76 protein-coding genes, 1 tRNA gene, 5 pseudogenes and 1 other annotated feature (1 of these 83 running past the window's edge) are annotated in these 89,578 nt (G+C 68.4%); of the genes and pseudogenes, 67 read left to right on the top strand and 15 right to left on the bottom strand.

The window, feature by feature from the left end:
- Positions 1 to 322 precede the first annotated feature (322 nt).
- The 23 genes and pseudogenes from CAM01S_RS14850 to CAM01S_RS10950 all read left to right on the top strand — a co-directional run bounded on the left by CAM01S_RS14850 (position 323) and on the right by CAM01S_RS10950 (position 21,159).
- Positions 323 to 1,489, top strand: a complete 1,167-nt coding sequence (locus tag CAM01S_RS14850) for a hypothetical protein (protein WP_169795855.1) — start codon at positions 323 to 325, stop codon at positions 1,487 to 1,489.
- Positions 1,486 to 2,205 carry a hypothetical protein gene (locus CAM01S_RS11060; RefSeq protein WP_245631616.1) on the top strand — a complete coding sequence of 240 codons (720 nt, stop codon included), beginning with the start codon at positions 1,486 to 1,488 and terminating at the stop codon, positions 2,203 to 2,205. The genes CAM01S_RS14850 and CAM01S_RS11060 overlap by 4 nt, the downstream gene beginning before the upstream one ends.
- The gene (locus CAM01S_RS11055; RefSeq protein WP_083527957.1) at positions 2,153 to 3,214 is read left to right on the top strand and encodes an HAD-IIA family hydrolase; all 1,062 of its coding nucleotides are present in this window, start codon (positions 2,153 to 2,155) and stop codon (positions 3,212 to 3,214) included. Before CAM01S_RS11060 ends, CAM01S_RS11055 begins: the two co-directional genes overlap by 53 nt.
- Positions 3,215 to 3,224: 10 nt before the next feature.
- Positions 3,225 to 3,428: a hypothetical protein gene (locus CAM01S_RS11050; RefSeq protein WP_157071529.1), complete on the top strand. Its 204-nt coding sequence runs from the start codon at positions 3,225 to 3,227 to the stop codon at positions 3,426 to 3,428.
- A complete protein-coding gene (locus CAM01S_RS11045) occupies positions 3,382 to 4,224 on the top strand; it encodes a TlyA family RNA methyltransferase (RefSeq protein WP_066521119.1) in 843 nt (280 codons plus the stop codon). Before CAM01S_RS11050 ends, CAM01S_RS11045 begins: the two co-directional genes overlap by 47 nt.
- Positions 4,221 to 5,147: an NAD kinase gene (locus CAM01S_RS11040; RefSeq protein WP_066521117.1), complete on the top strand. Its 927-nt coding sequence runs from the start codon at positions 4,221 to 4,223 to the stop codon at positions 5,145 to 5,147. The genes CAM01S_RS11045 and CAM01S_RS11040 overlap by 4 nt, the downstream gene beginning before the upstream one ends.
- The gene (recN, locus tag CAM01S_RS11035; protein ID WP_066521107.1) at positions 5,144 to 6,847 is read left to right on the top strand and encodes a DNA repair protein RecN; all 1,704 of its coding nucleotides are present in this window, start codon (positions 5,144 to 5,146) and stop codon (positions 6,845 to 6,847) included. Before CAM01S_RS11040 ends, recN begins: the two co-directional genes overlap by 4 nt.
- Positions 6,848 to 6,952: 105 nt before the next feature.
- Entirely contained in the window at positions 6,953 to 8,707 is a 1,755-nt protein-coding gene (gene pyrG, locus CAM01S_RS11030; protein WP_066521104.1) for a CTP synthase, read from the top strand.
- 133 nt (positions 8,708 to 8,840) lie between these two features.
- Positions 8,841 to 9,413, top strand: coding sequence for an NUDIX domain-containing protein (locus CAM01S_RS11025; RefSeq protein WP_066521102.1), 573 nt, complete (start codon positions 8,841 to 8,843; stop codon positions 9,411 to 9,413).
- 17 nt (positions 9,414 to 9,430) lie between these two features.
- Complete coding sequence (locus tag CAM01S_RS11020; RefSeq protein ID WP_066521296.1) at positions 9,431 to 10,411, top strand: site-specific tyrosine recombinase XerD; 981 nt, start codon at positions 9,431 to 9,433, stop codon at positions 10,409 to 10,411.
- Between the two features lie 54 nt (positions 10,412 to 10,465).
- A complete protein-coding gene (locus tag CAM01S_RS11015; protein WP_066521099.1) occupies positions 10,466 to 11,329 on the top strand; it encodes a ParA family protein in 864 nt (287 codons plus the stop codon).
- Positions 11,313 to 12,188, top strand: a complete 876-nt coding sequence (locus CAM01S_RS11010; protein WP_066521096.1) for a segregation and condensation protein A — start codon at positions 11,313 to 11,315, stop codon at positions 12,186 to 12,188. The genes CAM01S_RS11015 and CAM01S_RS11010 overlap by 17 nt, the downstream gene beginning before the upstream one ends.
- Before the next feature lie 145 nt (positions 12,189 to 12,333).
- Positions 12,334 to 12,945: an SMC-Scp complex subunit ScpB gene (gene scpB / locus CAM01S_RS11005; RefSeq protein ID WP_281176702.1), complete on the top strand. Its 612-nt coding sequence runs from the start codon at positions 12,334 to 12,336 to the stop codon at positions 12,943 to 12,945.
- A 496-nt stretch (positions 12,946 to 13,441) separates the two neighbouring features.
- Positions 13,442 to 14,245 (top strand): pseudouridine synthase, encoded by an 804-nt coding sequence (locus CAM01S_RS15130; protein WP_066521090.1) that lies wholly within the window; start codon positions 13,442 to 13,444, stop codon positions 14,243 to 14,245.
- Positions 14,246 to 14,338: 93 nt separating this feature from the next.
- Positions 14,339 to 15,448 (top strand): prephenate dehydrogenase, encoded by a 1,110-nt coding sequence (locus CAM01S_RS10990; RefSeq protein ID WP_066521083.1) that lies wholly within the window; start codon positions 14,339 to 14,341, stop codon positions 15,446 to 15,448.
- Between the two features lie 301 nt (positions 15,449 to 15,749).
- Positions 15,750 to 16,430 carry a (d)CMP kinase gene (cmk, locus tag CAM01S_RS10985; RefSeq protein WP_066521284.1) on the top strand — a complete coding sequence of 227 codons (681 nt, stop codon included), beginning with the start codon at positions 15,750 to 15,752 and terminating at the stop codon, positions 16,428 to 16,430.
- Between the two features lie 32 nt (positions 16,431 to 16,462).
- Positions 16,463 to 17,989, top strand: a complete 1,527-nt coding sequence (gene der, locus CAM01S_RS10980; RefSeq protein WP_066521080.1) for a ribosome biogenesis GTPase Der — start codon at positions 16,463 to 16,465, stop codon at positions 17,987 to 17,989.
- 157 nt (positions 17,990 to 18,146) lie between these two features.
- Positions 18,147 to 18,698 carry a hypothetical protein gene (locus CAM01S_RS10975; protein WP_245631614.1) on the top strand — a complete coding sequence of 184 codons (552 nt, stop codon included), beginning with the start codon at positions 18,147 to 18,149 and terminating at the stop codon, positions 18,696 to 18,698.
- Positions 18,699 to 18,790: 92 nt separating this feature from the next.
- Positions 18,791 to 18,864, top strand: a tRNA-Pro gene (locus CAM01S_RS10970).
- A 242-nt stretch (positions 18,865 to 19,106) separates the two neighbouring features.
- A complete protein-coding gene (locus CAM01S_RS10965; protein WP_066521078.1) occupies positions 19,107 to 19,418 on the top strand; it encodes a transposase in 312 nt (103 codons plus the stop codon).
- A gap of 26 nt (positions 19,419 to 19,444) precedes the next feature.
- Positions 19,445 to 19,717: pseudogene (locus CAM01S_RS15345) on the top strand (IS3 family transposase); the annotation flags it as partial.
- Between the two features lie 15 nt (positions 19,718 to 19,732).
- Positions 19,733 to 19,870: pseudogene (locus tag CAM01S_RS15340) on the top strand (IS3-like element ISPfr13 family transposase); the annotation flags it as partial.
- A gap of 51 nt (positions 19,871 to 19,921) precedes the next feature.
- Positions 19,922 to 21,159, top strand: a protein-coding gene (locus tag CAM01S_RS10950) for an IS3 family transposase (protein WP_373277704.1) whose coding sequence is annotated in 2 segments (ribosomal slippage) — positions 19,922 to 20,201 and positions 20,201 to 21,159 — 1,239 coding nt in all. Because the reading frame shifts where the segments join, the coding sequence is not laid out codon by codon here.
- Positions 20,200 to 20,313: a sequence feature (AL1L pseudoknot), on the top strand. Its footprint overlaps the gene before it by 114 nt.
- 340 nt (positions 21,160 to 21,499) lie before the next feature.
- Here CAM01S_RS10950 and CAM01S_RS10945 read toward each other — a convergent pair.
- Positions 21,500 to 23,137 (bottom strand): cell wall-binding repeat-containing protein, encoded by a 1,638-nt coding sequence (locus tag CAM01S_RS10945; protein WP_066521069.1) that lies wholly within the window; start codon positions 23,135 to 23,137, stop codon positions 21,500 to 21,502.
- Between the two features lie 284 nt (positions 23,138 to 23,421).
- On the opposite strand from CAM01S_RS10945, the gene CAM01S_RS10940 reads away from it, so the two are divergent.
- The 4 genes from CAM01S_RS10940 (at position 23,422) to CAM01S_RS10925 (ending at position 28,189) form a co-directional block, all read left to right on the top strand.
- Positions 23,422 to 24,213 (top strand): hypothetical protein, encoded by a 792-nt coding sequence (locus tag CAM01S_RS10940; RefSeq protein ID WP_066521067.1) that lies wholly within the window; start codon positions 23,422 to 23,424, stop codon positions 24,211 to 24,213.
- A 686-nt stretch (positions 24,214 to 24,899) separates the two neighbouring features.
- Positions 24,900 to 25,970: an alcohol dehydrogenase AdhP gene (gene adhP / locus CAM01S_RS10935; protein ID WP_083527955.1), complete on the top strand. Its 1,071-nt coding sequence runs from the start codon at positions 24,900 to 24,902 to the stop codon at positions 25,968 to 25,970.
- A gap of 287 nt (positions 25,971 to 26,257) precedes the next feature.
- Positions 26,258 to 27,268, top strand: a complete 1,011-nt coding sequence (locus CAM01S_RS10930) for a hypothetical protein (protein ID WP_157071526.1) — start codon at positions 26,258 to 26,260, stop codon at positions 27,266 to 27,268.
- A gap of 87 nt (positions 27,269 to 27,355) precedes the next feature.
- Positions 27,356 to 28,189, top strand: a complete 834-nt coding sequence (locus tag CAM01S_RS10925) for a phosphotransferase (protein WP_066521064.1) — start codon at positions 27,356 to 27,358, stop codon at positions 28,187 to 28,189.
- A 67-nt stretch (positions 28,190 to 28,256) separates the two neighbouring features.
- On the opposite strand, the gene CAM01S_RS10920 is transcribed toward CAM01S_RS10925, so the two are convergent.
- A complete protein-coding gene (locus tag CAM01S_RS10920) occupies positions 28,257 to 28,979 on the bottom strand; it encodes an FAD-dependent oxidoreductase (protein WP_169795867.1) in 723 nt (240 codons plus the stop codon).
- 288 nt (positions 28,980 to 29,267) lie between these two features.
- On the opposite strand from CAM01S_RS10920, the pseudogene CAM01S_RS10915 reads away from it, so the two are divergent.
- The 4 genes and pseudogenes from CAM01S_RS10915 to CAM01S_RS10895 all read left to right on the top strand — a co-directional run.
- Positions 29,268 to 29,591, top strand: a pseudogene (locus tag CAM01S_RS10915) (GNAT family acetyltransferase); the annotation flags it as partial.
- 65 nt (positions 29,592 to 29,656) lie between these two features.
- On the top strand, positions 29,657 to 30,595 hold the full coding sequence (locus CAM01S_RS10910) for an ABC transporter ATP-binding protein (protein WP_174520430.1): 939 nt from the start codon (positions 29,657 to 29,659) through the stop codon (positions 30,593 to 30,595).
- A 703-nt stretch (positions 30,596 to 31,298) separates the two neighbouring features.
- Positions 31,299 to 32,246 (top strand): efflux permease Rv1217c-related protein, encoded by a 948-nt coding sequence (locus CAM01S_RS15370; protein ID WP_505623016.1) that lies wholly within the window; start codon positions 31,299 to 31,301, stop codon positions 32,244 to 32,246.
- Entirely contained in the window at positions 32,243 to 32,698 is a 456-nt protein-coding gene (locus CAM01S_RS10895) for a GbsR/MarR family transcriptional regulator (protein WP_066521048.1), read from the top strand. Before CAM01S_RS15370 ends, CAM01S_RS10895 begins: the two co-directional genes overlap by 4 nt.
- On the opposite strand, the gene CAM01S_RS10890 is transcribed toward CAM01S_RS10895, so the two are convergent.
- From CAM01S_RS10890 to CAM01S_RS10870, 5 genes are read right to left on the bottom strand one after another with little or no spacing between them, the layout of a single operon-like run.
- Positions 32,628 to 33,149 carry a DUF4395 domain-containing protein gene (locus CAM01S_RS10890; RefSeq protein WP_066521042.1) on the bottom strand — a complete coding sequence of 174 codons (522 nt, stop codon included), beginning with the start codon at positions 33,147 to 33,149 and terminating at the stop codon, positions 32,628 to 32,630. The genes CAM01S_RS10895 and CAM01S_RS10890 overlap by 71 nt on opposite strands.
- A gap of 3 nt (positions 33,150 to 33,152) precedes the next feature.
- The gene (locus CAM01S_RS10885) at positions 33,153 to 33,575 is read right to left on the bottom strand and encodes a thioredoxin family protein (protein WP_066521040.1); all 423 of its coding nucleotides are present in this window, start codon (positions 33,573 to 33,575) and stop codon (positions 33,153 to 33,155) included.
- A gap of 18 nt (positions 33,576 to 33,593) precedes the next feature.
- A complete protein-coding gene (locus tag CAM01S_RS10880; RefSeq protein WP_066521037.1) occupies positions 33,594 to 34,331 on the bottom strand; it encodes a copper homeostasis protein CutC in 738 nt (245 codons plus the stop codon).
- Entirely contained in the window at positions 34,328 to 35,845 is a 1,518-nt protein-coding gene (locus CAM01S_RS10875; RefSeq protein WP_066521033.1) for a M81 family metallopeptidase, read from the bottom strand. The genes CAM01S_RS10880 and CAM01S_RS10875 overlap by 4 nt, the downstream gene beginning before the upstream one ends.
- The gene (locus tag CAM01S_RS10870; RefSeq protein ID WP_066521030.1) at positions 35,838 to 37,037 is read right to left on the bottom strand and encodes an ROK family transcriptional regulator; all 1,200 of its coding nucleotides are present in this window, start codon (positions 37,035 to 37,037) and stop codon (positions 35,838 to 35,840) included. The genes CAM01S_RS10875 and CAM01S_RS10870 overlap by 8 nt, the downstream gene beginning before the upstream one ends.
- A gap of 210 nt (positions 37,038 to 37,247) precedes the next feature.
- On the opposite strand from CAM01S_RS10870, the gene CAM01S_RS10865 reads away from it, so the two are divergent.
- The 10 genes from CAM01S_RS10865 to CAM01S_RS10820 all read left to right on the top strand — a co-directional run bounded on the left by CAM01S_RS10865 (position 37,248) and on the right by CAM01S_RS10820 (position 49,289).
- Positions 37,248 to 39,059, top strand: a complete 1,812-nt coding sequence (locus CAM01S_RS10865) for a peptide ABC transporter substrate-binding protein (protein ID WP_066521027.1) — start codon at positions 37,248 to 37,250, stop codon at positions 39,057 to 39,059.
- Positions 39,060 to 39,134: 75 nt separating this feature from the next.
- The gene (locus tag CAM01S_RS10860; protein WP_066521272.1) at positions 39,135 to 40,094 is read left to right on the top strand and encodes an ABC transporter permease; all 960 of its coding nucleotides are present in this window, start codon (positions 39,135 to 39,137) and stop codon (positions 40,092 to 40,094) included.
- 16 nt (positions 40,095 to 40,110) lie between these two features.
- Complete coding sequence (locus tag CAM01S_RS10855) at positions 40,111 to 41,001, top strand: ABC transporter permease (RefSeq protein ID WP_066521025.1); 891 nt, start codon at positions 40,111 to 40,113, stop codon at positions 40,999 to 41,001.
- A gap of 2 nt (positions 41,002 to 41,003) precedes the next feature.
- Positions 41,004 to 42,716: a dipeptide ABC transporter ATP-binding protein gene (locus CAM01S_RS10850; protein ID WP_066521023.1), complete on the top strand. Its 1,713-nt coding sequence runs from the start codon at positions 41,004 to 41,006 to the stop codon at positions 42,714 to 42,716.
- Entirely contained in the window at positions 42,713 to 43,717 is a 1,005-nt protein-coding gene (locus CAM01S_RS10845) for an ROK family protein (protein WP_245631613.1), read from the top strand. Before CAM01S_RS10850 ends, CAM01S_RS10845 begins: the two co-directional genes overlap by 4 nt.
- A gap of 110 nt (positions 43,718 to 43,827) precedes the next feature.
- Entirely contained in the window at positions 43,828 to 44,802 is a 975-nt protein-coding gene (locus tag CAM01S_RS10840) for a 2-keto-3-deoxygluconate permease (RefSeq protein WP_066521020.1), read from the top strand.
- Positions 44,799 to 46,010, top strand: a complete 1,212-nt coding sequence (locus tag CAM01S_RS10835) for a four-carbon acid sugar kinase family protein (RefSeq protein ID WP_066521016.1) — start codon at positions 44,799 to 44,801, stop codon at positions 46,008 to 46,010. The genes CAM01S_RS10840 and CAM01S_RS10835 overlap by 4 nt, the downstream gene beginning before the upstream one ends.
- On the top strand, positions 46,007 to 47,011 hold the full coding sequence (gene pdxA / locus CAM01S_RS10830) for a 4-hydroxythreonine-4-phosphate dehydrogenase PdxA (protein WP_066521013.1): 1,005 nt from the start codon (positions 46,007 to 46,009) through the stop codon (positions 47,009 to 47,011). Before CAM01S_RS10835 ends, pdxA begins: the two co-directional genes overlap by 4 nt.
- Before the next feature lie 13 nt (positions 47,012 to 47,024).
- Positions 47,025 to 47,786: a DeoR/GlpR family DNA-binding transcription regulator gene (locus tag CAM01S_RS10825; protein ID WP_066521010.1), complete on the top strand. Its 762-nt coding sequence runs from the start codon at positions 47,025 to 47,027 to the stop codon at positions 47,784 to 47,786.
- Positions 47,787 to 47,972: 186 nt separating this feature from the next.
- Positions 47,973 to 49,289: an LCP family protein gene (locus tag CAM01S_RS10820; RefSeq protein WP_245631612.1), complete on the top strand. Its 1,317-nt coding sequence runs from the start codon at positions 47,973 to 47,975 to the stop codon at positions 49,287 to 49,289.
- Between the two features lie 120 nt (positions 49,290 to 49,409).
- On the opposite strand, the gene CAM01S_RS10815 is transcribed toward CAM01S_RS10820, so the two are convergent.
- Positions 49,410 to 50,213 (bottom strand): carbohydrate ABC transporter permease, encoded by an 804-nt coding sequence (locus CAM01S_RS10815; protein WP_157071524.1) that lies wholly within the window; start codon positions 50,211 to 50,213, stop codon positions 49,410 to 49,412.
- Between the two features lie 84 nt (positions 50,214 to 50,297).
- On the opposite strand from CAM01S_RS10815, the gene CAM01S_RS10810 reads away from it, so the two are divergent.
- Complete coding sequence (locus tag CAM01S_RS10810; RefSeq protein ID WP_066521265.1) at positions 50,298 to 51,275, top strand: zinc-binding dehydrogenase; 978 nt, start codon at positions 50,298 to 50,300, stop codon at positions 51,273 to 51,275.
- A gap of 163 nt (positions 51,276 to 51,438) precedes the next feature.
- Positions 51,439 to 53,556 (top strand): cell wall-binding repeat-containing protein, encoded by a 2,118-nt coding sequence (locus CAM01S_RS10805; protein WP_157071523.1) that lies wholly within the window; start codon positions 51,439 to 51,441, stop codon positions 53,554 to 53,556.
- Between the two features lies 1 nt (position 53,557).
- Here the strand turns inward: CAM01S_RS10805 and CAM01S_RS10800 are convergent, their stop codons facing one another.
- Positions 53,558 to 54,064, bottom strand: a complete 507-nt coding sequence (locus CAM01S_RS10800) for a hypothetical protein (RefSeq protein WP_066521001.1) — start codon at positions 54,062 to 54,064, stop codon at positions 53,558 to 53,560.
- 275 nt (positions 54,065 to 54,339) lie between these two features.
- Between CAM01S_RS10800 and CAM01S_RS10795 the strand changes: the two genes are divergently transcribed.
- From CAM01S_RS10795 to CAM01S_RS10735, 13 genes and pseudogenes are all read left to right on the top strand, one after another.
- Complete coding sequence (locus tag CAM01S_RS10795) at positions 54,340 to 55,041, top strand: hypothetical protein (protein WP_066520999.1); 702 nt, start codon at positions 54,340 to 54,342, stop codon at positions 55,039 to 55,041.
- Between the two features lie 95 nt (positions 55,042 to 55,136).
- Positions 55,137 to 55,721 (top strand): RNA polymerase sigma factor, encoded by a 585-nt coding sequence (locus tag CAM01S_RS10790; RefSeq protein WP_245631611.1) that lies wholly within the window; start codon positions 55,137 to 55,139, stop codon positions 55,719 to 55,721.
- Positions 55,718 to 56,485, top strand: a complete 768-nt coding sequence (locus CAM01S_RS10785; protein WP_066520996.1) for a hypothetical protein — start codon at positions 55,718 to 55,720, stop codon at positions 56,483 to 56,485. The genes CAM01S_RS10790 and CAM01S_RS10785 overlap by 4 nt, the downstream gene beginning before the upstream one ends.
- Before the next feature lie 7 nt (positions 56,486 to 56,492).
- A complete protein-coding gene (locus CAM01S_RS10780) occupies positions 56,493 to 57,197 on the top strand; it encodes a sirohydrochlorin chelatase (RefSeq protein ID WP_066520992.1) in 705 nt (234 codons plus the stop codon).
- Positions 57,198 to 57,315: 118 nt separating this feature from the next.
- On the top strand, positions 57,316 to 59,022 hold the full coding sequence (locus tag CAM01S_RS10775) for a nitrite/sulfite reductase (RefSeq protein WP_083527951.1): 1,707 nt from the start codon (positions 57,316 to 57,318) through the stop codon (positions 59,020 to 59,022).
- On the top strand, positions 58,986 to 59,762 hold the full coding sequence (locus CAM01S_RS10770) for a phosphoadenylyl-sulfate reductase (RefSeq protein WP_174520429.1): 777 nt from the start codon (positions 58,986 to 58,988) through the stop codon (positions 59,760 to 59,762). Before CAM01S_RS10775 ends, CAM01S_RS10770 begins: the two co-directional genes overlap by 37 nt.
- 185 nt (positions 59,763 to 59,947) lie before the next feature.
- The gene (cysD, locus tag CAM01S_RS10765) at positions 59,948 to 60,820 is read left to right on the top strand and encodes a sulfate adenylyltransferase subunit CysD (RefSeq protein WP_217999734.1); all 873 of its coding nucleotides are present in this window, start codon (positions 59,948 to 59,950) and stop codon (positions 60,818 to 60,820) included.
- Positions 60,820 to 62,121 (top strand): sulfate adenylyltransferase subunit 1, encoded by a 1,302-nt coding sequence (locus tag CAM01S_RS10760; RefSeq protein ID WP_066520983.1) that lies wholly within the window; start codon positions 60,820 to 60,822, stop codon positions 62,119 to 62,121. Before cysD ends, CAM01S_RS10760 begins: the two co-directional genes overlap by 1 nt.
- Positions 62,118 to 63,194 (top strand): ABC transporter substrate-binding protein, encoded by a 1,077-nt coding sequence (locus CAM01S_RS10755; protein WP_083527950.1) that lies wholly within the window; start codon positions 62,118 to 62,120, stop codon positions 63,192 to 63,194. Before CAM01S_RS10760 ends, CAM01S_RS10755 begins: the two co-directional genes overlap by 4 nt.
- Positions 63,191 to 63,931 (top strand): ABC transporter ATP-binding protein, encoded by a 741-nt coding sequence (locus CAM01S_RS10750; RefSeq protein WP_066520980.1) that lies wholly within the window; start codon positions 63,191 to 63,193, stop codon positions 63,929 to 63,931. The genes CAM01S_RS10755 and CAM01S_RS10750 overlap by 4 nt, the downstream gene beginning before the upstream one ends.
- Positions 63,921 to 64,856: an ABC transporter permease gene (locus CAM01S_RS15125; protein ID WP_066520977.1), complete on the top strand. Its 936-nt coding sequence runs from the start codon at positions 63,921 to 63,923 to the stop codon at positions 64,854 to 64,856. The genes CAM01S_RS10750 and CAM01S_RS15125 overlap by 11 nt, the downstream gene beginning before the upstream one ends.
- Before the next feature lie 2 nt (positions 64,857 to 64,858).
- Positions 64,859 to 65,572: pseudogene (cobA, locus tag CAM01S_RS15120) on the top strand (uroporphyrinogen-III C-methyltransferase); the annotation flags it as partial.
- Complete coding sequence (locus tag CAM01S_RS10735; RefSeq protein WP_066520972.1) at positions 65,569 to 66,954, top strand: FAD-dependent oxidoreductase; 1,386 nt, start codon at positions 65,569 to 65,571, stop codon at positions 66,952 to 66,954. The pseudogene cobA and the gene CAM01S_RS10735, both read left to right, overlap by 4 nt.
- On the opposite strand, the gene CAM01S_RS10730 is transcribed toward CAM01S_RS10735, so the two are convergent.
- From CAM01S_RS10730 to CAM01S_RS10720, 3 genes are read right to left on the bottom strand one after another with little or no spacing between them, the layout of a single operon-like run.
- Entirely contained in the window at positions 66,939 to 67,790 is an 852-nt protein-coding gene (locus CAM01S_RS10730; RefSeq protein WP_083527947.1) for a siderophore-interacting protein, read from the bottom strand. The genes CAM01S_RS10735 and CAM01S_RS10730 overlap by 16 nt on opposite strands.
- Positions 67,791 to 67,837: 47 nt before the next feature.
- Complete coding sequence (locus CAM01S_RS10725; protein WP_066520960.1) at positions 67,838 to 69,100, bottom strand: ROK family transcriptional regulator; 1,263 nt, start codon at positions 69,098 to 69,100, stop codon at positions 67,838 to 67,840.
- On the bottom strand, positions 69,097 to 72,192 hold the full coding sequence (locus tag CAM01S_RS10720; RefSeq protein WP_066520957.1) for an alpha-mannosidase: 3,096 nt from the start codon (positions 72,190 to 72,192) through the stop codon (positions 69,097 to 69,099). Before CAM01S_RS10720 ends, CAM01S_RS10725 begins: the two co-directional genes overlap by 4 nt.
- Positions 72,193 to 72,418: 226 nt before the next feature.
- On the opposite strand from CAM01S_RS10720, the gene CAM01S_RS10715 reads away from it, so the two are divergent.
- From CAM01S_RS10715 to CAM01S_RS10700, 4 genes are read left to right on the top strand one after another with little or no spacing between them, the layout of a single operon-like run.
- Positions 72,419 to 73,747, top strand: coding sequence for an extracellular solute-binding protein (locus CAM01S_RS10715; protein WP_066520954.1), 1,329 nt, complete (start codon positions 72,419 to 72,421; stop codon positions 73,745 to 73,747).
- 25 nt (positions 73,748 to 73,772) lie between these two features.
- The gene (locus tag CAM01S_RS10710; RefSeq protein ID WP_066520947.1) at positions 73,773 to 74,726 is read left to right on the top strand and encodes a carbohydrate ABC transporter permease; all 954 of its coding nucleotides are present in this window, start codon (positions 73,773 to 73,775) and stop codon (positions 74,724 to 74,726) included.
- Positions 74,723 to 75,625 carry a carbohydrate ABC transporter permease gene (locus tag CAM01S_RS10705; RefSeq protein ID WP_066520944.1) on the top strand — a complete coding sequence of 301 codons (903 nt, stop codon included), beginning with the start codon at positions 74,723 to 74,725 and terminating at the stop codon, positions 75,623 to 75,625. The genes CAM01S_RS10710 and CAM01S_RS10705 overlap by 4 nt, the downstream gene beginning before the upstream one ends.
- A gap of 47 nt (positions 75,626 to 75,672) precedes the next feature.
- Positions 75,673 to 77,499: a hypothetical protein gene (locus tag CAM01S_RS10700; protein WP_066520941.1), complete on the top strand. Its 1,827-nt coding sequence runs from the start codon at positions 75,673 to 75,675 to the stop codon at positions 77,497 to 77,499.
- 60 nt (positions 77,500 to 77,559) lie between these two features.
- Here CAM01S_RS10700 and CAM01S_RS15115 read toward each other — a convergent pair whose 3' ends face one another.
- Together CAM01S_RS15115 and CAM01S_RS15290 are read right to left on the bottom strand one after the other, a co-directional pair.
- Positions 77,560 to 79,770, bottom strand: a complete 2,211-nt coding sequence (locus CAM01S_RS15115; protein WP_066520932.1) for a glycosyl hydrolase family 95 catalytic domain-containing protein — start codon at positions 79,768 to 79,770, stop codon at positions 77,560 to 77,562.
- Positions 79,769 to 80,020: pseudogene (locus tag CAM01S_RS15290) on the bottom strand (glycoside hydrolase N-terminal domain-containing protein); the annotation flags it as partial. The gene CAM01S_RS15115 and the pseudogene CAM01S_RS15290, both read right to left, overlap by 2 nt.
- 174 nt (positions 80,021 to 80,194) lie before the next feature.
- Between CAM01S_RS15290 and CAM01S_RS10685 the strand changes: the two are divergent.
- From CAM01S_RS10685 to CAM01S_RS10655, 7 genes are read left to right on the top strand one after another with little or no spacing between them, the layout of a single operon-like run.
- Entirely contained in the window at positions 80,195 to 81,397 is a 1,203-nt protein-coding gene (locus CAM01S_RS10685) for a Gfo/Idh/MocA family protein (RefSeq protein ID WP_066520928.1), read from the top strand.
- Positions 81,394 to 82,572, top strand: a complete 1,179-nt coding sequence (locus tag CAM01S_RS10680; RefSeq protein WP_066520925.1) for a dihydrodipicolinate synthase family protein — start codon at positions 81,394 to 81,396, stop codon at positions 82,570 to 82,572. Before CAM01S_RS10685 ends, CAM01S_RS10680 begins: the two co-directional genes overlap by 4 nt.
- On the top strand, positions 82,569 to 83,444 hold the full coding sequence (locus CAM01S_RS10675; protein ID WP_066520921.1) for a sugar phosphate isomerase/epimerase family protein: 876 nt from the start codon (positions 82,569 to 82,571) through the stop codon (positions 83,442 to 83,444). Before CAM01S_RS10680 ends, CAM01S_RS10675 begins: the two co-directional genes overlap by 4 nt.
- On the top strand, positions 83,363 to 84,559 hold the full coding sequence (locus CAM01S_RS10670; RefSeq protein ID WP_245631610.1) for a glycerate kinase: 1,197 nt from the start codon (positions 83,363 to 83,365) through the stop codon (positions 84,557 to 84,559). Before CAM01S_RS10675 ends, CAM01S_RS10670 begins: the two co-directional genes overlap by 82 nt.
- Positions 84,556 to 86,691: a DUF6807 family protein gene (locus CAM01S_RS10665; protein ID WP_066520916.1), complete on the top strand. Its 2,136-nt coding sequence runs from the start codon at positions 84,556 to 84,558 to the stop codon at positions 86,689 to 86,691. Before CAM01S_RS10670 ends, CAM01S_RS10665 begins: the two co-directional genes overlap by 4 nt.
- 23 nt (positions 86,692 to 86,714) lie before the next feature.
- Positions 86,715 to 87,623 (top strand): ACT domain-containing protein, encoded by a 909-nt coding sequence (locus tag CAM01S_RS10660; protein WP_083527946.1) that lies wholly within the window; start codon positions 86,715 to 86,717, stop codon positions 87,621 to 87,623.
- 42 nt (positions 87,624 to 87,665) lie between these two features.
- Positions 87,666 to 88,166 carry a universal stress protein gene (locus CAM01S_RS10655; protein ID WP_083527945.1) on the top strand — a complete coding sequence of 167 codons (501 nt, stop codon included), beginning with the start codon at positions 87,666 to 87,668 and terminating at the stop codon, positions 88,164 to 88,166.
- Here CAM01S_RS10655 and CAM01S_RS10650 read toward each other — a convergent pair.
- Positions 88,063 to 89,578, bottom strand: partial view of an HAD-IC family P-type ATPase gene (locus tag CAM01S_RS10650; RefSeq protein ID WP_066520909.1) — the 3' portion only. It continues 875 nt past the right edge of the window; the window shows 1,516 of its 2,391 coding nt (coding positions 876-2,391); the start codon falls outside the window, past its right edge — the gene reads right to left on this strand; the stop codon is at positions 88,063 to 88,065. The two genes, CAM01S_RS10655 and CAM01S_RS10650, sit on opposite strands and share 104 nt — an antisense overlap.

Here is an 89,578-nt window from a genome sequence, read left to right as displayed (position 1 = left end):
TTTTTCATGCCCAGATCGCCGCCATTGCGAGTCAGCCCCGCTCCCGGCGGGCCCCGTGCGAAGTCCTCGTTAGGTGTCCTCGGCGCGGCTGTTGAGTACGATCGACCAGCGCAGTCAACCCGCCTCGAGCGGACCATACCGGGACATGCGGACATGTGCCGCGTGAACCCCAACTGAACAGCGACGCCGGCCATAGCGGCCAACAATGATCAAGGAGCCTCCGTGTCCAACGCACATGACAGCGATTCGAACGATCGCGACGATCGCGGCCGGAACGGTCAGGAGTCGGGGCAGAGCGGTTCTCAGGGCTACGGACATGGAGATGGGCGACGATCAGGCGACCGTCAGAACACCGGCTCCGGCCGTGACCGAAGCGGCAGCGGGGGCGGCTCTCAGCGTGGCCATGGTGCCGCTCGTTGGCACCGCGGAGGCGACGAGCGTCGCGATCCACGCGGCGCGGGCGGACGCTCCTACGGATCGCGCGACGGTAACAGTCGCCCGGATGCTTCAGGCAGTGGCGACCGCCGGTCCGATTCGGCGGGACGCGACCGAGCAGCGGGACGCGGCGACTTCCGCGCACGGGGAGATCGATCCTCCCAATCCGGCCGATGGTCCAGCGGTCCACGAGAGTTCGAACGTCGGAGCACAGACGACCATGGCCGGACACCGCGGTCGGGCGAAGGTCGAGGCTATCGGCAGCAGGGCGGGAACGATCGCTCGGGAGATGGGGCGGAGCGTCGCTTCGATAGGCCGGAACGGCCGGGCGGTCACCAGGGCGGAACGAGTTCAGGAGATGCCCGCGGCTCGCGTCGATTCGGTGACCAATACCGCGGCGTGGAGCGCGGTGGCGGGTTCCGCGGAGGCAGCCGCCGCGACGATGGCCGATACTCAACAGACGGCCGCGACGGTGATCGGTCCCGTCCCGACCGTCGAGGCGCTGACCGATCGCGTCCAGACCGGCGTGACGGTGACTGGTCGCGTTCCAACCGTCGCGAGGGCGACCGCCACGGGCCCGACCGCCGCGACGGGAACGGTTGGCGCAAAGACAGTGGTTCCTCGCGAGATCGTGACGAGCAGCGGCCGCAGTGGAACCGTCATGAACCGGGCGCTCCCACGCACGGCGGCGGTAGCAGCGGCCGGTCTCGATCTGATCGACGTGACGGAGAGCGTCCGCAGCGACCATACGGGTCGAGGCCAGGCCAGCAGGACCGCGGGCGGTTTGGTACGTCCTCTGAGACCGGTCGAGGTCGATTCGGTGATTCGTCCAGTGGCGGTAGGGGCCGAATCAGTGGCTCCGACGACGGCGGCCGCCGTCGGTTCGGAGACGGATCCCGTCGCCCTGGGGCGCGCTTCGGCGAAGGCGCGCGGGACGAGTACGTCGACCGCGACCCCTTTGGGACGCGCTCGGTTCGTCCTCGTCACGACGATCCAGAGATTCCCGAGACCATCCAAACCCGCGACCTCGACCGGGGCGCTCGTGCGGAATTGAAGACGCTGAGCAAAGACAACGCGGATTGGGTTGCGCGTCACCTCGTGGCCGCGGCGCTGTTCATCGACGACGATCCCGAACGTGCGCATCAACATGCGCTGAGCGCCGGGCGGCGCGCGGGGAGGGTCGCAGTCGTCCGTGAGACGCTCGCCATCACCGCGTATCGCAATGGCGATTACGCGGCGGCGCTCCGAGAACTGCGAACGTACCGTCGGATCTCCGGTCGCAACGACCAGATCCCGATGATGGTCGACTGCGAGCGCGGCCTCGGACGGCCCGAGCGGGCCCTCGAGCTCGGACGTTCGGTGGACCGGGCCGACCTCGAACAGGCCGTACAGGTCGAATTGGCCATCGCGATGTCCGGCGCGCGCCTCGACCTCGGTGATCCCCAAGCTGCGCTCGGGGAGCTTGAGATTCCACAGCTGGATCCCACGACGGCCTACCCCTGGTCGCCCGGGCTCTACAGTGCTTACGCGGCAACCCTCGAAGAGCTCGGTCGGCAGGACGAGGCGGACGAATGGTGGGCCCGCGTCGACGCAGCGACTGCTGCGCTCGCGGAAGCCGCCGATGACGATGCATGGGAGACGATTGATGTGGTCGAGGAAACAGTCGAAGAGTCGGACGAGCCAGGCGGGTTCGACGAGTCCGACGCCGGCGACAGCTATGCCATCGACGACGACAACCCGACCGACGTCGACGGATCAGCTGCAGACTGACCAGCGGGAACCTCGAGCCCCGCTCGAGGGCGTCGACGTTCTCCTCGCCGATCTGGATGGCGTCGTCTACCGCGGCCGCAACGCGATCCCGCACGCCGTGGAAGCCCTCACCGCTGCAGCAGATGGTGCACGCGTCGGTTACATCACGAACAACGCTTCCCGGCGCCCCGAAGACGTCGCGGCACATCTCAGCGGGTATGGGCTCACCGTCGGCGCGGACGACGTGGTGACGAGCTCGCAGGCAGGGGTGCGCCTCCTGGCAGATCTCGTTCCCCATGGCGCGACCGTGCTCGTCGTCGGCGGGGTCGGGCTCACGACTATCGTCGAAGACGCTGGGTTCCGCGTCACTGACTCTGCGGATGCCGGGCCTGCCGCTGTCATTCAAGGCTTCTCGCCGGAGATCGGCTGGAAGCAGCTCGCAGAGGCATCGTTCGCGCTCGCGTCCGACATTCCCTGGGTCGCCACCAACATGGACTGGTCGATCCCGGTCGAACGTGGAATCGCTCCCGGGAACGGAACGCTCGTCGCGGCCGTGCATAACGCGGTCGGCCGGATGCCCGTTGTCGCGGGCAAGCCGGAGCGGGCCATTTTCGACACGGCCGTGGAGCGATTCGGCGGCGACCGTCGGCTGTTCATCGGCGACCGTCTGGACACCGATATCAAGGGCGCGAATGCGGCCGGGATCGACAGCGCGCTCGTACTCACCGGAATCGACCAGCCGAAGCAGGTCCTGGCGGCTGACGAGCGCTCCCGGCCGACCTACGTGCTTCGCGACCTCCGTGGTCTCAGCGAACCGTATCCAGCGGTCGAGCGCACCACACTTGCCGACGGGACCCGAGTCGTTCGGATCGGCGGCGCCGTCGTTCGGATGCGGCAACACATCGTCCGCGTCGAGGAAGCCGGCGGTGATTTCCTCAACCTCCTGCGCGCAGGGGCGGTCGCGATCTGGGACTCGGGCCTCGCGATCTACGGCCTCGACGTGGACCCTCAGCTCTACGCGGGCGAGTAGCGTGACCGCCATGCAGGAGGGGGCCGACAGCGTCGAGGATGTCCACGACGCCACCAGCGGAGCTGAGAGCGACAGCGCCGCCCAGGAATCGACGATCGCGGACTCTGTCGCGTCGGTCGAGGCGCTTCCGCTCGATCAGCATGTCGCAGGATTCGCGGCGCTTCACGATGCCCTCCGGGACCGCCTCGAGAACGGCGACGCGGCGGGTGCCTGAAACGCGGCTCGACACGCTGCTCGCAGCGCGCGGACTCGTGCGGTCGCGGACCGCAGCGGCGCGGCTCGTGCAAGACGGTCGCGTCACCGTGAACGGGCGACCCGTGGTGAAGGCCTCCACGCTCGTCGATGACACGGCCTCCCTCGCCGTCGAGGTCGAGTCCGAGTGGGTGTCGCGCGCCGCAGGCAAGCTCATCGCGGCGCTCGATGCATTCGCCGTCGACCCGAATGGCCGTGTCGTACTCGATGTCGGTGCGTCCACCGGCGGATTCACGCAGGTGCTCCTCGCCCGTGGAGCAGACCGAGTGCTCGCGCTCGACGTCGGCCACGGCCAATTGGACCCGCAGATACGAGCAGATCGACGCGTCGTCGCCGTCGAAGGATGCAATGTCCGCACCCTGACTCCTGTCGACTTCGACGCGATCGACAGCGCGGCATGCCGCACGTCGCTGATCGTCGGAGACCTCTCGTTCATCAGCTTGCGACTCGTGCTTCCAGCGCTCGCCGCATGCACACCGGCCGACACGATGGTGCTGCTCGTCAAACCACAGTTCGAGGTCGGGCGCAGTGGTGTTCGTGAAGGGATCGTCCATAACGCGGACCTCCGGCACGACTCGGTCATGAACGTTCTTTGGGCAGCATGGGACCTCGGCTTCGGCACGGACGGCGTCATCGAATCGCCCGTCGTCGGAACCCACGGCAACCGCGAATATCTTGTGCATCTGCGGCGGTCGCACGGGCGCAATCCGACAGAATGGATCGACCGAGTGACACAGCTGACAGGAGGCGCCGGATGAACGACGAGCGGCACATTCTGCTCGTGTCCCACACCGGTCGCAGTGACTCGATCGGCGCGGCACTCGAAGTCTGCGACATCCTGCACAGCGCGGGACTCACCCCGGTCATGCCGTTCGACGAATATGCGGACATCCGGCGCGCAGAAGCGAACGTCGGAGCCGTCCACATTCTCGGCGTCGATGTCCAGCCGGCCCAACTCGAGATCGTCATCGTGCTCGGCGGCGACGGCACGATCCTCCGCGCCGCCGAGCTCGTCCGCGGGACCACGGCACCCGTTGTCGGCGTGAACCTCGGCCATGTCGGCTTCCTCGCCGAGAGTGAGCGCGACGGCCTCACCGAAACGGTCCAGCGCGTCCTCAAGCGGAGCTATCGGGTCGAGGAACGCGTCACCCTGCAGGTCGACGTCGTCGTCGGCGAAGAGACCGTCTGGTCATCGTGGGCGCTGAACGAAGCCACGGTCGAGAAAGCGTCGCGGGAGCGCATGCTCGAAGTCGTCATCGAAGTCGACGGCCGGCCGCTCTCGTCATTCGGATGCGACGGCGTCGTGATGTCCACCCCGACCGGGTCCACCGCATATTCGTTCTCCGGCGGCGGCCCCGTAGTTTGGCCTGACGTGGACGCGATGCTTGCTGTACCGCTGAGCGCCCACGCGCTGTTCTCGCGGCCCATCGTCGTCGGACCCGACTGCGTCCTCGCGGTCGAGGTCCTCCGACGCACCAGCGGCGTCGGAGTCCTCTGGTGCGACGGCCGACGGACGCACGATCTGCCTCCCGGGGCGCGGGTCGAGGTGAAACGATCACCGGAGCCGGTCCGGCTGGCACGGCTCAAGAACGGTCCCTTCACCGATCGGCTCGTCGCGAAGTTCCAACTCCCCACGCAGGGGTGGCGGGGGCGGCACCATGAGGACGATGAATTCCGATGATCGAGGAGATCCGGATCCAAGACCTCGGCGTCATCGGTGATGCGACCCTCGAACTCGGACCCGGGTTCACCGTCGTCACCGGCGAGACCGGCGCGGGCAAGACCATGATCGTGACGGCGCTGGGGCTGCTGCTCGGCGCCCGCGCAGACCCCGGGGCCGTGCGCCGCGGCAAGCCGACGGCCGTGGTCGAAGGCCGGTGGCGCCTCCCCGCCGACCCTGCGGCAGCCGCGTCCGTCGTCGAACGGGTCGAAGACGCGGGAGGCGCCGTGGAAGACGGCGACCTCATCCTCACCCGGACGGTGTCCGCGGAAGGGCGCAGCCGGGCGACCGTCGGCGGCCGCAGCGCTCCGGTCGCCGTGCTCGGCGACCTCGCCGATGCGCTCGTCGCCGTGCACGGCCAATCCGATCAGATCCGACTCACGGCAGCCGCGGCGCAGCGCGCAGCGCTCGACGCGTACGGCGGTGCGGCGGTGACGCGCGCGCTGACTGTGTATCGCGACGTGTTCACGCGCTGGCAGGAGCACGCGGCGCTGCTCGCGCGCCTCACTGGCGACCGGGAGGCGCGGCTCCAGGAGGCTGCGCGCCTCCGGACAGCAGTCGACGAGATCGAACAGCTCGCCCCAGCGCCTGGCGAAGACACCGCGCTCGCGGAGCGCGCCGAACGTCTCGGCAACCTCGAGGAGCTTCGGCTCGCCGCGGGCCTCGCGCACGAGGCGTTGTCGAGCGAATCCGTGGGCGACACCCAGGACGTCGTCGGTCTGATCGAAGCGGCACGACGCGCGCTCGAACGCGTCGCCGGTGCGGACCCGCAACTCACTCCGGTGATCGATCAACTTGCCGAACTCGGATTCGCTGCCGCCGAAGCGTCCGCGGCGGTCTCGCGCTACCTCGGATCGTTGGACTCCGACGGCGGCCACGATCTCGAACTCGTCAATGAGCGGCGCGCCGCGCTCACCGCGGCCGTTCGGAAGCACGGCGTCGCATCGGTCGATGAGCTCCTCGCGTTCGCCGCGGAGGCGTCCGACCGGCTGCTCGAACTCGATGGCGACGACGATCGAATCGCCGCACTCGAGACAGCAGCCGTCGACGACGAACGGGAGCTCGCCGAAGCAGCGGATGCACTGACGACGGCTCGACGTGACGCCGCCGCGACGCTCGCGCGCCGAGTCACCGACGAGCTCGCGAATCTTGCGATGGCGGGCGCGGAGCTCGTGGTGCGTGTGGACGACGCGGGCGAGTATCGGCACGACGGGCGCGATCAGGTGTCGATCCTGCTCCAGCCCCACGCCGGCTCCGACCCTCGACCGATCGCCAAAGGTGCTTCGGGTGGGGAACTCTCACGGGTGATGCTCGCCATCGAAGTGGTGATGGCGGGTACGGCGCCCGTGCCGACGTTCGTCTTCGACGAGGTCGACGCCGGCGTCGGAGGCGCGGCCGCCATTGAGATCGGTCGTCGCCTTGCGGAGCTCGCGAAGACCACGCAGGTCATCGTGGTCACGCATCTCGCGCAAGTCGCGGCGTTTGCAACGAACCACCTCCGCGTTGTGAAGGACGCCTCCGGTGCCGTGACCGCGTCGAGCGTGCAACGGCTCACCGGCGCCGAACGGGTCGAGGAGATGGCGCGCCTGCTCTCCGGACTCACCGAAAGCGAATCCGGAATCGAACACGCCAAAGAGTTGCTCGAGCTCGCGCACGCCTGACCTGGGCGAGCAGCGCTCGGGCGCAAGAAGCCCGGCGCACGCTTGACACGCGCGAGAAGCGCGCCGGTCGCGACAGAGGCTCCGGCTCGCATAGGATGGAAGCCCGTGGCGGACACTCTCAGCAGCGGCACCCAGACCAACCCGACCCCGAAGGTCACGAAGCACATCTTCGTCACCGGCGGGGTCGTCTCGTCTCTCGGCAAAGGCCTGACCGCCGCCAGCCTCGGCAATCTGCTCACCGCCCGCGGGCTCCGCGTCGTCATGCAGAAGCTCGACCCGTACCTCAACGTCGACCCGGGCACGATGAACCCGTTCCAGCACGGCGAGGTGTTCGTCACCGACGACGGCGCCGAGACCGACCTCGACATCGGCCACTACGAGCGCTTCCTCGACATCAACCTGTCCCAGGCGGCCAACGTCACGACAGGCCAGGTCTATTCGACGGTGATCGCGAAAGAGCGTCGCGGCGAGTACCTCGGCGACACCGTGCAGGTGATCCCGCACATCACCGACGAGATCAAGCGCCGCATGCGCGAGCAGGCGTCGAACGAACCGCAGCCGGACGTGATCATCACTGAGGTCGGGGGCACCGTCGGCGACATCGAGTCGCAGCCGTTCATCGAGTCCGCCCGGCAGGTCCGCCACGAGCTCGGCCGGGCGAACGTGTTCTTCGTGCACGTGTCGCTCGTCCCGTTCATGAATGCGTCTGGGGAACAGAAGACCAAGCCGACCCAGCACTCCGTCGCCGCGCTCCGCTCGATCGGTATTCAGCCCGACGCGCTGGTGCTCCGCAGCGACCGCCCGGTCTCGGACGCGAACAAGCGCAAGATCGCGCTGATGTGTGACGTCGACGAGCGCGCCGTCGTCAACGCGGTCGACGTCCCCTCGATCTACGACATCCCGACGATGCTGCACAACCAGGGCCTCGACGCCTACATCATCGACGCGCTCGGTCTCACTGCGCACGACGTGGACTGGTCAAGCTGGAACGAAGTGCTTCGTGCCGTGCACGAGCCCAAGCGCGAGGTCACGATCGCGCTCGTCGGCAAATACATCGACCTGCCCGACGCCTACCTCTCCGTGACCGAGGCGCTCCGCGCCGGCGGTTTCGCCCACAACACCAAGGTCCTCCTGAAGTGGGTCGTGTCCGACGACTGCACCACCCCGGAGGGCGCCGCGAAGCAGCTTTCCGACGTCGACGGCATGTGCGTGCCCGGCGGGTTCGGCGTTCGGGGCATCGAGGGCAAGCTCGGAGCGCTTCGGTTCGCTCGCGAGAACGGGATCCCGACGCTGGGACTGTGCCTGGGCCTCCAATGCATGGTGATCGAATTCGCACGGCACGTGGCCGGGCTGCACGAGGCGTCGTCGTCCGAGTTCGATCCGGACACCCCGACCCCGGTGATCGCCACGATGGCGGAGCAGGTCGACATCATCGCCGCAGGCGAGCTCGGGGGCACCATGCGGCTCGGCCTCTACCCGGCGCACCTGCTCGAAGGCTCGCTCGCCGCCGATCTCTACGGCGCGACGGAGGCGTCCGAGCGGCATCGTCACCGCTACGAGGTGAACAACCACTACCGGGAGCAGATTGCCGACGCTGGCCTGGTGTTCTCCGGCACCTCACCCGACGGCACCCTTGTGGAGTACGTCGAACTCGACCGCGGTACGCACCCGTTCTACATCGGCACGCAGGCGCACCCGGAACTGCGCTCTCGCCCGAACCACGCGCACCCGCTGTTCGCGGGCCTTGTCGCCGCCGCGATCGATCGAGCGGAGGCGTCCCGCCTGTTCGAAGTGGACGGGGAGGACACCACCAGCGAGACGGCTGTCGATGCAGCCGACGTGGAGGCTGTGGCCGGCTGACGCAGGCGAGCCGACGGGGAGGCTGTGGCCGGCTGAGCCACGCGGGCCGCTGCGGAGGCTGCGGCGCGCTGACGGTCGCGGGCCGACGGGGAGGCTGTGGCCGGGTCCGTCCGAGCGCGGGCAGGATGGATGCATGACGATCGCTGACGAGCCCGCGAACCCGCCCATCATCGAGTCCGAGGTCGTCTTCACGGGCGCCGTGTGGGATGTCCGTCGGGACCGCGTCGACTACAACGGCTCCGAGATGGTCCGGGAATACGTCGCGCACACCGGCGCGACCGCTGTGCTCGCGGAAGACGAGGACGGCCGCGTTCTCGTGATCCAGCAGTACCGGCACCCGATCCGCAAGCGAGACTGGGAGTTGCCGGCAGGTCTCCTCGACCAGGAGGGCGAATCGCCGCTGGTCGCAGCGCAGCGCGAGCTGGCCGAGGAGGTTGACCTCATCGCTGAGCAGTGGGATCCGCTGCTGCAGTTCCACACCTCCCCGGGCGGCAACAACGAGATGCTGCACGTGTTCCGAGCCCGCGGACTCCGGGCGACGGACGCCGCGTTCGACCGCGAGCTGGAAGAAGCGGACATCGTGCAGCGCTGGGTGGCACGCGATGAGCTCATCGAGGCGGCGCTGAACGGCGAGCTCACGAATTCGATCCTGATGCTGTCGGTGCTCGCCGCGGATGCGGCTGACCGGCGCACGGCCGAACGCTGACCCACGAGCGTGTGCGCGTGACCACGTTCGACGCGGCGGTGGACACCTACCTGCGGCACGTCACGATCGAGCGGGGGCTCTCGCAGCACACGCTCGCCGCATACCGCCGGGATCTCGCGGTGTTCCGCGAATGGCTGGCCGCTTCGGCGCCCGTCGCCGAAGCGGCCGCGGGGCGCACTGGCGGGCGCGAGGCGCTCGACGACATCGGGAGCGTTGCCCGCGCCGATATCAGCGGATTCGTCGAACATCTCGCAACCCGGCCGGAGGGGCCGCTCGCGCCGCGCTCGATCGCTCGCATGCTCAGCTCCGTGCGATCGTTCACCGCGTTCCTGACCGCAGAGGGCGTGCTGCAGGCTGATCCGGCAGTGTCGGTCTCGCCGCCGAAGGCGCCGATGCGCTTGCCGAAGGCGATCAGCATCCCGCAGATGGAGGCGCTCCTCAGCGCCGTCGACGGCGACGACCCGGTGCGGTTGCGCGACCGCGCCCTGCTGGAACTCCTCTACGCGACCGGCGCGCGCATCTCCGAGGCGATCGGACTCAGCGTCGACGACATCATCGATGCCGACACGACGGACGACGACATCACGGTGGTCCGCGTCACCGGTAAGGGCGACAAGCAGCGCATCGTCCCCATCGGCAGCTACGCACACGCCGCGATCGACGCGTACCTCGTTCGGGCGCGGCCGATCTTCGCGGCGCGAGGGATCGGCTCCCATGCGCTGTTCCTTGGCCCCCGGGGTGCCCCGATGTCGCGGCAGAGCGCCTGGCTCGTGATCCAGGCAGCCGCGGAGCGGGCGAATCTCACTGCGCACGTGTCACCGCACACGTTTCGGCACTCCTTCGCGACGCATCTGCTCGAAGGCGGCGCGGATGTCCGCGTGGTGCAGGAACTCCTCGGGCACGCGTCCGTCGCGACCACGCAGATCTACACGATGGTGACCGCCGACATGCTGCGCGACGTGTACCAGACCGCGCATCCGCGGGCGCGAGGGGTGTGACGGACGCGCCCCGCGCCTCCCGGCCGGTGTCGGTGCGCTCGGTACGATGACGGGGTGAGCACGAAATCTTCCGCCCCTGCGACCGTCGGTCCGACCGGGCGGCCCGTGCGCGACTTCCCGGTGCCGGTTGCCCTCGACGGGCACGGCCCGGCTCGCATCATCACGCTCTGCAACCAGAAGGGCGGCGTCGGGAAGACGACGACGTCGATCAACCTCGGGGCCGCGCTCGCCGAGTACGGGCGGCGGGTGCTCGCGATCGACTTCGACCCGCAGGGAGCGCTGTCGGCGGGTCTCGGCGTGCGCACGCACGACGCGCCCACGGTGTACGACCTGCTGATGGGGTCGATCAAGGACCCGAAGCAGATCATTCAGAGCACGGCGACGCCGAACCTCGATGTGATGCCGGCGAACATCGACCTTTCCGCGGCAGAGGTGCACCTGGTCAACGAGGTCGCGCGGGAGCAGATCCTCGCCGGGGTGCTGCGGAAGGTGTCCGCGGACTACGACGTGATCCTCGTCGACTGCCAGCCCTCGCTCGGGCTGCTCACCGTCAACGCGCTCACCGCCGCGCACGGCGTGCTGATCCCGCTGGAGTGCGAGTTCTTCGCGCTGCGTGGTGTCGCGCTCCTCATCGAGACGATCGACAAGGTGCGCGACCGGCTGAACCCGGCGCTGCAGCTGGACGGGATCCTCGCGACGATGTACGACTCGCGGACCCTGCACTCGCGGGAGGTCATGGAGCGCGTCGTCGACACGTTCCAGGACGACGTGCTCGACACGGTCATCGGCCGCACGGTGAAGTTCCCCGACGCGACCGTGTCCGCCCGTCCGATCACGGAGACCGCGCCGGACCACCCGGCCGCTGCTGCATACCGGCAGCTCGCCCGCGAGCTGGTCGCGCGTGGTGCCGTCGCCTGACGGAGGCGAGTCGAGCCTCCGAGGTGCGGAGGCGGTTGGCGATCCGCAGGAGGCCGTGCCGCCGGCTGGCTTCCGTGTGCGGCTCCGCAATTTCGACGGGCCGTTCGACCTGTTGCTCTCCCTCATCACGAAGCGTGAGCTCGACATCACCGAGGTTGCGCTCGGTGAGGTGACGGGGGAATTCATCGCCTACGTGCGCGATGCCGAATCCGTCGACGAACTCGACGAGGCGAGCGAGTTCCTCGTCGTCGCCGCGACGTTGCTCGACCTGAAGGTTGCGGGGCTGCTGCCGCAGGGCGAGCTCGTCGATGCCGAGGACGTCGCGCTGCTGGAGGCACGGGATCTGCTGTTCGCGCGCCTCCTGCAATACCGCGCGTTCAAACAGGCCGCGTCGTGGTTCGGAGCGCAGTGGGCGACCGAGGCGCAGCGGCACGTCCGCAACGTTCGGCTCGAGGAGCGGTTCCGCGCCCGGACGCCTGAGCTGGTGTGGACGCTGTCGGTGCAGGACTTCGCGGCGCTCGCCGCACTTGCGCTCGCGCCGAAGGCGATCCCGACGGTCGGACTCGATCATCTGCATGCGCCGCTGATCAGCATCCGTGAGCAGGCCGCGATCGTGGTGTCGATCCTCCGCACCCGCGCCGAAGCGGGAACGCCGGATGTGCCGTTCCGCGAACTGGTCGCCGGGGTCGACGTGACGGGTATCGTGGTGGCTCGATTCCTCGCCATCCTCGAGCTGTACCGGAACGCGTCGATCAGTTTCGAGCAGGACGAGCCACTCGGAGAACTCATCCTCCGCTGGACCGCAGACGCGTGGTCCGACGAGAGTCTCGCCAACCTGGGAGCCGACTATGACGGATGAAGCGCGCGGCGTTGGTGCTGGCGGTCGTGCCGGGGCGGGTGCTGGTGGTCGTGGCGGAGCCGGTGCAGGTGCTGGGCACGGGGGCGGCAACGCGACTGCGGAGCCGGGTGGCGCCGACGAGATCGACGCCGCGCACGACGCGGAGATGGGCGACGGCCAGGAGGCTGTGGTCGCCGCCCGGGAGGCAGCCGCCGCTCGCGCGACCATCCCCATTGATCGGCAGTTGGAAGCGATCCTCATGATCGCGGATCAGCCGCTGAGTCTGGTGATGCTGGCGGCCGCTGTCGGTGCCCCGGTGCCGGCCGTCCGTCAGGCGATCGAGCGGCTCGTCGCCGACTTCGACGGTGAGGACGGGGGGATCCGGCGAGGATTCGAGTTGCGCGAGGTCGGTGGCGGCTGGCGCTTCTACGTTCGCGCGGACCTCGACCCGGTGGTTGAGCAGTTCGTCGAGGCGGAGCGACCGGCGCGGCTTTCCCAAGCCGCGCTCGAGACGCTCGCGGTCGTCGCATACAAGCAGCCCATCACCCGCTCGCAGATCGCATCGATCCGTGCGGTGAACGTTGACGGCGTGGTTCGAACGCTCGTCGCACGAGGACTCATCGCGGAATCGTTCACCGATGCCGAGACCGGCGCGATCAACTACGTGACAACGGACCTCTTGCTGCAGCAGCTCGGCATCAACTCGGTCGACGAGTTGCCGCTGATCTCGCCGCTCCTCGAAGACGGCTCGGAAGGATTCGGCGATGGTCGAGCGTGACGAGAACGATCGCGACCGTGATAGGCGGCGCGGCTACGGCAACGGCGGTGGACGCGGCGAACGCAGTGGGCGCGGCGGACGCGGCGACCGCAGCGGGCGCGGCGATCGCGGTGGGCGCGGTGGGCGCGGTGGGCCCGGGGACCGTGGCGACCGGTCGGACCGCGGAGGTCGTGCCGACACCGGAGGGCGCGGTAGCCAGGGGAGCACCGTGCGATTCAACGGCCGCCGGTACGTCGGCGGGACTGCTGACGCTCGAAACGTCCGTGATCGCCGCTCCAATCAGCACGCAGACGAGACGGGAGACCGTCGGCTGGGGGCATCTGGAAGGCCTGCGACCGACCGCGGCGCTCGCGCCGGACGACCGGCCACGGATCGCCGGGGCAGGCCCGAGGGTCGCCCCACGGTCGATCGTCGTGAGGGGGAGCGGGACGGCCACGGCCGCCCTGTGGAGGGCACTCCCGAACGTCCGCACATCCCGGAGTGGGACGACCGTGACGTGACGTCGGGTGCTGGGGGGAGCCTCCCGGCCGAGCCGCAGGGTGAGCGACTGCAGAAGGTGCTCGCGGCGGCGGGCGTGGCGAGCAGACGTGTGGCCGAGCATCTCATCGTCGAGGGGCGCGTCACCGTCAACGGCGAGATCGCCGACGAACTGGGGCGCCGCGTCGACCCCGACTCCGACGAGATCGCGGTCGACGGTGTCGCCGTGCAACTGGATCAGTCGCGCCGATACGTGGTCCTCAACAAGCCCAGGGGAGTCGTGTCGAGCATGCGCGACGAGCAGGGGCGCCCCGACCTGTCGCAGTTCACGGACGCGTTCGCGGAACGTCTGTTCAACGTCGGCCGGCTCGATGGGGAGACCTCCGGGTTGCTGATCCTCACGAACGACGGGGCGCTGGCGCACGTGCTGGCGCATCCCTCGTTCGGCGTGACCAAGACCTATGTGGCGAAGGTGCGCGGCGCCGTCACGCCGGCGACCGTGCAGCGCCTGCTCGACGGTGTGGATCTGGAGGACGGGCCCATCGCCGCCGACAAGGTGCGGCTGCTCGAGACCGGGCGAGGATCGTCGCTCGTTGAGGTGACGCTGCATTCGGGGCGGAACCGGATCGTGCGTCGGATGCTCGACGCGGTCGGTCACCCGGTGCAGGAGCTGGTGCGGCGGTCGTTCGGGCCCGTGCACCTCGGATCCCTCGGCGTCGGGCAGATGCGCGAGCTCACCCGGCAGGAACTCGGCGCGCTGCTCACGATCGCGCGGGGGGCCACATCGCCGCCCGGGAGGCGGTCGGCGGAGCAGTCCGAGTAGTCCACGGCGCACCTATCCACAGGTCCTCGGCATGCACTGCACACCGCGTCCTGCGGCGCCCGGATCACTGGGCTCGCTCGCTAGGCTTGCCGCGTGACCGACCCGAACTCCGCACCAGACCGCCGCCTCCCCGGCCCGGTCCGGGTGGTCGGCGCTGGCCTTCTCGGCGCGTCGATCGGGCTCGGGCTCCGGGAACGTGGCGTCGACGTCATCCTCGCCGATGCATCACCGGCAGCCCTCGCGCTCGCCGTCGACTACGGTGCGGGCCGCGCAGCGCAACCGGACGACAATCCGCAGCTCGTCGTCGTCGCCGTGCCGCCGGACGTGACCGCGGAGGTCGTCGCGCGTGAGCTCGTTGCGTTCCCACGCGCGATCGTGACCGACGTTGCGAGCGTGAAGTCGGGCCTCCTGACCGAACTGCAGCGCCAGGGCGCCGACATCACGCGGTACGTCGGCTCGCACCCGATGGCCGGACGGGAACGCAGCGGACCGATCGCGGCGCGGGCCGACCTGTTCACCGGCCGACCGTGGGTGATCGCCCGGCATGACGCCGTGCGCTACCAGGACGCCGCCTGCGTCGAGGATCTTGCGCTGGACCTCGGGGCGACCGTCGTGCCGATGGACCCGGAAACGCACGATCGCGCGGTCGCATTCGTGTCGCATGCGCCGCAGCTCGTCTCAACGCTCATGGGCTCACGGTTGCGTGATGCGCCGGAGGGCGCCCTCGGTCTCGCCGGCGGCGGCGTCCGCGACGTCACACGGGTGGCGAGCAGCGACCCAGCCTTGTGGGTGCAGATCATCGGAGCCAACGCGCACAACGTGCGACCAGTGCTCGAGTCGCTTCGCGCCGAGCTGGATACCCTCATCGAGGCGCTCGCCGAACCGTCTGCGCCCGGTTCGCGTCGCGCGGTGGCTGAGGCGATGACCGCCGGTAATCTCGGGGTCGAGCGACTGCCGGGGAAACACGGCACGACACGCCGCTTCAGCCAGGTGGTCGTCCTCATCGACGACAGGCCGGGACAGATCGCGGCGCTCCTCACCTTCATCGGCGAACTCGGCATCAACCTGGAAGACCTCCGACTGGAGCACTCGCCCGGCGCGCAGATCGGTATCGTCGAAGTTTCGGTGGTTCCGGAAGCCGAGCAGCGCCTGGTCGACGAACTCGAGTCCGCAGGCTGGAGGATCGCGGCGGCATGGGCGTGAGCCCTCCGATCCCGGATCCCAATGCCCGCACCACACCTCTGGAGGCGCATCCCGCATGACCGATCAGACTGCCGGCAGCGACGCTGCCATGAACGAGCGCGCCGGGGGATACGACCAGCGCATCCACGATGCGGCGGACGCGCAGTCCGGCGTCACCGGAGGGCCGGACGGACCGGACACGGGCCTCCCGACGCCGGCGGGCCAGCAGGGGCCGCTCGCACCGGGCGGCGACCTGACCGGTGGCGATGACGGCCAGGGTGGCGGGGAGCCAGGGTTCACGCGGTCGCCGCTGCCCGCGGGCATGCCGGACGGCGCCTACGTTGCGAAGTTCGTCATCGCGGTCGACGGACCGGCAGGGAGCGGCAAATCGTCGGTATCTCGAGCAGCGGCGCGAGCGCTCGGCTTTGCGTACCAGGACACCGGAGCCGCGTACCGCGCGCTCGCGTGGCATGCGCTGCAGGACCATGACGACCTCGACGACCCCGCAGCGGTGCTGTCGAGCTGGGACACGTTCCACTACGAGATCGGGACCGACCCGGACGACTACTTCGTGCGCGTCGCCGGCGTCGACGTGACGGAGGCGATCCGCACCCCGGAGGTGACTGCCGCGGTTGCTCACATCGCCAAACTGCCTGAGGTTCGCGCGCGGCTCGTGCAGCTGTTCCGCACAATCATGCGGAACACCGATGCGCCCGGCATCGTGACGGAAGGACGTGACATCACGACCGTCGTCGCCCCCGATGCAGAGGTGCGGATCCTGCTGACCGCGGACGAGTCCGTTAGAATGGCTCGGCGCTCCGCGGAGCACACCCCGGATTCCGCGCGCGAAAGCGCAGAGGCCCTCGCTCGCCGCGATCGCGCGGATTCGAAGGTCGTGGACTTCATGAACGCCGCAGAGGGCGTGACAACCCTCGACTCCACTCATCTCGACTTCGATCAGACCGTGCAAGCGGTGGTTGATCTGGCCCGCGCCGCGAACTGACGCAGCATCGGCCCGCACGCAAGGACGGCATCATGGCGCAACAGGGCAACTGGAACGACAGCGACGACGAATTCCCCGAGTACGACTCGCGGCTTGCGGAGCGGCTCGACGCGATCGACGACGTCGAGGCCGAGCAGCGGGCGACCGCACTGCGCGCGGGCCTGCGCGACTACGAGCTGGAGGACGAAGACCTCTCCCTGCTCGACGCCGGCATCGAGGGCGAGGACGGCTACCACTACCTGCCGGCGCTGCCCGTGCTCGCGATCGTCGGGCGCCCGAACGTTGGCAAGTCCGCCCTGGTGAACCGGATCCTCGGCCGCCGGGAGGCCGTCGTGCAGGATGTCCCCGGCGTCACCCGCGACCGCGTGTCCTACAAGGCGGAGTGGAACAACAAGTGGTTCACCGTCGTCGACACTGGCGGCTGGGAGCCGGACGCGAAGGGCATCAACGCGTCTGTTGCAGCGCAGGCGGAGGTCGCCGTCGACCTCGCCGACGCAGTGCTGTTCGTCGTCGATGTGACCGTCGGTATCACGGCGACGGATGAATACGTCGTTCGCATGCTGCGCTCGTCGAAGCGCCCTGTGATCGTCGTCGCCAACAAGGCGGATGACGAGCGTCGTGACCTCGACGCGTCCGAGCTGTGGAACCTCGGTCTCGGTGAGCCGCATCCGGTGTCTGCGCTGCACGGCCGGGGTGTCGCGGACCTCCTCGACGTCGTCATCGCGACGCTGCCCGACGAGTCCGCGGTGGCCAAGCAAGAGGTCGGGGGCCCGCGGAGAGTCGCCATTCTCGGCCGCCCGAACGTCGGCAAATCATCGCTGCTCAACAAGGCCGCGGGGGAGGAGCGGGTCGTCGTCAACGATCTCGCCGGGACCACTCGCGATCCGGTGGATGAGCAGGTGGAGCTCGGCGGCAAGATCTGGCGGTTCGTCGACACCGCCGGTATCCGGAAGCGCGTGCATCTGCAGCAGGGCGCCGACTTCTATGCATCCCTGCGCACGACCGCCGCGCTTGAGAAGGCCGAGGTCGCCGTGGTGATTCTCGACGTGACGGAGACGATCTCGACCCAAGACCTCCGGATCATCGACCTCGTCCTCGAGTCGGGTCGCGCGCTCGTGCTCGCGTTCAACAAGTGGGACATGCTCGACGACGACCGTCGTCGGTACCTGGAGCGAGAGATCGAGCAAGACCTCGCACACGTCGCGTGGGCGCCGCGGGTCAACATCTCCGCGCGCACCGGCCGACACCTCGACCGGCTCGTGCCCGCGCTCGAGACCGCTCTCGAGTCGTGGGACACCCGTATCCCGACCGGCAAGGTCAACGCGTTCATCGCGGAACTCACGCAGGAGCACCCGCACCCCGTGCGCGGTGGCAAGCAGCCGCGCATCCTGTTCGGCACCCAGGCCGCCAACCGGCCGCCGACATTCGTGCTCTTCACGACCGGGTTCCTCGACCCGCAGTACCGGCGATTCATCACCCGACGACTCCGCGAGGTGTGGGGCTTCGAAGGAAGCCCCATCGTCGTGAACATGCGGGTGCGGGAGCGCCGGAAGCGCTAAGTCGCCGTGCGGCGGGGGCTGGGAGTGAGCGCAGCACAGACTGGCTCAGTACCCGCGTTCCGCAACCTGGCCTCCCAGGCGACGTGACGGTTGCGGCGCATCGCATGCGCGATGATGGGTGGGCAGGAGCCTGAATCGTGGAAGGGGCCGCGCACCCGTGGCGGACGTGTTGCATCGAAGCGAACCGACCGGGGTGTCGGCGCTGGCCGATCGACTCTTCCGGGTGCTGCGCATCGACATGCTCGCGGGTGGCAGGCATTGGCGGTATCGCATCGAAGAAGAGATGCGACAGCACCCGTCGACCGCGAGGATCTTCCGTTGGGTTCGCGTATTCCTCGCGATCGAGACACTCGTCGGTATCGCAGCGCTCGTCGTCGCTATCGTGCTTGCCAGGTCCGGAGTCGCCGTGCCGCTCGCGGTATGGCTGCGGGCCACGGTGGTGCTCCTCATCACGCTCTCGCTCTATGTGTTCGCGTGGCGGGCGCAACTCGGCTACTGGTGGGCGTTTTCGAGGCTCCAGCTGTTCAGCGTGATCTTCCCCGCAGTGACGCTCGTCCTCGCATCAATTCCCGGGCTCTACCCGATGTGGATGATCGCCGAGCAGATCATCTTCGCCGGGCTGATGCTCGTGATCGCCGGCTTCCTCCACACGAAGCACATGCGTGCTGCGTACCCCAAGCCGTCACGTGAGCGCCGCCCGGGGCGGTAGATCGGTTCTCACTGAGCGTCCGACCTGGAGGCGCGGGTCCGGTATGCTTGCTTGGTCGCTCTGGTCGAGCGGCACCAGAGCCCCCGGGCTCTCGGGCTGTGGCGCAGCTTGGTAGCGCACTTGACTGGGGGTCAAGGGGTCGCAGGTTCAAATCCTGTCAGCCCGACCGCAGGGGCGTGTTAACAACTGTCTTAAGAACTCTCCGCAAAAGTGAAGGCCCGCTGTCGATGGACGGCGGGCCTTCACTTTTTCAGTGTGGCTGGCGGTCGGGGCGGCTCAGCTGCTGCGTGTTCGGTCGGTTTGGTTGAGCGGGATGGATTTCGACGCGCTTTTGGGCGCGCCGAATCGTTCTGAACCGTCCCCGGTTTGATGCCGCTTCCTTTCGAGCGTGGAAGGAAGATAGAGATCATGCCGAAGAAGATTCCGGAGGAGACCAAGCAGCGGGCGACGCGGCTGGTTCTGGATCATTTGGATGAGTATCCGAACCTGACGGCCGCATGCGAGACGGTCTCGTCACGGTTGGGCATCGGCGCGGAGTCGCTGCGTCGGTGGGTGCGTCAGGCGCAGGTCGATGCCGGTGACCGGGTCGGGGTGACCTCGTCCGAGTCCGAGCGGATCCGCCGGCTCGAGCGGGAGAACCGTGAGCTGCGTGAGGCGAACGCGATCCTGAAGGACGCGGCGGTTTTCTTCGCCGGGGAACTCGACCCCCGACGCCGTTGATCCTCGCGTTCATCGAGGAGCAGCGGATGAAGGGCCCCGCGGTCGGGTCGGTCTGCGACGTTCTGCGATCGCAGGGCGTGCGGGTCGCCGCGCGGACATATCGGGCCTGGAAGCATGCCGGCGCCAGCGACCGGGACCACGCCGATGCGCTGGTCATCGACGCGCTGCTGGAAACGGTGGGGACCCCGGAGAGCATGTATGGGAGACGGAAGATGACGGCGCTGCTGCGTCGCCGCGGCCTGGCCGTCTCGGCCCGGCGGGTGGATCGGTTGATGCGGGAGTTGGGCATGCGCGGGCGCACCCGGGGTCGGGGCGTGCGCACCACGATCCCGGATACGAACGCGACCCGGGCGCCGGACCTGCTGGATCGTGACTTCACGGCGCCCGCGCCGAACCTGCGCTGGGTGGCGGACTTCAGCTATGTGCGCACCTGGGCAGGATTCTGTTACGTGTTGCGCCCCGGGTCTGGTGGAGGCTCCTGATATCCCGAAAGGATGAGGGGCATGCCGAAGTTGAGGAAGTATCCGCCTGAGTTGAAAGAGCGGGCTGTGCGGCTGGTTCTGGCCGCGCGTGATGAGGATGGTGGCCGTCGTGGCGCGTGCACTCGGGTCGGGCAGCAGCTCGGGATCCCGTCGGACACGCTTCGCGGCTGGGTTCAGCGAGCCGAGGTCGATGGCGGTTTGCGGCCGGGCCGCTCCAGCGACGACGCGGAACACATTGCGAACCTTGAACGCGAGGTCCGCGAGTTGCGTCGGGCGAATGCGATTCTTCGGAGCGCGTCGGCTTTCTTCGCGGCGGAGCTCGACCGCCCACACAGCTGATGGTTGATTACATCGACGCGCACAAGGATGCGTTCGGGGTCGAGCCGATCTGCGAGGAACTGCCGATCGCCCCGTCGACGTATTACGCCGCGAAGACCGCCCCGCCGTCCGCGCGGGCGCTCAGCGATGAGCGCGCGTTGACCCAGATCCGCCGGGTCCATGCTGAGAATCTCGGCGTCTACGGGTCCCGAAAGGTGCACGCTCAGCTGCGCCGCGAGGGGCACACGCTCGCACGGTGCACCGTCGAACGGCTGATGCGTCGCGACGGGCTGCGCGGAGTCACTCGAGCCCGCGGCCCGCGCACAACGGTCGCAGGTGATCCTGCCGAGCTGCCCCTGGATCTGGTTGAGCGCGCGTTCACCGCAACACGCCCCGACCAGCTCTGGGTCGCGGACATCACCTACATCCGCACCTTCGCCGGCTGGGTCTACGCGGCGTTCGTGACCGACGTATTTTCTCGACGGGTGGTGGGCTGGCAGCTCTCCACCAACCTGCGCACCGATCTCGCCCTCGACGCCCTAGAAATGGGCATCTGGACCCGGGAACACGACGGCCACGACACCACCGGGCTCACCCATCACAGCGACCGAGGAGTCCAATACCGCGCGATCCGCTACACCGAACGACTCGCCGAAGCCGGCGCGGTCGCGTCTGTGGGCTCCCGCGGCGATAGCTACGACAACGCCCTCGCCGAGGCGTTCAACTCGCTCTTCAAAGCCGAACTCGTCCGTCACCGCGGCCCTTGGAGATCGATCGAGGACCTCGAGTTCGCCGTCGCCGAGTACATCGACTGGTTCAACCATCGACGCCTGCACTCAGCGATCGGAATGATCCCACCCATCGAACACGAACAGCAGCACTACCATTCACACCGAACCCCGGATCGCAACAGCGAACGGGTCACCGCGAGCCTCCGATAAAGCCGGGGCGCAACACACCGCCACGCACGCCCCGGCTACACCCTCGTTTGCGACGAGCCTGATTATGTGCGTTGCATTGGTGCACGCCGCGCCGGATGTTGCACACAGGCGCAGCGTACTCCCCCGCGGCAGCAGTCCCCTTCCCCACCTGATCTTCATAGCGCAACAGGTAATCAGGTCATGGGATAGGTCCGGAATCTCTAGCAGTTCCACCGGTTAGCCCCGGACGAACAGTGACCGCGGCACGCGAAACTCAACGCCGAGTACGGCGAAGACGGTCATCGGGTTGATCCGGGCAAAGCTCTCGCTTCACGGCCGGCTCAGTCCCGAAGGTCGGCCACTATGGGCAGGGCGTGAGGGCCTCGACATCGGCCGACAGAGCTGCGGGACCGCCGATGATAATCACACGTTGCACGTCGTGCTGGCCGAGCGCGGTGAGAGTGCCAGGAGGCACGCAGTCACCGGGCGTGATGTATACGGGCGCTCCAAGGGTGCCCGCGAGCGCCCCGGCCACCAGGCCGTCCGGAAAATTTGTGCCGAGCGCGAAGACTGCGGTGCTGTTACTTGGCTCCTCCGGAAGGTCGACCCATTCGTTGGCTTGCACCGACGTGTCATAACGGTCGGAACCCGCCAACCGTACCGGCTGATCCCAGCCTGTCCTCGGCGTCGCTTTGGCCTCAAGATCGTTGCTGATGTCCTGTTCGATTCCGGCGGACACCGTGTTCGTCCCACCCGCTATGTAGATCACCTTCGAGCCCAGCTTGTCGATCTCCGCCTTGGTTTGCGCGTCGAGGGTCCCTTCGGACCCGTTCACGAGCAGGATCGGGGCTCGTAGCCATGCGGCCGCGCCGCCCGCAGAAAGTGCGTCGGGGAAGTTGTTCCCGGTTGCGACGACAGCGTTGCTGGCGCCGCTGGGATAGGCGAAGTCAGCGATGGCACGTGAGGTCCCGAACCTGTCCGCTCCCGCGAGTCGGATCTCCGTCGACGCTGGGGAGGCCGCTAGCGCTTGAGCAGCGACGGTTGGCGACACCGAAACACTCCCGCCGACGATGACGATCGTTTTTGGAGCCAGACGTTGCAACTCCGAAGCCACCAACCCTGGGAGCGAGTTGGGCTCGGTGAGTAGCAGTGGTCCACCGAGGTGAGCGGCCGCGGGCGCCGCGGCGAGCGCGTCTGGAAAGTTCTGCCCATCAGCGAGGAACGCTACGTTCACGCCCGTTGGGTAGACAGGCCTTCCGTCGAGGGTGAGTGACGAGACGGCTGTGCCGGTGCTGTAGCGATCGGAACCGAACACCCGGGTGGATGTGGGGAGCGCGACGGTCAAGGAGACCTGTGAGTCCTGCCCGGCCATCAACGTCACCGGCTCGGACACGCCGATGACTCCGGAAGGTCCGGTGGCGACAACCCTGTAGGTGCTTCGCCACAGATCCTGGAAGGTCGTCGTGCCGCCTATCCCGCTGAGCGATTGAGGGAGCGCGGCTGACTGCCATTGCCCGTCCGGTTGGAGCCATTCCGCCGAAATCTTCAACTGGGCGGCTGCCGCGCAATCGCCGCAGGTCACGTTAGCGACGAGCGCGGACACGTGGTCCACGACAAAGTTGACGGTAACGCTGGCGCCAGCAGCCACAGTTACCATGGCGTATTGGATGCCGGTGTCCGAGAAGCCCGAAGTCCGCGACGGGGCCTGGAGTTCGTAGAAGCCAGCTGCCAGCCCCGTGATTGTGTAGGTTCCGTCCGCTCCAATCGATCCGTAGAGGGGAGCCGGGGCTTGAGAGGGATCGTCGGTCTGCTGGAACGCAAGAACCTGTTCTCCCGCGGATGACACCACTCCCGCAGACGTGAGCACGGTGCCGCTAATCGTCGCGGTGACGGTGGCTTGAGCCGGCGAAGAACCAGCCGAGGTGGCGAATAGCGCCGCGATCAGGGCGATCACCAATCCAACGATCGGGCGCCCTAGCTTGCTGCGATGAATGATCATGTGGTCCCCCGGCCGCTCGTGATGGAGGCACCGACGCGGATGATGGTTGCGAATTCCATCGCACAGTAGCGCACCTGTGCGGGTTCCGCAGCCCGAAGCGGCGTCCAGGACCGCCGACACCGGCCCGGGCATCGCTCCGATGTACCGTGCGATTCGCAGCGCCAAATGCGTGTGCCGATAAAGCGAAAAAGTTCCCCCAAAAGGGGGAGCCAATCCATGACTCAACCTCAGTAATGTGTGGTTATCTGGCTGAACCCGGAATCGAAGATCGGTAGGAACACAAGATGGTCGCACTCATCGTTCTTTTCTTGCTCGCCGCCGCTGTCGCGGCGTTCGTGCTCGTGCGCCGGCGGAAGCAACAGAAGCTCAATGCGATGTCACCAGCGGAGCGGGAGCTCCATGACGCGCAAGACGAATATGACCTCGCTGTACGCGCCGCGGAACGGAACCTCGCCGCCGAGTTGAAAGCCCGTGACCGGCGCATCAAGCAAGCAACTGCCATGGTGTCTGCAGCTGTAGCTATGGGGAATCGGACGCTCGGGAGCTATCGCGGAAAGGACGGTGCTGTCACCGTCACCGAACGTGTCATCACAACGAGCCAGGGGACGTTCCCGTTAAATCCCAATGTCACCGCAGTCGCCGATACCGCGGGCGGACTCGCAACATCGAGTCGGTCTACCCTCACTCGCATCGCCGCGGGCGGCCTCCTCCTCGGGCCCGCAGGGATGCTGCTGGGTGGCATCGCAAAGAAGTCCAAAGTGCACGACACGCGTGAGCTTTACCTGCTCGTGGAATCACCGAACCAATTCGCCGTGCTTGTCACGTGCGATCCCAACGACGGACAGAAGGTCCGGCAGTTGGCAATGACAATTCGGCAGGCGGCGATAAACTCCACGGTTGCGGCGGAACGTCGCGCTATCGCCGCCGCAGAAGCGCAGCAGAGCCTCGAGCGGGAGCAGATGGACGAAGTAGCAGTGCTGGCCGCGTCCGCGGCGTTGGAAGCGGCGAAGAGCAACACTGGGCGCCTCGCGCAAGCGCAGCTCGCACTTCCAGTAGCTCCACCGTCCGCTGCGTAGTTTTGAAGTGCCGGCAGCGGTCTGCTCGGCACGAGTGCGAGCAGTGCTCTGATTGGGAGCAGTAGCAGAGGCGGCGACCGGTTCACACGGAGGCCTAACGGGTGCTCTAGCTCGACGAGCCGCCTATCTCGGGGTGCCCTCGCATCTCACCATCGGACGTCGCGTTCCACCCGCACCTGAGGCATGCCTTCACCGCTCTATCCTTCTTCGCCGTCTGTCCTGGGTCGCGCCCGACCCTGAATGGGCGCGGTTCGGGTCGGCGCTGAGCCCCGGATGATGCCCAGCGGACCGTGGTTGGGCGGGCGAGAAGGCAACTGGATGCGCCAGAGCATAGGAACACCCCGGCGGCCGGTCATCGGCGCTTCTGCACGCAACGACGGCTGCTGAACAAGCCCCTTTGACGCCACGATCGCGCCACTCCCGCCAACCGGGACGCTGGGAGAGGCCCAATCCTGCTTATCCGGGGACGTGGCCTCGTTCGTTGTTGTAGCGCGCGGCCGGGCACCTTTCGTCGCGATCCGGGCCTCCCGGACGCGCAACGCACCATCCGGCGTCGCGACGCGGACCCAGCCGGGACGTTCGGCCCTCCTCCGCGTCCGTGCACCTCGGGAGGCTGTGGCTGCGAGAGCCGCACCGGGCAACGCGAGCACACAAGCCCGTTGCCCCTGATCAGGAGGGCGCCAGACATGAAGGCAGCAGTAGTCCACGCATTCGGGGAACCATTGACCATGGATGAGCGGGATATCCCCGATCCTGGGCCGGGTGAGATCCTCGTTCGGATCGAGGCGTCCGGGCTCTGTCACACCGATATTCATGCTGCGCACGGTGACTGGCCCGTGAAGCCGACTCTGCCGTTCGTTCCGGGGCACGAGGGAGTCGGGATCATCGAGGCGCTTGGCCGTGGAGTGATGAGTCGTGCTGTCGGAGAGCGCGTGGCGCTCCCGTGGCTCGGATACGCATGCGGACAGTGCCGGTACTGCATCGACGGCCGCGAGACGCTCTGCGAACAGCAGCGCAACACCGGGTACTCGGTCGACGGTGCCTTCGGGCAGTTCGCGCTTGCGCATGCGCGGTTCGCTGTTCCCGTTCCCCCGGGCGTTGACCCCTGGGACGCGGCTCCGCTGACGTGTGCGGGCGTGACGACGTACAAGGCTCTGAAGGTCGCCGCTGTTACGCCATCGGAGACGGTCGCGGTGTTCGGGGTCGGTGGTCTCGGTCACCTCGCCGTTCAATATGCGCGGGTCTTCGGCGCGCGGGTCATCGCCGTGGATGTCGAGCCTGACAAGTTGCAGCTCGCCCGTGACCTCGGTGCGGACATGACCGCGGACGCCTCGTCGGGCGATGCGGACGCGCAGATCCGGGAGTTGGGAGGCGCCGATGTCGCCATCGTGCTGGCTGCATCGTCGACCGTGTTCGAGCAGGCGTTCCGGTCGTTGCGGCGCGGAGGCCGACTTGTATGCGTTGCGCTTCCCGCGGAGGGCATGATGAGCCTCCCGATCTTCGACACGGTTCTGAAAGGGATCTCGATCATCGGCTCGATCGTCGGGACCCGTCAGGATCTCGCGGAGGTGTTCGCGTTGCACGCCGCCGGCCGGACGCGTGTCGTGCTGGAGCGGCGTCCTCTCGACACCGTCAACGACTCCATGGCGGATGTGCTGGCCGGACGCGTTCCGGCGCGCGTCGTGTTCGAGATGCCTCCGATCAACCGAGACGAGCTCGTCGAGATCACGGGCTTTGACGCCGAGGCGGCGCGGTGAGCGAGCGGACATCTGCGTAAGGGGGGGTCGGGTAATCACCACTCCCCGGCGACCCAACCGATTCTCCGCGACGGTCGCGCTGGGAGGCTCTGCGAGCTCGTCTCAGGCCGCGACCCCGTATCCTGGCGACGCACCCGGTTCGCTTCGGCGAGCGCGCGAACGTCGGAACGGCTCGTCACCTCGTCTCCGATGGAGGCGCGTGTTCGGCCTTCGTCTGTCCGCCGGACCCCAGCGCGGTCGCTGAAGCGGGAGTGCGCGTGCGTTGTCGGTGAGGGAAAGGGAAGGCATTGCTCGGCACCCTGACACGGCGACTCACAGCGAGAGGCGCGCCGCTGTATCAGCGATCCCGGCACGTGCTCCGGCTCGTCAAAGACCTTCCACAAGACCGTGCGTGGCATCGACACATCGGATCGATCCTCGTCCACGGGATCGAGACGAGCGGACCGCTCCAATTCAACGCTCGGACTCCGGCGATACCCATCATCATGTGCCTGTGGAATCGTCCCGAGCGTCTCCATCACATCCTGAACATGCTGGACGAGCTCGACAACGAGCGTCCGGTTCAACTGATTCTGTGGAACAACAACCCGAACGACGCCGAGTACTACCACCGCGAAGTCGGGATCTGGCGGCAGAACCACGAGCCGAATCCCGCTCAGGGCGGTACCGGTGCGCTTCGCGCGGTTGACCTGGTCAACAGTCCCAGGAACATCGGGGGACTGGGCAGATTCGTGGTGGCGCGGCTCGTTCGCAACGCGGGGTATGCCGGCCCAGTGATCACGCTGGACGACGATCAGAACGTCAGCACGCGATTTGTTCTCGATCTGCTCAGCGACTGGTCCCACCATTCTGTGATCCCGTGGTGGGGCTTCCGTCTGCACGGGTCCTACTGGCGCCGTTCGGAGATCGGCGCGGGCGATGTTCCCGACCACGCCGGAACCGGAGCGACGATGCTCGATGTCGACATCGTCGCCGACGACCGGTTCTTTGTTCGATTGCCTCGGAGATACGCGTTCCTTGAGGACCAGTGGATGACGTTTGTCGCTCAGCGGCTTGGATGGCGGATCGTCAAGGGAGACACGGAAGTGGAACTCGTCTCGGAGGAGAAGAATCAGTACCACGGACTCAAGCCGCTGAAGGACGTCTTCTATACCTGGCAGCGGACAGTCGGGCCGTGGTGGTTCGCACGGCGCGCTGAGCACGCATCGTGGAACCGGGGAACGCTTCGTTCAGCTCCCGGGCAGAACGAAGCGACGGACGTCGCGTTCGTCGAACCGCGAGCAAGCAACCATCCCTGAACGCGTCAGTTCTGACGACGCCCCACTCTCCCGCGCCGACCCTGCCGGACCGGCTCGTCCGACCCGCATCGATGGCAAGATGACCCAGTGCACTTCCGGGAACTCGACTTGGACGCTGCCGAGATCCCATTGCACGGTGGCGACGTCACCGAGGGACTCGTTCGAAAGGGCGACACGGTTCGCCGCCCGCGGTCCGCATCATCGGAACCGGTCGGCCTGCTGCTCCGAGAACTCGAACGCAGGGGCTTCGATGGCGCTCCTCGGCACCTCGGCACCGATACCCAGGGCCGAGACGTTCTGTCGTTCATCGACGGCGAGGTTGCGATTCGACCGTGGCCGGATTGGGTCGCGGACCCGGAGCGCGCACGCAGCGTCGCGCGACTTCTTCGGCGCTACGACGACGCTGCCGAACACATCGGTGTGCCGGAGTGGTCGCTGACGCTGGCGACCCCGGATCCGGAGGGGGCGCCTCCCAACCGAATCCGGAATCCGACGCTGATCGGCCACTTGGACGTGACGCCGGAGAATGTCGTCTTTCGGGACGGCGCCGCTGTGGCGCTCATCGACTTCGATCTCGCACGGCCCGCAACCAGAGCATGGGAACTTGCGAACGTGCTCCTGTGGTGGGCGCCGTGGATGCCCGCGGAGGACCGTGAGCCGGTTCTTCGCGACGCCGATCCGTTCGAGCGCGGCCGACTCATCGTGGACGCCTACGGGCTGGATGCCGCGGGACGAGCGGAGGTTGTGCCGGTGTCGCAGAACGTCGCAGACCGCTCATGGCACCTCATGCGGCGCCGCGCCCACACCCTCGGGGGAGGGTGGGCACGAATGTGGGACGAGGGGGTCGGCGACCGTATTGTTCGTCGGCAGCGCTGGCTGTCGGAGAACGCATCCGCCTTGTCGGAGGCCGTGGCCGGCTGACGGACGAAATGCCGACCCGCTTCGCGCACGCCCGCGATGAGGTGCCAAGAGAGCAAGGGCGCGACACTCAGCGGTCGTAGCCGGAGAAGTCCTCGTCATGAATGCGGCTGCGCTTCACGTGCGCATCTGAGAGGGCATCGACCGCTGCACGAACCATGCGGGGCGTCCCGACCACGTAATGGTCGTAATCCCGCGGCTCGCCGTGAGTCGACCGGAGCGTCTCGACACTGAGGCGCCGCCGTTCCCCTTGCCATGATTCGTCCCGCGTCATGACCGGAATGATCTCGAAGCCCGGGTTGTCTTCGGCGAGCTTGAGGAGCTCGGCGAGATAGGCCGCCGATGACGCACTTCGATTCAGATAGACGAGTCGCACATCGTGCAACGCATTGCGATGATCCAGCTCACGGAGCATGCTCACGAACGGCGCGATCCCGATGCCTCCGGCGATGAAGGACAGTGGGCGCCGACGCTTCTCCGGCAGGACGAGATCACCTTTGATTCGTTCGATGGTCACGGGATCGCCATCGACCAGCGCGTCGAGCGAGCGCTTGTAACCGCTGTCGCTCGCCCTCGTGGCGATGACGATGCGGTCGGACTCCGACGGCGCGTTTACCATGGAGAATTTCCGGCTGGTCTTGCGATCCTTCCACCGGAGCGTTCCGAGGTCGACCCGACAGTACTGACCAGCTCGGAACTGGACATCGTCCTCCACCAAGAACGTCATCTCGACCGTGTCGACCGCGACGAGCCGACGGCCCCCGAGCCTCGCCGGCACCTTGTCGGGCCTCACCGTGCGGTCCATCCGGTCACTGCATTCGGCACATCGTCTCCGTTTCGATCGGTCGCCACCTTGACGTGCAGTGAGTCTCCCTGCCCATCCACGTTCCCAGCCGCGCCTGGACTTCCTCTGGCGGGTGCAGCGTCGAGTGCCGTCTCCGGTGTTCGTTTCGTCGGAGAAGCCTGGTCACCCGGATACGGTTCCCTCATGCGCATCAGAAGCTTCACCGAGCATGATCGAGCGTCCGTTCTCGAGCTCTGGCGCGCCACTGGCCTGACGCGTCCTTGAAACGATCCGAACGCGGACATTGATCGCGCGATCGCCACGTGGCCGACCCTGTTCCTCATCGCGGAGGAGAGTGCGGCAGTCGTGGGCACGGCGCTCTGCGGCTACGACGGTCACCGCGGCTGGATCTACTACGTCGCTGTCGATACAGCCAATCAACGATCGGGGATCGGAAGGGCACTCATTGACGAGGCCGAGTTCCGACTCCGAGCCCTCGGCTGCCCGAAGGTCATGCTCATGGTTCGTCGTGACAACTCGGCTGCCGGTGACTTCTACGACCGGCTCGGATACACACCGAACGATGTGGCAACGTTCGGCAAGCGCCTCGTCGACGATTGAAATGGAACACCCGCAGTTCATTTAGAAGATTCACAAGTCCGTGAATCACGCGTACGATCGCCGGTATGGACACCGTGATCGCCGCCTCCGGACTGGTCAAGCGCTACGGCCGCGTGCGAGCGCTCGACGGTCTCGACCTCGCGGTGGCGGCGGGGGAGGTGCACGGCTTTCTCGGCCCGAACGGCGCAGGCAAGTCGACAACGATCCGGGTCCTGCTCGGTCTCGTCCGCGCCAACGGAGGTGAGGCGCGCGTGTTCGGTCTCGACCCGTGGGCTGACGCCGTCGCGGTGCACCGCGAGCTCGCCGCCGTTCCGGGCGATGTCGCGCTCTGGCCGAATCTCACTGGCGGCGAGACGATCGAGCTGCTCACGAGCCTCCGGGGCGGAGCCGATCCGCAATTGCGGGATCGGCTCGTTCGCGACTTCGAACTCGATGTGCGAAAGCACGCGCGATCGTATTCGAAGGGCAATCGACAGAAGGTCGCGCTCATCGCAGCGTTTGCACGGCGTGCGCGCCTGTACCTGCTCGATGAGCCGAGCAGCGGACTCGACCCGCTGATGGAAGCCGTGTTCCGCGCGGAGGTCCGCCGCGTTCGCGCCGAAGGTGCGGCCGTGCTGCTCTCCAGCCACGTGCTCAGCGAGGTCGAGGCGCTCGCTGATCGTGTCACGATCATCCGACGGGGACGAGTCGCGGAGCGGGGTGCGCTCGCCGACCTGCGGCACCTCACGAGGAGCAGTGTCACCGTGTCGACAACGGCACCGGTTTCGGTTCTCAGCACGATGGCGGGCGTGCACGACCCGGTCGAGATCGGAGGCTCGCTCCGGTTCTCCGCGGACGCGGCGTCCGTCCCCGCAATCGTCGCGCGTCTGCAGGCGTATCGCGTCGACGCGTTGACCGTCGAACCGCCGTCGCTCGAGGAACTCTTCCTCCGTCAGTACGGCGCCGATGACTCCGCCTCGCGCGCTGACCACGACAGCACCGCTCCCGTCGGACGCCCCCGATGAGCACGGCGATCCACACACCACGTGCGCGCCCCCTCGCAATCCGATCCGGAGGCCCGCTGCGCCTCATCGAGGCCGCCATCCGTCGCGAGTGGGTCCGGACCGCGATCTGGGTGCTCGTCGCCGGCCTTCTGGCCCTCGCAACCGCGGGCGCGGTTCCACAGACGTTCGGGAACCCGACGGCGCGGCGGACGGTGGTGCAACTCGTCACCGCAACGCCGAGCCTCCTGGCCATTCGTGGTGTTCCGGACGGGACGAGCGAGGGCGCCCTCGCGTTCTTCGAGGTCTTCACCTACCTGGCGATCGTGGCTGGACTCATGTCGGTGTTCCTCGTCATCCGACTCACTCGCGGCGATGAGGACACCGGCCGGGCCGAGTTGCTGCTCGCCGCTCCGGTGCACCGGCGCAGCCCGCTCGTCGTCGGACTGATCGTCGCGGCAGCGGCCAATCTCATCCTCGGAGCGCTCGTCGCGGGCGGCTTCGCGCTGGGTGGACTCCCGCTCGTGGGGAGCCTGCTGTCCGGCGCAGCCGCGGCCGCGGTCGGCAGCGCATACGCGGGCGTCGCTGCGCTCGCCGCGCAGATCGCGCCTTCTGCCCGGGCAGCGAACGGGGTTGCGGTCGGTGTGCTTGCGGGAACCTGGGCGCTTCGGGCGATCGGCGATGCCGTGGGCACACGATCGGCGGACGGGTTGCGCACCACCAGTGCGTGGCCGAGTTGGCTGAGCCCCATCGGGTGGGGGCAGCACGTCGCCCCCTTCACTCGCGCATCGGGGTGGCCGATCGTGCTCTGCGTCGCGTTCGCGGTCGTGTGCGCTGCGGCTGCCTGCGGGTGCAGACTCGGCGCGACCTCGGCGCAAGCCTGCTGCGAGAACGGCCTGGTGCGCGCGCTGGACGCGTTCGCTCGTCGCTCGCGTTGGCCTGGAGGCTGCACCGCGTCTCCCTGCTCGCCTGGGCGATCGGGGCGGCCCTGCTCGGCGTGTTCGCGGGGAGCCTCGGCGGAACGGCCGTATCGGCGCTCCAGAGCTCCCCATCCGTCGCTCGGCTCGTCGCTACCCTCGTGCCGGGAGGGCAGGGCGCGCTCCTCGACCTCTTCGTCGCAGCGATGCTCGGCATCGGTTCGGTGCTCGGCGCCGCCGCCGGCATCGGTGCGCTGAGCCGAGCCGCCGACGACGACCGGGCGGGGCGCTCGGAGCTGCTTCTCGCGGCCCCCGTGAGTCGGGTGCGGCAGTTCGGGGAGTGGCTTGCGCTCGGACTGGTCGCGGCGGCGCTCGTCGATCTCGTCGCCGGCGCAGTCGGCGCAGCGTGCTTTGCCGCCGGTGGGCAGCCCCGGTTCTGGTCCACGATCGAGGCCGGTGCCGCTCAGATCCCGGCCTCAGTGGCGGTCGTTGCCGTCGCGGCCCTGCTCAGTGCGGTGCTTCCGCGTGCGAGCGGCTGGCTCTCGTGGACGATCCTCGTGACTGCAGTGGTGCTCGGTCAGTTCGGAGGCGTCCTGCAGATTCCGGAGTGGGCGCGGCAGGTCAGCCCGTTCAGCCACACGCCGGGGGTTCCGGCCGCACACGTGGACTGGTCCGGTGCGTGGTGGCTCGTCGCCGTGACGATCGCGGTGGGTATGGTGGCGCTCGTGCTCGCCCGACGTCAGGACACCGCCCGATGACCCCGGAGTCGAACCGCCTCGTGGACGCGTTCGCGGACGCCGGATTCCCGCGCATGCCAGCCGCCGCCCTCGTCGCCGTCCTCACGAGCGCGGAGTCCCGGCTCACCGCCGCCGAGCTCGCCGAAGCGCTCGACGTCAGCCCCGCGGCGGTATCCGGCGCCGTGCGGTATCTGCAGACCGTCGGCATGATGCGACGGCAACGCGCCGCCGCGGGAGATCGGCGGTTCGTCTACGAGCTGCCCGAGCATGCCTGGTACGCGGCGTCCGTCAACAATCAGGCGCTGTACGAGCGGCTCGCCTCCGTCGCGGAGACGACCGCCGCCTCCATCCAGGAATCCGCGGCACGCGAGCGGGTCCTCGACATGGCCGGGTTCTTCCGCTTCATTCAGCGGCGGATTCCGGAGCTCCTCGAGGAGTGGAATGCGCAGCGCTCGCCGAGTCCCGAGACCTGATCACGCCAACGCGCAACAGCCACACGTACAGAAGGCATCCGATGCAGATGTCGAACACGCTGTTCAGCACTGCCGCAACGAGCGCGAGTGCGGCGCCGATCGGCGCCGCCGCTGGAATGCCGACGAGCGCGAGCAAGACGCCGAGCGCCGTGATCACAAAGCCGACGCGCTGCGCGAACGTGGGTGCTGCCGGATCCTCGAGCGCGGTGGGCGGATCGAGCCGCGGTCGGATGACGCGGCGGAACAGCGCGCCGTAGGGGTGCCGGGTGATTCCCGCGAAGCCACCCCAGGCGAACAGCAGTGCGATGAGCGCCAGCAGCAGCACGCCCGCTGGCTCCGCTCCCGCGGTCAGCGTCAGGACGAGGGCGATCGCGAGGAGCACCGACGTGATGCTCGCACCGAAGCGCGGCGAGCGCGGGTCGATACCCGCAGCGCTGGAACCGTTCGACATGGATCACTCCTCGTTCAGGACAGCGTGCAGGGCGGCGACGAGCTCGGGTTCGCGGGGAACGCCGCTGATCTGCGTGCGAACCGCGTTCCGTCGGTCGACCACGAGCACGGTCGGGGTTTGACGGACGTCGAATCGTCCGATGAGATGCCGGTGTTCCTCGAGATCGATCTCCAGTCGCCGGACGCCGGGATGCTCGGCGGCCAACCGATCGAGGCGGCGAGCCGTCGACGGGCACCGCGCGCAGGTCGGGGTCGAGAACTGGATCAGGGTTGCCCGCTCGCCGAACGCATCGGGAGCCGCGAGGTCGGCGACGGTGCCCGCGCTCGAAGCGCGGGCACGACCGCCACGGGTGCGCAGGATCAGCCCGAGTAGGACGGTCACTGCCAGCACGCCGGCGAGGACCGCCACTGCGACGCCACCACTCATGGGGGCGAGGGTACGGGGTTACTCCGACAAGTGGGCGGAAGATGTCGGACCATGACGACCGCTCCGCTCCAGCGCCGCCCGCGAAGCCGCGACGATCTGCGGGTCGAGCGCCCAATGGTCGCGCTCCCGCCGCTTCGCGGACAGGTGCACGGCGCTGACCCCGGCGTCGACGATCGCGGGGATCGCAGACACGGTCACACCGCCTCCTGCCATCACGCCGATGGGACCAGCGGCGCTCACCATGCGGTGCAGCACCGCGAGCGCCTCGCCGGCCGCTGGAGCGCCACCCGACGTCAGGATGCGATCCGGCGCGATGGCGGAGGCAGCGAGGGCCGCTGCGCAGCGGATCGGGTCGGCGCTGACGTCCACCGCGCGGTGGATCGTCACCGTGACGTCGGTGCGGATCGCACGGGCCGCCGCGGCCATCCTGGCGATCACGTCGAGGTCGAGCAGGCCGTCGTCGCCGAGCGCCCCGATCACCACCCCGGCCGCGCCGGCTGCGGTCACCGATGCAGCCTCGCCGCACATCAGGTCGACCTCGTCCGCGTCGAAGACGAAGTCCCCGGGGCGGCACCGGACGAGCACGTGCGTCTCCGCACCGGTGGCGAGCGTCGCCTCCAGCAGGGCTTGCGACGGTGTGACGCCGCCGACCTCGAGCGCGCTGCACAGCTCGACGCGGTCGGCCCCTGCCCGGATCGCGGCCGCAGCGGCCGAGGCGGACGTGACCGCAGCCTCCAGAAGCGGGCGACCGATCACTCGTCGGGCCCGGTCAGCGGCTCGTTGGACGGCGCGATGAATCGTGCATGCAGGTCCGGGTCGAAGTCGGGCGCGTCGAACGGCAGCATCGGCCGACGGATGCGGTCGTGGCCGAGCCGCACGAGATCCTGGTCGACGCCGCCCGGGGTGAGCGCCATCATCCATCCGGCCGCCATGTCGTAGAGCTCCGGCTCCAGGTAGCCGATCTTGACGACCACGATGTCCGCGTTCCGGGGGTCGAGCCCCAGGCCCGTGAAGTCACGCTCGAGGTGGTAGGGCTTGCGCAACTTCGTGACGATGATTCGGACCCCGCCGACCCGGATGACAACTTCGATCTCGGCATCGCGGTCGCCGTGACGGATTCCATCGACCACCCCGGTGAAGGTCACCGGACCCTCGTGCACGTCATCGACGGCGGCGCCGGCGGTGACCGTGACCGTCGCGCCGACGCCCGCTTCGACGGCGGTAGCTACCGCGTCCGGTCCCGGGATGGAGGCGTAGATCGCCACCCGCTGCGTGTCCAGCACCCGCGGGTCCTCGAGGAGTCGCGCGAGCGTCCACGTCACATCGCCCGCGCCGCCGGCGGTCGGGTTGTCGCCGCTGTCGCTGATGAAGTACGGACGCTTGTCGGATTCGATCGCCGCGTCGAGCGTCTCCGCCAGCGATCCGACCGGGGCGACGAAGTCGAACGCGGGGCCTGCCTCCCAGAACGCGCGGGCGAGCCGTTCCGCCTGCGCGCCGACGGCTGCCTCGTCGTCGCCCGTGACCACCGCGACCGCGCGATTCCGCGGCTCGTCGGCCCAGGCGTAGCCGACCCAGATCGCCGCGTCGAGCACGCCCGGCTGCGCGGCGGCATCGGACACTTGCGCATATACGCTCTTCGCCGGCTCGATCCGCGTCGACGTCTTCTCGCCCGGGAGCAGGACCGGAATCGGCACCCACGCCTTCAGCGGTCGCCCGGCTCCGTTCTGGAGGCGCTCAACCAGGTTCCGAACGCCGCGTTCCTTGGTCTCCTCCGCGTCCTCATGCGGAGCCATGCGGTAGCACGTGATGAGGTCGCTCTGGTGCGCCAGCTCCCGGCTGACGTTGCCGTGCAGGTCCATCGTCGTCGAGATGAGCACGTCGGGCCCGACGGCCTCCCTGATCCGGCGGAGGAGGACCGCCTCAGCATCCGCAAGGCCCTCGACCGTCATCGCGCCATGGATGTCGTACCAGAGTCCGTCGAGGGGCGGCATCGCGCGGAGGCGCTCGACGATCTCGTCGGAGAGCGTCGCGAACGCGGCTGCGGTCGCGGTGCCGCCAGGGAGCGCCTTGCCGACGAGCGCCGGATGCCAGTCCGCCGCACGCCGCAGCTCGGTGCCCTCGCCGAGGAACGCGGCATACCGGTCGAAGATCTCGCTGCCGCGCATCGGGTGGAACGCGGGGGCTTCCGTGCGCGCGGGGGAGAACGTGCTCGCCTCGATCCCGAGTCCGGCGATCGCGATCAGCGGGCGGCGACGAGTGGTGTCAGACATGGACTTCCTTCCGGAGACGCGCCACCGGGGCGACTGGCGTGCGGGGGAGCGACTCGAGCGTCGCGGCGAGGGATTGCTGCAATGCCTGCAGCCCGGCACCGACGAGCCCGGCATCGGCGCCGAGGCTGGTCGGCTCGATGCGCAGGTCGCGCGTGAGCAGGGGATGACAGCCCTTGTAGAGCTGGCCACGGACCGCGGCGACGAACGGCTCGAGGGTGGAGAGGATGCCGCCGAGTAACACGGTGTCCGGGTTGAAGAAGTTCACGTTCGCGCTGAGCACTTCGCCGAGGTATGAGCCCGCCTGGCGCGCGGCCTGATTCGCGACCGGATCGCCGGACTCGACCAACGCGACCACGTCCTCCGTCGTCGAGACGGATCGACCGCTCTCGCGGAGGATCCGTTGCAGCGCCGCGCCGGATGCCACGGTCTCCAAACAGCCGGTGTTCCCGCACGCGCATGGAATGTCGCCCGCGGCGAGGACGCGAACGTGCGTGATGTCGCCGGCCGCCCCACCAGCACCGAGGTAGAGCCGTCCGTCGAGCATGATCCCGGCGCCGATCGCCGTGCCCGCCTTCACCGTGATCGAGTACTGCCGCTCGCCTTGATGGGCGGCGTCCTCACCGAAGGCCATCATGTTCGCGTCGTTCCCGATCGCTGCGGTCACGCCGAGGCGATCGGCGAGACGCTCGCGGATCGGGTACCGGTGCCAACCGGGCATCCGGGAGGGGCTGTCCACGCAGCCCGCCTCGACGTCGACCGGGCCGGGAAGGGAAAGACCCGCTGCGGACAGCTTGCCCGGCGTCGCATCGACCAGGCGCGCGAACTCGTCGACGAGGAGGTCGAGACAGGCCTCGGGGCCGGCTGCGAGATCGAGCGGAACGGTGCTGAGGCGCTCCCGCGCTCCGCCGCCGCGCACGATTCCGATCCGTGCATGGTGGCCGCCGAGATCGGCTGCCACCGCGAACTCGTCCCGGTGCCCGACGCGCAGGACCTTCCGTGGGCGCCCTCCCGTCGACGATTGCTGGCCCTCCTCGGTGACAAGCCCTCGCGCAATGAGCTGCTGCACCGCGAGCGACACGCTGCTTGCCGGGGCGCCGAGCTGCTGGCCGAGCTCGGTTCGCGTCGTCGCCTGACCTCCGGCGACGAGCGCGAGCACCCGTCCGGCCAAGGACTCGTGAGTTTTTTCTGCCATGGGTTTCGTAATTCCAGCCCGGTTGATGAGGTGGGTCGATGGAAGCCTAACCGTGCTTCCAAGCCCCGGAGTTTCGCCAAAACTGGCGTAATCAAGTTTTTACAACATGCTCTTACTTTCTTCGTTCATCTGCCCTTAACTGTTGCCCACGGCGTCCCCGTCGCCGTCACCAGCCGACTCCCCCTCGGTCGCACTCTCTGAAGGAGAACGATGTTTCCTGCACGCTCAGCAGCGCGCCGCACCGTCGCCGTGCTCGCCACGGCGGCGGCTGCCGCCCTCCTGCTCGCCGGATGCTCCGGCGGCGGGTCCTCGCAGTCCGGATCGGGCGGCAAGGATTCGATCAATTACGCGCTCCCGCCGAACTTCACACCGAACTGGATCCTCCCGGTCGGCGCCCCCGGCAAGCTCAACACGAACAACGGCTCGATCGCGGCCGCGCTGTGGGAGCCGCTCGTCGCATACGACGGGTCGACCGGCACCGTCGGATGGCACAAAGACGCCAGCGTCGCGAGCAATGTGACGTTCAACTCCGCAGGCACCGAGGCGACGATCACGCTCGCGAAGCGCCAGTGGAGCGACGGCAAGCCCGTCACCAGCCGCGATGTCGAGTTCTGGTACAACCTCGTGAAGGCGAACAAGGCCAACTGGGGCAACTACAACAAGGGGCAGGCGCCGGACAACTGGACCAAGCTCACCGTCGTCGACGACACGCACTTCACGATCACGTTCGACAAGGCGTACAACACGCAGTGGATGCTGGCGAACGAACTGAGCCTCATCACCCCGATGCCCCAGCACGCCTGGGACAAGACGAGCGCGAGCGGCAGTGTCGGCAACGCCGATGAGACGGCAGCGGGCGCGGTGCAGGTCTGGAAGTTCCTCAATCAGCAGGCTGGCCAGATTTCGAGCTACGCGACGAACCCGCTGTGGAAGGTCGTCGACGGCCCCTACACCGTCAGCAAGTTCACGACCTCCGGCAACGTCACACTGAGCGCGAACAGCAAGTACGACGGCGGTGAGAAGGCGAAGATCGCGACGGTGAACCTGATGCCGTTCACGTCGGCCGACGCCGAGGAGAACGCGGTCCGAAGCGGTCAGGTCGACTACGGCTATATCCAGCCCACGTCACTCGACCAGAAGGCATCGTTCACAGCGAAGGGATACACGGTCGACCCGTGGACCGGATGGGCGATCACCTACTTCCCGTACAACTTCAACAACCCGACCATGGGTCCGGTGTTCAAGCAGATGTACGCCCGGCAGGCAATTCAGGAGTCGGTCGACCAGAAGGGGCTTGTCAGCGCGATCTTCCACGGGACCGCGACCGCCGGCTACGGGCCGATCCCGCAGTCGACGAAGTCCGACTTCCTCTCGCCGACGCAGGCGAACAACCCGTATCCGTTCTCGAACACGGCCGCCAAGAAGCTCCTCACCGATCACGGGTGGACCGCCGGATCCGACGGCATCATGGTCTGCCAGAATGCGGGCAGCGGTGCCAACCAATGCGGTACCGGCGTGCCCGCCGGGACGAAGTTCACGATGCAGGTCCTCGCGCAGTCGGGGTCGAGCGTCACGGACAACGAGATGAGCGCATTGCAGTCCGAGTTCAAGAGCAGCGGCATCGGCTTCACCATCAAGCAAGCCCCGGTCAACACGGTGCTCTCGCAGACCCCGCAGTGCACCTCGGATCAGTCGATCTGCCAGTGGCAGCTGTCGTACTTCGGCACCGCGGGCAGCTGGTACTTCGCGGCCTACCCGACCGGTGACTCGCTGTTCCAGACCGGCGGCGGTGCGAACTTCGGCAACTACAGCAACCCCGAGGCGGACTCGCTCATCACCGCGACGACGCAGTCGAACAGCTCGACCGCGATCAAGAGCTACAGCGCGACCCTTGCCAAGCAACTCCCGGTGATCTGGCTGCCGGAGCCCGACTACCAGATCTCCGTCATCAAGAAGGGCCTCACTGCTCCGCAGGACCCGATGGCCAACTTCCACCCGGCCCGCTGGAGCTGGGGCCAGTAGCCGCTCCTGATGGACCGGACGCCGCACGGCGTCCGGTCCATCAGCCGCATCGTCCCACCGCGACCAAGGACGCCCGTGACCACAACGCTCTACCTCCTCCGACGACTGCTGCAGGCGGCGATCGTCGTCTTCATCGTCACCATCGTGGTGTTCGCCCTGCTCCACTCGCTGCCCGGCGGCCCCGCACGCGGGGTGCTCGGCATCCATGCCACAGCGCAGCAGATCGCACAGTTCAACCGGCAGCAAGGACTCGACAAGCCGCTACCGGTGCAGTACTTCATCTACCTCGGGCAGATCCTCCGCGGCGACCTCGGCAACTCGTTCACATTGAACGAGCCGGTGTCGCAGCTCATCGTGCAGCGGCTGCCGAAGACCCTCGTCCTGACGCTCGCGCAGGCGGTCCTCGCGCTCATCATCGCGATCCCGGTCGGCATGTGGCAGGCGCGGAAGCGCAACAGTCCGGCCGACTACGTGATCACGACCGTGAGCCTCGTTCTGTACTCGACGCCCGTGTTCTTCCTCGGCCTCGTCCTCATCGCGGTGTTCACGCAGATCGTGCCGCTGTTCCCGTCCCAGGCGCCGAATGGCGACACGCTCGCGCAGGTGTTCAGTGATCCGGCCGGACTGGTCCTGCCGATCGTGACGGGTGCAGCCGCGATGGTCGCGGTCTTCAGCCGATTCATGCGCTCCGCGACGCTCGACAACCTCGACGAGGACTTCGTCCGGACTGCGCGTGCAGGAGGAGCCTCCACGAACGCGGTGCTCGTCCGCCATGTGTTCCGCAACTCGCTCACGCCGGTCGTCGCGATGCTCGGCTACTACGTCCCCGTGCTGTTCGGCGGTTCGCTCGTCGTCGAGCAGCTCTTCAACTACCCCGGCATGGGGCTGTTGTTCTGGAACGCCGCGCAGAGCTCGGATTTCCCGGTGCTGCTCGGCTGCGTCCTCGTGATCGCCGTCGCGACCGTCTGCGGCACGCTGCTCGCCGACATTCTGCAGACGCTCATCGACCCCCGCGTGAAGACTACGCGCTCGTAAGGCAGGAACCGACCCCATGTCCAGCACCATCCTCACGGCGCCACCCGAGGTCGACCCGATTGCGCCGCCATCGTCCCGCGGCATCGCTTGGCGCCGATTCCGCCGGAATCGTCTCGCGGTCGTCGGCCTCGGAATCGTCGTCTTCTTCGTCCTGTTCTGCTTCGTCGGCCCGCTGATCTATCACACGGCGCAGACGAGCACGAACCTCAAAGCGATCAACCTCGCTCCGAGCGGCGCGCATCCGCTCGGAACGGACGCCGTGGGGCACGACGAACTCGGTCGGCTCATGTACGGCGGAACGGTCTCGCTCACGGTCGGGATCGCCGCGGGGCTGCTCGCGATCGTGATCGGCATGGTGTGGGGTTCTGTCGCCGGGTACGTCGGCGGCTGGGTCGACACCGTGATGATGCGCATCGTCGACGCGGGGATCGCGATCCCGGCCTTGTTCATCCTGCTCGTCATCTCGGCGATCTCGACGCCGCATGTCCCGGGACTCATCGTGATCCTCGGATTCGTGTCCTGGCTGGTGCCGTCGCGACTCGTTCGAGCGGAGACGCTCACCCTGAAGCACCGGGACTACATCCTGACCCTGCGCGCCTTCGGAGGTGGTCATGCTCGGGCGATCGGTCGGCACATCCTGCCGAACAGCGTCAGCACGATCGTCGTATCCGCGACGTTCCAGATCGCCGATGCGATCCTCCTGGTCGCCTATGTGAGCTACCTCGGGCTCGGCGTACAGGCCCCGCAGACGGACTGGGGCGGCATGCTCAGTCAGGGCCTCGACGCGGCGTACTCGGGTCGCTGGTGGCTCATCGTGCCGCCGGGGGTCGCGATCATCCTGGTGGTCTACGCATTCAACGCGATCGGCGATGGCCTTCGCGACGCATTCGCGATTCGGGGGCGGTAGTCATGGCAACGTCGAAGAGTGTCCTGTCGATCGACGGGCTCACGGTGGGGTTCCAAACCGATACGGGCCTGGTGGAGGCAGTGCGCGGAGCGACGCTCAGTGTCGCGGCGGGGGAGACACTCGCGCTCGTCGGCGAGTCTGGCTCGGGCAAGAGCACCGTCGCCCTCGCAGCGCTCGGTCTGCTCGGGAGCACCGCAGTGCTCGGCGGATCCGTCTCGCTCGCAGGCGAGGCGATGCTCGGCCTGGACGACCGACAGCTCGCAGCGCTCCGCGGCAACGTCGTGTCGATGGTGTTCCAAGAGCCGGCGACGGCACTCGACCCGCTCATGCGCATCGGTGATCAGATCGCCGAGGTGATCCGGAACCACAGCGACACGAGTGTCGCCGACGCGCGGGCGCGCGCCGTGGAGTTGCTCGGTCACGTGGGCCTGCCCGATCCGGAGGCGCGGATCCGGTCGTTCCCGTTCCAACTGTCCGGCGGCCAGCGCCAGCGCGTCGTCATCGCGATGGCGATCGCGAACCGCCCGAAGCTGCTCGTCGCCGACGAGCCGACGACCGCGCTCGATGTCACCGTGCAGGCGGAGATCCTCGACCTGCTCCGGAGGCTCGCGACCGAGAACGACATGGCGGTCCTGCTCGTGACCCACAACATGGGCGTCGTCGCGGACTTCGCCGATCGAGTCGCCGTCATGAATGCGGGCGAAATCGTCGAGAGCGGTCCGGTGGACGAGGTCCTCCTGCGCCCGCAGCACGACTACACGCGTACGCTGCTCGCCGCAGTGCCGCGCCTTTCGATCAGTGAACGACCGCTCGCCCCAGCGTCGCCAGCGGAGGCCTCGTCCGGAGAGGGCCTCGCTCGGGAGCATGCGGTGGGGGAGCAGACGCTGGCGAGTCGACAGGATCTCGCGGTCACCGCCTCCGGTGTGGATGTCACGTTCGGACGCGGCACCCGCGCCGTACGGGCGCTGCAGCAGGTCGATCTCGATGTTGCGAACGGCGAGACGGTCGGCCTCGTCGGTGAGTCGGGAAGCGGCAAGTCGACGATCGCGCGCGTCGTGCTCGGGCTCATCACGCCGGGTTCCGGCGAGGTGCGGGTGTTCGGGGAGGACGTGCACCGGACCCGCGGCCGGGCGCTCCGACGGCTCCGCGCCGGAATCGGCGTGGTCCTGCAGGACCCGGTCGCCTCGCTCGATGCTCGACTCAGCGTCGCGGAGTGCGTCGCCGAGCCGCTCCTGGTCCAGGAGAAGGGCGTTGGCCGCGCCGAACGGCGGCGTCGGGTCGCCGCGGCACTCGAGGCAGTCCGACTTCCAGCGGCGGTGATGGACCGCGCTCCGCGTGAGCTCTCCGGCGGGCAGCGGCAGCGTGTGAGCCTGGCGCGCGCGCTGGTGCTGAACCCGCGCCTCCTGGTCGCCGACGAACCCACGAGCGCGCTGGACGTCAGTGTCCAGCGGACCGTGCTCGAGGTGATCGCCGAGCTGCAGCAGGAGCTGGGGTTCGCGTGCATCTTCGTGTCGCACGACCTCGCTGTCGTGCAGGAGTTCGCGGGCCGGGTCGTCGTGATGCGGAACGGTCGCGTTGTGGAAACCGGCCCCACCGCGGTCACGCTGTCGCACCCAGACACCGACTACACACGGCGGCTGCTCGCCGCTGTTCCGGTTCCGGACCCGGTCGTGCAACGGGCTCGGCGCGAGCAAGCCACGGCGGTGACCGCGTGACCGCTGCCGACCGCGTGACCGCTGCCGACCGCGTGCCCGGTCCGGCCGGTCACGCGAGCGGCGGGCCCGACGCGACGGAGGCCCGCTCCGGACCAGTCATCGCGGGCGTCGACATCGGCGGAACCGCAACACAGGTCATCCTGTGCACGCCCGACTTCGAGATCGTCGGTCGGGCGGCTGCGCCGACGCCGCGCGGTGGTGACGCAATGATCGACGTGACGCTGCGGATGATCGGTGGTCTCCTCGCGGCACGCGGTGGGGAACAGGGCGGCGAGCTGCTCGGTGTCGGGATCGGCGCTGCGGGTGTCGTCGACGCCGTCGCGGGCAACGTGCTCGTCGCGAGCGACACGTTCCACGAGTGGGCCGGGTACGAGGTGACCCGCACCGTCACGGCGCGCACCGGCGTCCCCGCGTTCCTCGAGAACGACGTCAATGCCTTCCTGACCGGCGAGATCGCGGCCGGGGCGATCCGAGGGGAGCGTGATGCGCTCGCGATCATGCTCGGCACCGGCGTCGGCGGTGCACTGTGGACCGACGGGCGTCTGTTCGCCGGCTCGCACGGCGCTGCGGGAGAGATCGGACACATGCCGGGTTTCGGTGATCTGGTGTGCAGTTGCGGCCGTCATGGGCACCTCGAGACCCTTGCCGCCGGCCGGCAGATGGAGTTGCGGTATCAGGAGGCCGGCGGTGAGCGGCTCTCGGGCGTCGCGATCGCGGAACGCGCCGCCGCAGGGGAGGCCCGTGCGGCCGCAGTGTTCCGGACCGCGGGCCGGGCCGTGGGACAGGCGATCGCGGCCGCCTCAGCGCTCGTCGATGTCACCACGGTCGTCATCGGCGGCGGGGTCTCGCGCGCCTGGAATCTGCTCGCGCCAGCGATGCACGAATACCTGACGGACGAACCACCCGTGAGCGGACTGCCGATCCGGATCGAGCACAGCACGCTCGGGAAGGATGCGGTGGCCGTTGGTGCTGCCAGTCGGGTGCGGGCTGAGCTGGGATAGCCGAAGCCGCTCCATATTGCGCACAACGCGCAGCAGTCTGCGTGAATCGCGCAATAATTGTCGACGCCCCTCCCGCGAAGCGGGACCCGACGAGACAATGAGGTTTGCGGATGTCAGTGCCCATCAAAGCTGCGATCGAGCGAGTGCCCGGAGGCATGATGCTCGTCCCCCTGCTCGCGGGCGCGATCCTCGCGACGGTCGCGCCCGGAACGGCTGACTTCTTCGGATCGTTCACCGGGGGACTCCTCACCGGGAGCACGCCGATCCTGGCCGTGTTCTATGTGTGCATGGGCGCGAGCATCGACCTCCGCGCGACCCCATACATCCTGAAAAAGGGAGGGGCGCTGTTCGGCAGCAAGGTGCTGCTCGCCGTCGTCCTCGGCATCATCGCCGGTCGGTTCATGACCGAGGCGCCGATCAATCACGGAATCCTCACCGGGCTGTCGGTGCTCGCCATCGTTGCCGCGTTCAGCGACACGAACGGCGGTCTGTACATGGCGCTGATGGGCCAGTACGGCAAGCCGAAGGACGTCGCAGCGTACTCGATCATGACGATCGAGTCGGGTCCATTCCTCACGATGGTGATCCTCGGCGTCGCTGGACTCTCGGCCTTCCCGTGGCAGGCGCTCCTCGGTGCCCTGATCCCGCTGCTCCTCGGCATGATCCTCGGAAGCCTCGACCCGGCCATGCGCAAATTCCTGGCGGGAGCGGCACCGGTCCTCATCTTCTTCTTCGGGCTTGCGCTCGGGTTCGGCATCAGCCTGCAGACGGTGCTCAAGGCGGGCCTCCTCGGCATCGCGCTCGGCCTCGTCGTGCTCCTCCTGAGCGGCGTCGTCCTGTTCTTCGCCGACAAGCTGACCGGCGGCACCGGACTCGGGGGCCTCGCCGCCTCCTCGACCGCCGGCAACGCAGCTGCCGTCCCCATGCTCGTGGCCGCAGCGAACCCCGCCTATCACCAGGCAGCCGGGCCGGCGACCGTGCTTGTATCCGCATCGGTGGTCGTGACCGCCATCGGCACGCCGCTCGTGGTCGCATGGTTTGCCCGACGCCAGACCGCTCGCGGCGTGGCCCTGGCAGAGCGATGACCGCGCTCGACCTGCCTCTCACCATTGTCGCCGACGACCTCACCGGCGCGGCAGACGCGGTGGGCGCACACGGCGCGCACTACCGGACGTCCATCGTCTTCGACGCCGGTGCCGCCGATCAGGACGCCGACATCGTCGCCATCGACACCGCCACGAGATACGCAGCGCCGGACGAGGCGCGCCAGACCGTGGCATCCGCGTTCGCGGACGCGCTTCGGGCCGGACGCTCGGTGTTCAAAAAGGTGGACTCCCTGCTCCGCGGGAACATCGGCGCGGAGATCGCTGCAGCGGCGTCAGCGATGACCGGACAGGAGGCGCGTTCAGCGTTCGTCCTGTTCGCTCCCGCATATCCCGGGGTCGGCCGGACGACGCAGCACGGTGTCGTCCACGTAGGCGGCACCGTGGCGTCGCGTTGCCCCTTCGGCGGGGACGCCGTCCGCGCCATCGGCGCCGATGGCGTGCGTGCCCAGCGCGTTCCAGCCGCCCTCACGCTCGACGCGCTCGTCGTGCGCCTCGAAGCGCTGCACCATGCCGGGCTCGATGGCGCCGTTATCGATGCTGCAAGCGACGAGGATCTGGCGCTCGTGGTCGCGGCGAACGAGCGCCTCGGTTTTCCGACGCTCCTGGCCGGGTCCGGTGGGCTCGCCGGACACGTCCTTCCGCGTCGCGACTCGTCGCGAACGCCGACCACACCGGCACCGGCACCGGGGGCCGCGCGGGTGCTCACCGTCGTGGGCAGCTACTCCGACCTCGCCCGCGCACAGATCGATCGGTTGGTCGACCGAGGTGCCCGGCATCTTCAGGTGCCCGTCAGTCGGGAAGCCGGGACGGGCCTCCCGACCGACGTCCACCACATGCACGAGGACCTCGTCCTGACCCCGGACCTCGCCGCGCCCGTCGACACGGGAAACGCGCTGCGGGTGGCCGCGTCCGTCGCAGCGGCGGTCGTCGACATAGCGGAACCGTTCGACGCAATCGTGCTCACCGGCGGCGAGACCGCCCGCGCCGTGATCGACGCCTTGGGCGTTCGAACGCTGCGCGTCCTCGGTGAACTCGAGCCGGGCGTCGTGGTCAGCAGTGCCGGGGCTGCGAGGCCGCTCCTCGTCACGAAGGCCGGAGCATTCGGCGACGCGGAAACGCTCGCGCGCGCCGCGGACCACCTTCGAACACAGCCACATCTCACCAGCCAGGAAATGAGGACCGCATGAAGCCGACGATCGGCATCACCATGGGCGACGCGGCAGGCGTCGGACCCGAGATCATCGCCAAGGCGCTCGCCGAGCCGGAGCTTCGCGCCGCGGCACGCCTCTTCGTCGTCGGCGACGCCGAACGGATGCGCCAGGCCGCCGCGATCGTCGGCTCGCCGCTGTCGGTGCGTGAGGTCAGCAACCCCGGGGAGGTCGCCGACGGTGACGAAAGCATCCCTGTCCTCAACATCGACGCGGTGCCCGCGGACCTGCCGTGGGGCGAGCTGTCCGCGGACGCAGGCAACGGCTCCTACCTGTTCATCGAGAAGGCGGTGCAACTTGCGATGGCCGGCGAGATCGACGCGATCTGCACCGGACCACTCAACAAGGCGGCCCTCCACATGGCCGGCCACGCATTCCCGGGCCACACCGAGCTCCTCGCGGCACTGTCCGGCACCGAGGAGGTCTCGATGATGCTCACGGCGCCGAACATGCGGGTCATCCACGTGACGACGCACCTCGGCCTCGTGGACGCGGTTGCCGCGATCGACGGCGCCCGCGTCTATCGAACGATCAAGCGTGGCAACGACCTGCTCGTCGGCGCGGGTACCGAGCGACCGCGGATCGCCGTCTGCGCCATCAACCCGCACGCTGGCGAGAACGGGCTCTTCGGATACGGCGAAGAGGCATCGAAGATCGCTCCCGGGGTCGAGCGCGCGGTGGCCGAAGGGATGGACGTCGTCGGTCCCCTGCCCGCTGACACGCTGTTCTACCGCGCTGCCCGCGGTGACTTCGACCTCGTCGTCGCCCAGTACCATGACCAGGGCCATATCCCGGTCAAAGTGCTCGGACTGAAGAACGGAGTCAACGTGACCGTCGGACTCCCGTTCGTCCGGACTTCCGTCGACCACGGCACGGCCTTCGACATCGCCGGCAAGAACATTGCGGACCACGAGCCGTTGATCGAAGCGCTCCGGCAGGCGATCGAGCTTGCCCCGACCCACGAGAGCGCTGACGCCTGACGGCGCGGAAGCGATGACGGCTCGCGAGCGTCGACAGGAGATCGGCTCCCTGCTGCGGCAGGCGCCGATCGGCGTCGATGACCTCGCGAGCCGATTCGGGGTGACGGCGTCCACGATTCGACGGGACCTCGAGACCCTTGCGCAGAGCGGCGCGATCGTGCGGACCTACGGCGGTGCCAGAGCCGTCGGCGCGCACGAGCAGAGCCTGCGGGAACGAGAGCAGATCGCGATCCACCAGAAAGCGGCGATCGGGCGCCTGGCGAGTGCGCTCATTCCCGCCTCGGCGCTCATCGTCCTCGATGCCGGAACGACCGCCGGCGCACTCGCACGGTGCATTGCGCATCGCGAGGATCTCACGGTCGTGACGAACGGACTCACGACGACCCGTGAACTGGAGCACAGCACCGGAATCGACCTCGTCGTGCTGGGCGGATCACTGCGACACATCAGCTCAGGACTCGTCGGACCGATCGCCGAGCGAACGATGTCGGGCATCACCGCGGACATCGCGTTCCTCAGCGCCGACGGTGTCAGCGCTGATCGCGGACTCTGCGAGCAGACGCCCGAGCAAGCAGCGCTGAAGCGGATCATGGTCGAGAACGCGCAGCGCGTGTATGTGCTCGCCGACGCGACAAAGCTCGGCGCGGAGACGTCGCACTGGTGGACCGCGATCGAGCAGCCGTGGACCCTCATCACCGACAGCGGCGCGGACGACGCGCAACTCACTCGATTCCGGGAAGCCGGGGTCGAGGTCATGGTGGCGCCCCCGGCGTGACGCTGCGCCCGCGCGGCATGGGTCGACTCCAGCCATCCGCCTTCATCGCTGCGCGGACCCTCATGCAGCATCGAGAGAGTTCGCTGCGTCGTCGGTACACAATGAACCGCGGCGACCGTCCGCGCTCACTCACGCCCCTGATTCGCGCAAGCATTCAGACGGGCTCGAACTGCGAGGCGGTTGCCAGTGTTGAAAGCCGATGCATCGGGGCCGGTCGCCCATCGCCGTCGCACCCCGCGGGCCCGGCGAATCCGGGACCGCGTGCTGTTCGGCGTCGCGATGCTGGCGGTGTTCGCGCTGGCCGGCAGCGGCATCGCCGTTGCGCGGTCGTACTTGGACCTGAGCACGGGCATTCATCGGTCCGCGATCTCACTGCCGCGTGTCGTCCCCGCAGGCCGGACCACCACCGCTCCGGAGCAGCAGCAGGCGACGAACATCCTGATCATGGGGCTGGACAGCCGCCTCGATGAGAACGGCAATCCCCTCCCGGCCGCCACGTACGAAGCGCTGCACGCGGGGGACGGGTCGGACGGCGGCTACAACACCAACGTCCTCATGCTGATCCACATCCCAGCCCATGGGAATCCGGTGGGCATCTCGATTCCGCGCGACGACTGGGTGTCGCTTCCCGGCGCGCCCGACGGCGCGGTCATGGGAAAGATTAAGCAGGCCTACGGGTTGGAGCTCGACCAGACGCTGCGGCACATCGTCAACACCGAGGTCGGTGTCTCCCACGACGTCGCTTATCAGGAGGCACGTGCAGCGGCCCGCCAGGAGGAATTGCTCACCGTCTCCCAATTCATCGGACAACCGATCGATCACTTCATCGAGGTGACGATGGCGGCGTTCTATGAAATCGCCCAGGCCGTGCAACCGGTCGAGGTCTGTCTCAACGAGGCCACCACCGACACCTACTCCGGCGCGAACTTCCAGAAGGGGTATCAGGAGCTCTCAGCGTCGCAGGCGGTCAGCTTCGTCCGTCAGCGGCGGGACACGAGCGGGAGCGGAGTCGAGCTGACTGACCTCGACCGTGAACGCCGCGAGCAGGCGTTCATCGTCGCGCTCGCCTACAAGCTGCGGCACGAGAACGTTCTCGGCAATCTCGGGCTCGTGCAGCAGCTCATCGACACGGCGAAGCAGAACATCGCGCTCGACTCGGGATTCAATCTGCTGCAGTTCGCGTCGGAAGCGAACAAGATGGCCGGCGGCGGTATGACGTTCCAGACGCTGCCGATCGTCGGCTACGGCGTCGAACAGGGCGAGGACGTCAATATTGTGAACCAGGCGCAGGACCAGCAGGTCGCGGCACAACTCATCGCCGCCTCCGATGGCACCGCGAGTACCGCAACAGCCGCGCCGTCGGCAAGCCCGTCGACCGGCGCCGTCGCAGCAACGGCGGGGGCCACCGCTTCTGCGACTGCTTCGGCCGCGGCGACGCCCTCCACAACCACGACCAGTGCCGCTCAGCCGCTCGCCTCCGGCGCGATTCCGTGCGTGAACTGACGACGGTCTCCGAGGCGGGCGCGGGGGTGTCGATGCTGTCGCCGGAAGCCGGTGCGGGGGCGTCGATGCTGTCGCCGGAAGCCGGTGCGGGGGCGTCGGCGCTGCCTCCGGAATCGGGTGTCAGCGACCCGCGAGGGAACCGCCGACCCCGCCGACGCTGAAGTACCGGTTGAGGAGCACGAACACGAGGACCGGCGGCAGCGCAATGAGCACCGCGAGCGTCGGTGAGTGCCCGGCAGCCTGCAGCCCGACGCCCAGTGTGTAGTTGTTGATGCTGCGCATGAAGATGAACGCGGCCATGTACTCGTTCCACACGGTGAGGAATGTGAAGATCGCGGACGTCAGCATGGCGGGGAGCGCGTTCCGCAGAACGACGCGGAAGAAGCCTCCGAACACCGAACACCCGTCCATCCACGCCGCCTCCTCCAGTTCGATCGGGATCGTGTCGACGTAGGCGGCGAACATCCACACCGCGAACGAGAGCGTCAATGCCAGATAGACGAGACCGAGTCCGAACAGGTTGTCGATGAGGTTGATCCGGGCGAACAACAGGAAGAGCGGGACGAGCAGGACGACCGGCGGGAACGACTGCAGCAGGAAGATCACCAGCGCGTACGTGGAAACGGCCCGACCACGTGCTCGGGCGAGCACATAGCCAGCCGGCGCGCCAAGGAGCGTGCACACGATGACGGCGCCGACGGCGAGCATGAGGCTGTTCTCGAACCAGTACTGCGACGGCGGCTGCAGCGCGAATCCGACGGACTGCCGAAGTCCTTGAAACCACGCTCCGACGGGCAACCCGGCCCGAAGGGCGTTGATGCCGAGTGCGCTCGACACGGTGCCCTCGAGGGGATAGAGGACGGCGGCGCAGATCACCATGACGATGGCGAATCGCCACCACCGGCGCTGCGACTCCCTCGACACGGATTCACCCTACGGCGTGCACACATGTGCACGGGTGCCGACGCGGCTCGGCGGACAGTGACCGTCGCTGAGACAATCGATGCCATGCGTGCGCTCATTCACGACCGATTCGGCGATCCTGCGGAAGTCCTCTCCGTCGCGGAGATTCCCACACCCGAGCCCCGGCCCGGTCAGGTCCGTGTTCGCACACTGCTTTCACCGATTCACAACCACGATCTGTGGACTGTTCGCGGAACGTACGGATATCAGCCCACCCTTCCGGCGCAAGCGGGAACGGAAGCGGTCGGCGTCGTCGACGCACTCGGCGACGGCGTTACTGCCCTGCAGGTCGGGCAGCGAGTCGTTACCGGCGGAACATTCGGCGTCTGGGCCGAAGCGTTCGTCGCACCCGCAGCCGGTCTCATCCCCGTTCCGGACGCCATGGACGATGCGACCGCTGCACAGCTGGTCTCCATGCCGTTCAGCGCAATCGCCCTCCTCGACTCGCTGCAGCTCGAACCGGGTCAGTGGCTCGTGCAGAACGCCGCGAACGGTGCCGTCGGCCGGCTCGTCGCACAGCTCGCCGCCGCGCGCGGCGTGCATGTGCTCGGCCTCGTACGCCGCAGTGCGGGCGTCGACGAGCTCGAACAGCAGGGCATTGGCGACATCGTGGCGACCGACACGAGTGACTGGCGTGAGCGTGTCACCGCGACCACCGGAGGCGCGCCGATCATCGCCGGGGTCGACTCGGTCGGCGGGTCCGCATCAGGGGAGGTTCTCTCCCTCCTCGCGGAGAACGGGACGCTTGTCGTGTTCGGAGCCATGGCCTCCCCGACGATGGAAATCGCGTCGGGAGATGTGATCTTCAAGCAGGCGACGGTCCGCGGGTTCTGGGGCGCGAAGGTCAGCAGCGCGATGGCGCAGGAGCGTCGAGCTGCGCTCCTCGGCGAACTGATGCAGCGCATCGGCGACGGCTCCCTGACCCTGCCCGTCTCAGCCACGTACAGCTTCGACGAGATCGCCGACGCAAGCCGCGCGAACTTCGAGCCGGGCCGGGTCGGCAAGGTCCTTTTGCGCCCCTGAGCGGCCGCGGTCGGCGAAGCGTGGGCGACGCCACCCGTTCCCTGTCAGAAGACTCATGACCAAACGTGCGCGGAGGGGATGTCCCGACCGGAACCGCGCGACGGATGACTTACATTGCGAGTGAACCTCACGGGCCCTGCCCCCAAATCCGGAGGCACCGCTCGTGCGAATCGTGCACACTGTCATCGCTGCTGCAGCAGCCGGAGTAATGGCCGCAGTCACGCTGCTCGGCGTGCCTGCCAGCGCATCCGTCCAGGCCGCCACGTCGGCACCGTCGCAGGTCCTCTACGTCGCGCTGCCGCACCCGGACGACGAGTTCGAGGCAGCGAGCTACTACGCGGACACACCACAGGACTACAAGGTGTTCGTGCTGATGACCCACGGAGAGTCGACGTATCACTGCACGCCCGTGGGGTACGACTTGGCCATGCTCGATGGAGCCTCGGCGCCGAATCCGGTGCCGACGGGCATCCAGACCACATCCTGCGAACAGGCACGCCTCAACTCGTGGGTTCACTACTTCGAGGGCATGTCGGCGGTTGATCCGACGCTGCCGGGCGACTTCGGGGAGCCGGTGACGACACCGGCATTTTCGGCGCTCGGCGACGCTTTGACCCGAGAGGCTCTGCAGCCGACCACTCCTGCGAGCGGATCGACGGACGCGCCAACGCCGACGCCAACCGCTCCGCCGACGGCGACTGCGACGCCGACTGCGACTGCGACCGCTCCGCCGACGGCGACTGCGACGCCGACTGCGACTGCGACCGCTCCGCCGACCGCGACTGCGACGCCGACCGCGACCGCGACGCCGGCCGCGACCGCGACGCCGACCGCGACGGCTACGCCGACCGCGACCTCCGTGCCCGCGCCGACCCCCTCGGCAGCACCGACGCCGCAGCCGTTCACCGACACTCGCGCGACCGTGTGGCTCGATCAGAAAGGCCGCGGTGCGCTCGTCGCCTTCGATCTCGGCGACGGCGACCTCTCCGCGCAGAAGGTCCAGTGGGCGATGCGCACGGTGCTCGCGAATCGGGCCGCGCTGGGGCTGAACACGAGCCTCCCGAATGCGGGAATCGTCACCGCCTACAGCAACCTGTCGACGCAGGGCTGCTACATCTACACGCACCCGGATCATGCCGCCGTCGCGGCGGCTGTTCGCGACACTGACTTCGGCCTTCGCGTTCAGGCGGTCGCCACCTGTGGCGAGGACCCCACGGCGTCCATGACGCTCACCGTTCCGCAAGACATCGTCGACGCGGCGTATCCCGCAAACGGCGACCCGGGCATCTTCGCAAACAGTTACGGGTGGCTCGAGACACCGGCGATTTCCCGGACCGACCAGAGCTCGCTGTTCATGGCCGTGCAGAGCTTCGCCGCGACGAACCAGAACGTGCCGATGACGCGGGTGAGCGGACCTGACCGGTACGCAACCGGTGTCGCCATCGCCCAGACCGAGTATCCCGCCGGTGCGCCGGTCGTATATCTCGCGTCCGGCGAGAACTACCCCGATGCGTTGTCCGCCGCATCGGCGGCAGCAGAACAAGGCGGACCGCTGCTGCTCACGTCCTCCGGCGCGCTTCCGGTCGTCGACGCGCAGGAGATCGCTGCGCTGCATCCATCGCGCGTCGTCATCGTTGGCGGCGTGAATGCGGTCAGCTCGACCGTGGCGAACGAGGTCACCGCTCTCGGAACGAGCGTTGTCCGCATCGCGGGGAGCGACCGATACGACACGAGCAGACAGGTCGCCACCTACGCGTTCGGTCCGGGCATCGCGCGTGCCTATGTGGCGAGCGGATCGAATTTCCCGGACGCGCTCTCAGCGTCTGGTGCCGCCGGCGCGACGGGGTCACCGGTGCTCCTGACCCCTGGTGGCGACCCGTCTGATGCGCAGGTCGCGCCGGCACTCGCATACCTGGCGCCGAAATCGATCGCGGTTGTCGGTGGCACGAACGCCATTCCCGCGACGATCGACGCGCAGCTGTCCGGGATCGCTCCCGTGCAACGACTGTCGGGTAGCGACCGCTTCGGGACGAACGCGGCGGTGATCGCGAGCGTCTATCCGAACGCCCCGTCCGCGTACGTTGCCTCCGGGGTGAATTATCCGGACGCGCTGACGGGAGCGGCGCTGGCCGGCCACGCGCATCTGCCGCTTGTGCTATCGACCGGCTCTTGCTTGACGCAGCCGGTGTGGAACACGGTCGCGACGCTCGGTATCAACGACATGACCGTGCTCGGCGGCCCGAATGCCGTCGGTGACAGCGTGAATCAGCAGGTCTGCTGAGTCAGTCGGTCGTCGCTCCGCGGCGTTGGATGACCGGGAGTTCCGACGGGCAGCCGCTCTGCGCCGTCGCGGTGAGCAGACCGATCGTCTGCTGGTACGTCAATCCGTAGCCGCGCTCTTCGATCTGAACCGCCGATTGAAAGAACGTCGGCGACATATGTGGCGAGCCGAGCGTCGCGCAAACCAGGTCCGTGTAGTCGGCAACGGTCACGGGCGTGATGTCGTGCACAGTGGGGAGCCGCGCGACGTAGCGGAGGAGCTGCTGCTGTGACCGGGTGATTGTCGGCGCCGCGGGTGCCGCGGAACCCGATCCGCCTGCAGGCTCGAGGGCGTTCCCGCCCGCACTGCTGCCGGACGCCGTGCTCACGTCGCCGGGCGTCTGCGCGGGGACAGACGGGCTGACTGCGTTCGGACGCGGACCTGCGACGCGCTCTTCGGACGGCGTTGCCGGGCGCAGCACGACGATCACGATCCCGGCGGCGACGATCAGCGCGAGCCCACCGCCCACTGTCCCGAGGATGCGGGATCGCCGAGGCCGACGGCCGCCCGGTGATGCACCCCCGCCACGCATAGGCCGCAGTCTGGCAGGTGGCGCTCCCCGCACCCTGGGCGCGTGCGCGTCCTGTCCACGACATTCAGCGCTCCCGAACCGCCGCGTAACCTTTCCGACCCCGTGAACGATGGAGAGAGTGTCGGCGCGTTCGGGTCGCGTTGACAGGTTCGCAGCGGGGGACCCCCTGCCCCCGCTGCGAACGCATCGAAGTCGATTCGAGAAGGAATTTCATGTCGCTTTTTGCTGCCCTCGTGTCCAGCAAGGTTGCCGTTGGGGTGCTTGCGCTTGGCACGCTCACTGTCGGAGGCACGGCTGCTGCCGCGTTCACCGGCTCGCTTCCGCAGCCGCTCCAGACCCAGGCCCACCAGCTGATCGGCGCTCCTGCGACCGCAACCGCGTTCGCTAGCGCCACCGCCAACCCCACTGACGAGGCGAGCGCCTCGGCGAGTGCAAGCGCGTCGGCCACCGCTGACCCGACCGCGGGCGCCACGACCACCGCCACCGCCGCTCCGACCACCGCCGCTCCGACCGCCTCCGCGTCGGCCGCTGCGAACGCTGTCGGCCCTGACGCCACCGGCTCTGCTGCGTTCGGCCTGTGCAACGCGTATGCGCACGGCGGTCTTGCCGTGACCAGCATCGCCTACGCCTCCCTCGCGAAGGCTGCCGGCGGTGCTGCCTCGATCACCGGATATTGCGCGACGGTGAACGCCCACGGGCACGCCACCGTGACAGTGCCGACCTCGACGGCGACCGCAACCCCGTCGACCGCCGCCGGAACCTCGACGGCGACCGCCGGTGCCGCGGCCGTTCCGGGCCACGTCGAGACGCCCTCGCTGCCCTCGGTGACGAACGGCGCGAAGACCACGCCGAAGCTCCCGGGTGTTGCTGTCAGCGGCTCCTCCCAGCAGGCGGCGGCGGTCGGCAACCGCTGATCGCCATCTGTCAGCCGAGCGGCGGCGATCGGCGATCAGGCGCCGCCGCTCGGTTACGGTAGGGCGAGCCGTGCAGGATGGGCGGAAGGAAACGGGTGCGCGCTCGGGCTAAGGCCACCGACGAGAGCAGCGAGGCTTCGCTGTTCTCCGATGCCTACCGCGAATTCGCACCAGGAGTCCGCGGATATCTTCACGCCCGCGGTCTGCCGGATCCTGAAGCGGTGACGCATGACGTCTTTATCGCACTGCACGAGCGGATCGGTACTGTGACCGGCGGTCGTGCAGGGCTGAAGACCCTGATTTACACCATTGCCCACGCCCGGTGCGTCGACCACTATCGGCAGCGTGCCCGGGGGCCGGCCTTCGAACCATACGAACCAGACAACGAGACACGGCTCGTCCCGTCAGCAGAGGACATCGTGATGACGCACGGATTCGGCAGCAACGTGCTGCCGTTGCTCGATTCGCTGAGTGCGGAGCAACGCGAGGTCATCGCGCTCCGCGTCATCGCCGATCTCTCGCTCGAGGACACCGCGGCCGTCATGGACCGGTCGGTGGGTGCAGTGAAGCAGCTCCAACGCCGAGCGCTCGTGAGTCTGCGACAACGAGTCGAGAACGCGGGACACATCGACCTGGTGCCAGCCACCCAACTCGGCGTCGGGAAGGTGGCGATGTCGTGACCGAGCACACCGAAGCGTCGCTGTCGTCGCTCTTTGCCGAGGTCGGGCTCGATCCTGCACAGCCCGATGCCCTTCTGCAATCGCTTGCCGACATCGCCGATCTGGGTGCCGGCGATCCTCCCGTCCCGAATGCCGAACTGGCCGCCTTGCTCGCGGGCTCGTCTGCCCAGGCAACTGTTCACGTGCTGCCGTCGCGCCGCTCGGTTCGGGCGTCGGAGGCCGCAGCAGCCGCGCAACGACGCTCGGCCCGGTCACGTCGTGGGGTTGCGGCGGTCACCGCGGTGAGCCTCGCCGGGTTCCTTGTCGCCGGAACGGCCGCCGCCGCTGCAGCAGATCCGCAGTTCCGACACGCGGCCACCAGCACGATCGTCGGCGCAGTCGGAAGATTGACCGGTCACCCGCAGCCAGCTCCTCCCGGAAGACCGGCGCCAGGGCAGCATCCCGTCGTTTCGCCGGTGACGCCTGGGAGTACCGCGCTGCCGCCTGCGCCCGTAGCTCCGACGCCGGAAGCGCCGTCGTCGGCGCCGTCCAGCGCCAGCAGCAGTGCGCATGGCAGCAGCGCTCCCGGCGGCAGCGCGTCCGGTCACGGCGCACCCGTCATCGGCGTTCCAGTCCCGACGTTGCCGACCCCCGGATGGCTCCTCGGGCACGGCCGCAACAGCCCCGAGCCAACCACGACACCGAGCCCGGTCATCCCCACCCATCCGGTGATTCCGCCTGTCCTGCACACCCCGCCAGCGGTGTCCCACGCCGGTGGCCAGTAGGAGCCCCGTGTCCGTCACCGTCCTCGCCGCCTCGCACGGCACCGCCTCGCCACGCGGTCAGCGTGCGGTCCGTGCGCTCGTCGATGCGGTGCGAGCGCGCAGTGCAGTGGACGTGATCGCGTGCCACGTCGATGTGCAAATGCCCGATGTTCCGACTGCGCTCGCCGCCGTCCCGTCGGGCGCGCGCGCCGTGATCGTTCCGCTGCTCCTGTCCGCGGGATATCACGTGTACGTGGATCTCGCGGCGAGCGCCGCGGCAGCTGCCGCGCCGGCGGTCGTGACGGCAGCGCTCGGCCCGGACGAGCGGCTCGCGGCGGTGCTTGAGCGACGACTGCAGGGGGTCCATTGGCGCCCGGATGACTCGGTTGCGCTGGCCGCCGCCGGGTCGTCCGACGCTCGCGCGGTGAAGGACTGCCTCCGCATCGGCGCGATGCTGTCGGCGCGGATCGGGGCCGACGTGTCGGTCGGATTCCTCTCCGCCGCCGAGCCGACGTTTGCCGCTGCCGTGCGAACGGCCCGAGAGAGGGGGACCGGGCGCGTGGTGGCGCTGCCGTATCTGCTCGCACCCGGCTACTTCCTGGACCTCGTGCACGGGTCCGAGGCCGACCTCGTCGCCGAGCCGCTCGTGACTCCGGATTCGACGCCGGATGACGTCGTCGCGGTTGTGCTCGATCGCATCGGCAGCGCCATGTCCGGTTCATCAGAGGACTGATCCTCCACAGCGTCACACTGTTACGCACCGCGTCGTCATGTTGCAGCAGCGCTGGCGGTGCCCTGTCGTCCGCTCATACGGTCGTGTCCGATCTGCTGAGAGCGACGTGAGGGGCGACATGACAGCGACTGAGGCGACCCAGGTTCGCCGTGTTCGGGGGACCCGAGCCGGCGTGGCGAATGGGCAGTGGAAGATCGATGGCCACGACCCGCTCAACAGCAACGAGGCTCTGAAGCAGGACGATGACGGCCTCAACGTTCGCCATCGCATCGAGACGACCTACGCGCAGAATGGGTTCGACAGCATCGATCCGAGCGATCTGCACGGACGCTTTCGGTGGTGGGGCCTCTACACCCAGCGCAAGCCGGGGATCGACGGCGGCAGAACTGCCGCGCTCGCGCCGGAGGAGCTCGAGGACCGCTATTTCATGCTCCGCGTCCGCATCGATGGCGGCCGATTGACGACGCGCCAGTTGCGCGTCATCGGCGAAATCGCTCGTGACCACGCCCGCGACTCGGCAGATCTGACGGACCGTCAGAACATTCAGCTGCACTGGGTGGAGATCGAGTCCGTACCCGAGATCTGGCGTCGACTCGAGGCCGTGGGCCTGCAGACGACGGAGGCGTGCGGTGACGTCCCGCGCGTCATCCTCGGCAGTCCGCTTGCCGGGATCGCAGCCGACGAGATCATCGATCCGACGCCCGTCATCGACGAGATTCAGCGCCGCGCGCTGGCGAACCCGGAGTACTCGAACCTGCCACGCAAGTTCAAGAGTGCGATCACGGGGCACCCGAGCCAGGACGTCGTGCACGAGATCAACGACATCGCGCTGGTCGGGACGGTACACCCCGAGCTCGGCCCGGGATACGACCTCTGGGTCGGTGGAGCGCTCTCGACGACACCGCGGCTCGCGGAGCGCCTCGGGGCGTTCGTCACCGAGGCGCAGGCAGCGGACGTGTGGGAGGGCGTCACCAGCATCTTCCGCGATTACGGCTATCGCCGTCTACGAAACAAGGCCCGGTTGAAGTTTCTGCTCGCCGAGTGGGGTGTCGAACGATTCCGGGAGGTTCTGGAGACCGAATACCTCGGCTACCGTCTCGCAGACGGTCCCGCTGCGCCGCGGCCGACCACGCCAGGCGACCACATCGGCGTGCACACGCAGAAGGACGGCCGCAACTCCATCGGTGTCGCGCCGACGGTCGGCCGTCTGTCGGGGACGCGACTGATCGCGCTCGCCGACGCGCTCGAGGCGCATGGTTCCACGCGCCTCCGGACGACGCCGCACCAGAAGCTCGTCGTGCTCGATATCGCCGACGACCAGGTCGAGTCGCTTGTCGCGGAACTCGACGGGATCGGGCTGTCCGCACGGCCGAGCCCGTTCCGGCGCAGCACCATCGCCTGCACCGGCCTGGAGTACTGCAAGCTCGCGATCGTCGACACGAAAGACACGGCGACGGCGACGATCGCGGTGCTCGAGGAGCGGCTCGCCGACATCGACCTGCCGCACCCGATCAGCCTGCACATCAACGGGTGCCCGAACTCATGCGCCCGCATCCAGACCGCCGACATCGGTCTCAAGGGGCAGATCCTCACCGACGCGAACGGCGTTCAAGGCCCCGGGTTTCAGGTGCATCTCGGCGGTGGCCTCGCCTCGGACACGCGGGCGGACGCGGGACTCGGTCGTACCGTGCGTGGGCTCAAGGTGACACAAGCCGACCTTCCCGCATACGTCGAACGGCTCGTCCGTCGATTCCTGGCCGACCGCACGGAAACGCAGACCTTCGCCGAATGGGCGCACGCAGCCGACGAGGAGGCGCTCCAGTGACCGACATCGATTCGCCGCGCCAGCGGCTCCGCGACACCGACGAACTGCAGGCCCTCGCTGCCGAGGGTGCCGCTGAGCTCCGATCCGGCGCGACCGACGGCGAAGCGTCCGCTGCGGAGGTCGTGGCCTGGGTCGCCCGGCATTTCGACGTTCGCCGGGCCGCGGTCGCCTGCTCGATGGCGGACGCCGTGCTGCCGCACCTCGTGTCCGAGGCGCTCCCGAGCGTCGACGTGCTGTTCCTCGACACGGGCTATCACTTCCTCGAGACCCGGATCACGCGCGACGAGGTCGCTCGATCCCTCGACGTGACAGTGGTCGACGTCCTGCCCGAACAGACCGTCGCCGAGCAGGACGCCCAGTACGGCGAACGCCTCTGGTCACGCGATCCCGGGCTGTGCTGCCAGCTCCGCAAGGTGGCGCCGCTGCAGAAGGCGCTCTCCGGGTACGAGGTGTGGTTCACCGGTGTGCGCCGAGACGAGGCTCCGACCCGGACGGGCACGCCCCTCGTCCAGTGGGACGACCGCCACGGTCTCGTCAAGGTCAACCCACTCGCCGCCTGGGAGCTCGACCAGCTCGTCGGATACGCGGGCGAGCACGGCGTTCCGCTGAACCTGCTGCTGACGAATGGCTACCCCTCCATCGGCTGCGAGCCCTGCACCAAGCCGGTCGCTCCCGGCGACGACCCCCGATCCGGTCGCTGGGCCGGACTCACCAAGACGGAATGCGGGATCCACCTATGACGATTTCCAATTCCGTCGACCTGCGGTCTGGAGCTCGCGAGCCGGAGGCTGTTCCCGCCGTCGATCCTGTGGCCGCTCCCGCTGCCGATCCGGAGGCCGCTCCGGCCGCCGATCCGGAGGCCGCTCACGCTGCGGGCGGCGTCGCTGTCAGCGCCACAGGTGCGCCGTCCCGAGACGCGCTCGACATGCTTGAGAACGAGGCCATCCACATCATCCGCGAGGTCGTCGCGGAGTTCGACCGGCCGGTGATGCTGTTCTCGGGCGGAAAAGACTCCGTTGTGATGCTGCACCTGGCGGCCAAGGCATTCTGGCCGGCACGGATCCCGTTCCCGGTGCTCCACGTCGACACGGGTCACAATTTCCCGGAGGTCCTGGCATTCCGAGACGCGACCGTGGCGCGGCTCGGCCTGACGCTGCACGTCGCGAGCGTGCAGGCCTTCATCGATGACGGCCGGCTCACCGAGCGGGCGGACGGCACCCGCAATCCCCTGCAGACGCTGCCGTTGCTCGACGCGATCCAGCACGGGCGGCACGACGCCGTCTTCGGCGGCGGTCGCCGCGATGAGGACAAGGCGCGTGCGAAGGAGCGAATCATCTCGCTCCGCGACGAGTTCGGTCAGTGGGATCCCCGGAATCAGCGACCCGAGCTCTGGAACCTCTACAACGGCCGACACACGCCCGGACAGCATGTTCGCGCCTTCCCGATCAGCAACTGGACCGAACTGGACGTCTGGCGCTACATCGAGCGCGAGCGGATCGCACTGCCGCCGCTCTACTACGCCCATGAGCGCGACGTCTACCGGCGGGACGGCATGTGGCGCGCCGTCAGCCCCGTCTCGTTGCCGCGCCCCGACGAGGTGGTCGAGCGCCGGCTGGTGCGCTACCGCACCGTCGGCGACATGTCGTGCACCGGCGCCGTGGAGTCGGACGCGACCGACGTGACGAGCGTGGTCAACGAGGTCGCAGCCTCCACGCTGACCGAACGCGGTGCGACCCGTGCCGACGACCGGATCTCCGAAGCAGGCATGGAAGACCGCAAGAAGGACGGATACTTCTGATGAGCGACACCTCGACTCGCGGACTGTTCCGCTTCGCGACCGCCGGATCCGTCGACGACGGCAAGTCCACGCTCGTCGGGCGCCTGCTGCACGACAGCAAAGCGATCCTCGCCGATCAACTCGACGCGATCACCCGAGCCAGCGCGGCACGCGGCTTCGGCGGCGGGGACCGCATCGACTTCGCGCTGCTCACTGACGGACTCCGTGCCGAGCGGGAGCAGGGGATCACCATCGATGTCGCCTACCGCTATTTCTCGACCGGTCGCCGCAGCTTCGTGCTCGCCGACTGCCCCGGGCACGTGCAGTACACGCGCAACATGGTCACCGGATCGACGACGGCCGACGCGGTCGTCGTGCTCGTCGACGTCCGCAACGGGGTCCTCGAGCAGACTCGCCGACACCTGGCTGTCGTGCAGCTGCTGCGCGTGCCGCACGTGATCGTCGCGGTCAACAAGGTCGATCTGACGGGATACGACGAGGGGCTGTTCCGCGCCGTGGAGGCGGATGCGCTCGCGCTCGCCGGAGAGCTCGGGCTCGAGGGTGTCTCCGTGATCCCCGTGTCGGCGCTGGAAGGAGACAACGTCGTCGAAGCCTCGCCGAACACGCCCTGGTACGGCGGGCCGGCGCTGCTGGAGCTACTGGAGACCCTCGCCGTGGTCGACGAGGCCGAGGACGTCCTCGCGCCCTTCCGGCTTCCGGTCCAGACCGTGATCCGGCCCCAAGGGTCGCTCGCGCCGGGCCTCGATCCGGACGCGTTTCGCGACTATCGTGCGTTCGCGGGGCAGATCTCGTCCGGTGCGGTGCGCGTCGGAGACCGCGTGAGCGTCCTGCCCGGCGGCGCGACCACCACGGTCATTGGTATCGAGACCGCGGACGGCACCCTCGACGCCGCGTACGCTCCGCGGTCCGTGTCGCTCCGCCTCGCCGACGACATCGACGCGCCCCGCGGCGTCGTCATCGCTGGTGCCGACGCTCCCAACCCGCTGGCGCAGGAGTTCGCGGCGTCGCTGTTCTGGCTCGACCCGCGTCCGCTGGTCACTGGCCAGCGCGTGCTCATCAAATACGGCACGGCGACGGTGCAGGCGATCGTCACGGCGCTCGAGGGCCGCCGGGACCTCGACACGCTCGAACTCGTCGAAGCGAGCGATCTCGCGATCAACGACATCGGGCAGGTCCGTGTCCGTCTCGCATCGCCACTGCCGCTCGTCGAATACACGGTCCACCGCCGCAACGGAGCCTTTGTCGTCATCCATCCCCAGGACGGCGCCAGCTTGGCGGCGGGAACGATCCTCGCCGCATGATCGGTCGCGTCCGTCTGGTCGTCGCGCGTGCGGCAGCCGTCGCTGCGCTCTGCGTCGCGACCGGCTGGGCGCTCTCGGGGTGCGCGGCCAATACTGCCGGGGCCGCGGTACCGGCCCCCGCCTCCGTGGTCCGCCTCGGCTACTTCGACGACGTCACCCACGCGCCCGCCCTCGTCGGCGTGCGCGAAGGGATCATCCGCGCCGCGCTCGGGGCGACGGCGCTCACGACCGAGCAGTTCAACGCCGGTCCTGCTGAGATCGAAGCGCTCAACGCCGGAGCGATCGACGCCGCGTACGTCGGCCCATCGCCGGCGATCAACGCCTATGTCGCCAGCGGTGGTGCTTCGCTCCGAATCGTCGCCGGGGCAACCGAAGGAGGCGCCGCGCTCGTCGTCCGCAGCGGCATCGACCGGACCTCGCAGCTTGCGGGCGCCACGCTCGCCACCCCGCAGCTCGGCAACACGCAGGACGTCGCGCTTCGTGCGTTCCTGACCTCGCACGGATTGCGGACGTCGCTCACCACAGGCGGAGATGTCACCATCGAGCCGGAGTCGAACGCGCTCACCCTCGCCCAGTTCGAGCAGGGCACGATCGACGGCGCTTGGGTCCCGGAGCCGTGGGTCACCCGGCTCGTCCACGCAGGCGGTCACGTCCTCGTCGACGAGTCGACCCAATGGCCGCGAGGCACCTACCCGACGACGGTGCTCGTCGTCTCCCAACGATTCCTCGCCGAGCATCCAGCCACCGTCAGAGCGCTCGTCGCGGCGGACGTCCGGTCTGTCGACTGGCTCACCGCACACACGGCCGCCGAGGACGCGCGCGTTGTGGGAGCCCAGATGGCGGCGGACGGTGCGAAGAGCCTCCCGGCCGCGGTCCTGCAGGAAGCCCTCCGGAACGTCACGTTCAGCCCCGACCCGATCGCGTCGGCCTACTCGACCGAACTCGCCCACGCGACGGCAGCGGGCATCGGCCGCGGCGGAAGCATCCGCGGCATCGTCGACGTGTCCCAACTCGACGCGGTCCTCCGGGGCGCCCATCGTTCTCCAATCACCGTTCAGGAGGCGCTCGGATGACGGATGACGCGATCATCATCACCAACCTGACGAAGCGATACGGCGGCGCCGGGCCGCTCGTCCTCGACGGCATCGACCTCTGCGTCGGTTCGGGGGAGTTCGTCTGCCTGGTCGGGGCGTCCGGCTGCGGCAAATCGACGCTGCTTGCCATCACTGCCGGCTTGGAGTCGCCGTCCGCAGGCACCGTGAGCGTGCCGAGCGGCCGGAGCGCCGTCATGTTCCAAGAATCCGCGCTGTTCCCATGGCTGAGCGCCCTCGACAACGTTGCGCTCGCGCTGCGGCTCGCCGGCATGCCACGGCGGCCGCGCGCGGCACGGGCCCTCGAACTGCTCGATCTCGTGAACCTCGCCGACGCGGCACGGAAGCGGCCGCACGAACTTTCGGGCGGCATGCGGCAGCGGGTCGCGCTCGCGCGCGCACTCGCCCAGGACCGCGGTGTGCTCCTCATGGACGAGCCGTTCGCGGCGCTCGACGCGATCACGCGCGATCTGCTGCATGACGAGCTCGAGCGGGTCTGGCGGGAGACCCGCCGCACCATCGTGTTCGTGACGCACAACGTACAGGAGGCCGTTCGCCTCGGACAGCGAGTGGTGCTCCTGTCGTCGCGACCCGGCCGAATCGCCGCGACCTGGGATGTCGCGAACGAGCGGGCCGCGGCGGTCAGCACCAGCGCCTCCGGGGGGATCACGGCGGCGATCACCGATCGGCTGCGGAAGGAGATCCGCCGTGCAGCCTGACCTCGAGACCCGTGACCCGGTCGCGGAAGATGCCGTAGCCGGCATCGACGCCGGACTCGACCGTGACCTCCGGACGGTCGAGTCCGGATTGGACGCGCTGCAGACTCGGTCGGACCGTCCCGCGTCGCGTCCCTGGCGCCGGAGCACCGCGGACGCCGTCCTGCCGATCGCGTTCCTCGGCCTGCTCGTGGTCGCATGGCAGGTGTACGTGGTCGTGGCCCACCCACGGCCGGACATCACGCCGAGCCCACGGGACGTGCTCGGCGCGCTCGGCCAGCTCTGGACGACCGGGAGGCTTCCCCAAGCGATCCTGACAAGCCTCGAACGCGGCGTGTTCGGCTTTCTCATCGCCGCGGCGATCGCGACACCGATCGGCATGCTCCTCGCCGAGATCCGGATCCTCCGCCGAGCCGTCGGGCCGCTGATCACCGGACTGCAGGTGCTCCCGTCGGTCGCATGGGTGCCGGCGGCGATTCTCTGGTTCGGTCTGACCGATGCGACTGCGTACTTCGTCGTGCTCATGGGCGCGATCCCGTCGATCGTCAACGGATTGCTGAGCGGCGTGGACCAGGTGCCACCGCTGTACGGGCGTGTCGGTACGGTGCTCGGTGCAGGCCGTGTCGAGCGGAGCGTCCTCATCGTGATGCCTGCCGCACTGCCCGGCTATCTGGCAGGCCTCAAGCAGGGCTGGGCCTTCAGCTGGCGCTCGCTCATGGCTGCCGAGATCATCACAACGGGTGGGTCGATGGGGTTCGGCCTCGGCACCCTCCTCGACCAAAGTCGGCAGTTGTTCGATCTCAGCAGCGTGTTCGTGACGATCGTCGCCGTCCTCGTCATCGGCATGCTCGTCGAACTCGCCGTCTTCGCTCCGATCGAGCGGGCCGTGGCGCGCGGCCGGGGACTCCTCGCGGGAGCGGCACGATGACCGCCGTCGGCTGCGTCGTGCTCGTCGGTGGAGGGCCCGGGGATCCTGAGCTCATCACCGCTCGCGGATCAGCGCTGCTCAACAAGGCCGACGTCGTCGTGACGGACCGGCTCGCCCCGAGGGGTCTGCTCGATGACCTCGCGGAGGGTGTCGAGATCATCGATGTGGGCAAGCACCCGGGCCACCACCCGGTCCCGCAGCATGAGATCAACCGGATCATCGTCGACCGGGCACTGCAAGGGAGGCGCGTCGTGCGTCTCAAAGGCGGCGACCCGTTCGTCTTCGGTCGCGGTCAGGAAGAGGTCGAAGCCTGCGAGGCCGCGTGCGTGCCGGTCGAGGTGGTGCCCGGTGTGACGAGCGCGATCGCGGTGCCCGCCGCTGTCGGCATTCCGCTCACCGCACGCGGAGTGGCCGCCGCATTCACGGTCGCGACGGGTCACCAGGACCTCGGGGAGATGCCGGGCCGCGGAGAGCACACACTCGTGCTCCTCATGGGTGTCGGCGGTCTCAGCACCCACGCCGCCGTGCTCGTCTCGCGCGGCCGCAGCGCCGACACGCCCGTCGCGATCATCGAGGACGGCTTCGGACCGCGGCAGCGGGTCACCATCGGAACGCTCGGCACCATCGCCGCCATCGCCGCCAGCGCCGGTGTTCGAAACCCGGCCGTCATCGTCATCGGCGACGTCGTGAACCTCTACCGAAGGAACACAGCATGAGCCGAGACCTGCGCGTCGCGATCGTCGGAGCCGGACCCGCGGGTATCTATGCCGGCAACATCCTGTCGAGTACCGGACTCGACGTCGCCATCGACCTGTTCGAGTCGCTTCCCGCCCCATACGGCCTGATCCGGTACGGCGTCGCACCGGACCACCCGCGCATCAAAGGGATCGTCAACTCGCTGCACGAGATGCTCGACCGAGGCACTGTCCGCTTCATCGGCAACGTCGAGTTCGGTCGGGATCTGACGCTCGCGGACCTCCGCCGCCGCTACGACGCCGTGATCATCGCCACGGGTGCCATCCGAGACGCCGAACTGTCGATCCCGGGGATCGAGTTGACGGGGTCGTACGGCGCTGCCGACTTCGTCAGCTGGTACGACGGGCATCCGGACGTCCCGCGGACGTGGCCGCTGGAAGCCCGAGAGATCGCCGTCCTCGGCAACGGGAATGTAGCGCTCGACGTCGCCCGCGTGCTCGCGAAGCTCCCGCACGACATGCTCCGGACAGACATCCCGGAGAACGTCGCGGCGGGGCTCGCAGCCTCACCGGTCACCGACGTCCACGTCTTCGGACGCAGAGGGCCGGCCCAGGTCAAGTTCACCCCGATCGAACTCCGCGAGCTCGGCGAGGTCGACGGCGTCGAGACCATCGTGTCCGCGGAGGACTTCGAGGACGCGGCTGCAATCGATGCAGCCGTCGCAGCGTCCGGATCCAACCAGGTGAAGGTCATGGTGCGCACCATGCGCGGATGGCTCGACCGGCCACGTACCGATGCGCGCCGCCGCATCCACTTGCACTTCCTCCACAACCCAGCGGCGATCCTCGGCACTGACGGCGCCGTCACCGGGATCCGGTTCGAGCGGACCCGGCTGACCGACGACGGGACGGTCCGCGGAACGGGCGAACTCCGCGAATACGCGGTGCAGGCCGTCTACCGGGCCGTCGGCTACTTCGGGTCGCCACTCCCGGGCCTCCCGTTCGACGACCGTCTCGGGGTGATCCGAAACCTCGAAGGTCGGGTCGTCGATGAGGCAGGGCAGCGCATCCCGGGCGTCTACGCCACCGGATGGATCAAGCGCGGTCCCGTCGGCCTGATCGGCCACACGAAATCCGACGCGATGGAGACCATCGAGCATCTCGTCAGCGACACCGAAGGGCTCGTGCGCGCCTCCGAGCGGTCGGATGACGCGATCTTCGCGCTGCTCGAGTCGCGCGGCGTGCAGTACACCACGTGGGACGGCTGGCTGGCGCTCGATGCGCACGAGCGAGCGCTCGGTGCCGCCGACACATCGGACGTCGAGCGTGAACGCATCAAGGTCGTCGACCGCGACGCGCAGATCGCCATCGCGACCGGTGTGCTGAGTCAGTCCTCGCCGTAGTCGTGATCGGGATGGTTGCGCTCGCCGAGTCGCCAGTATCCGCGCGTGATCATCTCATCGCGGCAGACTCCCGCGGCGAGCATCCGGGCACGCGCATCGCGCACCGCGCCCGCCTCGCACGCAACCCAGAACATCCGACCGAGCGCGTCGGCGCTCGTTCCCTCGCCCGCAGCCAGCCGCTCGTCGAGCGCGGCGAGGAGCGTCCCGCTCCACGCGGTGTGCGGCGTCCGGTGATGCCACACCACCGTCGCCCCGCTCGGGGCCTCGAGCGGGATCTCGTCAGCGTCGGACTCCACCTCGATATGGGCCTCCACATCGGTGTCGTCCGGCAGCGCTTCGAGCAACTGCGCGATTGCGGGCAGCGCGCTCTCGTCGCCAGCCAGCCACCAGCGCCGCGGCGACTCCGGGAACGCGAACCGGCCGCCAGGCCCGCGAAGCCCGATCCGATCGCCCGGCTTCGCTGCCGCCGCCCAGGACGAAGCGGGCCCGTCCTCGTGCACGACGAACTGAATCTCCAGGAGCCCCGTCTCCGGATCGTAGGCACGCGGCGTGTACGTACGGACCTCCGGGCGATCGACGCCCTCCGGCCACGTGCGGCCCTCCGCCGTCTCGCGGGGGAGGGCCGGCTCGCGCTGCCCCGGCGGCGGGATCATCACCTTGATGTGGGAGGTCGGAGCAACGGATGCGAACCGACTGAGGTCTGTGCCGCCGACGCGGACCGACACGAGTCGAGGCGTCAGATGCTGAACCTCCACGACCTCGACGATCTCGGCAGGGCGGCGCGCGGGCGGCCGAGACCCAGCGGACGGTGAAGCGGAGGCATCAGGCAGGGACATGTGCCCACGCTAGCGACCCAGCGCGCCATCGCCGCACGCCCGGCCAGTCACACAAGATACGTTGCCGTCCGGGCGTGATCGATGGCGAGATCACCGATCCCGGTGATCGCCGCATCGAACCCGAGCCGACTCGGCACGATCGTCGGAACGGCAGGGATCTTGCCGATCAGGCGGCGCGCGATCTGCTCGGCCGAGAGCTCGCTGTACTGCGCGAACGCACCCGCGAGGACGATGACGCGCGGTGCGAGGACGACGGTGATCGCGGCGCAGATCAGCGCGATGTTGTCGAAGAATTCGTCGCGCGCACGCATCGCTTCGGCATCGCCCTGCTCGACGAGCTGCATCATCGTCCGGAACGCCGGGCCGATCCGGCGATCCACGTGACCAGCTTCGCCGCGCATATAGGGCTCGACCTGCTCCGAGATCGTTCCCTCCACATCGCCACGGTCGGTGAAGTAGTGCCCGAGTGCATTCACTGAGGTGAGCAGGAACCCGACCTCACCGGCAGCCGATCCGAATCCGCGGTGGATCCTGCCCTCGCTGATGATCCCCGCGCCGATACCGGTGCCGAGTACGAGCGCGACCGCGCTCTCGGCATCACGGGCCGTACCGTGGCGCAGCTCGCTGTACGCGGTCGCGTTCGCGTCGTTCTCGCACAGCACCGGCAGCCCGGTTCGCTCGGCGACGATCTGCGCCACCGGAACATTCAGCCAGTCCAACTCGATCGCATTGACAACGACACCGTCGTGCGTCACGCCGGGCAGTGCGATGCCGATGCCCGCGAGTGGCGCGCGAAGACCGGTCTCGTCGGACGTGAGCCGGTCGACGAGCGTGAGCAGTCCCTCCAGACGCACGCTCGAGGCGTTCGCCCGGTGGAAATCGAACGGTTCGTAGCTCTCGTAGAGCACATTTCCGCCGAGATCGAGGATGCGTCCGCGCGCGTTGTTCTCGGTGACATCGATTGCCGCGACCGCCCGGAGTCCGGACACGTAGCGGAACAGATTGGACGGCCGGCCGTTCGAGGTGCGGTCAAGACCTGCGAGCTCGAGCGCACCCTCTTCGAGCAGCGCCTGGCAGAGCCGTTCGACGGTCGCCGAACTCAGTCCGGTACGGCGGCGGATCTCGCGACGCGGCAACGGCCCGCTCGTTCGCAGGAGATCGAGGATCGCGGTCCGGTTGATCTGCGTGACATCGCGGTTCGTCGCCGTTCGAGGCCCACCCCGGCCTGCGGAGCGTGCTCCGGCGCCGCGGCGGCTCACCGCAGCGGCGCCGACCGTTGCGTCGTCAGTGTCGCGTTCCTGGACGGTCATGCGCCCCCACCTTCCCTCGCATACCGCAGCGTGAGCACCTCGAACGGTGCCAGACGAACGGTCCCATCCGCTTCAGGGCTCATCCCCACCCAGCGGTCCGTCTCCGCCTCGAGCAGCGTGACGGCACGTCCTCTATGGAACACCTCGTCGACGACGACGCGAGCGATGGCGCGCTGGCCCACCGGCTCGCTGATCCGGACGATGAGGTCGCCGGAGCCGTCCGCTGCGAGCTTCACCGCGGTGACCATGGCGGTGCCCGCCGACGGGACAACGGTGACCACCGGGTCGACCGCCTGGCCCGCCGGGAGTGCGCGAAGTGGCGCATCGGCTTCGACGGCTGCCCGTGTCGTCGCAGCGAGATCGGCGCCGACGACGATCGTGAATCGATGCGAATGCACCCCCTGGTCCGTTTCCGGATCCGGGTACCGCGGGCCACGCAGCAGCGAGAGCCGGACCGTCGTCGTGACTCCCTCGACCGGGTCGGAGGCCCGTTGCACGTCGTACCCGTACGTCGAGTCACCGATGAGCCCCACGCCGAAGTCGGGTTCTCCGGCGTACACGAAGCGATGCATCGAATGCTCGAACTGCGCGGTCTGCCACGACGTGTTCGTGTGCGTGGGGCGTTGCACGACGCCGTACTGCGTCTCTGCCGCGGTGCGGTGCGCGTGCAACGCCAGCGGGAACGCGAGCTTGAGAATGCGTTCGTGCTCGTGCCAGTCGGTGCGCTGGTCGATCGTGATCGTGGACGAGTTCGCTTCGAATCGCAGCGTCTGTCGCACCGTCGATGCCGAGAAGCGGCGTTCGATGTCGATGTGTGCGCCCTCGTCATCCTGGCGGCACGTGACCGACGCCGCGTGGCGCAGATCGTCCACGCGGTTCCGGTAGTGCGCGTCGAGGTCCCACGCGTCGCGAGTGTTCGGGAAGTCTTGGTGCAGCTGGAGCAAGTTCCACGCGGCTCCGGGAGCAACGGCCTCCCGACCCGACGCAGCATGGACCGCCGAGGTGATCAGGCCGTGGCGATCGACGCGAACCCGAATCGAACCGGTGTCGATGGTCCAGCCCGCGTCGTCGCCGTCCACCCGGACCGCCGCGCGGCCATCGACGCGTGCTGGCTGCGTCGGTGGCGCGATCGCGAACGCGGGAACGCCCCGTCGTTCGAATGGTGCCGGGTTCGCGTACCGCGCGGGCAATCCCGCGTCGGCTTCGCCCGTGGGCAGACGAGCTGAGGTCTCCGGTGATTCGCCGCCGCCCAATGCATCGAGGGCGCGCGCGATGATGGCCTCGGCGGACGCGACGAGCGCGGTATAGGTGGCGACCGCCTCCCGGTGCACCCACGCGATCGAGCTGCCGGGCAGGATGTCGTGGAACTGGTGCAGCAGCAGGGTCTTCCAGAGCCGGTCGAGCTCGTCATATGGATACGCCGCACCCGCTCGAACGGTCGCGGTGGTCGCCCACAGCTCTGCCTCGACGAGCAGCTGTTCGCCCCGCCGGTTGCCCTGCTTCGTTCGATGCTGGCTCGTCAGGGTCCCGCGGTGCGCTTCGAGGACGAGCTCGCCGACCCAGACTGGCGGGTCGGGAAGCTCACGCCGAGCCCGGTCGAAGAACGCGTCCGGGTGCTCCCACACGACGCGCGGACTCCCCTCGAGCGAGGCGAGCCGACGCGCCCGACCGATCATCTCCCGCGTCGTTCCGCCGCCGCCGTCGCCGTACCCGACCGCGGCGATCGATCCGGAGGCGCGTCCCGCCTCCGCGAAGCGCCGCCGCGCCCCGATGATCTCGTCGACCGTCAGCCGGGCGTTGTAGGTGTCGATCGGCGGGAAGTGACTGAAGACGCGCGACCCGTCGATTCCTTCCCACGCGAAGGTGTGGTGCGGGAACGTGTTGACCTGGTTCCACGACAGCTTCTGGCTGAGGAACCAGTCGAACCCGGCGCGGTGGATGAGCTGCGGCAGGGCACCGGCGTACCCGAAGCTGTCGGGGAGCCACACGCCCCGGCAGCGGATGCCGAACTCCTGCTCGAAGAAGCGCTGCCCGTACTGGAACTGCCGGACGATCGACTCGCCGGAGGGCAGGACCGCATCGCTTTCGACCCACATGCCGCCGAGCGGAACGAATCGGCCGTCGGCGACTGCCGCCCGGACACGTTCCCACACCTCGGGACGGTGGTCGCGGAGCCACTCGTATTGCTGCGCGCTCGACATGCCGTAGATGAACTCCGGCGCCTCGTCGATGAGCTGCGTCATGGAGGTGGTGGTTCGAGCGACCTTCCGGATCGTCTCGCGGGTGGGCCACAGCCATGCCGAGTCGATGTGGGCGTGTCCAATCGCGGACAGGGTGTGCTCGCTCGCGGTCGCCGGTCGGGAGAGCAGCGGCTCCAGCACGGCGCGTGCAGCAGCAGCCGTCTCCGACGCACGGTGGAGATCGAGCGCGTCCATCGCAGCGTCGATGCCACGGAGAATCGCGGAGCGTCGCGGCCCGGGCTCGAGCTCGCCGGCGAGCTCGAGGAGCACGTCGACGTCGAGAGCGAGGTCGTGGCACTCGGCGTCGAACAGGGTCAGGTCGGCCTGACGCAGCGTATAGAGGGGGGCCGCTGAGGCGGTCTGGACGTCGCCCTGCCAGGTGGGGAACAGGGGCAGATGGTCGAGGAGGTTGGGGTTCGCCGCGGCCTCGACGAAGAACGTCACCGTCTCGCCGCCGTCGGCCCGGTCAGTGATCGGCACCCATTGGTTCCGCGGGTTGATCGCTTTGATGGGCGCGCAGTCCGGGGTGTAGGCGAGCCCTTCGGCTTGAAAGCCCGGCAACGTGCTGTCGAATCCGAGATCGACGACTGCCTCGACGCGGAGGCCCGCCCAGCGTTCCGGGATCTGCCCGCGCATCCGGAACCAGACGGTCGACCAGGCCGGCCCCCACGGCGTACCGACCGTGTACGCGGTGTACGCGCCGGCGATTGCCGACTCCGGGGAGATCGGCTCGCCGGGAAGCGCGAACGCCTCGACGGTGAGGGGCGTCCGGGCTGCGGTGATCGCCGGGCGCACCCGCTCGTCGAGCCAGCGACGCGCGCGGTCGACGGTGAGCTGTTCAGTGGCGTCCATGCCCTGACTCCGTTCCACCGGTGGATGTGTGCGCGCATGATCGCACACCACGTTTCACATCAGTTTGATCATCTTACGAACGCGACGAACAAGCCGGTGTAGCGAAACGTTACCGCGAAAGCGTTGCTACTTATGCATCACAGTGATAAGAATCTTGAAACCACCTCCGCAGGTCGTGCTGAATCAGCTCATCCGGCACTGTTCTGCCTAGTCGAAGGAATCAACGATGACTCTGAAGAAATCGCTGACGAAGGCTCCGCGCCTCCGTCGCGTTCTTGCATCAGTCGCTGCCGTCTCGGCGGCCGCGCTCGTGCTGGCGGGCTGCTCCACGTCCGGCTCGGGCAGTTCCAGCGGGTCGAGCAGCACCAAGAAGCTCACACTCTGGCTCTCCTCCAGCGCCGCCCAGCAGGCCGGCTACAACAAGCTCGTCGCCGAGTACAAGAAGGCGACGGGGGTGACCGTCAAGATCGTGAACATCCCCTACAGCGGGTACACCACGAAGCTGCACGAGGCCGCGCAGGCCAACGCGCTGCCCGACATTGCGAGCGTTCCCTCGCTCGACCCCATCTGGACGAACAAGCTCATCGACCTGAGCTCGATCGTCAACACGAGCGCCGACAAGATCAACAAGAACTTCATCGCGAAGACGTCCAAGGGGCAGGTCCTCGCGATCCCGTCCGACGTGACCGCGTCGGGTCTGTTCATCAACAAGAGCCTGTTCCAGAAGGCCGGTGTGTCCTTCCCGACCTCGCCGAGCTCCACCTGGACGTGGACGCAGCTCATGAGCAAGCTCGACCAGGTCCGCAAGGCCACCGGGGCGAAGTACGACATGACGTTCGATCCCTCGCCGTCGCGTCTCCGCGCCATGGTGTACGAGATGGGCGGCAAATACGTGCACGCGGATTCGAGCGGGACCTTCTCGGTCGACGCTGCGACGAAGAAGGCGGTGAACACGTTCGTCGGCTGGAACAACGACACGATCATCCCGAAGTCGGTCTGGACGAGTGGCGCCGACCCGTCGGCGCTGTTCCAGAGCGGTCAGGTCGTCGCGTACTGGTCGGGCGTGTGGCAGGTTGCGGCGTTCGCGTCGAGCATCACCAACTTCGACTGGGCGAGCGTTCCGACGCCGGCGCAACCGGTTCAGGCCAGTGACGTGAACTCCGGCGGCCTGGTGGTTGGCTTCAACAACAGCAGCTCGGAGAGCACTGCCGCGAAGAACTTCCTGACGTGGATGTATGCGCCGAAGCAGTACAAGACACTGACCGAGGTCAACGGGTACTTGCCCGTCGAGTCGGGCCTGAACCCGACCTACCCGTTCTCATCGCAGGCCGCGCAGGATGCGTTCAAGCTCTACAACGAGGAGCTCCCGCTCTACGCGCCGGTGTCCGGGTACTTCAACCAGGCGCAGACGCAGTGGGTGCTCGCCGGAAAGTCGCTCACCACGGATCCGAGCGTCACGGAGATCGGGAAGGCGATCAACGGGCAGGAGACGTCTGATCAGGCGCTGGCGAACGTTGTCGCCGCGTACAACCAGCAGGTCGGCGGCGTGAAGTAAGCGCTCCGTCGACTCGGAGGAACCTATGACCGCCACGGCAACAGCGCGCGGCGAGCGTGCTTCGGAGCGGGGGACCAAGTCCTCCGCTCCGAAGCGGCGTCGCGCGAAGCTCAATCGATACACGATCGCGCCGCTCGTCCTCATCTCGGCGAACGTGATCCTCTTCTTCGTCTTCTTCGTGTGGCCGGCCCTCATCGGGCTCTGGTACTCGTTCACGAACTACACCGGGGTGGGCGACGCCCAGTTCGTCGGTGTGCAGAACTATGCGCAGCTGTTCGGCGACGGGCAGTTCTACTCGGCCCTACTGCGGACGGTCGTGTACACCGTCGTCGTCGTCCCGTTCAGCTACTGCTTCGCCCTGCTGTGCGCGGTGCTCATGACGAGCAAGTACGCCAAGGGCAAGGCAGCGGTGCGGATCATCCTGTTCATTCCGTGGCTGATGTCGGCGATCATCACCGGCGTCGTGTGGCGGTGGCTGTTCGGCGAGAACTTCGGGCTCATCAACTTCTTGATCGAGTCCGTCGGCGGGAAGCCGGTGCTCTGGCAGTCGAACGCCAACCTGTCGCTCTTCGTCGTCGTCATCGCGGCGACGTGGGCGGGCACCGCGTTCTCGATGCTCCTCTTCATCGCGGCGATCAAGAACGTGCCGCAGTCGTACTACGAGGCCGCGCAGCTCGACGGTGCAGGACCGTGGCGTCTGTTCAAGGACATCACGCTGCCGAGCATCGCGCCGACGTCGTTCATCGTGATCCTCATCACGACCCTCGGAGCGATGAAGGAATACGCCCTGTTCATCTCGCTCAACAACGGCGGACCCGGCACGGCGAACAATCTGCTCGTCCAGTACATCTATCAGACCGGGTTCCAGCGCGGGCAGATCGGGTACGCGAGCGCGGCGAGCTTCGTGCTCATGATCATCCTCATGGCGGTGGCGCTGATCCAGCTCGCCGTGAACAGAAGGGCGGCGAAACGGCAATGACCGCGACCAGCATTCGCGACCGCGCAGGAGCGCGCGTCGGCAAACCCCGCATTGAGCGGCGCAAGAAGAAGGTGTTCGGGCCGGAGACCGGCCGGTATATCTCCACCACGACGCTCTTCTGGATCATCGGCGTCGCGTACGGGTTCCCGGTCGTCTGGTTCGTGCTCAGCTCGTTCAAGCCGGCCGGCGACCTGTTCTCATATCCCCTGACGCTGCTGCCAAAGGAATGGAACTTCGCGGGCTACGTCTCCGCGTGGAACAGCTTCAACTTCTACCAGTTCTTCCTCAACACGCTCGTCGTGTCCGTGCTGACAACTGCCCTGACCATTGTCGCCAGCTGCTGCACCGGGTATGCCCTGGCGAAGTACGACAACAAATGGCTGCGCGCGTTCTTCGTCTGCATCCTCGCGACGACGATGCTGCCGACCGAGGTGATGCTCGCGCCGTCGTTCCTGGTGATCCGGGACCTCGGGCTCTACAACTCCCTCGCCGGCATCATCGTGCCGTCGATCCTCACGGCGACGGGCGTTCTGATGTTTCGGAGCTTCTTCCTCACCGTTCCGGACGAACTGGTCGAGGCGGCGCGGATCGATGGCGCTCGCGAATTGAGCATCTTCTTCCGCATCATGGTGCCGCTCGCGCGTCCCATCATGTTGACGCTCGCGATCTTCTCGTTCCAGTGGCGGTGGAACGACTACATCTGGCCGCTGCTCGTGCTGAACGACCCCAGCAAGTTCACGTTGCAGATCGGGCTCGAGAGCATCGTCGGCGCACAGAACATCAACTGGAGTGTGCTGCTCGATGCGTCGGTGATCTCGATGATCCCGCTCGTGATCCTCTACGTCTTCTTCCAGAAGTACGTGATGAACGCGAACATCAACGCAGGCCTCAAGGACTGATCGCTCTGGTCGGGCAGAACAGCCGCCCCCTCCCGTGAAAGGACTCCGTGTCGCAATCGCTCCTCCCCGCCGAATACGTCGAATCCGCGGCGAAGCGCGCACTCGCCATCCTCACCGCTGACCGGTCGGGAGGCGCGGGGCGGCTTGTCGACGAGCCGCACCGGACGCTGATGCGGGACGCGAAAGTGCTGCTGTCGCTGGTCGTCAGCGGCGGTGGCGGGGAGGCGCTGCGTGCCTCCGAGCTGATCGCGGCAGCGCAGCGCCGGGTGGACGCACTGCGATCGCTGCAGTCCTCGTCGGGGCTGTTCATCGGTGGCGACAACCTGCAGTCGCCGCCCGACAGCGCGTTCACGATCAACGACGTGTGCGACACGCTGGCATTCCTCCCGCGCGTCGGGCAGCACGGTGGCGGCCGCGGCGACGAAGGGGGCGGCGACGACCCCGGCGCCTCCAACCCGAACGCCGGGAACGCTGTGGCGATCGAGCCAGTGCGCGCAGTGCTCGAGCGCATCGTCCGCGATGCGACCGACGCGCTCCTGCACGGCGGTATTCACACCCCGAACCATCGGTGGGAGATCAGTGCCGCCCTGGCACGCATTCACTATCTCTCTCCAGATCCTCGGCTCGTGGACCGGGTCGATGAATGGCTCGCGGAGGGTGTGGACGTCGACAATGACGGCATCTACTCGGAGCGAAGCCCGAATTACGCCGCGCATGTGACGAACCCCTCCCTCACCGCACTCGCGCGGATCCTGGAGCGACCGGCGCTCGATGCGGTCGTCGAGCGCAACCTCGACGTGACCCTGGCGCTCATCCGGCCGGATGACACGGTCGAGACTCTCCAGTCACGGCGGCAGGACCAACGCGAGCGCTTCCCGCTCGCCGCCTACGCCGGCGCCTACCGCATTGCTGCGGTTCGCACGGGCCGAGCCGACTTCGCGGCGATCGCGCGCCGCGCGGCGGCATCAGCGCCCACCGACCCGGAGCTCCTGGCCGCGGCGTTGCTCGAACCGGCCCTGTGCGCGCCGCTTCCTGCCGACCAGTCGGTCGACCGGGAGTCGCTGCCGGCCTTCGCCGAATCGGGAGAAACATTGGATGCGCCCGACGACCGGTTGGCGAGCATTGCGGTCGTGCCGTCGATCCAGATGGCGGTGCACCGGTCGGATCATGTCGAGGCGGTCCTCTACGCGGGGTCGGACTATGCGCAGGCTGGACGCATCCGGTCCGGGCTTGCCAACAATCCGACGTTCGCGCGACTCTTCGCCGGGGAGGTTCGGCTCGACTCGATCCGACTGTCGCGCTCGTTCTTCGACATGGGTCCGTTCCGGCCGAGTTCACTCGAGCGAACCGGCACCGACCGGTTCGTGCTCACCGAGACGGTGCGCGCGGCGTACTACCAGCCGCTCGCCCCGGAACACCGCGATCCCGACGGTGCGTATGCGCTCGTCGACGACGGACGATTCAGTGCCGCCATGGCATTCCCGCTGCGGAAGCAGGATGTCGTGACGATGCGGACACGGGTGGAGGCGCGCCTCCTGCCCGATGGCATGGATCTCGACGTCGAGTTGGACGCGCCGCGACTCGGGTGGTCGCTCGAGTTCGCCTTCGCTCCGGGTGGCGAACTCGTCGGGGGTCTGCGCGCCGATGACGGTACCTGGATCCTGCCGAGCGGCGCGGGGGAGTATCGCGTGGGCACGACGGCTCTTGGAATCCGCGTCAGCGGAGCTGCGCTCAGCGACGATCCGATGCCGTACGAGCCAGGGCAGGACTACACGTTCCTCGGCGGAACCGACGCGGCTGACGGTGTTCGGGTCCGCGTCGGCGGGACTGCTCCGACGCGCTTCCGCGTGGCGTTGCGGGCGACGCGCGGCTGACCGGACCCGGGCTGCCACCGGACAGGTCCAGCCTGCGGTCGACCCTGTCCCGCGGCGATGTCAGCTGCGCGGCCGGAAGTCGCCCTGATGCAGTGCGACGACGGAGCGCGCTTCGTCGAAGACGATGGGCACGGACATGCCGTTCCACCGCACGACATGCTTTCCATGGGCTGTTGTGGTCCGCGCCTCCAATCGGGCGGACCGCAGGAGCGGCTTCCCGGCGTCGGTGCGTGACCACGTCAAGTCGACCGCGATCCCCGGCCGCGCGATGAGTCCGCGCACCGATCCGCTGCCGAGTGCGGCGGGGAGCGCAGGAAGGAGATCGATCGTGCCCCGATGCGACTGCAGCAGCATCTCCGCGACCGCAGCCGTGAACCCGAAGTTTCCGTCGATCTGGAACGGCGGGTGCGCGCCGAACAGGTTCGGGTACAGGCCACCGTGCAGCGAGTCGGGGGTGACACCCTCCATCGTGCGAAAGACCAGTCGGAGCAGACGATCGATCGCGGCCGTGTTGCCGGTGCGTGCGCGAAGCGCGAGCTTCCACGCGAGCGACCAGCCGGTCGAGTCGTCACCGCGGCGGTCCAATGTCCGCTCGACGGCGTCGCGGAGCTGGCCATCGAGCGCCTGCGTTCCGGGGTAGGCGAACCAGAGATTCGACAGGTGCCGGTGATCCGGTTCGACCGCTGGCCGATCGGCGTGCCACTCGGCGACCACACCATCCTCGGTCGGCTCGATCGGCGCCAGGTGCCGGAGGGCGCTCTCGACCCGGTCGGAGAAGGCGTCGCGCGGCGATGCGGCGGCGAGCACCTGGTACGATCGGAGCGCGGCCGCGATAAGCGCGAGGTCCATCGTCGACGAGCGGTCGACGGGTGCGCGATCGCCCTCCGGCGTCCGAAACGCATTCTCCGGGGATGTCGACGGTGAGGTCCCGAGTCGGCCGTTGCTGTCGAGGATCATCCAGTCAAGCGCGAACGCCACCGCGCCGCGCACGATCGGCAGAATGCGCTCGCGGAAGTCCGTATCGGCCCCGAAGGCGGCGTGCGTGACGAGCGGGTCGATCAGCCACAGCGCGCCCATCGGCCAGAACGACCACGCAGGATCGTGCGTTCCGTCGCCGATCGGGTCCGTGAACGCCCACGCGTCGGTGTTGTGGTGCACCACCCATCCGTCCGCGCGATAGAGACGACGTGCAGTCTCGGAACCGGCGATCGCGAGCGCCTCGACCAGGTCGACCAGTGGGTCGAGCGTTTCGGGGAGCGCCGTGATGTCGGCCGCCCAGTAGTTCATCTCCACGTTGATGTTCGTGGTGAAGTTCGAGCTCCACGGCGGCCGAACGCTGTCGTTCCAGATCCCTTGCAGGGTGGCCGGGAGACCTCCGTGCCGGGATGCGGAAATGAGCAGGTAGCGCCCGTAGTGGAACAGGAGTGCGACGAGGTCTGGGTCGCGCTGCGGATCTGCTGACTCGGCGACGGCACGGAGCCGTTCGTTCGTCATGCGCGGTGTCGTCGTGTCTGAAGGGTCGCGATCGGCGTCGAGGGCGAGTTCGACCCGGTCGTACAGTTCCGCATGATCGCGCCGATGACGAGCGCGGACCGCATCCACACCGGCCCGGACAGCATCGCCCACCGCTCGTGCAGCGCGTGCTGCCGCGTCCGCGGCGGTCCCGCGCGGCGGGCTCCCGGGCGCGACAAAGGTCGTCGCGGTTGCCAGGACGATGCTCACCCGCCGTGCGGCGGGCAGGTGCACGGACGTCGCCGGGCGCTCGTCCCATCGTGCGCCGCCCGAGTGCAACGTCGCCGCACGCGTGACGGTTCGCTCGACCGGCACGCCGTCGATCAGGACCGCGGCGACCACGGCGCCCTCGACCGTGCCGGCGCCCCACCGGATCGGCTCGTCCACCTCGTCGTGTGGCGGCACGACGTCGGATGGGAGGCGTACACCGATTGCCAGCGCATGCTCGCCCGGGTCGACCGACAGTGCGTGCAGGGGCGTCGTCAGCGCGATCGTGAGGCGCCCGAGGGCGCGCTCGGGCAGGCCGACCTCGTGCACGAGAACGCCGGCGTCGGCGCTGACGAAGGTCTCGGTGCGGATTGCGGCATCGCCGACGTGGAACGCCGTGCGATGTGTCGCAGTCGCGAGATCGAGTGTGCGGGTGTGATCGGTGACCGGGGCTGTCGTGTCGGGCTCGAGGCGGACCTCCAGGATCGGCGAACGGCAGGAACGCCTGCGTGTGACCGTGCTGCAGGCGCTGCAGCGCAACGGCCGCGTCACCGAATCGCTCGGCGTCGATCGCCGTGCGCGCCTCGTCGAGCGCGGCGGTTGCAGCAGACGTCGTGATCGCTGCGGGATGCAGTGCGTTCGGGCCGCCGGACCACGCGCCGCCGTCGTTGAGTTGAAGACGGTCGATCAGCGCTCCGCCGAAGCACATCGCTCCGGTGCGCCCGTTGCCGAGCGGGAGCGCTTCAGTCCACTCGCGCGCGCCGCCGGCGTAGCGCAGTGCGTGTCGATCGTTCACGACCATCCTCGTTCCTCGTACCGCTCGGCATGACAATCCTCGATGACGGGCCAGTTCGCGCGGTGCAGCGGATTGGTGTGCTCGCGCATCTGTTGTTCGACTGCACGCTCCTGTAAGGTCAATGGTAAGCGCTTTCCAAAGCAAGAACGATCGATGGCGATCCGAAAGGTACGAGGCACCATGGCAACATCCCCACTTGGCATCATCATGAACGGCGTCTCCGGGCGAATGGGGTACCGCCAGCACCTCGTGCGGTCGATCCTCGCAATCCGCGAGCAGGGCGGGGTGGAGCTCGCCGACGGGTCGCGCGTGCAGGTCGAACCGCTCCTCGTCGGCCGCTCCGAGTCGAAGCTCGCCGAGATCGCCGCACGCCACGGCCTCGAACACTGGACGACCGACCTCGACGCCGCGCTCGCCGACCCGCGCTGGAGCATCTACGCCGACTTCCTGGTCACGAGCGCCCGCGTCCCCGCGATCACGAAGGCCATCGCCGCCAGAAAAGCGATCTACACCGAGAAGCCGACGGCCGAGACGGCCGCCGACGCCTTCGAGATCGCCCGCCTCGCCCAGGCGGCGGGCATCAAGAACGGCGTCGTGCACGACAAGCTCTACCTGCCCGGCCTCCGCAAGTTGAAGCGCGTCATCGACTCGGGATTCTTCGGCCGCATCCTCAGCGTCCGGGGCGAGTTCGGCTACTGGGTGTTCGAAGGCGACTGGCAAGAGGCGCAGCGACCGAGCTGGAACTACCGCGCCGAAGACGGCGGCGGCATCGTCGTCGACATGTTCCCGCACTGGAACTACGTGCTCGAAAACCTCTTCGGACGCGTCGAGTCGGTCTACGCCGAAGCCGTCACACACATCCCCGAGCGCGTCGACGAGCGCGGCGCCGCATACCCGGCCACCGCCGACGACGCCGCCTACGGCATCTTCGACCTCGCCGGAGGGATCCGCGCCCAGATCAACTCGAGTTGGGCAGTCCGCGTGCACCGCGACGAGCTCGTCGAGTTCCAGGTCGACGGCACAGAAGGCAGCGCCGTCGCCGGCCTCTTCGGGTGCCGGGTGCAGCACCGCACCGGAACCCCCAAGCCGACCTGGAACCCGGATCTCCGCGACGATCGGCCGTACCGCGACCAGTGGTTCGAGGTACCCGACAACGACGTGTACGAGAACGGCTTCAAGGTGCAGTGGGAACAGTTCATCCGACATGTCGTCGAGGACGCCCCGCATCCCTACGACTTCTTCGCCGGTGCGCGGGGCGTCGCACTCGCGGAGGCGGGCCTTCGCTCGAGTCGGGAGGGTCGCCGTATCACCCTCGCCGACCTTGCGTCGGGGGAGCAGGCCGAGACGAGCCTCCAGAGCGCACCGGTCGGAGTCTCCGCGTGAACGACCTGACGCTGGTCGACAGTGACGGGCGCCGGTCGACGGCGCCCCTGCGCCCCGCGCCCGCCTGGACGAAGCCCGCCTCGCCGCTTTCCGAGCGCGTCGTCTACGCAGCGGCCCACGTCGTGCCCAGGGTGACCGGTGACAACACGCCCGGAGCACCGGCAGACATCGACTGGGAGGCGACACTCGCCTTCCGACACCACCTCTGGTCATGGGGACTCGGCGTCGCCGACGCGATGGACACCGCGCAGCGGAACATGGGACTCGATCCGCCGGCCGTGCGGGCGCTCATCGCCCGGAGCGCCGCCGAAGCGCAGTCCGTCGGTGGACGCATCGTCGTCGGCGTGAACACCGACGACATCGAGTCCGACAGCGCGACGCTTGACGAGATCGTCGCGGCATACATCGGGCAGCTCCGGCACGCCGAAGAGCACGGCGCCGGCACGGTGCTCATGGCAAGCAGGCACCTCGCCAGAGCCGCAACCGGCCCCGACGACTACCGACGGGTCTACGAGCGAGTCATTGCGGCTGCTGACGAGCCTGTGGTCTTGCACTGGCTCGGACCCGCCTTCGACCCGATCCTCGAGGGCTACTTCGGATCGCGATCGGTCGCGGCGGCGACCGAGACAGTGCTCCGGATCATCGGCGACGCTGGCGAGCGGGTCTCGGGAATCAAGATGAGCCTCCTGGACGCGGACGCCGAGATCGCGGTTCGCGACCGCCTTCCCGGAGCCGCTCGCATGTTCACCGGTGACGACTACCACTACGTGGACCTCATGTCCGAGCGCGACGGACACCACTCCGACGCGCTGCTCGGCGCGTTTGCCGCCGTCGGCCCGGTTGCCTCGGCAGCAGTGCAGGCGCTCGCCGAACCGGACGGCGCCACGCTCTTCCGGACGATTCTCGAACCGACCGAGGCGCTCAGCCGGCACATCTTCGCCGCACCCACCTGGCACTACAAGACCGGGATCGCGTTCCTCGCCTGGCTCAACGGACATCAGCCGGCGTTCACCATGGTCGGCGGCCTGCATGCCGCCCGGAGCGTCCCACACCTGTCCGAGATCGTGCGTCTCGCGAACGTCAGCGGCGCGCTCGAGCAGCCGGAGCTCGCCGCAGCCCGCTGGGACGCATACCTCCGGCTCGCCGGAGTCGTTTCCGCGACGGTCCTCGTATGAGCGGCGCATCCGCGCATCCGCGCCTCTCGCTCAATCAGGCAACCGTGAAGCGCGCGTCACTGCAGGAGGCGGTCGACGCTGCTCGATCCGCCGGCATCACGGCGATCGGGACATGGCGCGAGCCCGTCGCGGAGATTGGGCTCGAGAGCGCAGTCCGGTTGATCGAAGACTCCGGGCTTCGCGTGTCATCGCACTGTCGCGGCGGGTTTTTCACGGAGCCGGACCCAGCGAAGCGGCAGCTGGTGCTCGACGACAATCGGCGGGCCATCGAGGAGACAGCGGCGCTCGCCGCAGCTGGGGCGCTCGGCTCGCGCGCAGTGCTCGTCCTCGTCGCGGGGGGCCTTCCCGACGGCTCCCGCGATCTCGTCGGCGCTCGCTCGAGCGTCGCGGACGCGCTCGCCGAACTCGGGCCGTTCGCCGAGGAGGCTGGCGTGACGCTCGCCGTCGAGCCGCTCCACCCGATGTATGCCGCAGACCGCGCCGTCGTCTCGACTCTTTCGCAGGCGCTCGACCTCGTTGCGCCGTTCGATCCAAAGGTCGCCGGGGTCGTCGTCGACACCTTCCACATCTGGTGGGATCCCGCCGTGGAAGCGTCGATCGCGCGCGCCGGTGCGGAGGGACGGATCGCGTCGTACCAGGTGTGCGACTGGCTGACGCCGATCGCCGCGGACCCACTGCTCTCACGCGGCATGATGGGTGACGGAAGCATCGACTTCCCCCGGATCACCCGAGCGGTGGACGCGGCAGGCTACGACGGGGACGTGGAGGTCGAGATCTTCAACGAGGCAGTGTGGAGCGCCGAACCGCGCACGGTGGCGGCCAGGGTCGCAGCGACGTTCGCCCAGCACGTTCCGATCCCCGTATCGGCCTGATGCGGGTACTGATCGCGCCGGACTCGTTCAAGGGGACGGCCACGGCGGCGGAGATCGCTGCCGCCATCGGCGAGGGTTGGCGCCGAGCATGTCCCGGCGACACGATCCGCCTGGCACCGATGGCGGACGGCGGGGAGGGAACGCTCGATGCACTCGCGGCCGCCGTCGACGGCGCTGAGCGCGTGCCGGTCGTCGTGCGCGGGCCGGACGACCGCACCGTCGAGACCGCGTGGCTGCGTCTCCCGGACGGGCGTGCGGTGGTCGAGTTGGCCAGCACGAGCGGCATCACGCTCCTCGACCGCCTCATCCCGGACCATGCGCACACGCTTGGATTCGGCGACGCCATCGCAGCCGCGCTCGACGCCGGCGCGACCGGCCTCATCCTCGCGATCGGCGGCAGCGCGTCGACCGATGGCGGGCTCGGCGTCCTGCGCGCCTTGGGGCTCCGGACCACCCCGGAGACGGCCGCCGACGGACCCGATGGGATGTTCGGTTCGGCCGCGCTCGACCTGATCACGTCGGTTGACCGCTCCGCGCTGCGCCCGCTGCCGCCTGGTGGCGTCGTCGTGCTCACCGATGTCGACGCGCCGCTCACCGGCCCGCATGGCGCTGCCGCGATCTTCGGGCCGCAGAAGGGCGTCGAGCCCGCACGCGTGCCCGTCTTCGATGCGCGTCTCGCCCGCTGGGCCGCGCTCTTCCCCGGCACCGATCCGGCGACTGCGGGAGCGGGCGCAGCGGGAGGTGTCGGCTTCGGGCTCCTCGTGTGGGGGGCGACGCTCGAGCGCGGCGCGGACGTGCTGAGCGATCTGCTCGGACTCCGGTCGCTCGTGGTCGACGCGGACATCGTGATCACGGGTGAGGGGTGCTGGGACGCGCAGTCGCTCACCGGCAAAGCACCCGGTCTCGTCGCCGAGCTCGCCCGCTCGTCGTCGAAAGGGATCGCGCTCATCGCTGGGACGATTCGCATGCCGCTCGCCGGCGCGCTCGCAGCCGTCGGACTCGACCAGCTCGCCGACGAGGCGGGCGACGGTACGGACGCGATGCGGCGACCCGTGCACTGGGCGACCGAGGCTGGCTTCAAGGTCGCGAGCGCTGTGGCCGAGGAACACGCGTGAGTGACAGTATCGGCGATCGCCGCCTCCCGACCGTCATGCTCATCGGCGTCCGCGGGTTCGGCAGCGTCCACCTTGCGAACATCCGCCGACTGGAGGCCCGTGGTCGCCTCCGACCCGTCGCGCTGGTCGATCCGCTCCTGAGGTCCGAGCTCGCGGCAGCCGCGCGCGCTGATCCGACGTCGACCAAGCCCGCCAGCGACACGGACACGATCCGCTTCGATGACCTCCCGTTGTTCGCCTCGTTCGCAGACGCGCTCCTCGAGGTCGGGGTCCCGGATGTCGTCGTCGTCGCCGCGCCGATCCCGGCTCACGCCGACATCGCAGCGGAGGTGCTCCGCGCCGGAGCCGATCTCCTGCTCGAGAAGCCGCCGTTCGCGCGGCTCGACGACTTCCACGCGCTCCTGGCGCTTCAAGCCGAAACCGGGCGCCGCATCCAGGTCGGGTTTCAGAGCCTCGGATCAGCCGCGCTCGCCGACATCGCCGCGGACGCCTGGAACATCGGCCCGATCGTCCACGTCCGGGCGATGGGCGCTTGGGTACGGCCCCGTCGGTATTGGGCGCGATCCTCCTGGGCGGGACGACGCAGCCTGCATGGGCGCGACGTCACCGACGGAGCGGTCACCAACCCGTTCGCGCACGCCGTGGCGACGGCGCTTTCCATCGCCGGGGTGCACGCGGTCGATGATGTCGCGTCGGTCGTCGTCGACGCCTACCGGACCAACCCAATCGATGGCGACGACACGACCGCGCTCGTCGTGCGCGCGCGCCGGGCGGCACCCACGGTGAGTGCAGCGTTCACGCTGAGTGCCGCGGTGACCGAAGCGCATGTCGAGGGCGACGACCCGCCGCCCGTGATCGAGATCGTCGGAGCGCACGGCACCGTCCGATTCCGCTACACCGAGGACGAGGTGGTCGACGCAGCCGGGAGCGTCCATCGCACCGGTCGCACCGACCTCCTTGAGAACCTCCTCGACCACCGCGAGCACGGATCGCCGCTCCTGGTGCCGCTCGAGGCGACCGGGGCGTTCATGCGGGTCCTCGAAGCGATGCGGCTCGCGCCGGAACCGACGCGCATCGAGGAACGCTTCATCACGATGCACGGCGACGGCGTCGAGGCGCACCCGGTCCTCCATGAGGTCGAGCACTGGATCCGTGCTGCCGCCGACGTCGACGGCACCTTCGTCGATGCTGGCGCCCCGTGGGCGAGCGCCCGGCGCGACGCCGAACTCGCCGCGATCCGGGCAGGGGAGGCCGCGCGGCCGGTCGCGGCGCTCGTCGACGGTGTCGGCACCAGTTCGTCCTCATCACCACGCCCGTTCCTCTTTCCGATTCGCACGTTTGGCGGTGTCGATCTGGCAGCACGGCGGCCGGCCGATCACGACTGGCACCTCGGTCTCGCCGTCGCCTACGCCGACGTGAACGGCGTCAACTTCTGGGGCGGAAACACGTTCGTGCCGGGCCTCGGCTATCGCATGCTCGACGACCACGGGCGCATGGACGTCACGGAGCTGCACGCCGACGAGGGTGCGATCACGGCATCGATCAACTGGGTCGGGGCCGACGGCTCGCTCGTGCTGGTCGAACGCCGCTCGGCGCGCGCCGACCAGCTGGCCGAGGACGTCTGGATGCTCACGGCCCACAGCGCGCTCAGCACCGCGTCCCTGAACCCGGTGCGGCTCGGCGGGCCCGGGCCGAACGGTCGCGTCGGCGCAGGGTACGGCGGCTGGTTCTGGCGCATGCCGTCCTGTGAGGACATCGTCGTACGGACTTCGGAGGCGGTGGGCGAGTCCGCCGTGCACGGAACGGTCGCGCCGTGGCTCAGCTGGTCCGCACGGTTCACGGCAACGCAGGACACGACCGGTGAGGCCACCGTCGTGTTCCTTCCCGGGGACGGATCGGAGGCGGATCCATGGTTCGTGCGTGCCGCCGAATATCCGGCGGTCGGCCTCGCACCGACGTGGGACCGGGCCCGCGCGGTCGAGCCGGGCGATTCGTTCGATCGCGGCCTCATCGCCGTGATCGCGGACGGGCGCCGCGACCCGGCTGAACTCGTCGAGCTGATCCCCGGAGTCACTCGCGAACGGGTTCAGGAATCGGTTCGCGATGGATACCGGGGCGCAACACCCCTGTAACGCTCGCGGAGAACAATCGGTCCATGAGGCGACCTGCGCGTGCGACCGTGGTCGATCTCCGGTGCCCGGAATGCGGGCAGTTGCCGGTGCCCGAGACGCACCGCAACGTGCTTGCGCAACTCGCGGTGATCCTCCCGCTCGACTTTGCGCTGAACGCGGTCGTGGGATCGATCCGCGTTCCGTTCGCGGTGTCGGTCGCCGTGCTGACGATCCTTGGAACGCTGCTCAGCATCCTCATCGCCGAGCCGACCGCAATGCGTCTGTTCCGGGGATGGCTGCATGCGCCGGCGCTGCATCGTCGCCACCACCTGCACAGCGTTCCAGCGCTCTGGCGTGCACGAGCCACGCTCGAAGACCAGCCGGGGAGTCTCCGTCGGGTCGCCGATCAGCTCGCACGGCTCGGCGTGAACGTCCTCGCGATCGAGATGCATCCGATGGACGACGCCCGGGTCGTCGATGAGTTCGTGCTGTCCGCTCCGGGGTCTGTGTCCGGAGACCACATCGTCGGATCGCTGGTGAACGCCGGCGCAACCACACCACTCGTGTGGCCGACAACGGCGGTCGCGCTGCAGGACGGGCAGACGCACGCGCTCACGCTCGCCGCTCGTGTGGTCGACGACCCGAGCGAGCTGCCCCACGCCCTCGCTGAACTGCTCCGCGCTCGCGTTGCCGTGGAGCCCTGTCCGCAAGCGGTTGGAACTGCCACGGGCTCGACCCATGCATTGCCCGATGCGGGAGAGGCGGCGCGACCGGCGACCGGAAGCGGCTCGTCACCGGAGCGCGATACCACCGAGCGCGTGTCGGATCTGCAATTGCAGACACGCGTCGGCGTCATCACGATCAGCCGCCCGGGGGAGCCGTTCACGTCGGCCGAGGCCGCGCGAGCCGAGCACCTCGCCGCGCTCGCTCACGGAGCACCGGCTTCGGCCTGAGCCAGCCTGCCGATCGCAGTGCCGTGGTGGCATGATCGCGACATGGCGAATCCGATCGGTCGGAGCCCCGTGCTCCTTGGTGTGCGGTCGCCCGTCGTGGACAGTGTTGTTCGTGTGGCGGCGGGTTTCGCGCGGCAGCTCGATGCGCCGCTGCTCTGCGTCATTGTGGATCCGTCGCGCTTCGCGGCGGGCCGTCGTTCGGACGGATCGATCGTGGTCGAGTCGATCGACCCAGATGATGACGACGCGGACCAGCAGATGCGCGCATCCGACCTGGAGGCACGGCTCCGGTCGATCGTCTCGCCAACCGGTGTCGAGGTGGCCGTTCGCGCCGAGATGGGAGATCCAGTCCGCGAGTTGAGCCGTGTCGCAGATGCCGAGCAGGCGCTGATGATCGTGGTCGGCACCCATCGCGGCCGAGGCCGGGCCTCGGAGTTCTTCAGTGGCTCGATCGCCGCGCAGCTCGCGCACCGGCAGCATCGTCCGGTGCTGGTCGTGCCGACGGATCCGGTCGGGTCGGACGAGCCGCTGCCCTGGTCGTGACGTGTCCGGGACGGTCGGTTCGCTGCAGGATGAGCTGTGATGCGACCGCCGCTCCGCATCCTGCTGCGGCGACCCCCGCGCAGAACCACGAGAACGCTTCGGGCGGCGCCTGGAGCACGAAGAATGAACGGACGAACGGCAGTGCGTCGGCCCCGAGTGCGACCGCCACCATTGCGGCCAGCGTCATCATCCGCCAGCCGCGGATGGGCCGCGACTGCATCGCGAGCACGCTCAACCCGATGCAGACGAGGACCGCGGTCGTGGCGGTGCGAACCTGCGCCTGCGGGAGCGCGAGGGTGCGTCCGTAGGCCGCGACGGTGATCAGGGCGGCCCCGAGAATGACGCCGTTGGGCACGGCGGCGCGCATGACACGACGGAGCAGTCCAGGACGGTACCGATCGCCCGCTCGCAGGAGCGCAAGGACGAATGCCGGGATCCCGATCGTCAGCCCGTCGCTCGCGGAGAGCTGACGGGGAAGGAACGGCGTCTCGAGCACCAGCGCGCCGAGTCCGACCGCGAGCAGCATCATCGCGACGGTCTTCGTCAGGAAGAGCACGGACACGCGTTCGACGTTCGCGATCACCTTGCGCCCCTGCGCGACGACCGCGGGCAGATGGTCGAAGCGGTCGTCGAGCAGGACCACTCGCGAGATCGCCTTCGTTGCATCGGCGGCGGATCCCATCGCGATCCCCAGGTCGGCATCCTTGACGGCGAGCGCGTCGTTCACGCCGTCTCCGGTCATAGCGACGGTGTGCCCGGCGCGTTGCAGCACGTGGACGGCCGCGCGCTTCTGATCCGGTGTCACGCGCGCGAGCAGTCGATGCCGCAGGACTGCCGCGGCGAAGCGCTCCGGGTCGTCGGCGATCTCGCGAACATCGAGCACGGGATCCGTGAGACCGACAGAGCGCGCCACGAAGGCGACGGCATCCGCGCCGTCGCCGGAGATGATCCGCACCTCCACGCCTTCTCGTTCGAAGAACTGCAGCGTCCGGCGGGCGTCGGCGCGAATCTTCTCCCGCAGGGCGATGAGCGCGATCGCGCGAAGCCCGAGCGGCAGTGCCGGTTCGTCACCGGACTCGTCGAGCGGCGAGGTGGTTCTGGCGAGCAGCAGCAACCGAGCCCCCTCGTGTGAACTCGACGAGACGCCGCACGGCTTGGCGAGGACATCCGCGGCTCCGACTACCCAGGTTCCGTCTGCAATCCCATCGAGGGTCGCCGCGCTCCAACGCCGAGACGCTGCGAACTCGACATGAGCGGTCGCGCCGACACCACGCTCTGGAAAGTCCTCGTGCAATGCGCGGAGCGATGGTCCTGCTGCAGGATCGGACGCAAACCAGCCGAGAGCGGCGGACCAGGCGTCCGTTCCGATATCGACGTCGAACGGCTCGACGTCGACTCCCGCCAGTTCTCGC

The sequence above is a fragment of the Curtobacterium ammoniigenes NBRC 101786 genome (assembly GCF_001571045.1).
Lineage (GTDB): Bacteria > Actinomycetota > Actinomycetes > Actinomycetales > Microbacteriaceae > Curtobacterium > Curtobacterium ammoniigenes.
The sequence above is the reverse complement of the archived record's forward strand: the minus strand, read 5'-3'. Positions and strand labels throughout refer to the sequence as shown.

Bases quoted from the DNA above. Each gene is read 5' to 3' on its own strand.
- CAM01S_RS10660 (WP_083527946.1), top strand. From the start codon at position 86,715: ATGAGGCGACCTGCGCGTGCGACCGTGGTCGATCTCCGGTGCCCGGAA.
- CAM01S_RS10850 (WP_066521023.1), top strand. From the start codon at position 41,004: ATGGCAACGTCGAAGAGTGTCCTGTCGATCGACGGGCTCACGGTGGGG.
- CAM01S_RS10735 (WP_066520972.1), top strand. From the start codon at position 65,569: ATGAGCCGAGACCTGCGCGTCGCGATCGTCGGAGCCGGACCCGCGGGT.
- CAM01S_RS10705 (WP_066520944.1), top strand. From the start codon at position 74,723: ATGACCGCGACCAGCATTCGCGACCGCGCAGGAGCGCGCGTCGGCAAA.
- CAM01S_RS10760 (WP_066520983.1), top strand. From the start codon at position 60,820: ATGAGCGACACCTCGACTCGCGGACTGTTCCGCTTCGCGACCGCCGGA.
- CAM01S_RS10720 (WP_066520957.1), bottom strand. From the start codon at position 72,192: ATGGACGCCACTGAACAGCTCACCGTCGACCGCGCGCGTCGCTGGCTC.
- CAM01S_RS10685 (WP_066520928.1), top strand. From the start codon at position 80,195: ATGGCAACATCCCCACTTGGCATCATCATGAACGGCGTCTCCGGGCGA.
- CAM01S_RS10895 (WP_066521048.1), top strand. From the start codon at position 32,243: ATGACCCCGGAGTCGAACCGCCTCGTGGACGCGTTCGCGGACGCCGGA.
- CAM01S_RS10965 (WP_066521078.1), top strand. From the start codon at position 19,107: ATGCCGAAGAAGATTCCGGAGGAGACCAAGCAGCGGGCGACGCGGCTG.
- der (WP_066521080.1), top strand. From the start codon at position 16,463: ATGGCGCAACAGGGCAACTGGAACGACAGCGACGACGAATTCCCCGAG.
- CAM01S_RS11045 (WP_066521119.1), top strand. From the start codon at position 3,382: ATGCCCTCCGGGACCGCCTCGAGAACGGCGACGCGGCGGGTGCCTGAA.
- CAM01S_RS10940 (WP_066521067.1), top strand. From the start codon at position 23,422: ATGGTCGCACTCATCGTTCTTTTCTTGCTCGCCGCCGCTGTCGCGGCG.
- CAM01S_RS14850 (WP_169795855.1), top strand. From the start codon at position 323: ATGGGCGACGATCAGGCGACCGTCAGAACACCGGCTCCGGCCGTGACC.
- CAM01S_RS10750 (WP_066520980.1), top strand. From the start codon at position 63,191: ATGACGGATGACGCGATCATCATCACCAACCTGACGAAGCGATACGGC.
- scpB (WP_281176702.1), top strand. From the start codon at position 12,334: ATGGGCGACGGCCAGGAGGCTGTGGTCGCCGCCCGGGAGGCAGCCGCC.
- CAM01S_RS10725 (WP_066520960.1), bottom strand. From the start codon at position 69,100: ATGACCGTCCAGGAACGCGACACTGACGACGCAACGGTCGGCGCCGCT.
- CAM01S_RS10855 (WP_066521025.1), top strand. From the start codon at position 40,111: ATGTCCAGCACCATCCTCACGGCGCCACCCGAGGTCGACCCGATTGCG.
- CAM01S_RS10870 (WP_066521030.1), bottom strand. From the start codon at position 37,037: ATGGCAGAAAAAACTCACGAGTCCTTGGCCGGACGGGTGCTCGCGCTC.
- CAM01S_RS10825 (WP_066521010.1), top strand. From the start codon at position 47,025: ATGACGGCTCGCGAGCGTCGACAGGAGATCGGCTCCCTGCTGCGGCAG.
- CAM01S_RS10810 (WP_066521265.1), top strand. From the start codon at position 50,298: ATGCGTGCGCTCATTCACGACCGATTCGGCGATCCTGCGGAAGTCCTC.
- adhP (WP_083527955.1), top strand. From the start codon at position 24,900: ATGAAGGCAGCAGTAGTCCACGCATTCGGGGAACCATTGACCATGGAT.
- CAM01S_RS10730 (WP_083527947.1), bottom strand. From the start codon at position 67,790: ATGTCCCTGCCTGATGCCTCCGCTTCACCGTCCGCTGGGTCTCGGCCG.
- CAM01S_RS10770 (WP_174520429.1), top strand. From the start codon at position 58,986: ATGGGCGCACGCAGCCGACGAGGAGGCGCTCCAGTGACCGACATCGAT.
- CAM01S_RS11040 (WP_066521117.1), top strand. From the start codon at position 4,221: ATGAACGACGAGCGGCACATTCTGCTCGTGTCCCACACCGGTCGCAGT.
- CAM01S_RS10910 (WP_174520430.1), top strand. From the start codon at position 29,657: ATGGACACCGTGATCGCCGCCTCCGGACTGGTCAAGCGCTACGGCCGC.
- cysD (WP_217999734.1), top strand. From the start codon at position 59,948: ATGCTTGAGAACGAGGCCATCCACATCATCCGCGAGGTCGTCGCGGAG.
- CAM01S_RS10655 (WP_083527945.1), top strand. From the start codon at position 87,666: ATGGCGAATCCGATCGGTCGGAGCCCCGTGCTCCTTGGTGTGCGGTCG.
- CAM01S_RS10945 (WP_066521069.1), bottom strand. From the start codon at position 23,137: ATGATCATTCATCGCAGCAAGCTAGGGCGCCCGATCGTTGGATTGGTG.
- CAM01S_RS10885 (WP_066521040.1), bottom strand. From the start codon at position 33,575: ATGAGTGGTGGCGTCGCAGTGGCGGTCCTCGCCGGCGTGCTGGCAGTG.
- CAM01S_RS10795 (WP_066520999.1), top strand. From the start codon at position 54,340: ATGTCGCTTTTTGCTGCCCTCGTGTCCAGCAAGGTTGCCGTTGGGGTG.
- CAM01S_RS11050 (WP_157071529.1), top strand. From the start codon at position 3,225: ATGCAGGAGGGGGCCGACAGCGTCGAGGATGTCCACGACGCCACCAGC.
- CAM01S_RS11025 (WP_066521102.1), top strand. From the start codon at position 8,841: ATGACGATCGCTGACGAGCCCGCGAACCCGCCCATCATCGAGTCCGAG.
- CAM01S_RS10775 (WP_083527951.1), top strand. From the start codon at position 57,316: ATGACAGCGACTGAGGCGACCCAGGTTCGCCGTGTTCGGGGGACCCGA.
- CAM01S_RS10710 (WP_066520947.1), top strand. From the start codon at position 73,773: ATGACCGCCACGGCAACAGCGCGCGGCGAGCGTGCTTCGGAGCGGGGG.
- CAM01S_RS10890 (WP_066521042.1), bottom strand. From the start codon at position 33,149: ATGTCGAACGGTTCCAGCGCTGCGGGTATCGACCCGCGCTCGCCGCGC.
- CAM01S_RS10675 (WP_066520921.1), top strand. From the start codon at position 82,569: ATGAGCGGCGCATCCGCGCATCCGCGCCTCTCGCTCAATCAGGCAACC.
- recN (WP_066521107.1), top strand. From the start codon at position 5,144: ATGATCGAGGAGATCCGGATCCAAGACCTCGGCGTCATCGGTGATGCG.
- CAM01S_RS10875 (WP_066521033.1), bottom strand. From the start codon at position 35,845: ATGTCTGACACCACTCGTCGCCGCCCGCTGATCGCGATCGCCGGACTC.
- CAM01S_RS10840 (WP_066521020.1), top strand. From the start codon at position 43,828: ATGTCAGTGCCCATCAAAGCTGCGATCGAGCGAGTGCCCGGAGGCATG.
- cmk (WP_066521284.1), top strand. From the start codon at position 15,750: ATGCCGGACGGCGCCTACGTTGCGAAGTTCGTCATCGCGGTCGACGGA.
- CAM01S_RS11055 (WP_083527957.1), top strand. From the start codon at position 2,153: ATGCCATCGACGACGACAACCCGACCGACGTCGACGGATCAGCTGCAG.
- CAM01S_RS10865 (WP_066521027.1), top strand. From the start codon at position 37,248: ATGTTTCCTGCACGCTCAGCAGCGCGCCGCACCGTCGCCGTGCTCGCC.
- CAM01S_RS10715 (WP_066520954.1), top strand. From the start codon at position 72,419: ATGACTCTGAAGAAATCGCTGACGAAGGCTCCGCGCCTCCGTCGCGTT.
- pdxA (WP_066521013.1), top strand. From the start codon at position 46,007: ATGAAGCCGACGATCGGCATCACCATGGGCGACGCGGCAGGCGTCGGA.
- CAM01S_RS10755 (WP_083527950.1), top strand. From the start codon at position 62,118: ATGATCGGTCGCGTCCGTCTGGTCGTCGCGCGTGCGGCAGCCGTCGCT.
- CAM01S_RS10835 (WP_066521016.1), top strand. From the start codon at position 44,799: ATGACCGCGCTCGACCTGCCTCTCACCATTGTCGCCGACGACCTCACC.